This is a genomic window from Paracoccus sediminilitoris (genome assembly GCF_003259195.1).
Lineage (GTDB): Bacteria > Pseudomonadota > Alphaproteobacteria > Rhodobacterales > Rhodobacteraceae > Paracoccus > Paracoccus sediminilitoris.
The window spans coordinates 1-114,337 of the sequence record NZ_QJPK01000006.1; the positions used below are offsets into that span (position 1 = coordinate 1).

Below are 114,337 nucleotides of genomic sequence, written 5' to 3' on the forward strand. Positions count from 1 at the left end.
GCGTGTCTCGCCGCGCCAATGCTTTTCGTCCTGAACCCATCCGGTTCTTTGCGCGACATAGGTCCAGGTTCGGATATAGGCCAGCCGTTTCGAGATGGCGTCGATATCCCCATGCGTCTTGTCGATCCGCTTGATCGAGCGGTCCAGCCAATCCGCCGGGATGGTCCCATCCTGCAGGAAGCCGAAGATTCGCGCCAGAAGCGTCGCATGCTCCATCTGGCTGATGCCGCGGAAATCGGGCACCCGGCAGACGTCCCACAGCAGCCGGACATCCTTGCCGCCGCGCACGCGATCCTTGATCTCGGGCAGTTCGCGCAGGATCTTCAGCGTGGCGACGTCATCGGCCTCGCGCCCGCGGCCCAGAAGCTCCTGCCCCGATCCGGCTTCCAGGCTTTCGACAAGGCGGTCCATCGTGCCAAATTCCAGCCGCGCGTTCCGCCAGACAAGACGGCTGATCGGGGCGAAGCGGTGGCTTTCCAGCGCCTCGACCAGGCCGGGGTCCAAGGTCTCGGCCTCGCCCGTGACGCCGAAGGTGCCGGATTCGGTGTGACGCCCGGCCCGCCCGGCGATCTGGCCCATCTCGTGCGGGAACAGCTCGCGCACGCGGCGACCGTCGAACTTATGCGTGGCGCTGAAGGCCACATGCTTGATGTCGAGGTTCAGGCCCATGCCGATGGCATCCGTCGCCACAAGGTAATCGACCTCGCCGCTTTGATACATCGCCACCTGCGCGTTGCGGGTGCGGGGTGACAGCGCACCCATGACGACCGCGCAGCCGCCCTTCTGGCGGCGGATCAGCTCGGCCATGGCATAGACGTCATCGACGCTGAAGCCCACGATGGCGCTGCGGGCGGGCATGCGCGACAGCTTCTTGGACCCCGCCCAGGACAACTGCGACATGCGGGGGCGCTGGACGAAATGCACGTCGGGGATCAGTGCGGCGATGGCGGGCCGCATGGTGGAACTGCCCAGCAGCAACGTCTCCTTGGTGCCACGCATGTTCAGCAACCGGTCGGTGAAGACATGACCGCGCCCCGGATCGGCGCAAAGCTGAATCTCGTCGATGGCCACGAAATCGGTGGCGATGTCGGGCATGGCCTCGGTGGTGGCCACCCAATACTGCACGCGATCGGGGATGATGCGTTCCTCGCCGGTGACCAGCGCCACAACGGATGGACCGCGCGCCTTGACGATGCGGTCATAGACCTCGCGCGCCAGAAGGCGCAGCGGCAGCCCGATGACGCCAGTGCGATGGCCCAGCATCCGCGAGATGGCCTCATGCGTCTTGCCGGTGTTCGTGGGGCCCAGAATGGCGGTGACCCGTCCGCGCGTCATCATGTTCATTGCCTAGATATCGGTACCAAGTGCCTTGCGTTCCAGACGTGCCACGCCATCGATCGCTTCTTGCTGGTGGGGGTGGATCGTCAGGCTTTGACGATATGCGGTCAGGGCACGGTCATCCTCGCCCATTTCCTCCAGCATGCTGCCCAGTTGGGTCAGCGCCTGGAATTGTCGGGGCTCCAGTTCAAGCGTGCGTGCCAGATCGGCCATGGCGGGTCCGAATTCGCCCGCCGCTGCATAGGCCGCCGCCCGCGCCTGGAAACCTGCGGCGAAATCGGGCGCATGATCGGTCAGCGCGGTCAGATGCCCGATGGCCGTCGGGATGTCGCCCAGGTCCAGCGCCTCTTCTCCGCGCTTCAAGAGCAGATCCATCGACGCGGAACCCGACCGCGACCAGTCCCGCAGGATGTCGCTTTCCGCGATCCGCCAGCCCTCGCCCTGGGGTTCGGCCAGGCGGGCAAAGGCATCGTCCTGGGACAGCGCAGGCAGCGCTGCGGCAACAACGATGAAAATCGTCAGTACCTTCTGTCGCAATGCCGCGACGGCAGTATGGAAAAGCGGACCGGACGTCTTCATATTGCAAGCTGTAACCCGGCCAGCAGGCGGGGTGCCAGCCAAAGCGCACCATGAGGTACAAAATGAGCGATGTTGTGAACGCAGCCGTCCGCAAGCTGAGCGAAAAGATCGACAGCTTCGATTCGACCGCCAAATTCGTGATCGAAGATGAAGGCGCGATCATGATCGACGAAAACGGCGTGCGCGCTGGCGATGAAGAGTCCGAAGTGACCCTGACCGCCAACCGCGACACGTTCGAAGGCATCCTGAACGGCGACATCAACCCCGCCACCGCCTTCATGACCGGCAAGCTGAAGGTCGACGGTTCGATGGGCGTCGCCATGCAGCTGGGACAGAAACTGTCCTGAACACAGATGCAGCAGGCGCCCTTCCATCAGCTTCCCGACGATCGGCTGGCCCCGGCCAGCGCCTTCTTCGTCACGGCCGATGATGGAAAGCGCCTGCGCCTTGGCCTTTGGGAACCAGAGGTTACCGGGCCGCACGGCACCGTCCTTCTGTTTCCCGGCCGCACCGAATACATCGAAAAATATGCCCCCGTCGCCCGACGGCTGACGGATCGCGGATATGCGGTCCTGGCCATCGACTGGCGCGGTCAGGGCATGTCCGACCGGTTGCAGGATGACCCCCGGCCCGGTCACATCATCGAATTTTCCGACTATCAGCGCGATGTGATCGAGATGGTCGTGGCAGGTCAGCATATCGGATTGCCTGAACCCTGGCATCTTCTAGCCCACTCCATGGGCGGCTGCATCGGTCTTGCCGCCCTGGAAAACGACCTGCCGGTTCGAACCGCGGTCTTTTCAGCCCCGATGTGGGGGATCAACCTGCGCCGTTTCCAGCACGGGGCAGCCCTTGGCATCGCCTATCTGGCGGGCCGTCTGGGGCGCGGCGGGCTGGTCGCGCCCGGAAGCGGCGGTGCCAACGCCACCTATACCCTCGAGGAGAGCTTCAACGCGAACCTTCTGACGGGAAATGTCGATGAATGGACCCGCCTGATGCGCGAAGCTGCGGCGTGGCCAGACCTGACCATCGGCGGAGCCAGCTTCGATTGGGTGGGCAAGGCGCTGAACGAATGTTCTCGCCTGTCACGCATCGCGTCGCCTGACGTGCCGACGCTGGTCGGCCTGGGAACCGAAGAAAAGGTGGTCTCGGCCCGGGCCATCCGCGATCGCGTCGCAAGCTGGCCCAAGGCCCGCCTGTTAGAGGTCGAGGGCGCCCGGCATGAGATCCTGCTGGAAACACCCGACCGTCGCGATGCCTTCATCGACGCGATGGTGGCCCATTTCGAGGCAAGCTGACCGATCAATCTTCTCGTTCAGGCTCCGCTTTGCGCGTCAGCGGGCGTTCGGAAGGCGTGGCAACGCTTGGCATACGCAGCCGGATCCGCTTCAGGCGACGCGGATCGGCCTCGACCACTTCGAACTCGGCGCCCGAAGGATGGCTGATCACCTCGCCGCGAAGCGGAACGCGCCCGGCCAACATGAAGATCAGACCGCCAAGGGTATCGACCTCTTCATCTACCTCCTCGTCCAGCAGATGCAGGCCGGTTTCCTCTTCGATGTCGGACAGGCTGGCGCGGGCCTGGATGAACCACTGGCCGGGCTTTTCACGCACCCAGAGGCCGCCTTCGACCTCGTCATGTTCGTCCTCGATCTCGCCGATGACCTGCTCGATCAGATCCTCGATGGTGACCAGACCGTCGACTCCGCCATATTCATCGATGACCAGCGCCATATGCGTGCGCTTCTGCTGCATCTGCTGCAGCAGGACGCCGATGGGCATCGATGGCGGGACATAAAGAAGCGGCCGCAGCATGGGCCGCAAGGTGAACTTGCCGCCCTCGCCGAACCCGTGCTTCAACGCCAAGTCCTTCAGGTGGATCAGGCCAAGCGGGCTGTCAAGCGTCCCGCGAAAGACCGGAATGCGGGAAAACCCGTGTTCGCGGAACATTTCGACCAGGTCGGGCAAGGTGATATTGGCCGGGGCGGCGATGATCTCGACCTTGGGAATGGCGACGTCATCGACGCGCATCCGGCGCAGGTTGACCAATCCGGGTTTGCCCGAATGGCGATCTTCTGACGCTTCGCCTTCATCATCCTGGGTTTCTGAATTCGTCAATGCGTGAAAGACCCGACCGAAGAAGCCGCGATTTGGACTTTCGCGTTCCTCGTCCACGGCGATGTCCACCCTTGGGCTCGGGGCTTCATCGGCGGAATAGTCGGGTAATCGGGCTTCCGAATTCATCAATCTGTCTCCCGGTAGGGGTCTGCTATGTTCAGGGTCGCAAGGATTGCGCGCTCGGATGCTTCCATCAATTCGGCATCCGGGTCGTTCAGGTGATCATACCCCATCAGATGCAAAGTTGCATGCACCAGCAGATGAGTCACGTGATCGTCGAAGGATTTGGCCTGCGCCCGCGCTTCGGCCATGCAGGTTTCATAGGCGATTGCGATGTCGCCCAACTCGTCATTCTGCGGCAGATCTGGGCGTTCGCCCGGCGCATGCGGCTCGTGCTCCTCGGCGGGCCAGGATAAGACGTTGGTGGCCTTGGGCTTGCCGCGAAAATCGGCGTTCAATGCCGCGATCCGGGCGTCATCGCAGCCCATGACCACAACCTCACCGCCGGTTTCCAGCCATGTCAGGGTGGCGGTGACGGCACGGGCCGCCAATCCCTCCAGATCCGCGGCCTGCCATCGGCCATCCTCCAGGACGCAGTCGACCGTTATGTCCTCAGCCATCGCTTCGCATTGCACGGCGCGGAACATATTGACCGCGCGCTTCCTCTGTCTGGCCGCGGGCCACTGCCGCGATTTCCTCGGCGTCATACGCCTTGATGATGCGCGCGACAAGCGGATGGCGCACGACGTCATCTGCGGTGAAATAGCTGAAGCTGATACCCTTGACATCCTTCAGGACCTTTTCGGCATCGATCAGCCCCGACTGCATCCCGCGCGGCAGGTCGATCTGGGTCCGGTCGCCGGTGATGACCATCCGCGAACCTTCGCCAAGACGGGTCAGGAACATCTTCATCTGCATGCTGCTGGCGTTCTGCGCCTCGTCCAGTACCACGAAGGCACGCGACAAGGTGCGCCCACGCATGAAGGCCAAGGGCGCGATCTCGATGCGCTTTTCTTCCATCAGCTTCTGCATCTGCTTGCCGGGAAGAAAGTCGTTCAGCGCATCATAGAGCGGCTGCATATAGGGATCGACCTTCTCCTTCATGTCGCCGGGAAGAAAGCCCAGTCTTTCGCCGGCCTCGACCGCGGGACGCGACAGGATGATCTTGTCGACCTCACCCTGGATCAGCATGGTGACGCCCACTGCGACGGCCAGATAGGTCTTGCCCGTGCCCGCAGGTCCGATGCCGAATGCCAGCTCGTTCTGGAACAGCGCCCGGACATAGGCCTTCTGCGCATCGGTGCGCGGCTCGACCGATTTCTTGCGGGTGCGCAATTCGAAATTGCCCTGTGCGAACATTTCAAGCTGTTCGTCGCGGGTTACCTCGCCTGCGGGTTCGATGCCCATGCGCAGCGCGGCCTCGACCTCGGCGGGGGTGACGGGGCGGTGCTGTTCAAGACGCGCGTAAAGACCGTTCAGCAGCTGCGCAGCCTCGGACTGCGCCTCGGGGCCGCCGACGATGGCGATCTGATTGCCGCGGCGCAGGATATGCACGCCCAAGGCTTCTTCGATCCGGGCCAGATGCGTGTCGTTGGCGCCGCACAGATCGATCAGCAGACGGTTGTCAGGAAACTCCAGCAGGGTTTCTGCAGAAGGGGTGGTGACGGGGGGCGTTGGGGAAAGACCCAAATGTTTCTCCTGCTCAGGCGTCTGTTGTAATGGTGGCAAGCCACGGGGATTCGCACAAGCCGATCTTGAAGGCATCAGCGGCAGCAATGCCGCCGTTTACGGCAAAACTTTTGCAATCGCACAAAAGTTGCATCCGATATTGGCATTGCGGGTCTATTTCGCCACCCCGACGCCCAAAAAATCGGCCAACTCCGGCGCGTCCGACATTCCGGCGACCGGTCCGTCGTGAACGATCCGACCGCACTGCAGCAACGCCACCCGGTCACCGATGGCGCAGACCGAATCCATGTCATGGGTGATGGTGATCGCCGTGGCGCCGGTCTGCGTGACGATGTCGCGGATCAACGCATTGATCGCGCGCGCCCGGATCGGGTCCAGCCCGGTCGTCGGTTCGTCAAAGAAGATTACTGACGGATCGTCGGCGATGGCGCGGGCAAGCCCGACCCGCTTGGCCATGCCGCCCGACAACTCGGCCGGCATCAGGTCGGCGGTTTCGGCACCCAGCCCCACGCGGGCCAGCTTGTCCAAGGCGATGGCGCGGGCCTTGCCATCAGACATCCGCTGGCGCAGCCGGAACGCGACGTTCTGCCAGACAGACATGCTGTCAAACAGCGCGGCCCCCTGAAACAGCATCCCGAAACCGGCCATGAAGGCCGCACGGTCCAGCGGCCTGCCGTGCCAGGTGATCCTGCCCCGGTCAGGCTGCACCAGGCCCAGGATGCATTTCAGCAGCACCGATTTGCCGGTGCCGGACTGCCCGATGACGCAAAGGCTCTCGCCCTGCCCCACCTGCAGGTTTACGCCAGCAAGCACCTGCTTTTCGCCAAAGGATTTGTGCAGATCCTGCAGCGCGATCATTGGAAGAACAGCCCGGTCAGGACGAAATTCGCCGCCAGGATGCCCACCGCCGCGCCGACGACGGCCTGGGTGGTGGCACGACCAACGCCCGCGGCACCGCGCGACGACCGCATCCCGAACCAGCAGCCCGACAGCGCCACGATCAGCCCGAACACCGCGCCCTTGATCAGCCCCGAGGCGACATCCCAGAATTCCAGATAGGCCCAGCTGTTCGCGATATAGGTCGTCGAATTGAACCCAAGCGATCCGGTCCCCACCAGCCAGCCGCCCATGATGCCGATGATGTCGCCAACCGCGACCAGAACCGGCAACGACAGGATCGCGGCCCACAGGCGCGGCGTCACCAGCCATCGGATCGGGTCGGTGGAGAGGGTCACCAACGCGTCGATCTGTTCGGTGACGCGCATGGTGCCGATCTCGGCGGCGATGCTGCTGGCGACGCGGGCGGCGACCATCAGGCCCCCCAGAACGGGACCCAGTTCGCGCACCATGCCGATGGCGACGATCGCCGGGACCACGTCGCCCGCCTGGAACCGTTCACCCCCGGAATGGATCTGCAGCGCCAGCGCGGCGCCGGTGAACAGCGCGGTCAGCCCCACCACGGGCAGCGACAGCCAGCCGATCTGGATCAGCTGCAGGCCAAGGGCGCGACCGGGCAAAGGGCGCAGGCCGCCCAGCCCTCGTCCCGCAAAGATCGTCACCGCACCGATGCCGCGCGTCAGCCGCAGCGCTGCGCGTCCGACCGTCCGGATGGGGGTCACGAATAGGTCCGCTGATAACGCTGGCGAAGGGCTGTCAGGATCTCGTACCCGATTGTGCCGGCCAGATCGGCCAGGCGGTCGATGGGTTGATGCGCGCAGATCAAATCCAGCGTCGGCGGCACCGTCCCCAACCCCGTCACATCCACCGTGATCAGGTCCATGGAAACCCGCCCCACGATCGGGCAGGCGACGTCACCGGCATACAGTTGCGCGCCAGTGCCGGACAGCGCCCGCAGGATGCCGTCGGCATAGCCCGCGTCGACAGTGGCGATCCGGCTGTCGCGTTCCGCGTGCCAAGTGGCGCCATAGCCGACCATCTCGCCTGCCTTGACATCGCGGGTCTGGATAACCCGCAGGGACAGGGTCGCCACCGGCCGCGCATCGGCATAGGGAAGGCCGCCATACATGCCGATCCCCGCCCGGACCATGTCGAAATGATACTCCGGCCCCAACAGAATGCCGCCCGTCGCAGCAAGTGATCGCGGCACCTTGCAGCCTTCGGTCATCTTGCGAAAGGCTGCCAGCTGGGCGGCATTGGCCGGGTGGTCGGGTTCATCCGCACAAGCCAAATGCGACATGATGAAGGCGGGACCGGCGGCCAAGGCCTCGGCACGAATGGCGGCCCATTCGGACGCCTCCATGCCAAGGCGATTCATGCCGGTATCCAGCTGGATCGCAAAAGGCTTGCCCGGACGCATGGCGCGGTCGCGGAAGAATTGCTCGGGGCTGTTCACGACCGGAACCAGGCCGGTCAAGTCCTCTCCCTCCATATGCCCCGACAACACGTTGATCGTGGCATCGGCGGGGATCAGGGGGCGGATGGTACGGCCCTCGGAGGCCAATGCGACGAAAAAATCCCTCGCGCCTGCCTGATAGAGGGCGGGTACGATCCGTGCTGCACCCAACCCATAGGCGTCGGCCTTGACAACCGCTGCGGCCCGCGCACCGGGGGCTTTGGCCGCCAGCGCCTGGTAATTGGCCGTGATGGCCGAAATGTCGATCTGCAATCCCATGTCGCTGGATTGCCCCCGCACCGCCCCCGCGTCAAGACCCGCGCGGCATTCGCAAATTTGCAATTTGCATTGGTCATTTTGTATGTGCTTTGCAAATGTTCCCGAATTTTCTTTGCTGCACCTGCATCACCCGCTAGCGTGTCCGGATGACATCAAGGGGGCTTTCATGACCGACATTCTGCAAGAGCTTGAGCGCCGTCGCAGCCAGGCCCGTCTAGGCGGCGGACAGCGGCGCATCGACGCCCAGCATGGTCGCGGAAAGCTGACGGCGCGCGAGCGCATCGAACTGTTGGTCGACGAGGACAGCTTCGAGGAATTCGACATGTTCGTTGCCCATCGCAGCACCGATTTCGGGATGGAGGAAGATCGCCCCTATGGCGACGGCGTGGTCACGGGCTGGGGCACGATCAACGGGCGCATGGTCTATGTCTACAGCCAGGATTTCACCGTCTTCGGCGGCAGCCTGTCGGAAACCCACGCGCAGAAGATCTGCAAGATCATGGACATGGCCATGCAGAACGGCGCCCCCGTCATCGGCCTGAACGATTCGGGTGGTGCGCGCATCCAGGAGGGCGTCGCCAGCCTTGCGGGCTATGCCGAGGTTTTCCAGCGCAACGTGATGGCATCGGGTGTGGTCCCTCAGATCAGCGTCATCATGGGACCCTGTGCGGGCGGGGCGGTCTATTCGCCGGCGATGACCGATTTCATCTTCATGGTGAAGGACACGTCCTACATGTTCGTCACCGGCCCGGATGTGGTCAAGACCGTCACGAACGAGGTGGTGACCGCCGAAGAGCTGGGCGGTGCCAGCACCCATACCAAGAAATCATCGGTCGCGGATGGCGCCTTCGAGGATGACGTCGAGGCCCTGGCCGAGATCCGCCGCCTTTTCGATTTCCTGCCGCTGAACAACCGCGAACGCGCACCCACCCGCCCCTTCTTCGACGATCCCGCGCGGATCGAGCCCAGCCTCGACACGCTGATCCCCGACAACCCCAACCAGCCCTATGACATGAAGGAGCTGATCGCCAAGGTTGCGGATGAGGGCGATTTCTACGAGATCCAGAAGGATTTCGCCGCGAACATCCTGATCGGTTTCATCCGCATCGAGGGCCAGACCGTCGGCGTCGTCGCCAACCAGCCGATGGTGCTGGCGGGTTGTCTGGACATCGACAGCAGCCGCAAGGCGGCGCGTTTCGTGCGCTTCTGCGATGCCTTCGAAATTCCGATTTTGACGCTGGTCGATGTTCCGGGATTCCTGCCCGGGACGGGCCAGGAATATGGCGGCGTCATCAAGCACGGGGCAAAACTTCTGTTCGCCTATGGCGAGGCGACGGTGCCCAAGGTCACGGTCATCACCCGCAAGGCCTATGGCGGCGCCTATGACGTGATGTCGTCCAAGCACCTGCGTGGCGATTTTAACTATGCCTGGCCCACGGCGGAGATCGCGGTGATGGGCGCCAAGGGCGCGGTCGAGATCCTCTATCGCAGCGAATTGGGCGATACCGACAAGATTGCCGCCCGCACCAAGGATTACGAGGACCGCTTCGCCAACCCCTTCGTCGCCGCCGAGAAGGGCTTCATCGACGAGGTGATCCAGCCGCGCAGCACGCGCCGCCGCGTCGCCCGCGCATTCGCCAGCCTGCGTGGCAAGCGCCTGACGAACCCGTGGAAAAAGCACGACAACATTCCGCTGTAAGCACCGGGGACGAAACGCTGATGCACAACTGCGTGAATGATGCAGCCAAGCCACAGGGTCGCCCGCTTTTGCCGGGGGCGGTGACGGATGCCTGTCTGATGAACGGGCGGGATTGTATCATCCCGCGCAAGTCGGCCATCCAACAAGCCGACTGTAACCCGAGCAGAAGGACGCCACCGCGTCCCCATCACAGGAGCGTTTCTCCATGTCCAAAAAAATCATCCTTGGCCTGGTGCTGGTTTCCGCCTTCGCCGCCTGCCAGCGTCAGCAGCCCGCAGACGTCTATGTGCCGACCGCGCCTGCCGCGCCGATGGTCAACCCCGTCACGACCGAGCCTGTCTATCAGGGCAAATTCGGCTAAGACGCATCGTCCGACATCCGTGCGCGGGCGGCCAGCCTGCCCGCGCGCAGCCCAAGCCGCCCCCGTGCATCACAGCAAAGGGGCCATGCCATGCTGAAGCATCGCGGCTTTCCGGGGCGTCTTCCCGGTTCAGACTTTCAGTTCACCATTCGGCGGGAAAACCGCAAGAAGGGTGCCACCCCCATCACCAAGCGCGAACGCTTCCGCGACCGTCGGGCGCCCGACAAGCGCGCCGATGCGGGTTTTCTGTCCGCACTGATCGCCCATTTCGGTGACGAACCCTTCGTGCGCGGCAACCTGGACGCGGGCCGTCTTGGCTGGCTGATCGGCCGCGAGGTCAAGGCCGTCGGCGAATTCGACCCCGCCGATTACGACCAGCTGCTGCAGGTCGACATGGCCGTCGCCGAAGCCTCCTTCCCCGAACTGTTCGCCAAGGACACGCCGCCAGAGTTCAACTGGGACGACATGGACTGGGACGACATGGACGAGGACGGGGACGACGTCTGATGGGCGAATTGGCGCTGAACCTGTTGAAGTCACACGCATGTCAGTTTGACGTGACGGTTCGGTATGCGATAACCCGATGTAATTCACAACCGGCCGGCACACGGCCTCTCAAGACAGGCACATTCTCATGCAAAAATCTCTCTTCATCCGCATCGGTGGCATCTCGGCTCTGGTTCTGGGCCTGGCAGCCTGCGATCCCAGCATGCAGACCGGCCTGTCGCCGGACACGCAGCGCGCCGCAGGCGGTGCCGTTGCCGGTGCCGTCATCGCCAAGGCTCTGGACGAAGACATCGCGACCGGTGCGGCACTTGGCGGTGCAGCCGGCGCCCTGTGCGATGACGCAGGCGTCTGCCAGCGTCGCTACTGATCCATTTGCCCCAAGGGGCGAACCTTTTCGTCGGGGACTGCGTTCGGTTCCCGACACTTTCAAGACAGGATCTGACACATGTCCAAGACATTTGCCGTTGCTGCCGTCCTCAGCGCCTTGGCGCTGGCTGGTTGCACCCAGAACATCCAGCCGACCGACGTCGATCGCGCGGCCATCGGCGCAGCCGCCGGTGCGACCATCGCCAAGGTCGGCGGTCGCAAGGAAAGCGACATTTACAAAGCTGCTGCCATCGGCGCTGCCGGCGGGGCGCTGTGCAACGACGTTCGTCTTTGCCAATAACACCCTGATCCGCGCTTCGGCGCGATCTGCACTGATTGCCGTCCAAAGCGATGCTTTGGGCGGCTTTTTCATGTCGCGTCCTGGGAGGAGCCCATGTTCAAGAAAATCCTGATCGCCAACCGGGGCGAAATCGCATGTCGCGTGATCAAGACCGCACGCAAGATGGGCATCGCCACGGTGGCGGTCTATTCGGACGCCGACCGCAACGCCTTGCACGTCAAGATGGCGGATGAGGCGATCCATATCGGACCGGCCCCCGCCAATCAGTCCTACATCGTGATCGACAAGATCATGGAGGCGATCCGCCAGTCGGGTGCCGAGGCCGTCCATCCTGGCTATGGCTTCCTGTCGGAAAACCGCAAATTCGCCGAAGCGCTGGAGGCCGAGGGCGTCGTCTTCATCGGTCCGCCTTCGGGGGCGATCGAATCGATGGGCGACAAGATCACCTCGAAGAAGCTGGCGCAGGAAGCCGGTGTCAGCACGGTGCCCGGATACATGGGCCTGATAGCCGATGCGGAAGAGGCGGCGAAGATCAGCGACCAGATCGGCTATCCGGTGATGATCAAGGCCAGCGCCGGGGGCGGCGGCAAGGGCATGCGCATCGCCTGGAACGCCGATGAGGCCCGCGAGGGGTTTGAAAGCTCCAAGTCCGAAGCCGCGAACAGCTTTGGCGACGACCGCATCTTCATCGAGAAGTTCGTCACCCAGCCCCGGCATATCGAGATTCAGGTCCTGGCCGACAGCCATGGCAACGCGGTTTATCTGCACGAACGGGAATGTTCGATCCAGCGGCGGAACCAAAAGGTGATCGAGGAGGCCCCCTCTCCGTTCCTGGACCAGGAGACGCGCCGTGCGATGGGCGAACAGGCCGTCGCCTTGGCAAAGGCCGTCGGCTATACCAGTGCGGGCACGGTCGAATTCATCGTCGATGGCGACCGGAACTTCTATTTCCTGGAAATGAACACCCGGCTTCAGGTCGAACATCCGGTGACCGAACTGATCACCGGCGTCGACTTGGTCGAACAGATGATCCGTGTCGCCGCAGGCGATCCGCTGGCCTTCGAACAGGCGGATCTGAAGATAAACGGATGGGCGATGGAAAGCAGGCTCTATGCCGAAGACCCCTATCGCAACTTCCTGCCCTCAATTGGTCGCCTGACGCGGTACCGCCCGCCTGCCGAAATCGCCGCGGGTCCCATGGTCGCCAGCGGCAAGTGGCTGGCACATGGCACGGCGCATGGCGAGACCGCCGTGCGAAACGATACCGGCGTCTATGAGGGCGGCGAGATCAGCATGTTCTACGACCCCATGATCGCCAAGCTGTGCACTTGGGCCCCCACCCGCCCGGAGGCGATCCAGGCCATGCGCGTGGCGCTGGATGAATTCGAGGTCGAGGGCATCGGCCACAACCTGCCCTTCCTGTCGGCGGTGATGGACCACCCCAAATTTGCGTCCGGCAACATCACCACCGCCTTCATCGCCGAGGAATATCCCGACGGTTTCCAAGGCGCGCAGCTGGATGACGATGCGCTGGAACGCATCGCCGCCGCGGCCGCCGCCATGCATCGCGTCGCCGAAATCCGCGATACGCGCATCAGCGGGCGGCTTGGCAACCATGAACGGCGGGTGGGTGAAAACTGGGTGGTCTTCATCGCAGGGCGCGAATGGCCCACCCGGGTCATCGCCGACAGCGAAGGGGCGGATGTGCATATCAACGACCGCCGGGTCCGGATCGAAAGCGACTGGCTGCCCGGCCGGTCACTGGCCGTGCTGGAGGTGGAGGGTCAGCGCATCGTCCTCAAGATCGAAAAGATCGCCGCCGGCTTCCGCATCCGCAGCCGGGGCGCGGATCTGCGGGTCTATGTGCGCCGTCCCAAGGCCGCCGAACTGGCGCGCCTGATGCCTGAAAAGCAGCCGGCGGACACATCGAAATTCCTACTCTGCCCGATGCCGGGCCTGGTCGTCCGGATCAATGCCGCCCCCGGCGACGAGGTTCAGGAAGGTCAGCCCCTTGCGACCGTCGAGGCGATGAAGATGGAAAACATCCTGCGGGCCGAACGCAAGGGCGTGGTGAAATCCGTCAATGCGGCGCCCGGCGAAAGCCTGCGGGTGGACGACATCATCATGGAGTTCGAATGACCGGCGCCCCCGCATATCGGCATCCCTGCACGCCATCACCTTTTGGTGGTTCGTCAGGGTGCCGTCATTCGGGGGATCAGTCGTCGGCCTCGCGCTGGCGCATGGGCATGGAGTCGATCAGGCTGATGATCTGCGCGGGATCGACCAGGGTGGTCTGGGACAGCTTGACGCCTCCGTCCTTGCCGATCAGCAGGACCGCGAAGCCTGTCCCCACCCGGTCGCGCAGATCGGCGGCACCCGGCCCTTCGGTCAGGACGACCACCTGGCGTTCGACAAGGGCGGGGGTTTCCGTCCGCAACGCGTCCAGTTGCGCTTCGACCTCGGGGCCCTCGCCCAGAACCACGACGGGACGGGACGTCCATTGCAATTTGGTCAGGGTATCGGGCTGGATCGGGGTGACGCTCAGCGTCATCGCGCCGCTGCGCATGGTATCGGCAGGGGACATCGCGGGGGCGGATGCCAGAAACAGTGCTGTAAGACAGGCCTGTCGCATCGAATTCTCCTATCGGTTGAGAATAGGACGCCCCGGCCCGCTGAACGGTTCCCGCCGAGGTCTCGATGCCGCCGCTTGACGCCTATCTCAGCCCACAATCGCAGCAGGCGGTCATTGCCGGGATGTTCCTGTCCTTCGGCTGGCTGGTCGTGGCCGCCCAGACTCGTAGTCACGACGCCCGCCTGCGGCGCGATGGCGAAAGGGCCGCTCAGATGATGGGGGATTACCTGTCGTTGATGGCCGAGACGCGCGATTGCGGCATTCATGCCATCCGGGTGCTGACGGAGTGCCTGAGAGGCGGACCGGATGCGGTCGAGGCGATGCTGGACGCGGACGAGGCAGAGACCATCGCGCAGCTAAACCGGCACCTGCCCGACGAACTGGCGCAGATGCGCGCCCGTCTGGAGGCGGTCAGTACCCGATCTTCGGACCCGAGAGGCCGGTGATGGGACGCAATCCGATGGCCCGCACAATTTCATTGGCACGGCTGAGAACGGGCGTCTTGGCATCGGGGCGGGCGGTCTGTTCAGGGCGACGGTTAGGCGCAGCCTGCGTCTTGGCGACGGTCCGGGTCGAAAGCTCCTTGCGCGGTTCTGCCATGATCGGTCCCCTTCTTCGCGCCGATGATCGGTGCGTCATGTCTGATGATATAAGAAACGCGGGGCATTTCCACAAGTTTCATGGCCCGGCCTATCGCAGGGTGCTGCCCCGGCCTATTTCCTGGCGGCGCAATGGCAGCCGGTCGATGGCGCGGCCGATCTCGCGGACGTCCCAGGGCGAGGGTCGGCGGATCTTGATTTGTCCGTCCTTGTCGATCAGCACCAGCGAAAAGCCACGCGGATGCAGTCTTTGCCTCCAGATGCTGTCCGCGGCAGGATCAGTGTCCAGAATCACGACCGCATCGCGGGCGGCCAACGCCACGGCACCGCGTTCCAGCGCCTCCAGTTGTTCGACGAAGGCTGGATCGCCCGGCGTTTCGGCAAAGACCACGACGGGGCGCTGCTTCCACAGGAAATCATCGGGCGCGACATCGGCGGCATCAAGAAAGCTGGCTTCGGGGGCAGCCGGCAGCACGGGATCGTTGGGCTCTGTGCTGCTTTGCGCGATGGGAGGCAGGCGCGCGGGGTTGGACCGGGGCACGCTGTCGGCATCGGGCGGCGGCGCATCGCGACCGGGTCCCATGGCCGAAAGGGCCATCACGAAAAACAGAAATTTGAACTTCATCGGCACCTCGTCATACCTTGAATATAGGGTGGAACGGGCCGCGGGAAAGGATGGATCATGACAAAACCCACGCTGCAGGACTGGCGGAGCCTTGCCCAGAAGGAACTGAAGGGTCGCGATCCCGAGGATCTGACCTGGAACACACTGGAAGGCATCGCGGTCAAACCGCTCTATACCCAGGACGACGTCGAAGGGTTGGATCATCTGGGCACCCTGCCCGGCTTCGGCCCCTTTACCCGCGGTCCGCGCGCCACGATGTATGCCGGCCGCCCCTGGACGATCCGGCAATATGCGGGCTTTTCCACGGCCGAGGAATCGAACGCCTTCTATCGCCGCGCACTGGCCGCGGGGCAGCAGGGCGTGTCGGTGGCCTTCGACCTGGCCACCCATCGCGGCTATGACAGTGACCATCCGCGGGTCGAGGGGGACGTGGGCAAGGCCGGCGTCGCCATCGATTCGGTCGAGGACATGAAGATCCTGTTCGACGGCATCCCGCTGGACAAGGTCAGCGTGTCGATGACCATGAACGGCGCGGTCATCCCCATCCTGGCAAATTTCATCGTCACCGGAGAGGAGCAGGGCCATTCGCGCGCCGTGCTGTCCGGGACCATCCAGAACGACATCCTGAAGGAGTTCATGGTCCGCAACACCTATATCTATCCGCCCGAACCCAGCATGCGGATCATCGCGGACATCATCGAATACACCTCGGCCGAGATGCCCAAATTTAACAGTATCTCGATTTCCGGCTATCACATGCAGGAAGCCGGGGCGAACCTGGTCCAGGAGCTGGCCTATACCCTGGCCGACGGGCGCGAATATGTGCGCGCGGCAATTGCTGCTGGGATGGACGTGGATGCCTTCGCGGGGCGGCTGTCATTCTTTTTCGCGATCGGCATGAACTTCTTCATGGAAATCGCCAAGCTGCGCGCCGCCCGCCTGCTGTGGCACCGCATCATGTCGGAATTCGAACCCAACAAGCAGGGCAGCCTGATGCTGCGCACGCATTGCCAGACATCAGGCGTGTCCCTGCAGGAGCAGGACCCCTACAACAACGTCATCCGCACCGCATACGAGGCGATGTCGGCGGCGCTTGGCGGCACGCAGTCGCTGCACACCAACGCGCTGGATGAGGCGATCGCCCTGCCGACCGATTTCAGCGCCCGCATCGCGCGCAACACCCAGCTGATCCTGCAGGAGGAGACGGGCATCACCCATGTCGTCGATCCGCTGGCCGGGTCGTATTATATCGAGAACCTGACGGCGGAACTGGCCGACAAGGCCTGGGCGCTGATCGAGGAGGTCGAGGAGATGGGCGGCATGACCAAGGCCGTGGCCAGCGGCATGCCCAAGCTGCGCATCGAGGAGACGGCCGCGCGGCGCCAGGCCCTGATCGACAGGGGCCAGGACGTGATCGTCGGCGTCAACAAGTACCGCAAGGACAAGGAAGATCCGATCGACATCCTGGACGTGGACAACGTCAAGGTGCGCGCGTCCCAGGTGGCGCGACTGGAAGGCATCCGCGCCACCCGCGATCAGGACGCCTGCGATGCGGCCTTGGCCGAACTGACCCGCCGCACCCGCGAGGGTGGCAACCTGCTGGAGGCCGCCGTCGAGGCCGCCCGCGCCCGTGCAACCGTCGGAGAGATCAGCATGGCCATGGAAGAGGAATTCGGGCGCCACCGCGCCGAGGTGCGTACCCTGGCAGGTGTTTATGGCGCCGCCTATGAGGGCGACGAAGGCTTTGTCCAGATCCAGCGCGATGTCGAAACCTTTGCCGAGGAGGAAGGCCGCCGCCCGCGCATGCTGGTCGTCAAGATGGGCCAGGATGGGCATGACCGCGGCGCCAAGGTGATCGCCACGGCCTTTGCCGATATCGGTTTCGACGTCGATGTCGGCCCCCTGTTCCAGACCCCCGAGGAGGCCGCACAGGACGCCATCGACAACGACGTCCACGTGATTGGCATCAGCAGCCAGGCCGCAGGGCACAAGACCCTGGCCCCCAAGCTGATCCAGGCGCTGAAGGATGCGGGCGCAGGCGACATCCTGGTCATCTGCGGCGGGGTCATCCCACAGCAGGACTACGAATTCCTGCAAAAGGCGGGCGTCAAGGCGATCTTCGGGCCCGGAACCAACATCCCTTCGGCCGCGGCCGACATCCTGAAGCTGATCCGCGCCACGCGCCCATGATTGCGTCCCGCGGCGGCCGGGGGGCTTCGCACCCCCCGGACCCCCTGCGCAATCATGCCGATATGGCCACGGCAGGCGTTGTCTTGGCGGCGGTCGTGTGAAACGCTGGCGGGCAAACGGCAAGGACCCGACATGAGCGACGGACGCAACGGAGCGATCAAGCAGATCATCTGCATCAAGTGGGGCGCGAAATTCGGGCCCGAATACGTCAACCGCCTGCACGCGATGGTGGCGCGCAACATCACGCCTCCGTTCCGGCTGTTCTGTTTCACCGATGACGGAACCGGGTTGCATCCCGACGTCGCCGTCAGGCCGCTGCCGGAATTCGCCTATGATACGCCGGTGCGGACCAAGGGCAAATGGCCCAAGTCGCGTCTATGGGGCGATCTGGGCGATGTCACGGGGGTCGTGCTGTTCCTGGATCTGGACGTCATCGTCACGGGCAACCTGGATCCCTTCTTTGAATTCGGCGATCCGAACGATACCGTGCTTGGCCGCAACCCCAACACGCCCCTCGAAAAAATGGGCCAGACATCGGTCTATCGCATGACGGTCGGACATCTTGCGCCGCTGCAGCAGATATTCCGCGCCGATCCGCAGGGCATCGCCGATCAGTACAAATACGAACAGCGCTTCGTGACCCGCAACGCGCCGGGCGGCGTCAAGTTCTGGCCCAAGGGCTGGCTGGCGCATTTCCGCTTTCACTGCATCCCGAACTTTCCGATGAACTATTTGAAGGAACCGCGCATCCCTAAGGGCACGCGCATCGTGATGTTTCCCGGCAACCTGAACCCGCCCGACGCCATCGCAGGCCGGTGGGACGAAGCCGACCCGGTACGCAGCCCGTCCCAGCACCTGAAGGCGGCCTTTGCCCCCGACCGGCGGGAAAGCTTCTTGAAGCATATCCGCCATTTCGTCCGCCCAACCACCTGGGTGGACAAGCTGTGGCGCGAATGACCGATGGCATTGCCGCGCGCCCCTGACCGTCTGCCCGACGAGATGGCGCTGGCCATCGGACATGCCGTCGCCGCCTTCGGTTTCCTGGAGGAGGCGCTGAAGCGCGCCATCTTTTCCCTGACCCGCAAGGGGCTGGGACAGGATGCCGAGGAAACGGCCCTGCAATCCTGGCTGCAGCGGATGGAGGAGATTGCCGACGACACGCTTGGCACGCTGATCGACAGCTTTGTCGCATCGGCCAAGGGGGCCGATGACCTGGATCAGTTGGCGCGCGACCTGCGACGGCTGCGGGTGCTGCGCAACCTGTTGTGCCATGCGTCGTGGCGACCGGGCGACCAGCCCGGCATGTGGCATCCGACCTTCATCAACACCCGGGGCGAACGTCATCCCGACGACATGGGCGCCGATGACATCGCGGCTATCCGCGACGACACCTTGTCGGCGGCACGACGCGTCGTGCGGATCATGCGCGCCACCGGGATCGAGGGCCAGTGGGCCGGGATGGCGGATGTCACGCCCTAAACCGTGTCTGTGACATTTTCAGCGCGCCGGACCCGCCCCATGCAGCATCAAGCACCGTCTTCCCCTGTTTCCCGCGTTGCAGAACGGCCCGTCACAGGCTAACACCCGCGAAATCAAAGACGAGAGGCACTTATGTCGTCCCCCCTCCGCCTTGGCATCGCCGGGCTTGGCACCGTCGGGATCGGTGTCGTCAAGATCATTCAGAAACACGCCGACCTGCTGGCTAAGCGGTCCGGTCGCCAGGTCAGCATCACCGCTGTTTCGGCCCGCGACCGAATGAAGAACCGCGATGCGGATCTGTCGGGCTATCGTTGGGAAAGCGATCCGATGACGGTGGCGACGGCCGACGATGTCGATGTCTATGTCGAACTGGTCGGTGGCGATGCTGGCGTGGCCCGCGACACGATCGAGGCGGCGTTGCGGTCCGGCAAGGATGTCGTCACCGCCAACAAGGCGTTGCTGGCGATGCACGGTCAGCACTTGGCACAACTGGCCGAGAGCCTGGGCCGCGTCATCCGCTTTGAGGCGGCGGTGGCAGGCGGCATTCCCGTCATCAAGACGATGACCGAATCCATGGCCGGGAACCAGATCAACCGGGTGATGGGCGTCATGAATGGCACCTGCAACTATATCCTGACGCGGATGGAAAGCGCCGGCCTGCCCTATGAGGCCGTCTTCGAGGAAGCCCGCCAGTTGGGCTACCTCGAGGCTGATCCCAACCTGGATGTCGGCGGCATCGATGCGGGCCACAAGCTGGCAATTCTGTCCTCGATCGCCTTCGGAACCCAGGTCAGCTTTGGCGATGTCGAGCTGGAGGGGATCGAGCGCATCAGCATCGACGATATCCGCCGCGCGTCGGACATGGGATACCGCATCAAGCTGCTGGGGATCGCGCAGATGACCGCGCGGGGCCTGGAACAGCGCATGTCGCCCTGTCTGGTGCCCGCCGACAGCCCGCTTGGCCAACTGGTCGGCGGCACGAACATGGTCGTCATCGAGGGCGACGCCGTAGGCCAGATCGTGCTGCGCGGTGCGGGCGCAGGCGAAGGTCCGACCGCCAGCGCCGTCCTGTCAGATATCGTGGAAATTGCGCGCGGTGTGCGCCTGCCGGTCTTTGGTCAGCCCGCCAGCGACCTCAAGGCGGCACAGCCCGCCCGGACGGCCATTCCCGCGGCCTACTACATCCGGTTGGAATTGCAGGACAAACCGGGCGCACTGGCCAAGGTGGCGACGGTGCTGGGCGATGCCGGGATCTCGATCGACCGGATGCGTCAGTATGGCCAGCACAGCCCGGCCAGCGTGCCCGTGCTGGTCGTCACCCACAAGACCACCCCCGAGGCGATCGATTTCGCCATTGAAGCCCTGCCCCGCACCGGCGTTCTGGTCAGCGACCCCGTCGAATTGCGGATCGAGGAAGTCTGAGCGAAGCCGGGGGCCTTCACGGTCCCCCGGCCCCATGCCAGAGCCCCGACAGAATCACCCAGGGCCTTGCGCGACCGTTCACCGTTCAGCTGATGATAGTGCCGTCAAAGGCCCCCATCTTGCGGCCTGCAGGTGAAGACGGGCCAGATTTTTTCTTTGCATCAGAAACTGGTTCCCGAAGGATGGCCGGGACCGACCGTCACGGGCGATCCCGCTGACGTGCTTGACAAAAGTGCAGACTTATCGACGCCAAGCCGGGAAATGGCCAGGTTTCCTGCGATCTTGGTGTATAAAACCTTAACGAACATGTCGTGGCGTTGCCGTTTCGACGGCCCGATAGGGATGGGATCAGACAACTCGAACCCGTCGAAAGGCCAAAGAATGAGCATTCCGCTTGCAAACCAGCACCTGACTTTGTTCGGCATCCGCCCTGCCGCCGCGGCGGATCTGACGGCAGATCAGCGAAACATCTTCCAACGTCCCATCACCGTCGCCACCGAGGGGGTGCCTGAGATCGGCCAAGGTCAGGCCTCGGGCGAGATGACGGGCGAGACGTCGTCGGAATGGCTGCGAAAGGCGGAAAGCTATCGCAGCGGTGCGGCGGCAAGCCAGCAAGCCAAAGATGCGGACACACCGACTGAACCCCGACCTGAACCAGAGGCCGCACGACCCGAAATGGCGGAACAGCCCGAACCGGCCCCGCAGGCTGAACCGGCCCCGCAGCCTGAACCCGCCGCTCGCACCGAAGAGCCAGCCAAGGCTGCGGACAGGGCGGAACCTGCACCCCCACGACGCGGTGGCCTTCTGGACGGGCTCTGGCGCGGCTGATGATCAAAAGAAAGGGGGCCGCAACCGCGACCCCCTTTTGCATTGCTATACGCCCGGCTCAGTGCTTGGCCGCCTCCAGCGCCGCGACGCCGGGAAGAGTCTTGCCCTCCATCCATTCAAGGAAGGCGCCACCGGCCGTCGAAATGAAGGTGAAGTCCTGCGACGCACCCGCCTTGTTCAGCGCGGCGACCGTATCCCCACCACCCGCGACGGACACCAGCTGGCCATTGCGCGTCAGTTCGGCAGCAACCTGGGCGGCGGCATTGGTTGCGGCGTCGAAGGGCTCGATCTCGAAGGCGCCGAGGGGGCCGTTCCAGATCAGCGTCTTGCAGGCGGTCATCGCCTCGCGCAGGGCATCGACGGTCTGCGGACCGGCATCCAGGATCATGGCGTCGGCAGGACATTCGGCGACCGGCAGGGTCTGGCTCTCGGCGCCGGCCTTGAATTCGCGCGCCACGACGATGTCGACCGGCAGGTGGATCTTGCAGCCGGTCTGCTCGGCCTTTTCCAGGATCGACCGTGCGGTGTCGGCCATGTCGCGTTCGGCCAGGGATTTGCCGACCTCGACGCCCTGGGCGACCAGGAAGGTGTTGGCCATGCCGCCGCCGATGACCAGGTGATCGACCTTTTCGGCAAGGTTCGTCAGCAGGTCCAGCTTGGACGACACCTTGGCGCCGCCGACCACCGCCATCACGGGACGTTGCGGATCGCCCAGGGCCGCTTCCAGCGCCAGCAGCTCGGCCTCCATCAGGCGGCCGGCGGCGGCGTTCAGCAGCCGCGCCAGTCCTTCGGTCGAGGCATGGGCGCGATGCGAGGCCGAAAACGCGTCGTTCACATAGACCCCACCAAGGGCCGCCAGCGACGCGGCGAAGGTGGCGTCGTTGGTTTCCTCACCCTCGTGGAAGCGGGTGTTCTCCAACAGCGCAATCTGGCCCGGTTCCAGCGCGGCGACGACGCGCTTGGCTGGGCCGCCAATGCAGTCGTCGGCAAAGACGACAGGCTGGCCAAGTGCCGCTTCCAGCGCGGGCACGATCTGCTTCAGGCTCATGGTATCGACCCGCTTGCCCTTGGGGCGGTCGAAATGGGCCAGCAGGACGGGAATGCCGCCCTTGGCCTGAATGTCCTTGACGGTCGGGATGATCTTGTCGATGCGCGTGGTATCGGTCACCTGGCCATTTTCCACCGGCACGTTCACGTCGACGCGCGTCAGGACGACCTTTCCTTCCAGATCCATATCGTCGAGCGTGTTGAACTTGGGCATGAGACGTCCTTTCGGGCTGTGCGCGTTGTCTTGGCTTGTCCCCGATGGCGTGCGCGACGTCAACTGCGGGGATGTCCCGGCCTGCGCATCTTCCCGCCTGTGGCGGCGCGCGGCGGACCCGTCACGGTTTCGCGCGTTGCCCTTGGGGCGGACAATGCCTAGATCAGGGGTCGAACATGCCAAAGGAGGGCCTTATGGCCGATTACAAAGACCCCGAGAATACCATCATCATCACGCTGAAGGACGGCCCCGTCGTCATCGAGCTGCTAAACGATGTCGCCCCCAAGCATGCCGAACGGATGAAGGAACTGGCCCGCGCCGGTGCCTATGACAATGTCGCGTTCCACCGCGTCATCGAAGGCTTCATGGCCCAGACCGGCGACGTCCAGAACGCCAACATGGAAAAGGACTATAACCCCGGCCGCGCAGGCACCGGCGGTTCGGACAAGCCCGACCTTCCGGCTGAATTTTCCAAGCTGCCCCATGACCGCGGCACGATCGGCGCGGCGCGTTCGGCCAACCCCAATAGCGCCAACAGCCAGTTCTTCATCAACTTCAACGACAACCACTTCCTGAACGGTCAGTACACGGTCTATGGCCGCGTTATTTCCGGGATGGAGCATGTCGACAAGATCCAGCGCGGCGAGCCGCCGGTGAACCCCGACCGCATGATCTCGGTCAAGGTTGCTGCCGATGCGTAACCTGGCACTTATCCCCGCATTCATCGCGCTTGGTGCCGGATCGGCGCTGGCGCAGGCCGCCAACCCGCAGGTCGAGGATACCGACGGCCCGAACATGGTCATCGAGGTCGCCGATGCGGCCGGCGAATCCAAGGGCACCATCGTCCTGGACCTGCGCGAGGACCTGGCCCCGAACCACGTCGCCCGCCTGGTCGAACTGACCAAGGAAGGCGCCTATGACGGCGTCGTCTTCCACCGGGTGATCGACGGCTTCATGGCCCAGACCGGCGATGTGCAGAATGGCAAGCAGGGCGGCGACACCGCGCAGGCCGGCATGGGCGGTTCCGACAAGCCGGACCTGGAGGCCGAGTTCACCGAGACCGAGTTCGACCGCGGCACCGTAGGCATGGCCCGCGCCATGGACCCCAACAGCGCGAACAGCCAGTTCTTCATCGATCTGGCCCCCGCCCCCTTCCTGAACGGCGAATATACCGTCGTCGGTCAACTGATCGAAGGCTGGGACGTGCTGGACGCCATCAAGAAGGGCGACAGCGCCGCCAATGGCGCGGTGTCCGAACCCGACTATATGATGACCGTCACCATTGCCGAAGAAGAAGGCGAAGACGCCTGATCCGACTGGAAAAGGGGGCATCGGCCCCCTTTTTCGCACTTGCGGCACAGCCGTGGCGGGGCCATGCTGCTGTGCAATGAACAAGCTTGAACTTTCGGAGGCGACGCTGATCACCCCATCGGGGCGGATCGACCGCGAACGCCATGGCTGGCGGGCGAAATGCCTGCAACGGTTGGTGCGCATGGACCTGCCCGTGCCGCGCAGCTTTGCCATATGCTGCAACACCGTGCGCCTGATCGCCCAAGGGCGCAGCATTGGCTGCGAGGTTCTGCAGGACATTCTTTCGGGCAGCGGGCTGGTCAGCGTGCGCCCCTCGGCGGTTATGCCGGAATGGGGCGGGCCGGGAACGGTGCTGAATGTCGGCATCAACGATGCGCTGCACAGGACGCTGGTCGATCGGATCGGACAGGCCAATGCCGATGCGGTCTATCTGTCCTTTGTGCAAAGCTATGCGATCCATATTGCACGGCTGGACCCAGACATGTTCACCCAGGATGGTCCCGACGCCCTGGCGCAGGCCCTGCGCAGCTATCAAGACGAGATGGACGCCCCCTTCCCCCAGGACCCGGCCGAACAGCTGTCTCAGGTTCTGCGGTCCATGGCGCGGGCCTGGGACGGCCCCACGGCGCGGCTGTTGCGCCAGGCCAAGGGTGCGCCCGCCGATGCGCCCCTGGGGTTGGTGGTGCAGGAAATGGCGCTGGCATTGGGGCCAGGACTGTGCGGGTCGGGATCGATCCAGTTCATCGACCCGGTCACGGGCACGCCGCGTGTCACCGGTCGTTTCCGCGGCCAGCATCACGGCGGCGCCATCGGCGAGGGCGCCGAGACGCTGTACCTGACCAAGGATGATCGCGGCCCGGCGCTGGAAGATACCGCGCCCGACCTTTTCGCTACGTTGTGCGAATTCGGCGCCGCCTGCCGCAAGCGCCTGCGCGAGGAGATGCAGATCGAATTCGTGGTGACCGGCGGTCAGATCTCGGTCATCGACGCGGTGCGCGTGGCCCGCGGATCGCGGGCGGGCGTGCGGATTGCGGTCAGCCTGGCGCGCGACGGCATCATTCCCCATGACGAGGCGCTGATGCGGGTCGAACCCCGTGCCTTGGCCGATCTGCTGCACCATCAGGTGGACCCGCGCGCACCCCGCGATCTGATTGCGCGCGGCATCGACGCCAGCCCCGGCGCGGCCACCGGCAACCTGGTGTTTTCGGCCACAGCGGCGCAGGCCGCCAATGCGCGCGGCGACGCCTGCATCCTGGTCCGGCGCGAAACCGGCCCCGAGGATATCCGCGGCATGCATGCTTCGGTCGCGGTGCTGACGGAACGCGGCGGCACGACCAGCCACGCGGCAGTGATCGCCCGCGGGCTGGGTCTGCCCTGCATCGTCGGCGCGAACGGCATCGTCATCGACGCCCGCAACCGCACCCTGCGCGCCGGCGACCGGGTGCTGAAGGAAGGCGACGTCATCACCATCGACGGCAGTTCGGGCGAAGTGCTGGCCGGCAGCGCCGTCCTGCTGCCCCCGGCGCTGGACGATGCCTTCACCCAACTGATGGACTGGGCCGCGCAGGCGGGGGGCCTCAAGGTCCGGGCCAATGCCGACACACCCGAGGATGCCAAGACCGCGCGCCGCTTTCAGGCCCAAGGCATCGGGCTGTGCCGGACCGAGCATATGTTCTTTGACGCCGACCGCCTGCCCGCCATGCGCGAGATGATCTTTGCCGACACGCCCGAAGACCGCCGACTGTCGCTGGATCGCATCCTGCCGATGCAGCGCAAGGATTTCAGCAGCCTGTTCGAGATCATGGCCGGCCTGCCCGTCACCATCCGCCTGTTCGACCCGCCGCTGCACGAATTCCTGCCCCATGAACGCGAAGGCATGCGCGAACTGGCGGAATCGCTGGACCTGCCTTTGTCGGACGTCATCCGCCGCGTCGAGGCCCTGACCGAATTCAACCCCATGCTGGGGATGCGCGGCGTCCGCCTGGGGATCACCGTCCCCGAGATCTATGACATGCAGGCCCGCGCCATCTTCGAGGCGACGGTCGATGCCAGCCGCAAGGGCGATCCCGTCGTCCCCGAAATCATGATCCCCCTGGTCAGCGCCATGCGCGAGGTCGAACTGGTCAAGACCCGCATCGACGCCGTCGCCGCCGCCGTCCGCAACGAACGGCGCGTCGATTTCACCTATCGACTTGGCGTCATGGTCGAAACGCCCCGCGCGGCGCTGCGGGCGGGGGACATCGCCGCCCATTCGGCATTCCTGTCCTTCGGCACAAACGACCTGACGCAGATGACCTATGGCCTGTCGCGCGATGATGCGGGGCGGTTCATGGGCACCTATGTCGGTCAGGGTGTCTATGCCGAGGACCCGTTCCACGTCCTGGACGAAGACGGCGTCGGAGAGCTGATCCTGACGGGTGTCCAGCGCGCGCGCAGGCAGTCGCCGGGGATCACCATCTCGGTCTGCGGGGAACATGGGGGCAACCCGGAATCCATCGCCTTCTGCCATGATGCGGGCGTGGATTACGTGTCCTGTTCACCGTTCCGCGTTCCGGTGGCGCGTCTGGCCGCCGCCCAGTCCGCGATCCGCAGCCGGAAAACGCGCGAATCCCATTGATTCTGCAACCTTTAGTTGCGACCCCGCGCCCCCCCATTTTAGGGGCGCTTTTGGCCGTTTGTGCCAATTCCCGCCGGAAGCTGAACATTCCGGTGGCGGATTCACGCCCAAAACGGGCTTGAAGGGCTCGGTTCCCCATCTCACGGGCTTGTGGGATAGCGCCGGGCATCAGGAAAATCCTAATCACTGCGTCAGACCGCGCGACCGCTTCAGTCTGCCCTGAAGACCGCGCCTTAACGCCCTCTCAACGGGTTCCTGATATAGGACTATCCATGCCCATGCTGCTGTCACGGCTGGCGCACGTCTGCTTATGTGCCGCCACTGCCATACCCCTCATCGCGACAAGCGCCTCTGCCGGTGGCAGCGGATCGCTTTTCTCCTCGGAAGCCGGGCTTTTTGGCTCGTTGCAGGCTGCGGCGAACATGCCCCGTCCTACGCCGCTTCTATACACGGATGCCGAGCCTGTGGAAGTGCAAATTTCTCCCGATGAACCGGCTGCCCAGCTTCATCTTGCAAGCGCCAAGACGCGGTATTCAAAAGAAGATCTGAGCTGCCTGGCCGAGGCCCTCTATCACGAGGCCCGCGGCGAGGGTGCACAGGGACAGCGCGCGGTCGCTGAGGTGATTCTGAACCGTGTCGACAGCCGCTCTTTCCCGACCAGCGTCTGCGGTGTCATCAACCAGCCCAGCCAGTTCAGCTATACGATCGGCGGTCGCAAACCGATCCGCAACAAGGCCGCCTATCTTCGCGCCGTGGATATCGCGCAGGACGCCTTGTCGGGGGCACCGCGCCAGCTGACCGGAGGCGCCACTTATTTCCACACGCCCGCCGTTCGCCCGGCCTGGTCGCGCCGCTTCCAGAAGACCGTCCAGATCGGCCGCCACATCTTCTATCGCACCGGCCAGCGGATCGCATCTAACTGATCGGCGGGGCTTGTCGAACCGCGCGATTTCCTGTGAATGGCGGTCATGGAACAAGCTGACCGTATCTTTCTGCGCGACCACGTGCTTTCCGCCGAAATCGGCGCCTTCCAGTCCGAACGCGGGCTGGATCAGCGGTTGCGGTTCAACATCACCGTCGATCTGCGCGACAGCGTCGCGGGCACGGATGACCATGTCGATCACATCCTGTCCTACGACGTGCTGACGCAGGCCGTCACGACCGCACTGGCCGACCAGCGCTATAACCTGGTCGAGACCCTGGCCGAAAAGATCGCCGCCGAGGTTCTGGCCCATCCCCGCGCCGCCCGGGTGGATGTGACGGTAGAAAAGCTGGATCGTGGGCCGGGCGCGCTTGGCGTGTCGATCACGCGCAAGGCGGGCCGTCTGGCGGCGACCGGTATCGCGGTCGAACCCGTCATCCTGGTCCATGCCACTGGGGCGCCCCTGCCCCAGGATGGCGTCATCATCGTTCCGTCCGCGCCGGGCCTGCCCTTGCCAAAGGGCGGCGATCAGCGGCGCATCGCCCTTCTGGCGATGGACCAGGCGGCTTGGGCACTGGCCGGCCTGCTGGACCTGGAGGTCGCCGAGACCCGGACCGAGTTGGATGCCGCCGCGCTGTCGGGCCAAAAGGTGGTCTGGGCACCAAGTCGTCTTGCCGCCGATGACGCCGCGGCCGGTCAGACCGGTGAAAGCCTGGGGCTGTGGCTGGCCCGCCGCCTTCAGGCCGGATCGATCACCTTCGCCCTGCCGGACGACGCCCCCCTTCCCGTTCCGGACGGGAATTTCCCTGCCAGGATCGGTCGCGTCGCGGTGCCATGAGAACCACCCCCATGACCGAAGATCACGCCTATTACCGCCCCATTCCACAGGCCGAAGGGGGCCGCTGGCCATTGGCGGGCGGCTGGACCGGTTTCACCCTGCTGGAACGCCTTGAGCGCGGCAAGCCGCCCCAGGTGGTGGCCGAGGCCCCCGATGCCGTCATGCGCGCCTTGACCAGCCCCCGTCCATCGATCACGGGGCTGACCATGGATCGCCCGCGCCTGATGGGCATCGTCAACGCCACGCCCGACAGTTTCTCCGACGGCGGCAGTTATGACGCCATCGCCCAAGCCCAGGCTCTGATCCGGGACGGCGCCGACTTCCTGGACATCGGCGGCGAATCGACCCGCCCCGGCGCCTCCGAGGTGCCGGTGGCCGAAGAAACCGCCCGTATCCTGCCCGCCATCGCCGCGATGGCGGGGCACGTTCCGGTTTCGGTCGACACCCGCAAGGCTGTGGTCGCCCGTGCGGCTTTGCAGGCAGGGGCGGCGATGGTCAATGACGTGTCGGGCTTTGATTTCGATGCCGATCTGCCCGGCGTTGTTGCCCAGAGCGGCCTGCCCGTCTGCCTGATGCATGCCCAGGGCCTGCCGCAGGACATGCAGGATGATCCGCGCTATGATGATGTGGTACTGGACGTCTATGATGCACTGCGGGAGCGGATCGGGCGCGCCGTCGCGGCAGGAATTCGCGCAGACCGGATCGTGATCGATCCGGGCATCGGATTCGGCAAGACACAGGCGCATAATCTGGCGATCCTGCGGCGGATATCGCTGTATCACGGGCTGGGCTGTCCGATCCTTCTGGGCGTGTCGCGCAAGCGGTTCATTGGCCAGATCGGTGGCGCAGACACACCACGGGACCGGGTGCCCGGCACGCTGGCCCTGACGCTGGCGGCCGTCGCGCAGGGCATCCAGATCCACCGCGTGCACGATGTCGCGGAACACGCACAAGGGCTGCGTCTGATCGCCGCCCTCAACGAGAACGGAAGGACAGGGACATGAGCAGAAAGTTTTTCGGAACCGACGGGGTGCGCGGACGCGCCAACACCTATCCCATGACCGCCGAAATGGCGCTGCGCCTGGGTGCCGCCGCGGGGCGTTATTTCCGCCGCGACGGTCGCAACCGGCACCGGGTGGTGATCGGCAAGGACACGCGGCTGTCGGGCTATATGCTGGAAAACGCGCTGACGGCGGGGCTGACCAGCACCGGCATGAACGTGCTGCTGCTGGGGCCGGTGCCGACGCCCGCGGTAGGTTTCCTGACGCGGTCGATGCGGGCCGATCTGGGGATCATGATCTCGGCCAGCCACAACCCGGCCGAGGATAACGGCATCAAGTTCTTCGGCCCCGACGGCTTCAAGCTGTCGGACGAGGCCGAGGCCGAGATCGAGGCCATCGTCGGCGGCGAGATCGAACCGGCCCAGCCCTGCAATATCGGTCGTGCCAAGCGCATCGACGACGGGCGCGGGCGTTACATGGAATATGCCAAGACCACGCTTCCCTCGGGTCTGCGGCTGGACGGGCTGAAGGTGGTGCTGGATTGCGCCCATGGTGCCGCCTATCGCGCCGCCCCCGATGTGCTGTGGGAACTGGGCGCGGACGTCATCCCGCTTGGCGTCAAGCCCGATGGTTTCAACATCAATGACGGCGTCGGCAGCACCCACCCCGAGGCCTGCGCCGCCGCCGTGCGCGACCATGGCGCGCATTTGGGGATCAGCCTGGACGGCGATGCCGACCGCGTGGTGATCGTCGATCAGAACGGCAAGGTGGCCGATGGCGACCAGATCATGGCGCTTCTGGCGGCACGTTGGGCCGCTCAGGGGCGTCTGGCGGGTGGGGCGCTGGTGGCGACCGTCATGTCGAATTTGGGGCTGGAACATTTCCTGCAGGCCCGCAACCTGCGGCTCGAGCGCACGCAGGTGGGCGACCGCTATGTTGTCGAACGCATGCGTGAAGGCGGCTTCAACCTGGGCGGCGAACAGTCGGGCCATATCGTCATGACCGACTATGCCACCACGGGTGACGGCTTGGTCGCGGCGATGCAAGTGCTGGCGGCCATGGCCGAAACCGGCCAGCCCGCAAGCGAGCTGGTGTCACAGTTCCAGCCGGTGCCGCAGCTGCTGAAGAACGTCCGCTATGCCCAGGGCGCCGATCCGCTGTCGCAGGACGCCGTCCGCAAGGTCATCGCCGATGCCGAGGCGCGGCTGGCGGGTTCGGGGCGCGTCCTGATCCGCAAATCTGGCACCGAACCTCTGATCCGCGTCATGGCCGAAGCGGAGGACGAGACCACCCTGCACGAGGTCGTTGACGGCATCGTCGCGGCGGTCGAGGTGGCGGCCTGACCTCTTACGGGCAGTCCGTCACCGGATCATAATCGTAGAGCCAATCGAACCGCCCCGGCATCAGCCGGGGCGCGAAACGATCCGCCAGTCGCAGCACACCATGCGCCGCCCGCCGCTTGATCCCCTGCAGGTGATAGTTGCGGGCATTGTCGTTGGCCGCCTGGACGATGCGCGTCACGCGCGGTTGCCTGACCGCCTGATAGCGCGCCAAGGCCGCCCGCGTGTCGGGATCGGCATCCAGGCAGGCCGCGACGGTCCAGGCATCCTCGATCGCCATGCCGGCCCCCTGCGCCAGGAAGGGCAAGGTCGGATGGGCCGCATCGCCCAGCAGCGCCATCCGGTCATCATGCCAACACGTCGCGACCGGGTGCCGGAACAGCCCCCAGATCGACACATCTTCGACCTGTTGCAGCCAGCCCGGAACGCGGCCGCCGAATTCGGCAAAGGCTGCGCGCAGATTGGCGGGATCATCCGCATGGGACCATCCCTCATCCTGCCAGTCGCGGCGTTCCACGACGGCGACGATGTTGCGCAACCCATGCGCCAGCGGATAGCTGACCAGATGCCGCCCCGGCCCCATGAAGACCTGGGCGATGGCGGGGCCGCCGCCCGCATCGGGAATGGTCGCGCGCCATGCGCTCTGGCCCGTGAAGAACGGCACCTGCTGGCCATTCAGCAATTGACGCATGGGGCTTTTCAGACCATCGGCGGCAATAACCAGACCGTCGGGCGGGGACTGGACGCGCTGGTCCAGCCGGATCGTGACGCCCGCCTGGCGGGCAGCCTGTTCCAGAACCCGGATCAGGCGGGGACGATGAACGACCAGGAAACGAGCTTGGGGCCGGTGACGCAGCAGATCCATGCGCAGCACCGCCCGCCCGCGCTGATCGTGCAGATGCACGCCCGCATTACGCAAGGCATGCACTTCCAGCGCCGGGACCACCCCCAACGCATCCAGCACCCGCACCGCATTGGCCGAGATCTGGATGCCCGCGCCCACTTCGGACAGCTGCGGAGCCTGTTCCAGCACGGTGACCTCGGCGCCGCGACGGGCCAGCGCGATGGCCGCCGTCAACCCACCGATGCCCGCGCCGATCACGCTGACGCGTCGGCCCTGCAATGCGTTGGTCATCCCCGGCCCCCTGTCATGAAAAACCCCGCTGATGACCGGCATCGGCGGGGCAGTAGATGCGTTGCGGCGCGACCTCAGTCGTCGCGATGCACGCGTTCCTTGCGCTCGTGACGCTCCTGCGCCTCCAGCGTCATGGTCGCGATGGGGCGGGCGTCAAGGCGGCGCAGGCTGATCGGTTCGCCGGTCATGTCGCAATATCCGTATTCACCGGTTTCGATACGGCGCAGGGCCGCGTCGATCTTGCTGACCAGCTTGCGCTGACGGTCGCGCGTGCGCAATTCCAGCGCGCGGTCGGTTTCCTCGCTGGCGCGATCGGCCAGGTCGGGCACGCTGCGGGCGCTGTCCTGCAACCCCTCCAGCGTTTCGGCCGAAAGATCCTGCAATTCCTGCTTCCAGGCTTCAAGCTTGCGACGGAAATATTCGAGCTGAAGCTCGTTCATGAACGGCTCGTCCTCGGCGGGGCGATAATCCTTGGGAAGGAAGGTCTGGGCTTTCATTACGTCCTCCGGCGGCGCCGGGCGGAGCAAAAATTACCGGCACCTTGCGCGCCCCATTAAAGTATGACTGCCTGCTTGTCACTATGTTTGCGCGGTCTAATTCGATGGGCGGGAAACGGTGTGTCCCTCCGTCAGGCAAATTCGGCCAAGCAATTCACCAAAAAGGAGAGTCTTGATGCAATTCACCGGGACAGATCGCTATGTCGCCCCCCCGGATCTGGCGGTCGCCGTCAATGCGGCCGTCACCCTTGAGCGCCCGCTGCTGGTCAAGGGCGAACCCGGAACCGGCAAGACCGAACTGGCCCGGCAGGTCGCCACCAGCCTGGGCATGCCGATCATCGAATGGCACGTGAAATCAACGACCAAGGCGCAGCAGGGCCTTTACGAATACGATGCCGTCAGCCGCCTGCGCGACAGCCAGCTGGGCGATGCGCGGGTGAACGACGTCGCGAATTATATCCGCAAAGGCAAACTGTGGCAGGCCTTCGAGGCGCCGTCACGGGTCGTCCTGCTGATCGACGAGGTGGACAAGGCCGATATCGAATTTCCAAACGACCTGTTGCAGGAATTGGACCGGATGGAGTTTCACGTTTATGAAACCGGCCAGACGATCCGCGCGGCGCAAAGGCCGGTCGTGATCATTACCTCGAACAATGAAAAGGAATTGCCCGACGCATTTCTGCGCCGCTGCTTTTTCCATTATATCCGTTTTCCCGATGCCGAAACGCTGAAGGCCATCGTGAACGTCCATTACCCGGATCTGAAACCCCGCCTGCTGGACGAGGCGTTGTCGCAATTCGTCGACCTGCGCCAAGTGCCGGGGATGAAGAAGAAACCCTCGACCAGCGAATTCCTGGACTGGTTGAAGCTGATCCTAGCCGAAGACCTGGCCCCCGAAGACCTGAAGCGCGACCCCGCCACGATGCTGCCCCGCTTGCATGGTGCGCTGCTGAAGAACGAACAGGATGTCGCGCTGTTCGAAAAGCTGGCCTTCATGGCCCGCAGGCAGCGCTAAGCTTTGCCGTTGCGGCGCGGGCCCTGCCCCGCCTAGGCTGGCGCCGCAACCAAACCGAGGGGGGTTCATGACACAGGGCTTCGACACGACCGCCATTCACGCAGGCGCGGCCGCCGATCCGGCCACCGGCGCAAGGCAGGTGCCGATCTATCAGACCACGGCTTATGCGTTTCGCGATGCCGATCACGCGGCAGCTTTGTTCAATCTGCAAGAGGTCGGCTATATCTATTCCCGCCTGACGAACCCCACCGTCGCGGCGCTGCAATCGCGCATCGCGGCGCTTGAGGGCGGCGCGGGGGCGGTCTGCTGTTCATCCGGCCACGCGGCCCAGATCCTGGCGCTGTTCCCGCTGATGGAACCGGGGCGCAACATCGTCGCCTCGACCCGGCTTTATGGCGGAACCGTCACGCAGTTCAGCCAGACGATCCGCCGCTTTGGCTGGTCGGCGAAATTCGTTGATCTGGACGATCCGCAGGCGCTGCGCGATGCCATCGACGACGACACCCGCGCGATCTTCTGCGAATCGATCAGCAATCCGGGCGGCTATGTGACCGACATTCCCGCAGTCGCCGCCATCGCCGATGATGCGGGCATCCCGCTGATCGTGGACAACACGCTGGCCACCCCCTATCTGTGCCGACCGATTGAGATGGGCGCGACGCTGGTCGTCCACAGCCTGACCAAATACATGACCGGCAACGGCACCGTCACCGGCGGCGTCGTGGTCGACAGTGGCAAGTTCGACTGGTCGGCCAGCGACAAGTTCCCCAGCCTGTCGGCCCCCGAACCCGCCTATCACGGGCTGCAGTTCCACAAGACCTTCGACAACCTGGCCTTCACCTTCCACGGTATCGCCATCGGGTTGCGCGATCTGGGCATGACAATGAACCCGCAGGGCGCCCATTACACGCTGATGGGGATCGAGACGCTTGGCCTGCGCATGCAGCGCCATTGCGAAAACGCTCTGAAGGTCGCGCAATGGCTGGAACAGGACCCGCGGGTCGTCAAGGTCACCTATGCCGGGCTGGAGAGTTCGCCCTGGAAGGCCACGGCGGACCGGCTCTATCCCAAGGGCGTCGGCGGTCTCTTCACCTTCGAGATCGCGGGCGGCTATCAGGCCGCGGTGAAGCTGGTGGGCGCGCTGGAGCTGTTCAGCCATGTGGCAAACTTGGGCGATGCGCGGTCGCTGGTGATCCATTCGGCCTCGACCACCCACCGCCAACTGACCGAGGACCAGCAGCGCGCCGCAGGGGCCGGCCCCGAGGTCGTGCGCCTGTCCGTCGGCATCGAGGACGTGGCCGACCTGATCGCCGATCTGGACCAGGCGCTGGCCAAAGCGACGGCCTGACGACATCGGGGGCCGTCATGGCCCCCGACCCTTTCAGTGCGCGGATCAGTTCGCGGGGGCGTCGGTTTCGGGCAGCGGTTCGACGATGCCGGGCGCGATGGGTTCATCCGGCGCGGGCGCGCCGTCGCCAGGCATCGGCATGTCGTCGCCCTTCTTGTCGTGATGGCCCTTGGGACCCTTCGGCCCTTTGGGCGCGCAGGCGCCGTCGCACATCAGCGCGTATTCGATATCGACCTGCGACGACATCTCCATCTCTCCGGCCTGGACGGGCACGCTGTCGGCCATCGCGGCCTCCATGCGCATCATCGGACGGGGACCGCCGCCGCTGTTCTGATTGTCGCGAATGGTCAGGACCGGCCCCAGGGTCAGCCCCGCCGCCTCGGCCAGAACCTCGGCCTTGCGGCGCGCGTCGGCGACGGCCTGCTTGCGGGCGTCATCCTGCGCGTCCGCGCCGTCTTCGCGGGCGAAGACGATGCCGTTGATCTCATTCGCGCCGGCGCTGACGATGGCGTCCAGAACCTCGCCCAAGCGGGCCAGATCGGTCACGCGGACGCTGACCATGTTGCTGGCCTGGTAACCGGTGACGGTCGGGGCACGATCCTCGCCGTATTCTATCATCGGGTTCAGGTTCAGCCCCGAGGTCTGGATCTGGGCCTGATCGATCCCTGCATCGGTCAGCGCCTTGATGACCGCCGCCTGCTGATCCGAATTCTGGTCCATCGCCGTCTTCGCGCTGTCGCCCTGCGTCGTGACGCCAAGCTGCACCGTCGCCATGTCGGGGGCGATGCGCGCCAGCCCGTCACCCGTCACCGACAGACGCGACATCTGCGCGCCGGGGCCGCATTGCATACCGGGGCCCGCGGCCAAGGCCGGGCCGGACATCAGGCCGAACGCGGCCACGCCAAGCGCCAGCATGCGGGCCTTGGAAAGTTGCAGGGACGGCGTCATGGAAGATCCTCCTTGATCGTTTCACTCCATGCAACATTCATGCACCCAAGCCGCGGTCATGCCTAGGCCGCTTGGCGTCGAAACCGGTCACAGTTCTGCCAGTTCTTCTTTCAACGTTCTACAATTTGCGGTAGTGATGGTTAAGGTCAACGACATCATGCGGCTTAAAATGCATGATGCAAATCGAGCAGCGAACCATACAGATGAACCAGCATGCCGCGCCCCCCGAATTTGCCATGAGCTTCACCCAGGAAGCCGTCCAGCTGGAGCGTCGAGAGGGGCCGGAATGGCGCCCCTTGGGACAGGCCCGGTTTTCGGGCGACGATCTGACCGCAGCCCTGATCGCCATGCGCGACCAGGCGGGCGGCGGCGGGGGCGAACTGGACACGGTTCTGGTCATCCCCGACGACCAGGTACTTTACACCACGCTGACGGTGCCCTTCGGATCGGACACCCCGGCCACCATCGCCCGCGCGTTGGAGGCATCGACACCCTACAAGGCGCAGGATCTGGTCTTTGACTGGTGCCCCGCGACTAACGGTGACATCGAAACCCTGCGCGTGGCCGCCGTCGCCCGCCGCACCCTGCACGAGGCCGAGGATTTTGCCCGCGCCCAAGGGTTCCGCCCGTCGGGTTTTCAGGCACGCCCCGGTGACGACCGCTTTGACGGCCAGCCCGATTTCGGCACGTCGCGTCTTGCGCAGGAACAGTTCGACCGCAGGCCGTTCAGCGATCCCGACCTGGTCCATGCCCGTGTCACCGCGCCCTTCATCGAACCCGCGACCATCAACGGTCCGGATAACGGTGATATCGGCGACGACGCCGTAGAAGTTACCGTCACCCGCATCACGCCCCATGTCGACGCGCCGGTGACGCCACCCAAGCCCGCCAGTGGGCGCACGCCGTTGGTTGCGACACCCCCTGCCCCTGCCGAAGGCGGTGCCGCGGTGATCCGCCATGGCCAGACGGCGCCCCTGACGGCCAAGCGCCTGTCGCCGCGGGCCGAGGCCGTGCACAACCGCGCGGCCGCCGCCCGCGCAAACCGCCAGGCCGACGGCTCGGCGGGTGCCGCAACGGGCGCCGTGGCCGGGCTGCGCAAGCTGGACCCGACCCGCCTGCCGGTGATGGTCGGCGGGCTGGCAGTCGCCGTTGTGCTGGGCCTCGTGGTCTTTGGCGGCGATTCACAACCCACGATCGAGGCCGATCCCGCGCCGCAGCAGACCGCAGCGGTTGAACCCGCCCCGGCTGCGTCCCGGGAAGCGGTTACCCCGGCGGCTCAACCGCCCGCCCAGGTCGAGCCCCAGGATGCGGCCGAGTCTGTTCCAACCAACGCATTGCCGCCGATCGAAATGCCCGCTCCGGTCGGGGAAGGCATCGTTCGCAGCGCGTCGGACGCCCCCGAAGAACGCGACGAGGACCCGCTGACCCGCGCGCTGGCCGAGGCCAACGCCGCGGACACGACGCCCGGCGCGCAGGCCCTGACCGATGCGCAGATCGCCGCGGCGACCCTGCTGCAACGCCAATCGGCTTTGGCCGCCCCGGACACCGAACAGCCGGTCAGTGCGCCGCCCGTGGTCGAAAGGCCGGGCCAGCCGCAGACCGTCGGGGCCGAAATGCCGCCGGCGAACGCGCAGACGGCGCCAGCAAACAGCGCGAATGCGCAGCCTGTCGCCCCCGCGACGTCATCCGCAGAGGCCGAAGCCCCAGCTCCACGTCCGCAATCGGAGCCTGCCGCCACCGCGATCAGCCGTGCGGTCAACCTGCAAAGCTCGGCCCGTCCGCCGCGCACGACGCCGGCGCGCGCGTCCACCCCCGCGGCCCCCGAGGCACGTCCAAGCGTCCCGTCGAACCCGCTGCCGTTCGAAGGCAGCGCCTCAACGCCGACGCCGCGCATCGCAGCCAGCCGCCCGCCCGAACGCCCCGCACGTCCGACCCCAACCGCCGCGCCCGCTGCCACGACTCCGGCTTCGGCACCCGAAGCGGCACCGGCCCGGCCCGTCGCAGCGCAACCGACCGCCGGACTTGGCGCGCGCCCGCCCAGCATCACGCGGCCCGCGCGCAGTCCTGAACCGGCTGCGGCACCGACTGCCTCTCCGGCTGCCGAAGCCGCACCGGCAACGGGGGCTCGCCCCCCGTCGCGCCCCCAGGATCTTTCGTCGCTGGAGGAGGGCAGCGCGTCCGAAGACGACGCCCCCCGGCAGCTGACCCAAGCCGAACGTCACTTGCTGGAATTGCAGCTGCGCGATCTGCGGACGGCGCAAGCGGGACAACCGGGCTTCAGCCCGCAGGAACGCGGATTGGTCTTCCAACTGGCCGATGCGCGTCCCACGCGAAAGCCGGTATCGGTTCGCGGCCCGTCGCAGAAGGCGGTCGAATCCGCCGTCGCACAGGCCGTCGGCAGCGGCCGTCCCGAACCTAGGGCAGGCGGACAGAACTCGGCAGCCACCGCCGACAGCGCCCCACCCGCCATCCGGGCAACCGCGTCGGGAGAGCTGGGCCGTTCGGCGCGCCCCGGCGCCAAACCGCGCAGCAAAGGCTCGGCCAGTCTGTCGGCCGCCGCAGTGGACCAGGCCGTCGCATCCGCACTTGTAGCCAAGCCGTCGGCGGGATCGGTCGCCTTGACGTCGTTGGCCTCATCCGCGCTGCCACCGCGCCGCGCGGCCAATGCGGCACCTGTTGCGGCCAATGCGATGGTCGCCACGGCCGCTCCGGTCGCCGCGGCCATCGCCCCCACGGCAGTTGACCGCCAAGCTGCCTCCGAAGCGGCAGCGCAGGCGGAACAGCGCCGCCAGGACGAGGAATTGCAGGCGCAAGCTGAGGCGCGCGCCCGGTCACAGGCCACTGCAGATGCCCGCGCCGAGGCCCAGGCCCGCGCCGCAGCGGAAGCCCGCGCCCGCGCGCAGGCCGAAGCCGAGGCCCGCGCCGCTGCTGCCCGCAACCAGCGCTATCAACCGCCCGAAGTCGATGCCGAACCCGACGTCATCGCCGCCATCCCGCAGGGCGCGAACGGATCGGCCGGTTCCAGTGCGACCGTCAAGGACGGCATCAAGCTGAACAGCACCCAGATCATCGGGACCATCGGAGCAGGCCAGGCCAGCCGCGCGCTGGTGCGTCTGTCGAACGGCCGTGTCTTGACACTGCGCATTGGCGACAAGATCAACGGTGGCCAGATCACCGCCATCGGCGACAGCCGCATCACCTATCAAAAGCGTGGACAGGCCTTTGCCTTGGGCGTCCTGAACGGCCAGTGACACGCGGCGGCCCTGCGCGGTGGCGCGGGGCCAGACCTCAGGCCATCCCCCCGGAGCTTTACCCATCCAGACGGCGGATCGCATAACCCTGATCCTGCAGAAGGTTCAGAACCCCCGCCTGCCCCGGCAGATGCAGCGCACCGAAGGCCGCAACGATCCCACGACCGTTCGCGCGGGCCTTTTCGGCGCCATCGATCAGCACCTTGATCCATTTTCGATTGCGATCATCCATCAGACGCTGCTGGGCCAGGGACATCTGCTCGTCGACCTCGGATTTCGGCAGGCCGGAATTGTCATAGGCGTCGAAGCGGCCGAATTCCCAGATCTGCCAGACATTCCCGCTGAAATAGGCATCCGTCAGCGTCACCGCGTAATCATCGGCATAGGCCGCCGATGGCAGCGCCGCGCGGATCATGTCCAGTTCCTGCGTAGGCGTCAGGTCGGCATAGAGATTAAAGATCGTGTCCCAGGGCTCCAAGGCGCGGATGGGCGTTTCGGCCTTTTGAGCCTGATGGACCAGCAAGTGATCCAGACCGCCTGTCTTGCCGCCCGTGCTTTCCATCGCGTCCAGCATGCAGGGAGAGATCCCCAGCATCATCGAGACATACCACGGACGCAGCCGCGAGGTGATGACGGCGGGCGAACCGCGATCGGCCATGGCGGTCGACAGTTTTTGCCATTCGTCGGGGGTAAGCCGTTCGGGCAGGGTCGGACCGTCGGGATCGACCATCAGGCTGGGATCGGATTTCAGCGCCTCGGTCAGGCGGCTCTCCTCGCGCGGGCCGGCCTCGACATAGAGGGCGGCCGCATCGGTGATGAAGGGCCGCAGCCGATCGACCATGGGCGCATGCCGCGCGTCGCCGAAATGATAGGTCCCGACCAGCGTGATGCGGTGGTCGCCCTTTTCGGCCTGAAACAGCAGGCCTTCACGGAAAGGCACGTTCCGCACGGCGTTTTCGATCCGGGCCTTGCGATCGGCGGGCATGGTGTCGAACAGGTTGCGCCCCTTGCAGGCATCGGCCAGCGCGGGGGCCGACAGGGACAAAAGCGCAAGCGCGGCGGCCTTCAAAACATGTCGCATCGCGTCTTTCCAACTGCGTGATCAATGCCGCGCAAGCTGTCACGAAACCGGCCCGTCTTCCACCCGAGGCAATCGAATTTCCGCGTCAAACCCGTTGACAGTGTCGTGTGTCGGCCCTAGATCAACGTCATTGGCACTCGCACCCGGTGAGTGCCAACAACGCAACACTGCAACCTGAAACATCGGAGTGTTCACATGGCATTCAAACCGCTGCAAGACCGCGTTCTGGTCCGCCGCGTCCAGTCGGAAGAAAAGACCAAGGGCGGTCTGATCATCCCCGACAACGCCAAGGAAAAGCCCGCCGAAGGCGAAGTCGTCTCGGTCGGTGATGGCGCACGCAAGGACTCGGGCGAACTGATCGCACCCTCGGTCAAGGCAGGCGACCGCGTGCTGTTCGGCAAATGGTCCGGTACCGAAGTCACGGTCGACGGCGAAGAGCTGTTGATCATGAAAGAAGGCGACATCCTGGGCGTGATCAGCTGATCCCCGGATAGACCCTTTCTTCAAACAAACTTCAGGAGATTCAAATGGCAGCTAAAGAAGTCAAATTCGGCACCGACGCACGCGACCGCATGCTGCGCGGCGTCAACATCCTGGCCGACGCCGTCAAGGTGACCCTGGGCCCCAAGGGCCGCAACGTCGTCATCGACAAATCCTTCGGCGCACCCCGCATCACCAAGGACGGTGTATCGGTCGCCAAGGAAATCGAACTGTCCGACAAGTTCGAGAACATGGGCGCACAGATGGTCCGCGAAGTCGCTTCGCGCACCAATGACGAAGCCGGTGACGGCACGACCACCGCGACGGTTCTGGCCCAGGCCATCGTCAAGGAAGGCATGAAGGCCGTTGCCGCCGGCATGAACCCGATGGACCTCAAGCGCGGTATCGACCTGGCCACCAGCAAGGTCGTCGAGGCCATCAAGGCCGCAGCGCGTCCCGTCAACGACACCGACGAAGTCGCCCAGGTCGGCACCATCTCGGCCAACGGCGAAGCTTCGATCGGCCGCATGATCGCCGACGCCATGCAGAAAGTCGGAAACGAGGGTGTCATCACCGTCGAAGAAAACAAGGGCATGGAAACCGAAGTCGAAGTCGTCGAAGGCATGCAGTTCGACCGCGGCTATCTGTCCCCCTATTTCGTGACCAACCCCGACAAGATGGTTGCCGAAATGGAAGACGCCTACATCCTGCTGCACGAGAAGAAGCTCTCGTCGCTGCAGCCGATGGTTCCGCTGCTGGAAGCCGTCATCCAGTCGGGCAAGCCGCTGGTCATCATCTCGGAAGACGTCGAAGGCGAGGCTCTGGCCACGCTGGTCGTCAACAAGCTGCGCGGCGGCCTGAAGATTGCTGCCGTCAAGGCACCGGGCTTTGGCGATCGTCGCAAGTCGATGCTGCAGGATCTGGCCATTCTGACCGGCGGTCAGGTGATCAGCGAAGACCTGGGCATGAAGCTGGAAAACGTCACGATCGACATGCTTGGCACCGCCAAGAAGGTCACGATCAACAAGGACAACACCACCATCGTCGACGGTGCCGGTGAGAAGTCCGAGATCGAAGCCCGCGTCAGCCAGATCCGTCAGCAGATCGAGGAAACCACCTCGGACTACGACAAGGAGAAGCTGCAGGAACGCGTCGCCAAGCTGGCCGGCGGTGTCGCAGTCATCCGTGTTGGTGGCATGAGCGAGATCGAAGTCAAAGAGCGCAAGGACCGCGTCGATGACGCCCTGAACGCAACCCGCGCAGCCGTCCAGGAAGGCGTTGTCGTCGGTGGCGGTGTTGCCCTGGTTCAGGGTGGCAAGGTTCTGGAAGGCCTCTCGGGCGCCAACAGTGACCAGGATGCAGGCATCTCGATCGTTCGCCGCGCGCTGGAAGCGCCGATGCGCCAGATCGCCGAAAACGCTGGCGTCGATGGTGCCGTGGTGGCCGGCAAGGTCCGTGAGTCCTCGGACAAGGCCTTCGGCTTCAACGCTCAGACCGAAGAATATGGCGACATGTTCAAGTTCGGCGTGATCGACCCCGCAAAGGTCGTCCGCACCGCGCTGGAAGACGCTTCCTCGGTGGCCGGCCTGCTGATCACGACCGAAGCCATGATCGTCGAAAAGCCCGAGCCGAAAGGCCAGGGTGGCGGCATGCCCGACATGGGTGGCATGGGCGGCATGGGCGGCATGATGTAATCATCCCCCTGCCCCTTGGCAGAAACGGAAAAGGGCACCCTTGGGGTGCCCTTTTTTATTATTATTTCAACGTATTTAAATATGGTGTTTCACCTCCTGATCACACATTTTTGGGTGTCGCGATATGGAAGGTGAACTGGGACGATATCCCAAGGCCGCGGCGCTAAGCGTTTTCTTCGCCTTGGCGATATTCGTGCTGGCGGTGCTGATCCTGATCATCGTCATGGGTATGCTGCAATCCAGCCCGATGAATACGGATTTCGTCCAGTCCCTGATCGCAAGCTGCAGCAAAAACGTGAATCATTGCAATGTCGCGATGGAATTGATCATTCAGGTAACGCGCGGATCCCGCGCTGGATTGGTGCTGTATTATCGTTTTACGATCTCCGCCACGGCCATCATCGTTGCGCTGTCCATGGTGGCGCTGGGCAGCGTGCTGATTTTCCACCGCATCACATCCGCCAGGCATCCCATGCCCGCCGAACCAGGCGACCGCACGCGGGATGACAACTGGTTCGCGGGATCGCTGAAAGGCACATTCTCGGCGGGATCACCGTTTCCGGGCCTGTTGATAATGGCCATGGGTTCGTTCTGCATGATGGCGACGCTGTGGCTGGCCGGGCAAAAGGCGCCGCAGATCTATGTGCCGGGCAATGCGCAGATCCCCCAAGGTGCCTAGATCTCCCTTGGCAGATCGTCGCTTGCGGCGTCCGACAATCCGCAATAAGGGCAAGATCAGAGCATTGGACCATGCAGCCGAACAGCCATCGTCCAATTTTGCCGATCCTGTTTTTGATCATGTCAGCGAATATGCTTCAGGCGCAGTCTTCCATTGAAACCTATGAGCGCCGCGTATCCGGATGCATGGATAATCCACCATCTCCGCAATATTCGTCCGGTATCTTCGTAGCATTCAGGGATGGCATCATTTACGCGCGCGATTCGCTGAAAGGTTGCGGTCCGGTCAATATCGCGCGGTATGATCCATATTAACGACGGACTTATTCCCCCGTGCCGCAAGTTTTTGAACTGCTGGACCAGCAAACCCTGATTGAAGACATGCCGCATCAGTACCGGCCGACCAGCACCGCTCTGTCGGCCGATCCGCAATCAGTGCCAGCAGGCAACCACTCACAGCGCCCCCCTTAGCCTGCGGTTCTCTCTGCAGCAGGAGCGCTGACGGCTATTCGATGCGTCCTTCGACCTTCATTGACTTGCACAGCGACTGGAAACGCGACCTTGCCACCTCGCCCATCAGGGCGCGACCTGTCTTGGTCAGGTTCAGCGTCACGCTTTCCCCCGGCACATGCACCAGCGATGCCGCATTGGCCAAATCGTCGATGGCGAACATCGCGCCGAAACGCATCGCCTTGCCCAGAATTTCGGCCGCCAGGATATCCTCCTCGGACAGCAGTGCAAACAGCGGGGCAAGCTGCGATTGTGCGCGGTTGTTCTTGTATCGGTGCAACAGCGCCAGCCCCAGATAGATCCGTTCCAGATGACTGAGCGCGGCCATGTTGGCGCGCGTTACATTGTCGAAACAGGCCTCGGCGCGGTAATCGGGATGCGCGCGCCAAGCCGTGTCATGTAGCAGGCATGCCGCCTGCATCAGGCGGTCGCGTTCAGGCGGCAGGTCGGGAAACAGCGGCAGCAGGAACTGGTACAGTTTCTTGCCAAAGCCCGGCAAACGGGCCATCTGCTTTTCGGTAAAGCGTGCGGCCTCTATCAGCGGGTCGCGGCGGCGCAGCGTTTCGGACATATGCTCGTAAAGCAGCCCTTCGCGGATGCCAAAACTGGAAACAGCCAGCTCGCTCGGCGCGAAGACCCCGATCAGCTGCGACAGGACCTGCCCTGCCAACGGCACCAACTCGATCCGCGAGGATGAGATGCCGACCTTGCTGCGCAGCGTGTTCAGGTCGTGCTGGCCCATCCAGTCGATGGTCTGGGCGACGGCCTCGGGGGTCATCCGGTATTCGTGCAGCACCGTCATGGGATAATCGCTGCGTTCCATATCCAGCCGCGCGATGGCCCGCCATGACCCGCCGACCAGATAGATACGTTCGTGATCAGTCCCGACCTCTACGGCCAGTTTGGTCAGGATGGCGGTGATATGGGCCTGCAGCTTTTCGGGTGGCACCTGCTGCAGACGGAACGGGCCCAACTGCGACGTCACACGCTTGCCGACCTTGCCGTTTTCGACCACCGCCAGCTCCAAAGAGTTGCCGCCGATATCGCAGACCAGGCCCTTGGCGTCGGGCCATCCCAACAGCACGCCCTGTGCTGAGAGCCGTGCCTCTTCCTGGCCGTCGATGACCCACAGCTTCAGGCCGGTTTGCTTTTCGACGCGCGCCTGGAAGGCGGGACCGTCCTCTGCCTCGCGCACGGCGGCGGTGGCCACGCAGGTCAGCGGTTCGATATCCATGCTTTTTGCCAAGGCCGCGAAACGGGCCAGCGCCGAAAAGCCCCGCTCGACGCCTGCGGGGTTCAGGCGACCGGTCGTGGCCATGTCCTGGCCCAACCCGGCCATGACCTTTTCGTTGTAGAAATAGGCCGGCGACCGCGCCGCGCCGTCAAACACCACAAGGCGGATCGAGTTCGACCCGACATCGACGATGCCCACGCGTTTCAGGGCCCGCTTGGGCAGCTTGCCGAATTTGCGACCGAATGGCTCGATCTTCTGTCCGCTGGTGGTTCGCACCCCGTTCATGTTTCAAGCCTTTCGCAATGCCTTCATGTTCCTTGGCCCGACAACGCCCAAGCGTCAATCGGAAGAATGCGTCAGCGCCGGAACATCCCGAGCCCCGGCCGTGCCCCGCCCGGAAAGCGAGGGGTTCTCCATGAAGAACCGGTGGCAGTTGAACAGATCGTCGCGGCCCTGTGGGAGGTAACGCAGGAAACGGCCATCTGGCTGCAACAGCCAGCTTTGCGCCTCGTCGGCCATATTGGCGGCCATGACCTGGTTCACGATCTGCGCCTTGACCGTGTCGTTGCGGCATTCGACCAGCGTCTCGACCCGGCGGTTCAGGTTGCGGTCCATCCAGTCGGCCGAACTGATGAAGACCCGCGCCTTGATCGAGGGCAAGCCGTAGCCATTGCCGAAACAGACGATGCGCGAATGTTCCAGATAGCGGCCGACGATAGACTTGACGCGAATATTTTCCGACAAGCCCTTGATGCCAGGGCGAATTCCGCAAATTCCCCGGACAACGAGGCTGATCTTGACCCCGGCTTCGCTGGCGGCGTAAAGCGCCTCGATCACGTCCGTCTCGGTCAGGGAATTGACCTTGACCCAGATGGACGCGGGGCGCCCCTGACGGGCGAATTCGGCCTCGGCGGCGATCAGGGCGATCAGATGCGCCTTCAGTTCGATGGGCGAGATCGACAGGTTCTCCAGCCCGGCAGGCTGCACATAGCCCGACAGATAGTTGAAAACCTTGGTGGCATCGCGCCCGAGTTCCGCATCGCAGGTGAACAGCGACAGGTCGGTATAGATCCGCGCCGTGATCGGATGATAGTTGCCCGTCCCGTAATGGGTATAGGTGACCAGCGCGTCGCCTTCACGGCGGACGATGGTGCTGATCTTGGCATGCGTCTTGTAATTCACGAAACCATAAACGACATGCGCCCCCGCCCGCTCCAGGCGGCGCGACTGTCGGATATTGGCCGCTTCGTCAAACCGCGCCTTCAGTTCGACCAGCGCGGTGACGGATTTTCCGGCCTCGGCGGCCTCGCAAAGCGCGTCCACGATCGGGCTGTCGCGGCTGGTGCGGTAGAGCGTCTGCTTGATCGCCAGCACGTCGGGATCGCGCGCTGCCTGCGCCAGAAAGCGCACCACCATGTCGAAGGTCTCATAGGGGTGATGCAGCAACATGTCTTTTTGCCGAATGGCCGCGAACATGTCGCCGTCATGGTCCTGCACCCGTTCGGGCACGCGGGGTGTGAAGGCGGGCCACAGCAAATCACGGCGGCTGTCCAGCACCAGCTCGGACAGGTCGGCCATGCCCAACAGGCCCTCGACCTCGATCACCTCGTCGGCGGTCACCTCCAGCTCGTCCATGATCAGGCGGCGCAGGCGATCCGGCGCGCCCGATGTGATCTTCAGGCGGATGACGCTGCCGCGACGGCGACGCTTCAGCGCGGTCTCGAATTCACGGACCAGGTCCTCGGCCTCTTCCTCAACCTCCAGATCGCTGTCGCGCAGCACGCGGAAACTGCAGTGACCGACGTCGCGATAGCCCGGGAACAGGCTGGACAGATGCATCAGCAGCAGGTCTTCCAGTCGCAGGAAACGCTCGCCCCCCGGCAGGGACACGAAACGCGGCAACTGCGCCGGGATCGGCAGCAGAGCCTGCATCTTGCGGTCATCGGTTTCACGCGCCAGCTGCAGCGCCAGCGAAAAGCCCGTGTTGGGGATGAAGGGAAACGGGTGCGCAGGATCGATGGCCAGGGGCGACAGGACCGGGAAGACCCGGTTCTGGAAATAATGGTGCAGGAATTCTTCCTCGGCGCGGGTCAGGCGCTGGCGGGACAGGATGACCAGACCCGCCTGTTCCATTTCCCGGCGCAGCCCGTTCCAGACGCCCTGCTGGGCGGCCATCAGCCGCCGCGCATCGGCGTTGATCAGGGCCAGTTGTTCTGCAGGCAGCAGCCCGTCATCCGAAGGCGTCGTGCTGCCTTCGCGGACCAGTTCGCGCAGGCCCGCGACGCGGGTGGTATAGAACTCGTCCAGGTTCGTGGCGCTGATCGACACGAAGCGCAGGCGCTCCAGCAAAGGGACGCGCGGATTGCGCGCCTCGTCCAGGACCCGCCAGTTGAAGGACAGCCAGCTGAGTTCGCGGTTGAAAAAACGGTTTACGCCCTGCGGAACACCGCCCGGCAGGTCCTTGGGTTGCGGAAAGGGAGAGCGGAGAAAATCGGCTTGGGTCATGGTGTTCCAGCGGCGGAGGTTGACGCGATCATGCGTCAGCCTCGGACAGCTTGTCCAGCAGCTCGGCGGCGATGCGGCGGGTGACGGGGCCTTTCTGTGCCATCGCGGCGTGATCCATCGCGGCGACCAGACGGCGGGCCAACCCCAGGTCGCGATCCATGTGCAACACCAGCCAGTCAATCAACCCGGCGGGCACGGCCAATTGACGGTCCGCGAACAGCTTGACCAGCACGGCGGCCAGCAAAGCCTCGTCCGGTGGGCCAAGATGAACCTGCGGCATCGCGTCCATCCGCGACCGCAGATCGGGCAAAACCAGCTCCCAATCGCGCGGCGGCCTGCGGGCGGTCATCATCAGCAGGCAGTCGCGAGGCCCGCAAAGGTTCCACAGGTGGAACAGCGCCTGTTCGACCCCGGCGCCAAAGCCCGAACAGTCCGCATCCTCGACGACGACCGCACCGCCTTCGGCAGCCAGCATGTCGGGGGCGTCGGGACGCAGGGCACCGGCTGCGATCCGGCGCGCGCCGTTTTCCGCCGCCCAGAATGCCGCCAGATGGGTCTTGCCCGCCCCTTCCGGCCCGATCAGCAGCATCCGCCCGTTGGGCCAGAACATCGGCGCATCCAAAGCCGCCAGTGCCGCGCGGTTGGCCGGGGCCGGCAGGAAATCGGCCCGCGCATGGGCCGGAGGCGTGGTCAGGTCCAATGTCAGTTGGCGGGACAAGGCTTGGGTCACGCGGCCTCCGGTTCAGTCGGTCGTGCGGCGCAGCAGGTCTTCCTGCATCTGCTCGATCTCCTGCTGCCCGCGGGCATGATCGGCGGCGATCCGGGCCTGTCGCATGCTGTCGCGAACGGTGCCCGTCGGCACGATTTCCACCAGGATCGGCATGGCGGGATCGGATGGCGACGACTGCCCGGTATAGAGGGAACTATCGCGATAGCGTGCGATCAGGAAACGCGCCAAGACCCCAAGCGCCGCCGCCATCGGCACGGCCATAACCAGGCCCACGAACCCGAACAGCGCGCCGAAGACAGACAGGGCCAGCAGCAGCCAGACCGGGTGCAGACCGACATGGCCGCCGACGATCTTGGGTTGCAGGTAATTGCCCTCGACCACCTGACCGATCCCGAAGATGGCGACGACCGCGCCGATCCAGACCGGTTCACCCCAAAAGCTGAACAGCGCGACGCCGATGGCCGTCGCCCCGCCGATCAGCACGCCGACATAGGGGATGAAGGACAGGCAGGCGGCCATGATCCCGATGAAGAAACCGAAGGGCAGCCCCACGAACATCAGCGCCAAGGCGTACCAGATGCCCAGGATCAGGATGACGAGCGACTGCCCGCGCAGAAAGCCCGACAGCGCGTCGTCGATCTCGGATGCCAGCTGACGGACGGTGCCTGCATGTTCGCGCGGCAGATGGCGGTCCACGGCTTCGACCATGTTGTCCCAGTCCAGCAGCAGATAGAACGCCACGACCGGCACGATGACCAGAAGCGCGATGGTCCCGATGACGCCGCGCACCGATCCCAGGATGGTCGAGGCAAAGCTGCCTGCGCGTTCGCCGATGGCGGTCTGCAGGTCGGCCAGCGTCTTTTCCAGCCCCGCCCCCTGCGGGATGGTGCCGGGGAAGCGGTTGTCGACAAAGGCGCGGGCCTGGTCCAGCATTTCCGGCGCGGTCTCGATCAGGGCGCTGGCCTGGCGCAGCAGCACCGGCACGATCAGCAGGACGACCGCCACGAAGACCAAGACGACGACGAAAGTGATGACCACGACGGACATGGTCCGCGACAGGCCCATCCGCTCCAGCCGGTCCGCGACCGGGTCCAGCAGATAGGCGACCCCGGCCCCCAAGATGAAGGGCAGAACGGCCTGGCCCAGCAGCCACAGCGTCAGCAGCAGGGCAACCGCCGCCACTCCCCACCACATGATCTGCTTGCGAACGGGGATGCGCATGTATCTGCCCTTGTGATTTGATCGTCGCTGCGAATGTGACGCCGCGCGCAGTCGGTTGCAAGCGCGATGCGGTGCCTTCGCATCCCGGCGGCCCCCGCAGGTTCTTGGCAAGTGGCCCCCGATCCGGTAACCCTGCGCCAAACCGCTTTGAAGGACCGTTTCCCATGCGCATGTCGCGTTATTTCCTGCCCGTACTGAAGGAAGACCCCAAAGAGGCACAGATCGTCAGCCACCGGCTGATGCTGCGCGCGGGCATGATCAAGCAGCAGGCGGCGGGGATCTATTCCTGGCTGCCCCTGGGCTTCAAGGTACTGCGCCGGATCGAGCAAATCGTCCATGAGGAACAGCAGCGCGCCGGTCACATCCCGATGCTGATGCCGACCCTGCAGCCCGCCGACCTGTGGCGCGAATCCGGTCGTTACGACGATTACGGCGAGGAAATGCTGCGCATCCGCGACCGGCAGAAGCGCGACCTTCTCTATGGTCCCACGAACGAGGAGATGATCACCGACATCTTCCGCAGCCACGTCAACAGCTACAAAGAGCTGCCGATGACGCTGTATCACATCCAGTGGAAGTTCCGCGACGAAATGCGCCCCCGCTTCGGCGTGATGCGCGGTCGCGAATTCCTGATGAAGGACGGCTATACCTTCGATCTGACCAAGGAAGACGCGCTGCACGCCTATAACCGCCATCTGGTGACCTATCTGCGCAGCTATGAACGGATGGGCCTGCAGGCCATTCCGATGCGCGCCGATGGCGGGCCGATCGGCGGCGATTACACGCATGAATTCCTGGTGCTGGCGGAAACCGGCGAATCCGAGGTGTTCTATGACAGCCAGATCACCGACCTGAAATTCGGAGACCGCCAGATCGATTACGACAGCGTCGAGGAATGCCAGGCCGTGCTGGAGGAATTCACCAGCCGCTATGCCCGCACCGACGAAACCCACGACCAGGGTGTCTTCGACCAGGTCCCCGAGGAGCGCCGCCGCACCGCCCGCGGCATCGAGGTCGGCCAGATCTTCTATTTCGGCACCAAGTATTCTGAACCGATGGGCGCGACGGTCGTCGGCCCCGACGGGGCGCGCGTGCCAGTCCACATGGGCAGCCATGGCATCGGCGTCAGCCGTCTGCTGGGCGCGATCATCGAGGCCAACCACGACGACAAGGGCATCATCTGGCCCGAGGGCGTGACCCCCTTCCACGTCGCCATCGTTAACCTGAAGCAGGGCGACGGTTCGACCGATGGCGCCTGCGAGGCGATCTATGGCGAATTGCAGACGCGCGGTCTGGACCCGCTCTATGACGACCGCAACGAACGGGCGGGGGCGAAATTCGCCTCCATGGACCTGATCGGTGTGCCTTGGCGCATCACTGTCGGCCCGCGGGGTCTGGCCAACAACCTGGTGGAACTGACCGACCGCCGCAGCGGTGAGAGCACCGAAATGTCGGCCCGCGACGCCATCGCGCGCGTCCAGCAGATCTATCAGCCGATTCTGGGCCTGTCGGTTCAGGACAAGTAAGGCTTGCCGACCGGCGGCCCTGCGCCGCCGATCGATTCCCGCATGGTGCAGATTGGCGTAACGTCACCTTGTCAATCTGTCGGAAAACCATGCAAATCGAAGCGACATCGCGCTTTCTTTTTCGCAGATCGGCTTCTAACGTCACCCGCAGGACAACGTTCCAACTGGGAGACGACCAATGAGAAAGCTTCTTCTTGCGACCGCCGCTGGCGCATTGATGGCCGGTGCCGCTGGCGCTGAAGAAATCAAGCTGGGCGTATCGCTCGGCTTTACTGGACCGCTGGAATCCATGGCACCGGCCATGCAGCAGGGTGCCGAACTGGCCATGAAGGAAGTCAGCGACAGCGGCCTGCTGCTGGACGGCACGACCGTCGCGTCGGTCACCGGCGACAGCACCTGCATCGACGCCGCCGCAGCCACCGCCACCGTGGAACGCCTGATCGCCGCAGAAGGCGTCAAGGGCATCATGGGGGGCATGTGCTCGGGCGAGACGATCGCCAGCCTTGAAAACGTCGCCAAGGCGAACGGCATGGTGATGATCTCGCCCTCGGCCACCTCGCCCGCGTTGACCACGATCGAGGATGACGGCCTGTTCTTCCGCACCGCGCCGTCGGACGCCCGCCAGGGCGACGTGATGGCCGACATCGTGCTGGGCCGCGACATCAAGACCGTCGCCGTCACCTATACCAACAACGATTACGGCAAGGGCCTGGCCGACAGCTTTGCCAAGGCGTTCGAGGAAAAGGGCGGCACCGTCACGGTCAACAGCGCCCATGACGACGGCAAGGCCGACTATTCGGCCGAGGTCGCCGCACTGGCCGCCGCCGGTGGCGACGCGCTGGTGGTCGTGGGCTATGTCGACCAGGGTGGTTCGGGCGTGGTTCGCGCCGCGCTGGACACCGGCGCATTTGATACCTTCGTCTTCCCAGACGGCATGGTCGGTGCCGCGCTGGAAACCAACTTCGGATCGGAAATCGACGGCAGCTTCGGCCAAAACCCCGCCGCCGACGGTCCGGGTCGCGATACCTTCCTGAAGATGGCCGAAGAAGCGGGCTTCGACGGATCGGGCGCATTCTCGGGCGAGGCTTACGATGCCGCCGCCCTGATGCTGCTGGCGATGGCCAAGTCGGGCTCGACCGATCCCGCGACCTACAAGGGCAGCGTCATGGATGTCGCCAACGCCCCTGGCGAGGAGATCCTGCCCGGCGAGCTGGCAAAGGCGCTGGAGATCATCAACGGCGGCGGCGATGTCGACTATGTCGGTGCCACCGCGGTCGAATTGATCGAGCCGGGTGAATCCTCGGGCACCTTCCGCGAGGTCGAGTTCAAGGATGGCAAGATGGAAGTCGTCGGCTATCGTTGATGCCGACTGACTCACCGAAAGCCCGGCATCGTCAAGATGCCGGGCTTTTCGCAATGATAACAGGCTTTTGCAGCCGGATCTTCGCCAAAGACGTGAAGACAGGGAAGTAGATGACATGATCAGGGTCGAAGACCTTCATAGACATTTCGGCGGCTTTCACGCCGTCGATGGCGCAAGCCTGACGATCGAGACCGGGTCTATCACCGGGCTGATCGGCCCGAACGGCGCGGGCAAATCGACGCTGTTCAACGTCATTGCGGGCGTGCTGCCCCCTACCTCGGGGCGGGTCTTCATGGACGGCGAGGATATCACCGGCCTGCCGCCCCACGCGCTGTTCCACAAGGGCCTGCTGCGGACCTTCCAGATGGCCCATGAATTCGCCAGCATGACCGTGCGCGAAAACCTTATGATGGTCCCGGGCATGCAATCGGGCGAAACCATCTGGAAGACCTGGTTCCAGCGCGGCCGCATTGCCCGCGAGGAAGCCGAACTGCGCAAGAAGGCCGACGAGGTCTTGGATTTCCTGACCATCCGGCATCTGGCCAACGAACATGCGGGCAACCTGTCGGGCGGTCAGAAGAAGCTGCTGGAACTGGGCCGCACGATGATGGTCGACGCCAAGATCGTCTTTCTGGACGAGGTCGGCGCGGGTGTGAACCGCACCCTGCTGATGACCATCGCCGACGCGATCATCCGGTTGAACAAGGAACGCGGCTATACCTTCTGCGTCATCGAGCATGACATGGATTTCATCGGCAAGCTCTGCGACCCGGTCATCGTCATGGCCGAGGGCAAGGTCCTGGCCCAGGGCAGCGCATCCGACATCATGCGGAACGAACAGGTGATCGAGGCCTATCTGGGCACCGGTCTGAAGAACAAGGACATGGTGGGCGCATGAGCGACAGCAATTCCAGCTTTGGCAATCGCGGCAATCGCGACGCCTCGGTCGTCAACATGAAGGGCATGGGCACCATCGACGGCACCCGCAGGTCCGGCCCGGTCGGCGCCGGGCGCGCTGGCGACCCCTTCTTGATCGGCGAAGGCATGACGGGCGGATACGGCAAGGGTGCCGACATCCTGCACGACTGCACCATCGCCGTCGAAAAGGGTCAGATCGCGGTGATCGTCGGCCCGAACGGCGCGGGCAAATCCACCGCGATGAAGGCGATCTTCGGCATGCTGAACCTGCGCCAGGGCAGCGTGCGCCTGAACGGTCAGGACATCACAGCGCTGAACCCGCAGGACCGCGTCAAGGCGGGCATGGGCTTTGTGCCGCAGGTGAACAACATCTTCCCGTCCATGACGGTCGAGGAAAACCTGGAGATGGGGGCCTTCATCCGGAACGACGACATCCGCCAGACGATGCAGCAGGTCTATGAGCTGTTCCCCGCCGTAGCCGAAAAGCGCCGTCAGGCGGCAGGCGAGCTGTCGGGCGGCCAGCGCCAGCAGGTCGCCGTGGGCCGCGCGCTGATGACCCAGCCTTCGGTCCTGATGCTGGACGAACCCACCGCGGGCGTCAGCCCCATCGTCATGGATGAACTGTTCGACCGCATCATCGCGATCGCCCGCGGCGGGCTGCCGGTGCTGATGGTGGAACAGAATGCGCAGCAGGCGATGAACATCGCCGACAAGGCCTATGTGCTGGTGCAGGGCGCGAATGCCCATACCGGCACCGGCGCCGAACTGATGGCCAATGACGAGGTGCGCCGCACCTTCCTGGGGGGCTGAGCCATGGATATCCTGAATGCCCTCGTGGTCTTTCTGAACTTCGTCTTCATTCCCGCCGCCGCCTATGGTGCGCAGCTGGCACTGGGTGCACTTGGCGTCACGCTGATCTATGGCATCCTGCGCTTTTCGAACTTTGCCCATGGCGACACCATGGCCTTCGGCACCGCCGTGGTGATCCTGGTGACATGGGGCCTGCAATCGCTTGGCATCACGCTTGGGCCGCTGCCGACCGCGCTGCTGGCCCTGCCCTTCGGGATCGCGGCGACGGCGGTGCTGGTGCTGGCCACCGACCGCGCGGTCTACCGCTTCTATCGCGTCAAGAAGGCCGCGCCGATCATTCTGGTCATGGCTTCGGTCGGGGTGATGTTCGTGATGAACGGCCTGACGCGCCTGCTGATCGGCGTCAGCGAATACCGCTTTGACGATGGCGCGCGCTTCATCATCAACGTCCGCGACTTCCGCGACTGGACCGGCCTTCCCGAAGGCCTGGCGCTGCGCAGCACGCAGGCGCTGACGCTGGTCGTGGCCGTCATCGTGGTGGCCGCGCTGTTCTGGTTCCTGAACCGCACCAAGTCGGGCAAGGCCATGCGCGCCTATTCCGACAACGAGGATCTGGCCCTGCTGTCGGGCATCGACCCCGAACGCGTTGTGCGCCTGACCTGGATCATCGCCGCCAGCCTTGCGACCATCGCCGGCACGCTTTACGGCTTGGACAAGTCCTTCAAGGCTTTCAACTATTTCCAGATCCTGCTGCCGATCTTTGCCGCCGCCATCGTGGGGGGCCTGGGCAGTCCGCTTGGCGCCATCGCAGGCGGTTTCCTGGTCGCCTTTTCCGAGGTCGCGGTCACCTATCCCTGGGTCAAGGTCGTGGGCTACATCGCACCCGGCTATGAACCGGGGGGGCTGATGCAGCTGCTGGGGACGGAATACAAATTCGCCGTCAGCTTCGTCATTCTGATCGTGGTCCTGCTGTTCCGCCCCACCGGGCTGTTCCGCGGCAAGTCGGTGTAAGGGGGGAACGGATATGTCCAACACTCGTCAATCCGCGGGCTACAGCGCCTGGCGTGCGCCCGTCCTTTTCGCCATCCTTGCGATCCTTTTCGTGCTGGAGGGCACCGTCCGCAACAGCATGTTCTCGGGCAGCTGGAACACCTCGCTGGCCATCCTGAACATGGGACTCTTGTCGGCCATCACGGCCTTGGGCGTGAACATGCAATGGGGCTATGCAGGCCTTTTCAACGTGGGCGTCGTCGGCTTTCTGGCGCTTGGGGGGCTTGCACCGGTGCTGGTGTCCCTGCCGCCCGTCGAAGGCGCATGGCAGGCCGGCGGCAGCCGCTTGCTGGCGGCATTGGCCGTCGGCGTGGGCGTCCTTGCCATCGCGAAGATGGTCTGGACACGGACCCGCAGCGGGCTTGCCATCACGGCGATCCTGATCGCGGGCTTTGTCGCCTATCGCTATCTGTTCGACCCCGCCGTCATCGCGATCGAGGCGAACAACCCGTCACGTCACGGCAATATCGGCGGGCTGGGCCTGCCTGTGCTGCTTTCTTGGCTGGTGGGCGGGCTTTTTGCGGCGGTGGCGGCCTGGGCCATCGGCAAAGTGGCCCTTGGCCTGCGCTCGGACTATCTGGCCATCGCCACCCTTGGCATCGGCGAGATCATCGTCGCCGTCATGAAGAACGAGGACTGGCTGGCGCGCGGCGTCAAGAACATCACCTCGATCCCGCGCCCCGTCGCCTATGAGGTCGATCTGCAGAACAACTCCGATTTCATCGGTTTCGCGCAAAGCTGGGGTTTTCAGGCCGCCGAGGCGTCGGGGATCTGGGTCAAGCTGTCCTATATGACGCTGTTTCTGGTCCTGCTGCTGGTGCTGATCCTGCTGGCAGAGCTGGCGTTGAAATCGCCTTGGGGCCGCATGATGCGCGCCATCCGCGACAATGAAACCGCAGCCGAGGCAATGGGCAAGGACGTCACCCGCCGTCACCTGCAGGTCTTCATCCTGGGTTCTGCGGTCATCGGTATCGCCGGCGCGATGATGGTGACGCTGGACGGGCTGCTGACGCCCACCAGCTATAACCCGCTGCGCTATACCTTCCTGATCTGGGTCATGGTGATCGTGGGCGGGTCTGGCAACAATTGGGGCGCGGTGCTGGGCGCGGTGACTATCTGGTTCCTGTGGATCAAGGTCGAGGTCTGGGGCCCCGCCCTGATCGGCCTGCTGACTGCAGCCATGCCCGACGGCCCGATGAAGCTGCACCTGTTGGACAGCGCGCCGCATATGCGCTTCATCGCGATGGGGCTGGTTCTGCTGTTGGTGCTGAGATTTGCACCAAGGGGCCTGCTGCCCGAGAAATGAAGAACGGGGCGCCATCGGCGCCCCGTTTCATGTCAGCAATCGTTCCCCAGGACCGCGCTGTGCCACATGCGCCCGTCGACACTTCTCGCAGATCCGGTCCCGATCTCATAGCTCAGCTGCCCCAGCACCTGTTCGCGGTTCGGGCCGGGCACCATCCATCCCGCCACGGTCGCAGGCGCGCTGCTGCCCGAGCCGACAAGCTGCACGACGCCGCAGGTGGGATAGCCGACCGCCCTCGCCCGGTCGACCACGTTAGAGCCGTTGGACCCCGCCACATCGGCACGCCCCATCCGGGCCATGTCGCAAGCGTGGGAAGCGGCGATGCGGTTCAGCAGTTCGCTCTCGGTCAGGGCGGTCTTCCCCTCGGTGGCGCGGGCGGCGGCGATGCCTTCACGCAACTGCTGGGCCGCCAAGGCGTCGCCTGAACATTGCAGGGCCAGCGCCTCCTCGGCGGGGGGCTGGGGCTGGCTCACGGCCGGAAACCCCGATTGGCACCCGGCCAAGGCCACGACGGCAGATGCTGCAATTAGGGAAACCTTGAACATGACAAAACCTCGGCTGCTGACTGGATACATTTCGGCCCAACGCCAAGGGGTTGCAGCGGTTCCGCGCGACCACGTGGCGCGAAGGTCTTGCAAGGGCGCAAAAGCCCGCTTAAAGCGCAGTCATGACCCAGCACCAGCGCCTCTTGATCATCGACTTCGGCAGCCAGGTGACGCAGCTGATCGCGCGTCGCCTTCGCGAACTGAACGTCTATTGCGAAATCCACCCCTTCAATTCGGTGACCGACGCGTCGCTGCGCGAGATGGCCCCGCAGGCGGTCATCCTGTCCGGCGGCCCGGCCAGCGTGACGCAGGAAGACAGCCCCCGCGCGCCCAAGGCGGTGTTCGAGATGGGCGTGCCCGTCTTCGGCATCTGCTATGGCCAGCAGGTCATGATGGAACAGCTGGGCGGCCAAGTCGAAGCGGGCCATCACGCCGAATACGGCCGCGCCTTCATCGCCCCCGCCCCAGGCCACAAGCAGGATGGTATCTTTGCCGGTCTGTTCGGAACCGGCCGCGAGGAAGTCTGGATGAGCCATGGTGACCGCGTCACCAGCCTGGCACCCGGCTTCGAGGTGATCGGTACCTCGCCCAATGCGCCCATGGCGATGATCGCGGATGAAACCCGCCATTTCTATGCCGTCCAGTTCCACCCCGAGGTGCATCACACCCCGAACGGGCGGACCATGCTGGAAAACTTCATCCGGTTGGCGGGGTTCACCGGCGACTGGACGATGGCATCCTACAAGGATGAGGCGATCCGCAAGATCCGCGAACAGGTGGGCGACCGAAAGGTCATCTGCGGGTTGTCGGGCGGCGTCGATTCGTCGGTGGCGGCGGTCCTGATCCACGAGGCGATCGGCGACCAGCTGACCTGCGTCTTCGTCGATCACGGGTTGCTGCGGCTGAACGAGGGCGACGAAGTCGTCAAGATGTTCCGCGACAATTACAACATCCCGCTGATCGCCGCCGATGAGGCCGACCTGTTTTTGGGCAAGCTGGAGGGGGTTTCCGACCCCGAAACCAAGCGCAAGATCATCGGTGGGTTGTTCATCGACGTCTTCCAGAAATACGCCACCCAGATCGAGGGCGCGGATTTCCTGGCCCAAGGCACGCTCTATCCCGACGTCATCGAAAGCGTCAGCTTCAGCGGCGGCCCCTCGGTCACGATCAAGTCGCACCACAACGTCGGCGGTCTGCCCGAAAAGATGGGCCTGAAGCTGGTCGAACCCCTACGCGAGCTGTTCAAGGACGAAGTCCGCGAACTGGGCCGCGAACTGGGCCTGCCCGAAAGCTTCATCGGTCGCCACCCCTTCCCCGGCCCGGGTCTTGCCATCCGCTGCCCCGGAGAGATCACCCGCGAAAAGCTGGAGATCCTGCGCAAGGCGGACGCGGTCTTTATCGACCAGATCCGCAAGCACGGTCTTTATGACGACATCTGGCAGGCCTTCGTGGCGATCCTGCCGGTGCGTACCGTGGGCGTGATGGGCGACGGGCGGACCTATGATTTCGCCTGTGCGCTGCGCGCCGTGACATCGGTCGACGGCATGACGGCGGATTACTATCCCTTCACCCACGATTTCCTGGGCGAAACGGCGACCCGCATCATCAACGAGGTCAAGGGCATCAACCGCTGCACCTATGACATCACCTCGAAGCCCCCGGGCACGATCGAGTGGGAATGACGCGGCACCGGGTCGCATGATCATCAGGGAACGCGCAGGAAAACCTGCGCGTTTTCGCGTTTTGGGGGCCCGATGACGAACCTTATCCTGATCCTTGGCGACCAGCTGTCCGAAGATATCCCGGCCCTGCGCGCCGCCCGAGAGGGCGACGTCATCATCATGGCCGAGGTGATGGCCGAGACGACCTATGTCCGCCACCACCCCAAGAAGATCGCGCTGGTCCTGACCGCCATGCGCAAGTTCGCCGAACGGCTGCGGCAGGCGGGTTGGCAGGTCGCCTACACGACGCTGGACGATCCCGAAAACAGCCAGAGCATCCCGGGCGAATTGCTGCGCCGCGCCGCCGAATATGACGCGCAGGACATCATCGCGACCGAACCGGGCGAATGGCGGCTGATCCAGGCGCTGTCCGACATGCCCCTGCCCGTCCGCCAGCTGCCCGACGACCGCTTTTTGGCCACCCATGCCGAGTTCGAGGATTGGGCGCGCGACCGCAAGGAATTGCGGATGGAGTGGTTCTATCGCCTGATGCGCCGCAAGACCGGCCTGCTGATGGAGGGTGACGAACCTGCAGGCGGCAAGTGGAACTATGACCACGACAACCGCAAGCCCGCCGCCCCCGACCTGTTCCGCCCCAAGCCCCCGCGATTTTCACCTGATGCCGTCACGCAGCAGGTTCTGGACTTGGTGCAGGACCGCTTTGGCGACAATTTCGGCGATCTGCTGCCCTTCGATTATGCCACGGATCGTGCCGGCGCGCTGAGGGTGTTGGACCATTTCATCGACCATTCGCTGGACCTCTTCGGCCCCTATCAGGACGCGATGCTGATGGACGACCCGTTCCTGCACCATTCGATCCTGTCGCCCTATCTCAATTGCGGGCTTCTGTCCCCATCCGAGGTCTGCCAGGCCGCAGCCGACGCCTGGCAGGCGGGCAAGGTGCGGCTGAACTCGGCCGAAGGGTTCATCCGCCAGATCCTGGGCTGGCGCGAATTCATGCGCGGGATCTATTTCCTGGAGGGGCCGGATTACACCAGCCGGAACGCGCTGGACCACCATCGCAACCTGCCCGGCCTCTATTGGGGGGCGGAAACGCGCATGAACTGCCTGTCCCACGCCGTCGGTCAGACACGGGCTCATGCCTATGCCCATCACATCCAGCGCCTGATGATCACCGGCAATTTCGCTCTGCTGGCGGGGATCGACCCCGCGCAGGTCCATGAATGGTATCTGGAGGTCTATATCGACGCCTATGAATGGGTCGAAGCCCCGAACACCATCGGGATGAGCCAATTCGCCGATGGCGGGCTGGTCGGATCCAAGCCCTATGTCAGTTCCGGCAATTACATCAACAAGATGTCGGATTACTGCAAGACCTGCCATTATTCGGTGACGACCAAGACCGGTGACGGGGCATGCCCCTTCAACCTGCTTTACTGGGACTTCCTGCTGCGCCACCGCGACCGCCTGCAGGACAATCCGCGCATCGGGCGCGCCTTTGCCACATGGGACCGGATGGACAAGGACCGGCGCCATACCATCCTGACCGAGGCCGCGCAGTTCCTGAACCGGATGGATGCGGGCGAAACCGTCTAGGCGGCTTGACGCAGCCGGGCGCGGCGGGGATAGCTTGGCGAAAAGGGAACCGACATGAGCTGTGCCTGCGGACATCACCACGCCACCCGCACCGATGACGGCGGCACGCCCGCGCGGCTGTCAGTGCCGATGGTCGCGCTGCATGGCAGCCTGACCTGCGCCGACATGGGGCAGATGATGACCGCGCTGTCGCTGTTGCCCGATCATGTCGATCTCAGCCGCGCCGAACCGGGCTGCCTGCGCTTTGAGATCACCCAGGCCGAAGATCCGATGGTCTGGACCCTGTCCGAGGTCTTTGCCGATGCCGACGCCTTCGCCGCCCACCAGGCCCGCACCGCCGACAGCGTCTGGGGCCAAGACAGCCGCGACATGGCACGCGATTTTCACCGCCATGACCTGCATCCCCTGATCCGGGCCGAAATTCCCGCCGACATCGCCCCCTTGGCGGCCCTGCTTGGGCCGGACCGGGCCGACCGTATGGCAGGCCTGCGCCGGGATGGCCTGATCGAGCTGTCGCTGGTGGCCCATGCGCAGGGCGTGCCGGTGGGCCATGTCGCGCTGCGCCATCTTGCGGGACGCGCGCTGGCGCTGACGCCGCTGACAGTCCATCCGTCCCTGCGCGACCGGGGGTTGGAACAAGCGCTGTTGCACATGGCACTGCAGGCCGCCCATGACCGTCCGGTCGTCGCGCAAGGGGACGGCGTGCTGCTGTGCGGGGCGGGGTTTCGCGCGGCGGGCGATCTGCACGTCTTTGGAGATTTGCCGGCCGATGCGCTGGCAGCAATCGACGCGTTCTGATCCGGGCATCTTGCGTCCGTCCCATGCAGGGTCCACATCTGTCGCAACAGACGGAAAGGACCCGATATGGCAGACTCTCAGGTTTTCGACGCAGCCCACCCCGCCAAGGCCCGCAAGGCCCCCGATCTTGGCACGCTTCCCGAATGGGACCTGACCGACCTTTATCCTGCCCCTGACAGCCCACAGCTGAATGACGACCTGGCGCTACTGGAACAGCTGGTCCAGGGTTTTGCCGCCGATTATCAAGGCAAGCTGGCCGATCTGACCCCCGCCCAGATGCTGGAATGCATCGAGACCTATCAGCAGATCGACATCATTGCGGGCAAGCTGATGTCCTATATCGGGCTGCGTTATTACCAGAACACAACCGATCCGACCCGCGCCAAGCAGATGGGCGACCTGCAGGCCCGCATCACCGACATGACGACGCCGCTGGTCTTTTTCAGCCTGGAATTCAACCGCATCCCCGACGCAACCTATCAGGCGATGTTCGATGCGCCCGACGGGCCTGCGCGCTATCGCCCCGTCTTCGACCGGATGCGCGCCATGCGCCCCCACCAACTGTCGGATGAACTGGAACAGTTCCTGCATGACAATTCGGTCGTGGGGGCCTCGGCCTGGAACCGGCTCTTCGACGAGACCACCGCCGCCCTGACCTTCGACGTCAACGGCGAGACGCTTGGCATGGAAGCCACGTTGAACCTGCTGACCGACCACGACCGTGCACGGCGCGAGGCGGGCGCCAAGGCGCTGGCCAAGGTCTTTGGCGACAATGTCGGTCTGTTCGCGCGCATCCACAACACGCTGGCCAAGGAAAAGGCCATCGAGGACAAGTGGCGCAAGATGCCGACCCCGCAATATGGTCGCCACCTGTCGAACCACGTCGAACCCGAGGTCGTCGAGGCCCTGCGCAATGCCGTAACCGCAGCCTATCCGCGCCTGTCGCACCGCTACTATGCGCTAAAGGCGAAATGGCTGGGGCTGGACACGCTGCAGGTCTGGGACCGCAACGCGCCACTGCCCACCGAAAACCCGCGGACCATCGACTGGCCCGAGGCCCGCAGCACCGTTCTGGATGCTTATGCCGGGTTCGACCCCAAGCTGGCCGAACTGGCCGAGCCGTTCTTCGACCGGGGCTGGATCGATGCTGCCGTCACGCCGGGCAAGGCGCCGGGTGCCTTTGCCCATCCGACCGTCAGCACCGCGCATCCCTATGTGCTGCTGAACTATCTGGGCAAGCCGCGCGACGTGATGACCCTGGCGCATGAACTGGGCCATGGCGTCCACCAGCGTCTGGCGGCAGGTCAGGGCGAATTGCTGTCATCCACGCCCCTGACGCTGGCCGAAACGGCATCGGTCTTTGGCGAGATGCTAACTTTCCGCGCGCTTCTGGCCAAGACGACCGATCCCCAGCAGAAAAAGACTCTGCTGGCCGGCAAGGTCGAGGACATGATCAATACGGTCGTCCGGCAGATCGCCTTCTATGACTTTGAATGCAAGCTGCATGCCGCGCGTGCCGAAGGCGAACTGACGCCCGACGACATCAACGCGCTGTGGATGTCCGTGCAGGCCGAGAGCCTTGGCCCGGTCTTCGAATTCATGCCGGGATACGAGACTTTCTGGACCTATGTGCCACATTTCGTGCATTCGCCCTTCTACGTCTATGCCTACGCCTTCGGCGACGGGTTGGTGAACGCGCTTTATGCCGCCTATGAAGACGGCCTGCCGGACTTCCAGTCGAAGTATTTCGAGATGCTGTCGGCGGGTGGGTCCAAGCACCACAAGGAACTGCTGGCCCCCTTCGGGCTGGATGCCTCGGACCCGGCCTTCTGGGACAAGGGTCTGTCGATGATCGAAGGCTTCATTGACGAACTGGAAGCGCTGGAAGACTGAGACCGCCGGCGGGGGCACTGACCGGTCCCCGTCGCGCCTGACCTGCCGTCACGATCAATGCCCGGACTTGCCCCCGCGCCGTTTTGCGGACAGGATTTTGCGGAATGTCATGGGGGGTGGGCAATGTGGAAAAAGCTGGCGGCGGGGGCTGCGGTTCTGGTCGGAGGGGCCTCGACCGCCTTCCTGATTTTCGCGCCGCCCTATGCCGAACGCATGATGAACCCGGTGACGATGCCCCCCGACGGCTGGCCCGTTTCCGACGAGGCACGGGCCCTGCACCAATCCCTGACCATCGGCGATCTGCATTCCGACGCCCTGCTGTGGGACCGCGACCTGCTGCGCCAGGTCGATCGCGGCCACAGCGACGTGCCGCGCCTGCTGCAGGGCAACATGGCGGTGCAGGTATTCACCACCGTCACCAAAAGTCCGCGCGGCCAGAATTACGACCATAACAGCACCGATGCGGGGGACAACATCACCCCCCTGTTCATGGGTCAGCTGCGCCCGCCCCGGTCATGGTTTTCGCTGCGGGAACGCGCGCTGGTCCAGGCCGAGGCGCTGGCCGATGCCGCAGCGCGATCCCCTGACAGTTTGCGGATCATCCGCACCCGCCAAGACCTGCAGAAATTGCTGGCCGATCGCGCTGCGGGTCAACAGGTGCTGGGCGCGCTGCTGGGTTCCGAAGGCGGGCACCCGCTGGAGGGTGACATGGCGAACCTGCGTGTGATGCATGAGGCGGGCTTCCGATTGATGGGGCTGACGCATTTCTTCGACAACGAATTGGGCGGCAGCCTGCATGGTCAGGACGCGGCCGGCCTGTCGGATTTCGGACGGCAGGTGGTCCAGCAGATGGTGTCGCAGGGCATGGTGATCGACCTGGCCCATGCCTCGCCCGCGATGGTGCGCGACGTGCTGGCCGTTCCGGGGACCCGGCCCATCGTCTCGCATACCGGGATCGCATCACATTGCCCCAGCCCGCGCAATCTGTCGGATGCCTTGGTCGCTCAGGTGGCTCAGGCGGGCGGGCTGATCGGGATCGGCTTCTGGTCTGACGTGGTCTGCGGCAAGACGCCTGCCGATGTCGCGGGCGCGATCGCCGCGGCCATCACGCTCGTCGGCGAAGATCACGTCGCCCTTGGGTCCGATTGGGACGGATCGGTTGATTCCCCCTTCGATGCTGCGCATCTTGCCGCGCTGACGCAGGCGCTGATCGACCAAGGTCTGACTTCGGATCAGATCGCCAAGGTGATGGGCGGCAACATGATGACATATTTGGGGCAGGTCCTGCCCGACGCGAATGGATAAGACGATGAAACGAACGACCTTGCTGCATGCGGAGCTGTCGGGGCTTGTAGCCTCCATGGGCCATGGCGATCTGATCGTCATCGGGGACGCGGGCCTGCCCGTTCCCCCCGGCGTTCGTTGCATCGACCTAGCTCTGACGCGGGGCATCCCCGGCACCATGCAGGTTCTGGACGCGCTGCTGAGCGAGCTGGTCGTCGAACGGTCCTGCATCGCGGGGGAAGCCTCCGATCGACTGGTCGCCGATTTCACCAACCGCCAGATCGGGACCGTTACGCGCTTGCCGCACGATGATTTCAAGCGTGAGACCGCATCGGCCCGTGCCGTCATTCGCAGCGGCGAATGCACTCCGTATGCAAATATTTGTCTGTGGGCTGGCGTCGCATTCTGAAGAGGAACCCAAGCCCGTCATTGACGTTGCAATCCCAGATGGTGATCAACAGGAGACCAACCGATGCAAAAGAAATTTCTGGGGCTTAGCGCAATTCTGGCCATGATGGCACTGTCGGCCTGCGAAACCGTGCAGGGCGCAGGGCGCGATATTTCCACCGCCGGCGCCGTGGTTCAGCAAGAAAGTGCCGAAGTGCAGGCAGGCATGTAAGCGCCTGCCCCTCAGGTTCCGGGCCCCCGCAGTTCACCCTGCCGGGGGCCTTTTCTTTGACGGGTTCCCTGCACGCATCCGCGCCTGATTTGCATCGATTGCCGATCTGTGGGACCATTCAGACTTGTCATTCGACAAACCAAACCGAGGAGACATCGACATGCGACTTTTCGCGATCATGCTCATCGCTCTGCCCCTGCCCGCTTCGGCCTTCACCGCCCGCAACGGAATGGAGGCCCGTCAGGTCAACCAGACCGACATCGCCGTTCCCTTCGAAAACGGCCGCCTGACGACGGAATACTGGTGTGCCGCCGGCGATCTGGCCAGGCAGCAGCTTCAGAAATCGGTCAGCGCCCGCATTTGGCGTGCCAGCCCCAAGCCACGCAGCAGCGGCGAAGGCATCACCTTCACCTTGGACGAAACCCGCAAGGCCGAAGGTGCGGGCCTGTCACAGTTCGGATCAGGGCAGCGGGATGGATCGATGTCGATCGGCCGCGCGGTCACGGCATATTGCGACCCGATCATTCCCGACCTCTAGGTCAGTCTTTTACGGAGGCGTGACCTTGGATGGAAAACAGGGCCCCGCAGGGCCCTGTCGGTCCGATATCAGCTGTCCATCTTCAGCGCCTGGATAAAGGCCGTCTGCGGAATTTCGACCTTGCCGAATTGGCGCATCTTCTTCTTGCCGGCCTTCTGCTTCTCCAGCAGCTTCTTCTTGCGCGTGGCGTCGCCGCCATAGCATTTGGCCGTCACATCCTTGCGCATCGCCGACAGGGTTTCGCGCGCGATCACGCGGCTGCCGATGGCAGCCTGGATCGGGATCTTGAACATGTGCCGGGGGATCAGCTCCTTGAGTTTCTCCACCATAGCGCGGCCCCGGCTTTCGGCGCGGTCGCGATGAACCATCATCGACAGCGCGTCGACGGGTTCGTCATTCACCAGGATCGACATCTTGACCAGATAATCCTCGCGATATTCGCTGATCTGATAGTCGAAGCTGGCATAGCCCTTGGTGACCGATTTCAGCCGGTCGTAGAAATCGAAGACCACCTCGGCCAAGGGCAGGTCATAGACGGCCATGGCCCGGCTGCCCGCATAGGTCAGGTCCAGCTGGATGCCGCGGCGGTCTTGGCACAGCTTCAGCACGTCGCCCAGATATTCGTCGGGCACCATGATGGTGGCCTTGATCCGCGGCTCGGTGATGTGATCGATGATCGAGGGGTCGGGCATGTCGGCGGGGTTGTGCAGGTCCATGACCTCGCCGTCGCGCATATGCAGCTTGAAGACCACGCTTGGCGCGGTGGTGATCAGGTCCAGATCGTATTCGCGTTCCAGACGGTCGCGGATCACCTCAAGGTGCAGCAGCCCCAGGAAACCGCAGCGGAAACCAAAGCCAAGCGCGGCGGAAGTTTCCATCTCGTAGCTGAAGCTGGCATCGTTCAGCGCCAGCTTTTCGATGGCGTCGCGCAGCGGCTCGAAATCGTTGGCATCGACCGGGAACAGCCCGCAGAAGACCACCGGCTGCGCGGGTTTGAAACCGGGAAGCGCCTTTTCGGCGCCCTTCTTCTCGGTCGTGATCGTGTCGCCGACGCGGGTGTCGCGCACCTGCTTGATCGAGGCGGTGAAGACACCGATCTCGCCCGGCCCCAGCTCTGCGATGTCCTTCATCGCGGGCGTCAGCACGGCCAGCTTGTCCAGGCGATAGGTCGCGCCCGTCTGCATCATCTTGACCTGATCGCCCTTGCGGACGACCCCGTCCATGACCCGGATCATGACGACGACGCCCAGATAGCTGTCGTACCAGCTGTCCACCAGCATCGCCTTCAACGGCGCGTCGCGGTCGCCCTTGGGCGCGGGCAGACGCGTGACGATGGCCTCCAGCACGTCGGGGATGCCGATGCCGGTCTTGGCGCTGATCGACACGGCGTTGCTGGCGTCGATGCCGATGACATCCTCGATCTGCGCCTTGACCCGATCGGGTTCGGCAGCGGGCAGGTCGATCTTGTTCAGCACGGGAACGATCTCGTGGTCCGCATCGATGGCCTGATAGACGTTGGCCAGCGTCTGCGCCTCGACGCCCTGCGTCGCATCGACGACCAGCAGCGACCCTTCGACGGCGCGCATCGACCGGCTGACTTCATAGGCGAAATCGACATGGCCGGGCGTGTCGATCAGGTTCAACACATAGGTGTGCCCATCCTTGGCAGGATAGTTGATGCGCACCGTGTTCGCCTTGATGGTGATTCCACGCTCGCGCTCGATATCCATGCTGTCCAGCATCTGGGTCTTCATGTCGCGTTCGGCGACCGTCCCCGTCAACTGGATCAGCCGGTCGGCCAAGGTGGATTTGCCGTGGTCGATATGAGCCACGATCGAAAAATTGCGGATGAGGGACAACTCGGTCATGGCCGGGCTATACTGGGTTGCGCGGGCCGCGAAAAGAGGATTTCGCAACCAGCGCGCGTTTGTTTGGAAAGACGCGGCGACAGGGTGCGCCGGATGCGGGCCAGGGTGGCGTGTTCCGCGAACACGCAGCCGGCAAGGCCCCTCGACGGGGCCGCAGCCGGCTTGCCCCTTTCAGGTCAGGGGGCCGTTTCCGGGGCGCATGGCGCCGGCCAGTGGTTTGCGGCGCAGCCCCGCCTCGCGCCACATGGCATAACCGCCTGCCCCGGCGATCAGCGCAGCCCCCATCAGCATCGGCAGATCGGGACGTTCACCAAAGACGACCGCCGCCACGACCAGCGCAAAGGCCAGCCGGGAATAGCGGAAGGGCGCGACGACCGATGCCTCTCCCGTGCGCGACGCGGCCACAAGCGCGGTGTATCCCAACACGCCAAAGACCAGCGTCCCCAACAGCAACCCCACCTGCGTCGGATCGGGCATGACCGCCGCCTCGCCACTCAGCACCGCCAGCAGCAGGCCTGCAGGCACCATCGCGCCATAAGCAGACGCCGACAACTGGTCAGACGGCACGCCCTTGGGGATCCTGCGCGTCGCCAGGTCGCGCAGCGTCAGCCCGATCACCCCCATCACCGCCAACAGCATCGACGGATGAAACGCCGCCGTTCCCGGCCTCAGGATCAGCAGCACCCCCGCGAACCCCACCGCCACTGATGACCATCGCCGCCATCCGACCTGTTCGCCCAGAAACAGCGCCGCCCCCAGGACCAGCGTCAGCGGCAGCACCTGCAGAATGGCCGATGTCGTCGCCAGTTCACCCAGCGCCAGCGCCGTGACAAAGCCGAAGGCGCCGATGATCTCTCCGATGTTGCGCAGCACGACCATCGGGTGCAGCAGATCGCGCGTCCACAGCGACTGCCTTTGTATCGCCAGCTTGATCCAGAAGACCCCCATCGCCGCCAGTCCGGTGATCGCCAGCAATTCCCAGACCGGCATGGATCGGGTCAGGGTCTTGATGAAGGCATCCTCGAAGGCGAACATCGCCATGGACGCGCTCATGAACAGCGATGCCCGGCCATTGTCGGACAGGCGGGCAAGGGCGCTCATGCCGATGCCTCAAGATCCGCGACCAGTCCCGGCAATCCCGCGATGGTCGGCAATTCGCGCAGCCGGGGATGATCCGGCGCTTCGGCATGTTCGGCGATCCATGTCAGCCCATGGGGGATATGGACCCCCCAACCGCCGATCCGCAGGACCGGGATCACGTCGCTTTTCATCGAATTGCCCGCCATCAGGAACCGGTCCGGCGCAATTCCGTGGCTGTTCATCACCCGCGAATAGGCCTCGGGCGTCTTGTCGGCCAGGATCTCGACCGCGTCAAACAGATCCGCCATGCCCGATGCCGCCACCTTGCGTTCCTGGTCCATCAGGTCGCCCTTGGTGATCAGGATCAGCCGCCGTCCCTGCAACGCCTCCAGTGCCTTGGCGACATCGGGCAGCAGATGCACCGGATGGGCCAGCATCTCGCGCCCCATTTCAAGGATGCGCCCGATGGTGCGTCCGTCCACGGCGCCATCCGTCAATTCGACCGCCGTCTGTACCATCGACAGCGTGAACCCCTTGATGCCATAGCCATAGCGCTGCAGGTTCGCCCGTTCGACGTCATAGAGCCGCGAGGCGATGGTCTCGGCCTCTCCGTGGTCGCCAAGCAGCGCCGCGAACTCGGCCTCGGTCACGCGAAAGAAGGTCTCGTTCTCCCACAGGGTGTCATCAGCATCCAATCCGATGGCGTCGATCATCCCAATGCTCCTGTTTGCGGGTCGGCTCTTGCACGGAATGCAGGGGGAACGCGCGTCTGGCAACCCCCGGCGCGCCACAAGATGCCGACGAAAGGCCCCCCTCCGGACAACCCATGCCTGCAACGTGATTGAGAAGTGGCCCCCTTTTTGGTATGAATGAACTTCCGTCGGGGCAAGAAAGACCGGAACCAACCGGCATCCTCGACATCCGAGGACGAGAATCGAGGAGACAGCCCCATGCTGAACCGTCTTGTGATCGCGGCAGCCACCGTGATGCTGACCACGCCCCTGGCCATGGCCGGACCCATCGACAATGCCTGCGTGCGCTCGGACCGGGCCCGCGGAAACGCGCCCCTGTGCGGCTGCATCCAGCAGGTCGCGAACCAGACCCTGTCGCGTTCGGACCAGCGCAAGGCCGCGGCCTTCTTCCGCGACCCGCACCGCGCCCAAGAGGTCCGCACCTCCAAGCGCGATTCGGACAATTCGTTCTGGCGCCGCTATCGCAATTTCGCGTCCCAGTCGGAACGTCTTTGCCGCTGACGGCGCGATGCGCATCACGATCCTGACCGGCGCGGGAATATCGGCCGAAAGCGGGCTGGCGACGTTTCGCGCCAGCGACGGGCTTTGGGAAAACCACCGCATCATGGATGTGGCCACCCCCGAAGGCTTTGCCAAGGACCCCGCGCTGGTCCACGAGTTCTACAACATGCGCCGCAAGGCAGCCTCTGTGGCCCAGCCGAATGCTGCGCATCTGGCGCTGCTGCGCCTGGCCACCCATCACGACCTTACCCTGGTCACCCAGAACGTGGACGACCTGCACGAACGCGCAGGCAGTACCGATGTCATCCACATGCATGGCGCGCTGAACCGTGCCACCTGCGCCGAATGCGGGCATGGCTGGCCAGCCCCGATGGTCATGACCCCCGAAGATCCGTGCCCCGCCTGCGGCAAGCCGGCGACGCGTCCGGACATCGTCTGGTTCGGAGAAATGCCCCAGCACATGGAACGCATCTGGCAGGCGCTTGAGGCCAGTGATCTGTTCGTGGCGATTGGCACCTTCGGCAATGTCTATCCGGCGGCGGGTTTCGCCCAGCACGCTGGACGCAACGGCGCCACCTGCCTGGAGCTGAACCTGGACACCAGCATGAACGCCGCCGATTTCGACGATCAGATCCTGGGCCCCGCCAGCCGGACCGTGCCCGCTTGGGTCGACGACATCTGCCGGCGCTGACATCGGATAAATCTTGCGTCGCAGGGGGGCGATGGGCTAGGCCCGTCCTGCCTCGGTTCCGGGTTCGCCCGGTGAAAAGGGAACGCAGTGTGAATCTGCGGCTGCCCCCGCAACTGTCAGCGGTCAGCAACGTCGGGAATGCCACTGTCCCCAAAGGGATGGGAAGGTCCGGCCAAGCGACGACCCGCCCAGCCAGGAGACCTGCCGAGCGCGATCACCCAAAGCATATGCGGGGCGCATATGCGAAACGGATCTTCCGTCGTGGTGGTATTCGCCGTCGGGTCCCCCTGGGGTCGCGACTGACCATACCCGCCCGGCCGCGACTGGTCCGGGCATCCCGAAGGATGCAGAACGTGCCCTTGCTGACCCGCCTTTTCCTTGCCACCGCTCTGACAGCCCCCTGTGCCGCCGCCGCGCAGGATCAACCGATCCTGCTGCCGGAAATTGTGCTGTCGGCGAACCAGACCGAAACCAAGCTGGGGCGCACCGGCGCCGATGTCCAGATCGTTACCCAGGATGACCTGCAGCGCAGCGGCACCACGCGCTTGGTCGATTACCTCGCCACCCTGCCGGGCGTTTCGGCCACGTCGAATGGCGGGTTCGGGACGCAATCGACCCTGCGCCTGCGCGGCCTGCCGACCCAATATGTCAAGGTTCTGATCGACGGCATCGATGTCAGCGACCCATCCGCCCCGCAGATCCGCTTTGACGCTGGCGCGATGCTGACCGCCGACATCGCCCGCATCGAAGTGCTGAAGGGCCCGCAAAGCGCGCTCTATGGGTCCGAGGCGATCGGAGGTGTCATTTCGATCACCACGCTGGATGCCGACCGTCAGGGGCTGCACCAGCAGGCGGGCATCGAATATGGCAGCAACGCCAGCACCCGCTTGTCCTATGGGCTGCAGGCCGCCAACGACACTCAGCGCGCCGCCCTGACGGTGCAGCATTACGAAACCGGCGGCTTTTCCGTTGCAGATGAAAACGACGGTAATACCGAAGATGACGGCGCCCGCGCCACCCGCGTCACCCTGTCGGCCAGCCAGGACCTGACGCCCGACCTGACCGTGGGCGTTGCGGGCTTCTGGCAGAAGACACGCGTTGAAACCGACGGCGATTTTCCGGCGCTGGTCGACAATGCGGACCGCAGCGCGGGCATCATGCGCGGCGCGCGGATTTTTGCGAATTATACCATCGGTGCTGCGCGTCACGGGCTTTCGGTTCAGCGCAGCGAAACCTCGCGGCAGGAAACCTTTGGCGGCGTCACCTATCCTTATGAGGGTCAGCGGACGGAATATGCCTATGACGGTTCGGCCCTTGTGGGACGGGACGTCACGCTGGCATGGGGCGCAAGCCACAGCGACGAACGCTTTCAGGGCGATGCCACCGATGCGCGCTATCTGACGAATTCGCTCTATGCCGAGGCGCAATGGGCGGCGACGCCGGATCTGGACCTGGCCCTGTCGGCGCGACACGACCATAATTCGCAGTTCGGCGGCAAGGAAACCGGACGTCTGGCGATTGCGTGGCGCGCCACCGATACCGTAACGCTGCGGGGCCAATATGGCAGCGGCTATCGCGCGCCGTCCCCCTATGAGCTTTACGCCACATGGGGCGGCAACCCCGATCTGACCCCCGAAACCGCCACGGGGGCCGAGATCGGCATGGATTACACCCCAAACCCCGACAGCAGCATCGGCGTGACACTGTTCCACACCAAGGTCACCGACCTGATCGATTATTCGCTGGACAGTTTCGGTTATGAACAGATCAGGGGCGACAGCCGCACGCGGGGGATCGAGCTGACAGGCCGGACCGCCATCACCGACAGCATCCGCCTGTCGGGCAACCTGACCTATACCGATACACGCGACCCCGATGGCGACCCGCTGAACCGCGTTCCCGAACGCAGCGCGAGCCTGCGGATCGAGGTTGATCTGGACACCGCCACCCGCGCCAGCCTTCAGGCGACCTATCAGGACGGGTTGCTGGATGACGGCACGGAAATGCCCTCATTCACGGTGCTGAACGCCCAGATCGAACGCGACCTGACCGCAACCACCACCGGCTATCTGCGGGTCGAGAACCTGCTGGATCGCGAATATCAGGTGCTGGAGGGTTACGGCACCTCGGACCGGGCGATCTTTGCGGGGCTGCGTGCGTCCTTCTGAAGCCTGCCTTCTGCTGGCGCTGGTGGGCACACCGGCGCTGGCCGCCCCTGAGCGGGTGGTGTCGATGAACCTGTGCACGGATCAGCTGGCCCTGATGCTGGCGGCGCCGGGGCAACTGATCTCGGTCGGCAGCTATGCCCAAGACCCGGCACTGTCGCCCATGGCCGAGGCCGCCAAGGCCCTGCCCGCCAATCACGGCCTGGCCGAGGAAATCTATCTGATGGAACCCGACCTTGTGCTGACCGGGCAATTCTCGGCGGGACCCGCCGTGGCGATGCTGCAGGATCTGGGCATCCCCGTGCAGGTCCTGCCCCCGGCCGATACCATTCCCCAGATCCGCCACCAGATCACCCTGATGGGCGACTTGCTGGGCCGTCAGGACGCCGCCCGTTCCCTGTTGGCCCGGTTCGACGCTGGATTGGACGCCATCGCGCACAGCGACAAGGGGCGTGCGGTCTTTTACGATGCCAACGGCTTTACCGCGGGCGGGCAGACGTTGACCGGGACGGTTCTGGCGCAGGCGGGTTGGCACAACATCGCCGATGATCTGGGCATTACCAATTCCGGCACCCTGCCGCTGGAACAGCTGGTCATGTCGGCCCCTGACCTGATCGTCACCGGGGCGCGTTGGCCGGGCCGGTCCCGGGCCGAGGCGATCCTGGACCATCCCGCCCTTCGCCATGCCGCGCGGACCCCGGCCGTTACGACCGACAGCGCTTGGATCTGTGGCACACCCTTCATCCTGCACGCCATCGAAAGCCTGCCATGACGCCGCTCTTTCGCCTGCTGATCGCGCTGGTGCTGGCGCTGTTCCTGACCTCGGTGCTGATCGGACCTGCGGCGGTCGGGACCCTGGCCAGCCTCAAGGCGCTGATCCTTGGCGGCGACGGCCCCCTGCCCATCGTGATGCGTCAGATCCGCCTGCCCCGCGCGATGCTGGGGCTGGCCGTGGGTGCGGGGCTGGGCCTGACCGGTGCGGCGATGCAGGGCTATCTGCGCAACCCCTTGGCCGAACCTGGGCTGATCGGCGTGTCGGGCATGGCGGCCCTGGGGGCGGTCATCGCCATCCAGACCGGGGCCGCGCTGGCCTTCGCGCTGGCGCTTCCTGTCGCGGCGCTGACGGGCGCGGCGGTTGGCATCGGTCTTCTGGTGTTGCTGGCAGGCCCGCGTGGCGGGTCGGTAACGCTGATCCTGGCAGGGGTCGCCATTTCGGCCATGGCGGGCGCGGGGACGGCGCTGGTCCTCAACCTGTCGCCCAACCCCTATGCCGCGAACGAGATCATCTTCTGGCTGATGGGGTCGCTGGCCGACCGGTCGCTGGTCCATGTCGCGCTGGCCCTGCCGCCGCTGATCCTGGGCGCGGCCCTGATCGCCACCACGGCGCGGGGTCTTGATGCCCTGACCCTGGGCGAGGCTGCGGCCCAAGCCTTGGGGATCGACGGCACCGCCCTGCGCTGGCGGCTGATCGCGGGGGTCGCGCTGATCGTGGGTCCTGCGACGGCGGTTGCGGGGGCCATAGGGTTCGTCGGGCTGGTCGTGCCGCATCTGCTGCGCCCTTGGGTCGGGGCGCGGCCGTCACGGCTGCTGCCCGCCTCGGCATTGGGCGGGGCGGCGCTGCTGCTGGTGGCGGATATCGCGGTGCGGGTCATCGTGCCCGAACGTGACCTGAAGCTGGGCGTGCTGACCGCCATCGTGGGGGCACCGCTGTTCTTGCACCTGATCTGGAAGACCCGCAGCGGGGGACGCATCTGATGCTGGAACTGCAGGAGCTTTGCGTGACCCGCCGCAACCGCCCCGTCCTGACGGACGTCAGCCTGGGCATCCGTCCGGGTGAATTCATCGGTCTGATCGGCCCGAACGGTGCGGGCAAATCCACCCTGATGGAGGCCGCCCATGGTCTGATCCCCGCCACGGGCCGGTCGTCGCTGGCCATGATGGCGGCCCCTGCAAGGGCGCGTCACGCCGCCTATCTGCCGCAGGCCAAGGAAATCGCCTGGCCCGTCAGCGTGCGCGATCTGGTATCGCTCGGGCGTCTGCCATGGCCCGGCGGCGGCGGGACGGCAGCCGACCGCGATGCCATCGACCATGCCATCGCACGGATGGGTCTGGGTGAATTCGCGCACCGCACGGCGCAGCGCCTGTCGGGCGGGGAACAGGCGCGGGTGCTGATTGCCCGCGCCTTGGCACAGGACACGCCGCTGTTGCTGGCCGATGAGCCGATCGCGGGGCTGGACCCCGCGCAACAGCTGGCGACGATGCGCCTGTTTTCCGCCTTGGCGCAGGAGGGACGCGGCGTGATCGCCTCGATCCACGACCTGGGGCTGGCGGCGCGTTTCTGCACAAGGCTGGTGCTGCTGTCCCAAGGGCGCATTATCGCAGACGGCCCGCCAGACCATATCCTGCGGGACGACCTCATGTCCCGGGCGTTCGGGATCACCCTGCGCCGTGTCCAGACACCCGACGGGCTGGCGATCCTGCCGGTCTAGACCTCAAGCCTGGCCAGAACCTCATCGGTCAGGGCGGCCATCTCGGCCCGGGCGGGGCCTGACCGGGGGGCTTCGATGGCCCCCAGGCCCTGTCCAAGCGTTTCGGCATAGGTGACGCGGTTGGCGATCTGCACCTGGGCGACGCTGGCGCCCAGTTCCTGCGCCTTTTCCGCGACCTCGGCCGACAGGCGCGTGTTGGGACGGGCGCGGTTCAGGACGACCAGCACATTGGCCTTTTCGCGCCGCGCCAAGTCCAGCACCCCTTCGGTCGCCCACAGATCGACATGGCTGGTGGCGACGGGCACCAGCACAAGATCCGCCACCTTCAGCGAAGGGCGCAGATCACTGTCGATCTTGGGGGGCGTGTCGATAATGACGAAATCGAAACGCTTCTTCAGCTTCTCGCTCTCATAGCTGGCCCCCCAGGCGGACGAGGTCGAGAAATCCATCGCCTCATCCTCTCCCTGCGCCTGCATGCGTTCCATGAACCAGCGGCCCATGCTGCCCTGCGGGTCGGTATCGACCAGAGCCACCGAATGGCCACGACCATGCAGCGACACCGCAAGGTTCACCGCCAGCGTCGTCTTGCCCGAACCACCCTTCTGCTGGGCCACGGTGATGATACGTCCCGCCATACGCCGATCCTTCTGCTGTCCCTTGGCGCGACGTTATCAGGCGCGCGGGCAATTGCACCCCAATAATGCAAGCGCAGCATCAGCGGCCGAAGACGGCCTGCACCTCGTACATCACCGGCTCGAAGCTTTTGCACATGTCGTGGATCTCGCGGTTGCGGCGGCGCATTTCGGGGCTGCGCAGCATCGCCTGGTAATCGCCGCGCTGGTTCCACTGGGAATAGGTCGCGATCCGGGTCTGCGCGTCGTTCAGATGGATGGCACCGCCGATGCAGCCCGGCTGCTGGCTGATGACCTGTTCCCAGGCCGCCGTCAGCAGGTCCAGCACGTCATGGGCACTGCCCGGTGTCACCTCGAAGGTGGTGATGACGGTCTGGCCGGTGAAATCGGACATGATCTGTGGCATGGTTTCCCCCCTTGCTTGATCGCGTCCAGCCTAATCGCGCGCCGTCGTTTCGCAAAGCCCGCAGATACCATTGCGCCGGGGCTGCATGCTGTGCATCTTGCGCCCAAACAGGACAGGGGAACGCAACATGACACGCATCTTCGATGGGCATAACGATTTTCTGCAACGCGTGGTGGCCGCCGGACAGGGGGGTGCGGATCTGTGGCTGAAGGGTGACGGCACCGGCCATCTGGACCTGCCAAGGATGAAGCAGGGCGGAATGGCAGGCGGGTTCTTCGCCATCTGGGTTCCTTCGACTGCGGGTTTCAGCGACCCGGACGCGCAGCAGAAGATGGAAAACCCGCCCTTCCACATGCCCCTGCCCGATCAGATCCCGGCCGACGAAGCCCTGCCCCATGCCTTCGCGCAGGCGGCTGCGCTGCTGTCGCTGGAACGGACCGGCACCCTGGGCATCGCGCGCAAGGTGGCCGATCTGGCAGACCTGATGGATCAGGGCAAGATCGCCGCCATCATGCATATGGAGGGGATCGAGGCCATCCGCACCCCCGACGACCTGCACCTGTGGCACGCGGCGGGGCTGCGCTCGCTTGGCCCGGTCTGGTCGCGCCCGACACAATTTGCCCATGGGGTGCCCTTCGCCTTTCCGGCCTCGCCCGATATCGGCACGGGGCTGACGCAGGCGGGTCGCGACATGGTGGCGGAATGCAACGCGCTTGGCATCATGCTGGACCTGTCGCATCTGAACGAGGCCGGCTTCAACGACATCGCCGCCCTGTCGGATGCCCCCCTGGTCGCCAGCCACAGCGGCGTCCACGCGATCTGCGAAAGCTCGCGGAACCTGACGGACCGGCAGCTGCGCCAGATTGCCGACAGCAAGGGGCTGGTGGGGTTGAACTTCGCTTCCAGCTTCCTGCGGCCCGATGGCAAGCGCCTGCCGCTTGAAGGGTTGGACGTCATGCTGCGCCATCTGGACCACCTGCTGTCCATCCTGGGCGAAGATGGCGTCGCCTTCGGGTCCGATTTCGACGGCGCGCTGATGCCTCAGGATATCCCCGATGCCAGCGCCCTGCCGACGCTGATCGATGCGATGCGCAACCATGGCTATGGCGATGCGCTGATCGCCAAGATCGCCTGCGACAACTGGATCGGCGTTCTGAAGCGGACCTGGAAGAACTGATCCCCAAAACGGAAACTGCCGGGCGTGGGGCCCGGCAGTTTCAAGATTATTCCGTGGTTTTGGTATCCTGTTCCGGATCTGGCGCGATCTGCGCCACGGCCACCATCTGCGCCAGTTCGGGGTCCGAGCTGACATCGGCCAAAGCATAACGTTCGGTCAGGCTCTCGGTCGAAAGCTCGATTTTGCTGATCACCTGTGCACCGGGCGCTGCGGGTCCATAAGCCTGACCATTGACGGCGAAATAGACCGCACCCGAATTGCCGGTGCGCAGACTCGGCGCCTCTTCCAGCTTGGGTAGCGTGAACCGTTCGCCCGCATCCATGATCTTTTCCAGCAGCACCGTGCCATCGGCCGAGGTGACGCGCACCCATGCCGGACGGACAGCCATCAACTGAACCTCGGGGGCGTCGGGGGCCAAGGTGCGAACGACGGTTTCGGTTGCCGCGCCGGTATCGGCCACGCGAGGGCCGACCAGCGGCTGATCACCCGCGGGTGCCACGGGGCCTGCAACTTCACCCGGCATGGCCACGCCCGCCTGGGGCTGCGGGAATTGGGTGATCTGGCCTGCGGATGCGATGATCGAATCCACGCTGGGGCCGCCATCCAGCAGACCGGGATCGATGGCGGCAATGGGGCCGTCGCGCGCGGTCATGACCGGGGCTTCCAGGATCTGGGGACGATAAAGACGGTCCAGCGACTCGGGCTGGGGAAGGTTGCGGGCAATTTCCGCGCCTTCGGCCCCGTCCAGCGCCGGATCGGACAGGCCTGCACCCTGGGTGGGGTCCAGTTCGGTCACAATGCCGGGCATGTCGTCGCCGGGGGTCAGGGTGACGCGCTGGACCTCTTGCAGGACGGCATAGCCGCCATAGGCCAGACCGCCGATCAGCGCCATCAGGACGAAGATCGCCCCGATTGCGCGCGGTTCGATATCCGACCAGAAGCTCTGCTCCTGCGGGATGAACAGCGCACGGGGATTGGCCAGCGCCTCGGCGGGGTCGGACGGACGGCGTGCGGGCTTGGGTCCCGACGCGGCAGGCGCCATTCCATGGGTCGGCATGAAGCCCGATTCCGCGCAGAAGCGACGGAAGGTCCAATCCGGGTCCATGCCCAGATAGCGCGCATAGGATCTGACATAGCCCGACACGAAGCTTGGCGTGTCGAACGAGGAAATGTCGCAATTCTCGATGGCCGCGACATAGGATGCCCGGATCCGCAGTTCACGTTGCACATCAAGCAGCGATTTGCCCAATGTGGCCCGTTCACCGCGCATCAGGTCGCCCAGACGCGTGTCATCGTCGAGGAACTGATTGCCGTCCTCCACCTGCGCGTACTCCTCTGCTGGGTGTGTTGCCCGCAGCCTGCTCATCCCGATTGCCTCATCCGACGGTTATGCGCACTCTCCGAATCGGAGAGTCACGCTGCTTCTTTACCCGCACGTTATCACGCGGGCGAGAGCAGTTCACGGGGCGATTTGTCTATGCGCTCAATTCGGCGCGATTTAGCGCGCAGTGTGACCAGAGCGTATCCATCGCGCGCACCAGATGGTCGATCTGCTTGGGATCATGCACCGGCGAGGGCGTAAAGCGCAGGCGTTCCGTACCGCGCGGAACGGTGGGGAAATTGATCGGCTGCACATAAATGCCGTAATCGCGCAGCATCATGTCCGACAGTGCCTTGCAGTGGACCGGATGGCCGACATGGACGGGGACGATATGGCTGCCATGATCGATGATCGGCATGCCCAACGACTTTAGCCGCATCTTCAAAATGCGGGCGTGCAGCTGCTGGGCGTCGCGCAGTTCCTGGCCTTCGGCGGTCTTCAGGAAGGCGATCGAAGCGGCCGCCCCCGCTGCAACCGTAGGTGGCAGAGACGTCGTGAAGATGAAGCCCGGCGCATAGGAGCGGATCGCGTCGCACATCTTGGCGCTGGCCGCGATATAGCCACCGAAGACCCCGAAAGCCTTGCCCAGCGTTCCGTTGATGATGTCGATGCGCCCCGACAGGTTGTCGCGTTCGGCAACGCCACCGCCGCGGGGACCGTACATCCCCACTGCGTGCACCTCGTCCAGATAGGTCAGTGCGCCGAATTCCTGCGCCAGATCGCAAAGCGCCTCGATGGGGCCGAAATCGCCATCCATGGAATAGATGGATTCAAAGGCGATCAGCTTGGGCGCCGCCGGATCGTCAGCCTCCAGCAATTCGCGCAGATGGGCGACGTCATTGTGGCGGAAGATGCGCTTGGCACCGCCATTGCGCTTGATCCCCTCGATCATCGAGGCATGGTTCAATTCGTCGGAATAGATGATCAGCCCGGGAAACAGCTTGGGCAGCGTCGACAGGGTCGCATCATTGGCGATATAGGCGCTTGAGAAGACAAGCGCCGCTTCCTTGTCATGCAGGTCGGCCAGCTCGGCCTCCAGCCGCTTATGATAGACCGTGGTACCGCTGATGTTGCGCGTCCCGCCCGAACCTGCACCGGTGGCGTCAAGCGCCTCGTGCATGGCGGCCAGGACCACGGGATGCTGGCCCATGCCCAGATAGTCATTGCCACACCAGACGGTAATTTCCTGCTGTTGGCCATCCGGACGATTCCAGACGGCCTGGGGAAACCGGCCTTTCGCGCGTTCGATATCGATGAAGGTGCGATAGCGTCCCTCATCGTGCAGACGCGAAATCGCCTGGTCCAGTGCGGCATCATATTTCATTGCGGGCGTTCCCTTGCATAGCTGGCTGGGTGCGATCATGGTCCGACCACGCGCGGCCCCACCTGAATAAAGGGCAAGCCGCGAAAATGACAGTCGAAAACGTCGGGCTGGGACAAAAGGTCCAGTCCGAAAACCGACAATTATTCTCGGAAAGGCGGGAAACATGGTGGAAGATGCATCGACGCAGGACATGCTGTCGCAACTGGACAAGGGGTTGGATGCGGCGCTGAACAGGCTGCTGGAGTTCCTGCGCATTCCTTCGATCTCGACCGATCCGGCGCATAAGGGCGACGTGCGGCAGGCTGCGGAATGGCTGGTGGCCCAGCTGCGCGACCTTGGTTTCGACGTGACGCTGCACGACACGCCGGGCCATCCGATGATCGTGGCGAAATCACCCGCAGGCGATGCACGTCCCGTGCTGTTCTATGGCCATTACGACGTGCAGCCGGTCGACCCGCTGGATCTGTGGAACAGCCCGCCCTTCGAACCCGCGATCGAGGAAACGCCCGACGGTCCCGTCATCCGTGGCCGCGGCGCATCCGATGACAAGGGTCAGCTGATGACCTTCGTCGAGGCCTTCCGCGCCTGGAAGTCGGTGCATGGCGCCCTGCCCAACGACCTGACCTTGCTGTTCGAGGGCGAGGAGGAGTCAGGATCTCCCTCTCTGCGGCCCTTCCTGCAGGCGCATGCCGACGATCTGCGCGCCGATCTGGCGATGATCTGCGACACCGCGCGCTATGCCGATGGCCGCCCCGCCATCACGACGCAGCTGCGCGGGATGGTGGGGCAGGAGGTCGTGATTCACGCCGCCGACCGCGATCTGCATTCGGGCAGCTTCGGCGGGCTGGCAGCCAACCCGATCATGATCCTGGCGCAGGCGCTGGCAGCACTGAAGGACGACACGGGCCGCGTCACCCTGCCCGGCTTTTACGACGGCGTGGCCGACCTGTCGCCGGAACTGGCCCGCGACTGGCAGGCGCTGAACTTTGACGCCACCGATTACTTGTCGCGCGTAGGGCTGTCCCAGCCCATCGGCGAACAAGGCCGCACGCCGTTGGAGATGGTCTGGAACCAGCCCACCGCCGAAATCAACGGCATCGCCGGCGGCTATGCCGGGGCCGGGTTCAAGACCGTGCTGCCGGCAACGGCGCGCGCCAAGGTCAGCTTCCGCCTGACCGGCACCCAAGACCCGCAGGCCGTGCGCCAGGCTTTCCAGGATCACGTGCGCCGCTTCGTCCCCGCCGATTGCCGGGTCGAATTCCACGATCACGGCGCCGGCCCCGCCAGCGTCATGGACATCAGCGATCCAGCCTTCGGCCAGGCCAAGGACGCGCTGACCCAGGAATGGGGCCAAGAGGCCGCTTATATCGGTGGCGGCGGGTCCATCCCCATCGCGGGCGACTTCAAGGAGCTGCTGGGCACGGATTCGATGCTGGTGGGATTTGCCCGCGACGACGACCGCATCCATTCCCCGAACGAAAAATACGACGTCGAGAGCTTTGCCAAGGGCGCGCGGTCCTGGGTGCGCATCCTGGCGGCATTGCGCTGACAAAAAGGGGCGGCACCCGGTGCCGCCCCTTCCCATCCGATGGCACCAGGGATCAGCCCTTGGCGCTGCAATAGCTTTGGCTGGACGTCCAGTTTGCGATGTCGGCGCGCTTGGACGAACTGCGCATCGGCGCCCAATCGCGCGCGACGCCGCGCCATCCTTGGCCATCATGGGCGACGGCATTGTCGCGCCCGACCTGATGGGACATGATCTTGACCGCGCAGGTCATGTTGTCCGAACCGTTGCGGATATTGCCGCTGCAGCCGTAATGGCGCCAGGTTGCGGGCGCGATCTGCATCAGACCCAGCCACCGGCCACCGCCACCGGCTGCCTGCGGGTTATAGGTGCTTTCATGCTTGGCGACCGCCGACAGCAGCCCCGCCCAGAAAGCCTTGCGCCCGGTCTGGGTCAGCTGGCGGTAATTGGGGCAGAATTCGTTGATGTCCTGGGGAACGCGCGACATGATCGTCACGCCTTCCTTGTCCAGCGCGGCCAATGTGGCCTGGGTCCAGGCATCGGACCCGCCTTTCGCGTCCCACCGCATCGGCGGCTCGGCGACCAGGGCCAGCTCTTCGGCCTCCATCTTCACGGCCTCGGCCTTGTCGGCAACGGGCGGTGTGGAACAGGCGGCAAGAACGGCCAAAGCGGCCAGGGACAGCGCAGCGCGCATCGGAACCTCGTGGGTCAGTTTCGTCAGACATTGGCTTAGCCGAAGCCCGAAATGCCGCAAGCGACGCGTTCCGGCGTCGGCGGGAACGTGCCACCGCGCGGCGACGGATGTGTCGGATTCCCGCCGATGGCCTTCCCAAACTCGGCAAAACACACGCGCAATTCGTTTGGCGTGTCCATCGTGACGATTCGGAGGGCGATCGGCAGATGGCCTTGCGGCAGGCCGTGACAATCCCGCGGCCTTGCCCTAAAACCCGCGCAACGACCGATCCGCCGCACGATGAGGCCCTATCAGATGCTAGACCTGACCTATACCGCCCCGCAGCCCAAGGTGATCCAAGGCGCCAAAAGCGATTGGGAACTTGTCATCGGCCTCGAGGTTCACGCGCAGGTCGCATCGAATGCCAAGCTGTTTTCGGGCGCCTCGACCGAATTCGGGTCCGAGCCGAACAGCAATGTGGCCTTTGTCGATGCCGCCATGCCGGGCATGCTGCCGGTCATCAATGAATTCTGCGTGGCGCAGGCCGTCCGCACGGGCCTGGGCCTGAAGGCCGACATCAACCTGCGCAGCGCCTTCGACCGCAAGAACTATTTCTATCCCGACCTGCCGCAGGGCTATCAGATCAGCCAGCTGTACCACCCCATCGTGGGAGAGGGCGAGATCATCGTCGACATGGGTCCGGGCGTCGCCCGCCACGTGCGCATCGAACGCATCCACCTGGAACAGGATGCGGGCAAGTCGATCCACGACATGGACCCCAACATGTCCTTCGTGGACCTGAACCGCACCGGCGTCGCCCTGATGGAGATCGTCAGCCGCCCCGACATCCGCGGCCCCGAAGAGGCCGCCGCCTATGTCGTCAAGCTGCGCCAGATACTGCGCTATCTGGGCACTTGCGATGGCAACATGCAGAACGGCAACCTGCGCGCCGACGTGAACGTGTCGGTCTGCAAGCCCGGCGCCTATGAGCGCTTCCAGGAAACCGGCGATTTCAGCCATCTGGGCACGCGCTGCGAGATCAAGAACATGAACTCGATGCGCTTCATCCAGGCGGCCATCGAATACGAGGCACGCCGCCAGATCGCCATCATCGAGGATGGCGGCACGGTCGTGCAGGAAACGCGGCTGTATGATGCCGACAAGGGCGAAACGCGGTCGATGCGGTCCAAGGAGGAGGCGCATGATTATCGCTATTTCCCCGATCCCGACCTGCTGCCGCTGGAGATCGAGCAGGCTTGGGTCGATGACATCGCCGCCGCGATGCCCGAGCTGCCCGATGAAAAGAAGGCGCGCTTCGTCAAGGACATGGGCCTGTCGGAATATGACGCGGGCGTGCTGACCGCCGAACTGGAAAACGCCAATTTCTTCGAGGCCGTGGCATCGGGTCGCGACGGCAAGATGGCCGCGAACTGGGTCATCAACGAATTGTTCGGCCGGCTGAACAAGGAAGGGCTGACGGTCCAGACCTCGCCCATCTCGGCAGCGCAGCTGGGCGGCGTGGTAGACCTGATCGCCAAGGGCGACATTTCCGGCAAGATCGCCAAGGACCTGTTCGAGATCCTGTGGACCGAGGGCGGCGACCCGGCTGCCATCGTCGAGGAACGCGGCATGAAGCAGGTCACCGACCTTGGCGCGATCGAGGCCGCCGTGGACGAGATCATCGCCGCCAACCCCGCACAGGTCGAAAAGGCCAAGGCCAACCCGAAACTGGCAGGCTGGTTCGTCGGTCAGGTTCTGAAGGCCACCGGTGGCAAGGCCAACCCCGCCGCCGTCAATGAACTGGTCGCCAAGAAGCTGGCGCAGTGACATCGTGACCCCGCCCGTCACGGCGGGGTCATTCCCCTTTCCCACCGGGCACGGCCCCGACTTTCGCGAATGGCAGGATCAAGATGGGCGTTTCTGAACCGGGCTTTGAATATTCCGTCGTTGCTGCCCCCATGCGTGGGGAAAAGGACAAGGATGCCAAGACACCAACCGACCGCTATGCGCTGGCGCTGACGGCACAGCTGAACAGCATGGCGGCCGAAGGGTGGGAATACCTGCGCGCCGATGTCCTGCCTTCGGAGGAACGCAGCGGCCTGACCGGGCGCACTACTGTCTATCACAACGTGCTGGTCTTCCGTCGCGCGACGGGCAAGGGCAAGGCCGCACCGAAACCCCAGAAGCCCGAACCGGCGATCGACCCCAAGTTCTGATCGCTCAGGCCGCCGCCTGCAGGCTGTCCGGGCAGAAGCTGCTGGTCGCGACGGTGTCGCCGTCAAAGATGCAGAAGCTGCCCGGGGGGACCTCGGACCAGTCGCCCTGGTCGGTTTCCAACGGTTCGGACACGACCGCCCATCCCTGCCGCGACGCCGACCACCGGTAATAAAGCGATGGCGCATGTTCGTCGCTGCTGTAGCGTAGGGCGAAAAGCCGACCTCCGTCGGACAGCGCGCAAGCCGCGCGGACATGCGGCGCCTCGCCCCGCTTTGACGCCAGATCCCCCATCAACCCCATGGCCCGCTGCATTGCCCCCTTGGGGTCCTGATCCAGACCCTGCCCAAGCGCGATCAGAAACAGCGCCTCGCTGTCGGTCGCGCCCTTGCGATGGGAGTAAAGGTCGTCGGGGATCAGCGCATCGGCATGCCGGCGATAGCTGTCATAGCCGCCGAACTGCCCGTTATGCATGAAGCTCCACCGGCCGACGGCAAAGGGATGACAGTTGTTGCGGCTGGTGGCCGTCCCGGTCGAGGCGCGGACATGCGCCATGAACAGCCCCGACCGAACCTGCCCGACCAGACTGCGCAGGTTCGGGTCCGACCAGGCCGGCAGGACATCGCGATAAAGCCCGGGTTCCGATCGTTCGCCGTACCATGCAAGGCCAAAGCCGTCGGCATTGACGGGCGTGGGGCAGCGCATCGCGCCCTGCGACTGCCGGATCAGCGAATGCGCCGGCAGACTGACGATATCCTCAAGGAAGATAGACTGGCCCAGATAGGCCGCCCAACGACACATGCCCTGCCCCTTTGCGTCTTCTTTGTGACAGATCTAGCACAAAGGTATGACGCAATCATCTTATTCCGCGGCGGGCGGCGTTTCTTCCACGATCACAAGGTCGCGTTCGCTTGCGCCTTTGGCATGGGCCAGCGCCGCCTGGTATTCGGTGCTGTGATAACAGGCAACCGCCGCTTCCAGGCTGGGAAAGCGGGCGACGACGTTGCGCGCGCGGTCGTTGCCCTCCAGCTGGTGATAGCGACCACCGCGCGCCAGGAAAACGCCGCCATGCTGGGCAATGGCGGGGCCCGCTTCCTTGGCATAGCGGCCATAGGCATCGGCGTCGGTGACGGTCACATGGGCAATCCAGAGCGCGGTCATGCGATTTCTCCGATCAAATGTTCCACCATGGCAAAGGCCGCGTCGGCGGCACCCAGGCTGGGTGCGCCACCTTGGGCACGGTCGGGACGGCCACCGCCGCCCTTGCCACCCAAGGCGGTGGTCGCGGTCTGCACGATGGTCACGGCGCTGACCCGCTCGGTCAGATCGCCCGTGACGCCAGCAGCCACCGTCGCTTTGCCGTCGGCTTCCGCCAGGACCAGGACAACGCCACTGCCCAGCTGGGCCTTCATCTCATCGACCAGCGCGCCCAGTTCCTTGCCGCCCACGCCCTCGACCTTGCGGCCGATGAACTTGATGCCGGCGATCTCTTTCGCCTCGGAGGCTCCACCGCCACCCATGGCCAACTGGCGCTTCAGCTGCGCAACCTCGTTGGCCAGGGCCTTGCGTTCGTCGGCCATGGCGCGGACGCGGTTCACCACCTCGGCGGATTGCGCCTTCAGGATCCCCGCAATTTCGGTCAGCTTGCGGTCAGCATCACGCAGGTGATCCATCGCCGCCTGCCCCGTCAGCGCCTCGATCCGGCGCACACCCGCGCTGGAGGCACTGTCGCCCAGCAGCGCGAAGGCACCGATGTCGCCGGTGCGGGACACATGGGTGCCGCCGCACAGCTCCAGAGAATAGGTCGCCCCGTCGGCGCCCTTGCCGCTGCCGTCCAGGCTGCCCATCGACACGACGCGAACCTCGTCGCCGTATTTTTCGCCGAACAGAGCCTGCGCGCCCATGCCCCGGGCGTCGTCGGGCGTCATGATGCGGGTGACGACCGCGCTGTTCTGGCGGATGAAGTCATTCACCTCGGCCTCGATCTTCGCCATCTCCTCGGGCGTGACGGCGTGATTGTGGCTGAAATCGAAGCGCAGGCGGTCGGGCGCGTTCAAGCTGCCGCGCTGTGCGACGTGATCGCCAAGCGCGCGGCGCAGCGCCTCGTGCAGCAGATGCGTGGCCGAGTGGTTGGCCCGGATCGCGCCGCGGCGGTCGTGATCGACCGTCAGTGTCGCGCCCTGACCGCGGCTGATGGTGCCCATCGTGACCTTGGCCATATGGACAAAGACCCCGGCGACGCGCTTGGTGTCGGTTACGCGCGCGGCCCCCGTATCGGTCTTGATCAGGCCGGTATCGCCGACCTGACCACCGCTTTCGCCATAAAAGGGCGTCTGGTTCACGACGATGCTGACCGTCGTGCCCTCGCCCGCCTCGGCGGTTTCGGCGCCATCGGTGACCAGCGCCAGAACCTGACCCTCGGCGGTTTCGGTGTCATAGCCCAGGAATTCCGTGACGCCGTGCTTCTCGGCCATCTCGAACCAGACCGAGGCATCCGCCGCCTCGCCCGAACCGGACCAGGCCGCACGCGCCATACGCTTCTGTTCGGCCATGGCGCTGTCGAAGCCTTCGGTTTCGACAGCACGGCCCTTTTCGCGCAGCGCGTCCTGCGTCAGGTCCAGCGGAAAGCCGAAGGTGTCGTACAGCTTGAAGGCCGCCTCGCCCGGCAGGTTGGCACCCTCGGGCAGCTTGGCCAGTTCGTCGTCCAGCAGGCGCAGACCACGGTCAAGTGTCTGGCGGAAGCGGGTTTCCTCGGACCGCAGGGTCTCCTCGATCATCGGCTGCGCACGGGTCAGTTCGGGATAGGCCGCGCCCATCTGGCGGACCAGTTCGGGCACCAGCTTGTGCATGACCGGGTCCTGCGCGCCCAGCATGTGGGCATGGCGCATCGCACGGCGCATGATGCGGCGCAAGACATAGCCGCGCCCTTCGTTGCTGGGCATCACCCCATCGGCCAGCAGGAAGCTGGTCGAACGCAGGTGATCGGCGATGACGCGGTGATGCACCTTGCCGGGACCGTCGGGATCGGCGCTGGTGACGTTCGCGCTGGCTTCGATCAGGCTGCGCATCAGGTCGGTGTCGTAATTGTCGTGCTTGCCCTGCAGCAGTGCGCCGATGCGTTCCAGGCCCATGCCGGTGTCGATCGACTGCATGTCCAGCGCGCGCATCGAGCCGTCCTCGAACTGCTCGTTCTGCATGAAGACCAGGTTCCAGATCTCGATGAAGCGGTCGCCATCCTCATCCTTGCTGCCCGGAGGGCCGCCCCAGATCTTGTCGCCATGGTCGAAGAAAATCTCGGTGCAGGGGCCGCAGGGGCCGGTCGGGCCCATCTGCCAGAAATTGTCCGATGTGGGGATGCGAATGATGCGGTCGTCGGTCAGGCCCGCGACCTTCTTCCACATCGCGGCGGCTTCGTCATCGGTGTGATAGACGGTGACCAGCAGGCGGTCCTTGGGGATGCCGAATTCCTTCGTCAGCAGCTCCCAGGCATAGGGAATGGCCTCGGCCTTGAAGTAATCGCCGAAGCTGAAATTGCCCAGCATCTCGAAGAAGGTGTGGTGGCGGGCGGTATAGCCCACATTGTCCAAGTCGTTATGCTTGCCACCCGCGCGGACACATTTCTGCGCCGTCGTGGCGCGATTGTAATCGCGTGTTTCCAGGCCGGTGAACAGGTTCTTGAACTGCACCATGCCCGAATTGGCGAACATCAGCGTCGGGTCGTTGCGCGGCACAAGCGGGCTGCTGTCCACGACGCGGTGGCCGTTCTTTTCGAAATATCCAAGGAAGGTGGATCGGATGTCGTTCAGACTGGGCATGGCGGGCCTTCATCGCAAATATGTTCTGGCTGCTTCCGGCCAGGCCGGGCTTGGTGCTTGGTCTATCGCCAGCCCGTGCGGCTGTCCAGCAATCGCAAACGAAAGCGCGCGGAGGATGATCCCCCGCGCGCTTGTCAGATCAAGTTGTGACCGGGATCAATCCTCGGTCAGTTCCTCGCTCTCGCCTTCGCCGCTGCCGAATTCCAGGCCGTGGCTGGCGCGGATCTTGTCCTCGATGGCAAAGGCCACTTCGGGACGGTCGCGCAGGAACTGCTTGGCGTTTTCACGCCCCTGCCCGATGCGTTCATCGCCATAGGAATACCAAGCGCCCGATTTTTCTACGACGCCGGCCTTGACGCCCAGGTCGATCAATTCACCGACCTTGCTGATGCCTTCGCCGTACATGATGTCGAATTCGACCTGCCGGAAGGGCGGCGCGACCTTGTTCTTGACCACCTTGACGCGGGTCGTATTGCCCGTCACCTCGTCGCGGTCCTTGACCGAGCCGGTGCGGCGGATGTCCAGACGGACCGAGGCATAGAATTTCAGCGCGTTGCCGCCGGTGGTGGTTTCGGGGTTCCCGAACATGACGCCGATCTTCATGCGGATCTGGTTGATGAAGATCACCATGCAGTTCGAACGCCCGATGCTGGCGGTCAGCTTGCGCATCGCCTGGCTCATCAGGCGGGCCTGGCTGCCCATCTGCATGTCGCCCATGTCGCCTTCGATTTCCGATTTCGGCGTCAGCGCCGCGACCGAGTCGATCACGACCAAGCTGACCGCACCCGAACGCACCAGCGTATCGACGATCTCCAGCGCCTGTTCGCCCGTGTCGGGCTGGCTGATCAGCAACTCGTCCAGGTTCACGCCCAGCTTCTTGGCGTATTGCGGGTCCAGCGCGTGTTCGGCATCGACAAAGGCGCAGACGCCGCCCTTCTTCTGTTCCTCGGCCACCACATGCAGCGTCAGCGTGGTCTTGCCCGAGCTTTCGGGCCCGAAGATCTCGATGATGCGGCCCTTGGGCAACCCGCCGATGCCAAGCGCGATGTCCAGACCAAGCGAACCGGTCGAGGTCGACTCGATCTCGCCCACGGGATTGTCCTTGCCCAGCTTCATGATCGAGCCCTTGCCGAACTGGCGTTCGATCTGGGACAGGGCGCTGTCCAGCGCCTTCTGCTTGTCTGCCGTGCGTTTGTCGGTCATGTCGAAAATGCTCGCCTGTGCCATGTCATTCCCATCGTTATTTCACAGCCCAACGGGCTGGGCAATCACATCGACGGAACGAATGTTCACGCCTTGTTCGCACATACATGCGCCATCGCCCCCGGCTTTTCAAGCATGGCGTGGTTAATAATTGATTCGCCTCGACCACGTTGACCCGTCACGGGTTAACAAAGCGTTTACACCGCAGCGCCCGATCGATATCCACGGCTCGATTGCAGCAAACCACATGATCGGAGCGACTGCGAATGCTGATATTCTGGGATCAGAGACTGGTTTTTCTGGCGACCCCCAAGGCGGGGTCCAGCGCCATTGAAATGGCACTCGAATCGCTGGCATCCGCCGCTCTGCAACGCCCCGCGCAGCTGAAGCATACCGATATCGGCACCTATCACCGCCATCTTGGCCCTTGGCTGGAAGCACAGACCGGGGACCGCTTCACCACCGTCGCGCTGATGCGCGAACCGGTGGATTGGCTGCGCAGCTGGTACCGTTTCAAGCTGCGCGACGATCACGAAGATCCCCACCACGCGATGGAGGGGATGTCATTTGCCGATTTCGCCACCGAATATGCCCGCGAAGGCGGCCCCGAGGCACTGGGCATCCGATCGCAGGGCGCCTTCCTGACCGAAGGGCTGCGCAGCGTCGATTGCATCTTTCAGTACGAACACATCCAGGATTTCGTCGATTTCCTCGAAAATCGCCTGGATTGCGCGATCGAACTGCCGCGCATCAACGTCCCCCCCAGTGTCGATGTGCACTTGGACGGCGATGCCGAACGCGATCTGCGCCAAGCGATGTCCTTCGACCTGGACCTTTACGACACCTTGTGAGGTTGTTGCGGGTCCGGGCTGGCCAGACGGGTGCGGACCAGTTCCGTCAGCTCGGTCAGGGTGAAAGGCTTGGCCAGGAAGGCCGCGTCGGCAACCGGGACCTGACCGTCGACAAAGATATCCTCGGTATAGCCGGACATGAAGATAACGCGGGCCTGCGGCACCAGCTTCAGCGCCTGGCGCACCCAAGACGGTCCGTCCAGCCCCGGCATCACCACATCGGTGACAAAGATGTCGATCTGCCGATCGCCCTTTTCCAGCAGTTCCAGCGCCGCTTCGCCCGAGGCGGCCTCGGCCACCTCGAAGCCCTTCAGCTTCAAGGCGCGTGACGCGAAGGCCCGCACCGGGGCCTCGTCCTCGACCAGAAGGACGCGACCCTTGGGACCGGGCGCCATCTGTGCCGCCCGCCCGACGGGCGCTGCCACCGGCGCCGGCTTGAGCAACGACCGCGCATGGGCGGGAAGATAGATCGTGAAGGTCGTGCCTCCGCCCAGCTCGCTGTCGCAGAAGATATAGCCGCCGGTCTGCTTGACGATGCCATAGGCGGTGGACAGACCCAGGCCGGTCCCCTCGCCAGCCTTCTTGGTGGTGAAGAAGGGATCGAAGATCTTCTCCAGGTGGTCGGGCGCGATGCCGCTGCCCGCATCGCGCACGGTGATCGCGACGTAATCGCCTTGGGCCATCGTGACGCGGTCGCGATGTTCGGGGGTGTCCAGATGGACATTGCGGGTCTGCACGATGATGTCGCCGCCCGTCGGCATGGCGTCGCGGGCATTCACCACCAGGTTCATGATCACCTGTTCCAACTGCCGCTTGTCGGCGCGGATGGCGTGCAGGGCCGGATCATGGATGATGGTAAGCCCCACCCGTTCGCCCACCAGCCTGTTCAGCAGATGGGTCAGATCGGCCAGCGTGTCGCGCAGGTCCAGCATCTGCATCGTCAACGTCTGCTTGCGCGAAAACGCCAGCAGCTGACCCACCAGCGCGGCGGCGCGGTTGGCGTTCTGGCTGATCTGGTCCAGATCGGCGAAATCCGGATCACCCTTGTCATGGCGCAGCATAAGCAGATCGCAATGCCCGCTGATCGCCGTCAACAGGTTGTTGAAATCATGTGCCACGCCGCCCGCCAGCTGACCGATGGCCTGCATCTTCTGGCTTTGCGCGAACTGCGCCTCCAGCGTCTTCAGGGCACTGGCATCGGTCAGGACGGCGATCAGCTGGTCGGGGTCCAACGGGTCGCGCGCCAGGGCCACCTGGAAATGACGGTCGCGCATGTCGCCGTTGCGGCTGTCGGGGTGGCGCAGGCGCAGCATCTCGGTCCGGTTCACGGCGCGCCCGGCGCACATGTCGGAGAGCCAGTCGGTCAGCGGCCTGCCCGGTCCGTCCAGAAGCTGAGTGATGTTCTGATCCAGGGCGCCTGTCAGCATGCCGTCCAGCAGCGCGCGGGCGGCGGCGTTCGCGCGGCAAATCACGCCGTCACATCGCAGGCGCAGCAGGGCCACCGGGACGGCATCGAATTCGTCACGATCCTCGGCGTCCTCCAGATCCATGGGGACTTGGAAAGGCTCGGCCATCTGGCCCGGACGCAAATAGGACCAGACCTGCAGCGGCGCGTCCGGCAGACAGCTGAGCGTCAGGACATTGCCTTCAGGCAGGTCCATCTCGGCGCTGCCAAGCCGAAGGGCGCGGCTGGACATCTGCTGCAGGTGGCCGGGCGCGTCGGCACGCAGCCGGGTCATCAGCGACAGGATGCTGCGGCCGGTCAGATCCTCGAAAGCCAGATGGGCGGACTGGTTCTGATAGAGCACCAGGCCATCGGCGTCGCACAGCCAGATCGGTTCGGCAGAAGCCGCAACCTCGGACCGGATCGCGGACAGGGCGCGCCTGGCGGCCATGCCGCGCGACAGGTGCGACAACCCGACCGCCCCGCCCAGCAGGTACCAAGCCACCGAAACCGTCCCCACGGCCACCGCCGTCAGTCCGGTCGCGGCCCCCGGCACCACAGCCAGGATGCCCGCCCCCGCCACCATGGGTGTCAGCAACAGCGGCAGGGCGGCGATCGCCCCCTTCGGCAGTCCTGCGCGTTGGTCCAGATGCACCATGCGAATCGTCCTTTTGTCCCTTGACGATCCTCTGCCTATCCGACCCAACCTTAACAGGCCGTTAACCGTGATCCCGCGCCGCGGCATCAGGACCGGCGCGCCATCACCGCCAGATAGAACCCGTCGCCCGCGTCGATGGGCGTCCATGACCGGTCCTGGACCAGCGCAAAGCCGGGATGACGCGACAGGAAACCATGAACCTGATCGTCGTTTTCGTCATCCAGCAGCGAACAGGTCATATAGGCCAGATGACCGCCCGGCCGAACCATGGGCGCGACCTGGTCCAGGATCTGGGCCTGCACTTCGGTCAGGCGGACCAGCTGATCCTGCGTCAGCCGCCATTTCGCGTCGGGCGTGCGCCGCCATGTGCCGGTGCCCGAACAGGGCACATCCGCCACGACCAGATCATAGCTGCCTTCGGGCTTGCGCAGGATGCGCACGGGGACGCCCGCACGCTCGGCCCGTTCGGGCAGGTCGCCCATGCGGGCGGGCAAGGCATCATGCGCCTCGTATCGGGCCTTGGGTTCACGTGCGGCCAGCGCCAAGGTCTTGCCACCCCCGCCTGCACAGTAATCCAGCACCCGGTCATCGGCCCGCAGGGGCAGCGCGGCGCAGGCCAGCTGCGGCGACAGGTCCTGAAGCTCGATCCCGCCATCGCGATAAAGCGCCGAACGCGCGACTGCTCGTTCATTGCCCGTCACCTGCAGCGCCGTGGGAAGGTCGTCGGCGCGACGGGTGGGAATATCCTCGGATTGCAGCAGATCGACGGCGCTGTCGGGGTGGACACGCTGCGGATTGACCCGCAACCAGACCGGTGCGCGATCAGCCATCAGTGCCGCGACCTGCCCGGCCTGATCCCCAAGCGAGGCGTGCCAGCGCGGCCTGATCCAATCGGGCAGATCGTCGGGCAAGGTGGCGGGCGCGACATGGTCACGCTCGGCCTGGGTCAGGGGAGCGGGGGAATGCCCCTCGCCCGAGAAAAGCGCGGCGATATCCATGTCATGTCGGCGGGCATGGCCGATCATCAGTCCGCGACCGTCAAGCGACCCGCCCAAGGCCGCCAGACTGTCGCGCTGACGCAGCGCCCCGAAGACCAGATCGCGCAACCTGGCCCGGTCGCCCGATCCGGCAAAGCGGCTGCCCCGCGACCAGCGCAGCAGCGCCTGTTCCGCCGGCATCCCGGCCAGCACCTGGTCCAGAACCGTGATCGCGGCGGCAACCCGTGCGCCGGGCGTCACGTCACCGGCCCGTTTTGGGAAAATTCCTTGTGCATCTGTCACCCCCTTGCGGCCTGCCCGGCCCGAACGGCCTTCGGCCTAGCACGGTCGAAACCATGCGCTCAAGCGGGGGGCGGCCGCAAGCGGGTCCCCGCGTCAGGATTGCGTGATACGCGGGGACGTGACCGTCAGAAGGCCTGCGGCCTGACGCGCGCGAAGGGCAACCAGGCCAGCAGCGGCACCGGCACCAGCGCGACCAGATGGACCAACCCCGGCACATCCCGGATCGCCGCCTGCCGCAACAGGTATCGCGCCATCGCCAGACTGTCCGAAGGCGGGCGGGCGATGACCCCTTCCAGATAGTCGCGGCCGAAATCCCACAAGGGCGCCATCGCAGCCCCCCTCAGCAGCGCCGCGATCATCGCCAGCAGCAGCGGATAGAGCATCAACCCCGCCAATCCCAGCAAGGCCGCCCCGATGATCTTGGCTCCCAGCACGATGTTATAGGCGACGCTGGCCTTGCGCAGCACCGGCGACACCGCCAGCACGTCGCCCCAGGATGCGTCGAACCATTCCGTGCCGATGGTATCGGCCTGGCGACCGCGCAGGGCACGGTGAAAGGCGCCTTCGATGGTGCGGGCGCGGCGGTCATGGATGACGAATTCGATGATCGGCTTTTCGGGAAAGGCGGTCGCCTGTTCGGCCACCCGCGACAGGCCCCGGCTGGAATATCCTATCTTGATGCGTCGCGGGTGGCTGGGAAAGCGATAGCCATAGACGATGTTGGGATTGGTCGGCGATCCGACGATGACGGTCCGGGACAGGTCGAAGCTGCCGCGCACGGTCCGAAGTTGCTTGCCTTTGATGCCCAAGAACGGGTTCCTTTGTCTGCCGGACCCGTGCACCGAGCCTTCTGCTGGCCGGATCGTTCCGAAACGTATCAGGAACCACCCCTAGCCTTTTGAACCGAATTAGGAAAAAGCGCCGATTTGCGCAAGAACAAATGGTTAACACCGGCGCGATTCACGCAATCGTTTTTTCGAACACTCTGCAACCGCGCCTGCGCGGCCGCGTTGGGGGCCCAAGTTCACCGTTCACGGATAAGGAACACCATGACCCATCACACCACGCCCATCCCCGGCCAGCTTGCCCCCCTGATCGAGGCCCATAACCACGAAGGTAACGCATTTGCCCTGCCGGCCACGCCCGACAATAAGATGACGGCCATCTTCTTCTATCGCGGTATCCACTGCCCGATTTGCAAGAAACAGATAGAGGAGCTGGCGCGGCGTCAGGGCGAATTCCGCGATCTGGGTGTCGATGTGGCGGCCATTTCGATGGATGAACGCGAACGTTTCGATCGCCAGCAGCAGGAATGGGACCTGGGCGATCTGCATGTCGGGCATGCCCTGTCGGAGGATGCGGCGCGTGCTTGGGGGCTGTTCATTTCGGACAAGGAAAAGGATGCCGAACCTGTGCGCTTTGCCGAACCGGGCATTGCGGTCCTTTATCCCGACGGGCGGATCTATTCGCTTTATCTGCAGAACGTGCCCTTCGCGCGTCCGACCGTCGACGACCTGCTGTCGGGGCTGAAATTCATTCTGGAAAACGACTATCCCATTCGCGGGAGGGCATGACGCGAAAAGGGGGCCACAGCGGGCCCCCTTTTCCATTCCGGTCAGGTTGCGGTCACCGCGCGGCGGGACCATCGGGCACCAGCGCCTCCTCGGCGGCCTCGGGCAGGTTGCCGTTCAGTGCTGCGTTCAGCTGATCGCGGTCCAGCGCCCCTTCCCACCGGCTGACGACAACGGTCGCGACGGCATTGCCGATGAAGTTGGTGATCGACCGGCATTCCGACATGAAGCGGTCGACGCCCAGGATCAGCGCCATTCCCGCCACAGGCACCGTCGGCACCACCGACAGCGTCGCGGCCAGCGTAATGAAGCCCGCCCCGGTGACACCCGCTGCGCCCTTCGATGACAGCATCGCCACCAGAAGCAGCAGGATCTGCTGTTGCAGCGACAGATCCGTGTTCGTCGCCTGCGCGATGAACAACGCTGCCAGCGTCATGTAGATGTTGGTGCCGTCCAGGTTGAAGGAATAGCCGGTCGGCACGACCAGGCCTACGACGGGACGCGCGCAGCCTGCCCGCTCCATCTTTTCCATCAGCGAAGGCAGCGCGGATTCAGAGGAGGACGTGCCCAGCACCAGCAGGATCTCGGTCCGCAGATAGGCGATCAGCTTGAAGATCGAAAACCCGTTCAGCAGGCAGACCGTGCCCAGGATCACGACGATGAACAGCGCCGAGGTCAGATAGAAGGTGCCGACCAGCGCCGCCAGGTTGGCGACGGCGCTGATGCCGTATTTACCGATGGTGAAGGCGAAGGCCCCGAAGGCGCCGATGGGGGCGGCCTTCATCAGGATGTCGACGACGCGGAAGATCGCCAGGCTGGCGCTTTCGAAGACGGCCAGAACCGGCTTGGCCTTGTCGCCGATCAGGATCATCGAGATGCCGAACAGGATCGCCACGAACAGCACCTGCAGGATGTTGCCCTCGACAAAGGCCGAAACCAGCGTGCTGGGGATGATGTCCATAACAAAGCCGGTCAGCGATGTTTCATGCGCCTTTTCGGCATAGCCCGTGACCGCGCTGGCATCCAGCGTGGCGGGGTCGATGTTCATGCCGCTGCCCGGCTGGACCACGTTGGCCACGATCAGCCCAACGATCAGCGCCAGCGTGGAGAAGGTCAGGAAATAGGCGAAGGCCTTGCCCACGACCGAACCGACGCCCCGCAGGCTGCCCATGCCGGCCAGGCCCGTCACGATGGTCAGAAAGATCACCGGCGCGATGATCATCTTGACCAGCTTGATGAAGCCGTCGCCCAGGGGCTTCAGCGCCTCGCCGGTCTGGGGGAAGAAATGCCCGACCAGCGCGCCGCAGATGATGGCGGTCACGACCTGGAAATAGAGATGGGCATAGAAGGGTTTGTGGGTCGGCGCATGGGGCTGCGCGGATGGATCCAACTGCATGGGGTCTCCTCCTACCTTTGCATGTGTCAGGAATATGGCGGGCAGGATAAGGATTGCGGGACGGTTCCGAAGGGCGGCGTTGCATGACAGCAATGCATTGAAAACATGGCTTTCCTGCCGCCGAAGGGGTCGTTTCCTGTGTGGTTTCCCACACGATCCGCATCTGCTAGTGTCGGAAAGGAAACACCGGGCCGCCGCGCCCCATCAAGGCCCACGCCCATGTCCGTCACCGCCCGACACGCCGATTCGGCCAGCCCGCCCTTCCGCCGCTCCGTCGTCATCGCTCTGTCGATCCTGCTGATGCTGACGGTTCCCCTGGCGACCTGGCATCTGACCGAACGGGCCGCAGTGGCGCGCCTGACGCAAGCGGCCTTGGCAACCGCCCAGACACGGGCCCTGGCGCTGGACAGCATCCTCGACCGACAGCGTGCCGTCGCGATGGTCCTCTCAGTTGATCAGCAGGTCGTGGCGACCCTGCGTGCGGGACGCCTGTCCGACGCGGATGTGTCGGCCAAGCTGGACCTGCTGCGCGAGGAAACCCAAAGCAGCGTGATCTATCTGATGGACGCGTCGGGGCGCACGGTCGCGGCATCGAACTGGGACCGGCCCGAAAGCTTCGTGGGGCATGATTATGGGTTCCGCGACTATTTCCAGCAGGCGATCCGGCAAGGCACCGGCCAGGAATATGCGCTTGGCACCGTCAGTGGTCGGCACGGGCTGTATCTGGCCCATGATATCCGCGACACGGGCCGTCCCATCGGGGTCATCGTCGTCAAGATCGAGTTCGACCAGCTGGAAAGCGCATGGGCCCGCGACAGCGACGCGACCTTTGTTCTGGGCGATGACGACCGGGTGCTGATCACCAGCAGGCCCCGGCTGAGGTTCCAGCCCCTGCCGCCTTCGCGCGGTCTGGTGACGACGCGCGTGCCCCTGCGCCGCAGCGACTGGCGGCTGGTGGTGCAGACGCCCACCGCAGGCGCACGGCGCATTGCAGGGTTGGCTGCGGGGACCGCCCTGCTGGTCGTTCTGCTGGGCGGCATCGTCGCCGCGCTGACCGCCGCCCGGATGCGCCGCGCCGCCCGGCAGGCCCGCGCGCAGGCCGCCTATCGCGCCGATCTTGAAAACGCCGTCCAGGCCCGCACCCGCGCCCTTTCGGACGAGATGCGAGAACGCAAGGCCGCCGAACAGCGCCTGATCCGCCTGCAATCGGACCTTGTGCAGGCCAACAAGCTGGCGACCCTGGGCCAGATCACCGCCGGCGTCGCGCATGAGCTGAACCAGCCCTTGGCCACCATCCGCCTGCTGGCGGAAAACGGCCGCGCGCTGCTGCCCGCGCAGGCGACGCAGGCCACAGGCGACAACCTGACGCGCATCATCGGCATGACCGACCGCATCGCCGTCATCACCGACCGCCTGCGCGGGTTTTCTCGCAAGGCGACGGGGACGCTGCAGCCCGTGTCGCTGGACCAGGCCATCCAGGCCTCGCTGATGCTGACGGCCAGCCGCAGAAGGGCAAGCGCGATGCGGTTCGACCTGCCGGAATTGCCCGACGACCTGTACGTGCGGGCGGAATCCGTGCGCCTGGAACAGATCCTTGTCAACCTGCTGACCAACGCCCATGACGCCCAAGAGGATTGCGCCGACCCCTGGATCCGGCTGGCGGCCAACTGGGACGCCGATGCCGTCACCCTGACCATCACCGATAACGGGCCGGGTCTGGATGCCGAAGGGGCCGCGCGCCTGTTCACGCCCTTTGCCACCGACAAGCCCCAGGGCATGGGGCTGGGTCTGGTCATCTCGCGCGATATCGCCCGCGATTTCGGGGGCGATCTGACCTTGGACCCCACCAGCCCCGGCCAGGGCGCCACCTTCCGCCTGACCCTGAGGAGAGCCTGATGCCCCCCGCCCCCTGCATCTGCCTCATCGACGACGATGACGACCTGCGCGCGGCCTTGGCGCAGATGCTGACCATCGCAGGCATCGCGGTGCAGGATTTCGCGAATGCGGCTTCGGCGCTGGCCATGCTGACGCCCGATTTCGACGGCGCGGTCCTGTCGGATGTGCGCATGCCGGGCATGGACGGATTGCAGCTGTTTGAGCGCCTGCACAACATGGATGCAGATCTGCCGGTGATCCTGCTGACGGGGCATGGCGATGTCCAGATGGCGGTTCGCGCCCTGCATGCAGGGGCCTATGATTTCCTGACCAAGCCCGTCGCCGCGGACGTGCTGACCGCCGCGCTGCGCCGTGCGCTGTCGTCGCGGCGGCTGGTGCTGGAAAACCGCCGCCTGCGGCAGGCCCAGACCGATGCCGCGCTGGCCCATCCGCCGCTGATGGGCGACAGCCCCGCCATGCAGCAGCTGCGCGACAGCCTGATGCGGGTGGCCGACGCCCAGAGCGATGCCCTGATCACCGGCCCCGGCGGGGCGGGCAAGTCGCTGGTCGCGCGGGCCATCCACAGGCAGGGTCCCCGGCGCGCCAAGCCCTTCGTGACGCTGGATTGCGCGACCCTGACGCCCGACCGGATCGACGCCACCCTGCTGGGCCAGGATGGCGGACCGCAGGCGCGCCATGCCCGCGCGCCGGGCCTGCTGGAAAAGGCCCATCGCGGCATCCTGTGCCTGGACGATGTCGCCGCCCTGCCGCAGATCGCGCAGACGCGCCTCCTGAAGTTGGTCGAGGCGGCGGAATTCTGGCCCGCCGGCGCCGCCGCCCCGCGGCCCTTGGACCTGCAGATCATCGCCACCGCCGAAACCGCGTCGCAGGGCGATCTGCATCCGGGCCTGTATTACCGCCTGTCGCGCGCCATCGTCACAGTCCCGCCCCTGTCCGAGCGCATGCAGGACATCCCCGCGCTGTTCCGCCATTTCCTGCAATCGGCCGCCGACCGCCTGTCACGCAGCGCGCCGCCGATGACGGATCTGGCGCTGGCCCATCTGGCCGCGCATCGCTGGCCCGGAAACCTGCGGGAATTGCAGGCCTTTGCGGAGCATCACCTGCTGGGGCTGGATCAGGATGCCGCGAACCCGGTCCCTGCCCGCCCCCCGCTGGCCCAGATGGTTGCCACCTATGAGGCGGCGCTGATCCGCGACACTCTGCGCGACTGCCAGGGTCACGCCACACAGGCGATGGAGATGCTGGGCCTGCCCCGCAAAACCTTCTATGACAAGCTGAGCCGGCACGGCATCAAACCCGCCAGCTATCGCGACCCGTCCTGAGGGGCGGGATCGGCGCCTGCCCCCGTCACGCTGCCAACGAAAAGAAAGGCGTGCGCAGGATGTGCCTGACGGCTGATTCTAAGAATCGGAAAAGTATATCGATTCAATCAGTTGAGAACTGGCTGCTTGATCGCGACAAGGAATAGCCTGCGCAAGAAAACAATAAATTGCGCAGAAGTAAACCTTTGCTAAGTCAGGGGGATTTCTCATGATCTGGCCAAGATTAGAGTAAACTTATACTGTTTTAGAATGAGTCTCTTAGGTCATGTTAACAAATGGCGCACCCAAAGGCGCATCGATGTGATGTCGATGAAGCAAGGAGGCTCTCCGCGGTCTTGTCATAACAGGTGGCAACACGGCGAGCGTTCTTCAGCTTGTTGAAGCATCGTTCGACCAGGTTGCGCAGGCGGTAGAGTGATCGGTCCCCGCCAATCAGCTTTTTGCGGGACTTGCGCATCGAAATGACCAGCAGGACATCCCGTTGGTCCATAATTTTCCGAATGCTGTCAGCGTCATGGCCTCGGTCGGCCAGCTGGACACTCGGTGTCGGCAGATTGTCGGCCATGACCAGATCGAAGCCGAGATAATCGGAAGTTTGCCCCACAGTGATCTCGGTCCTCATGGGCAGCCCTGCTGCATTCACGAGGAGATGGATCTTGGTCGTAAAGCCGCCACGCGAACGGCCAAACCCGGAGCGGTTCACCCGAGATCATCAAAAACATTCGCTCTGGGAAAATGGCACGGGTGGGCAAGTATCTGCAGCGGTCGGGGTTTGCTTCGGTTCTGGTGAACCTTGGGCATGTCGGACAGGGAGGCGAAGCAATTTCGCTGGATGCCTTTGCCTATTCGCAAGGGCTACCGCCAAGCGAACTTCTGAGCTTTGTCCGTCGCAATGGCTTGTCATGCCAGCAAATGCGCGGACCAAGAGGCGGGGCGCAGCTGCGGATGAACGCGACCGACCGTGAGGCATTCCACGATCGCTTTATCAGTTTTCACACTGTGGGGGTTACAGCGCGTCTGGGGTGGAGCGAGCTTCAGGAGCGGCTTGATGCCGACAGGATACAGCCGGCAGGCGGCAGCAAGAGGATCTATTCCCGTGCCGAGGTCAGCCATCTGCTTTCCTGAATCCACGATCCACGTTGATTTTTCTTGACGCCCTTGCGCACGCTATTGCTTCCGTTTGCGCATGCATCCCCTTTCTTTGGCAGCAGCCTGATATGATCACATCTTGCAGGGTCGGCCCGCGACATAGGTCTGTGCCACCGCACGGTCGTCGCCCATGATCTGCAGGATGAACAATTCCTCGGCCAGGGTCTGGGCACGTTCCATGCGCAAGTCCATCGCAGGCGTTGCGCGGGCATCCAGCACCACCAGATCGGCGGCCGATCCGGGCCGAAGCGTGCCGATGCTGTCTTCCATGCCAAGGGCCATGGCGTTGCCGCGCGTCGCCCAGTGGAAGGCCGACAAGGGATGCAGCTTCTGACCGCGCATCTGCAGGATCTTGTAGCCCTCGTTCAGGGTCTGCAGCATGGAATAACTGGTGCCGCCGCCCACATCCGTCGCGATGCCGCTGACGATACCCGCCTCGCGCAGTCCTGCCTCGTCAAAGAGACCCGATCCCAGGAACAGGTTCGAGGTCGGACAGAAGATCGCGCGGCTGCCGGTTTCGGCCATCCGCGCAATTTCGCGCGGGTGCAGGTGGATCGAATGACCCAGCAGCAGCCTGTCGGACAGCAGTCCGTGCTGTTCATAGATATCCAGGTAATCTCGCGCCTGGGGATAGAGGGACAGGGTAAAGTCGATCTCGTCGCGGTTTTCGGACAGATGGGTCTGGACGTGGCAATTGGGATGTTCAGCTGCCAGCTGCCCGGTCATGGCCAGCTGTTCCGGCGTCGAGGTGATCGCGAAGCGCGGCGTGATGGCATAGCGCTGTCGCCCCTTTCCGTGCCAATCGCGGATCAGGGCCTTGGTGTCGTCATAGCCCTGTTGCGCGGTGTCCAGCACCGCATTGGGGGCATTACGATCCATCATCACCTTGCCCGCGACCATCGCCATGTCGCGGTCATGGGCGGCAGTGAACAGGGCCTCGGCGCTGGTCTTGTGGCTGGAACAGAAGGCGACCGCCGTCGTCGTTCCATGCGCGGTCAGCTGATCCAGGAACAGCCCCGCCATGCGGGTGGCATGGTCGGGATCGGCAAAGCGCGCCTCTTCGGGGAAGGTATAGGTGTTCAGCCAGTCCAGCAGCTGCGCGCCCCAGCTGGCGATCACCTGCAACTGCGGGAAATGGATATGCGGGTCGATGAAGCCCGGCAGGATCAAATGCGGGCGGTGGTCTGTTTCGGGCAGGTCGGGACGCGCCAGATCGGCGTGATCGCCGACGGCGACGATCTTGCCGCCCTCTACGATGATCGCGCCGTCTTCCCAATAGCGGTGGTTGTCCTGCGTTTCGGCGGGATCGGCATGAAAGTCGAGGACGCGGCCCCGGATCAGATGTTGCATGGGTATTTTTTCAAAGAAGAAACTGCGGTGAGCCTGCCGATCAGTTCGGCGGCGGTGAAGGCGGCGATGACCTCGGGGCGCTTGTCTTGGGACAGGCCCGCGCCGATGGGGCAGACCAGCCGCGACGTGTCGATGCCCTTGGCAAAGCGAGTGAACTGGGCACGCTTGGTCGCGCTGCCGATCATGCCGACATAGGCCAGATCAGGACGCGAGAGCGCTTCGGCGGCCAGCAGGAAATCCAGCGCGTGATCATGGGTCAGGATGACCACCGCCGTGCCGGCCCGCGCATCGCGGATCAGGGTTTCGGGCAGCGGGGTCAGGTGGGTGGCAATGCCCGCGGCGGCCAAGGCCAGTTCCTCGGGTCGCTGGTCAATCAGGGTGGCATTGACCGGCAGCGGCTGCAGCGCCAGCGCCAGGGCACGCCCGACATGGCCCGCGCCAAAGATCAGCGCGTCAGGATGATCCTGCGGCGTCGGGCCGTGGCGGTCCAGTTCCAGAACGACCCGCCCACCGCAGCATTGGCCGATTTCCGGCCCAAGAGGGATGTCCAAGCGGTCCAGGTCCAACCCCTGCGACAGCATCGCCCGTGCGCGGTCGATGGCCATGTATTCCAGCTGCCCCCCGCCGATAGTCCCCTGCACGCTGTCGAAGCCGACGAACATCTCGGCCCCGGCATCGCGCGGAGTGGAGCCGCGGGCCGATATGACGCGGATGCGGATCATCCGCGCAGCCGGTCCACCGCCATCAGCACGCGTTCGGGCGTGGCGGGCGCGTCGAGGCGGGCCGGTTCGCGGTAATCGGCCATGGACGCCACGGCCATGTTGATCGCCTCGAAGACACTGATCCCCAGCATGAAGGGCGGCTCACCCACGGCCTTGGAGCGTTTGATGGTGCGTTCGGCAGCCTCGGACCACTCGACCAGCTTGACGTTGAAGACACGCGGGCGGTCGCTGGCCAAAGGCACCTTGTAGGTCGAGGGCGCATGGGTGCGCAGGCGGCCCTTGTCGTCCCACCACAGCTCCTCGGTCGTCAGCCAGCCGGTGCCCTGGACGAAGGCGCCCTCGACCTGGCCCTTATCGATGGCGGGGTTCAGGCTGCGGCCGACGTCATGCAGCACATCGGTCCGGTCGATGACATATTCGCCGGTCAGCGTGTCCACCGACACCTCGGAGACCGCGGCGCCATAGGCATAGTAATAGAACGGCCTGCCCCGCCCGGTCGACCGGTCCCAATGGATCTTGGGCGTCTTGTAGTGACCCGCAGCCGACAGGTTCACCCGTGCCATATAGGCGGCGGCAATCACCTCGGTGAAGGGGATGGCGGTATCGCCCGCCATGACGTGGTTCGGCACGAACTGCACCGCATCGGGGGCCACCTGCCAGCGTTCGGCGACGAATGCCACCAGCCTTGCCTTGATCTGGTCGGCCGCGTCCAGCGCCGCCATCCCGTTCAGGTCGGTCCCAGACGACGCCGCCGTGGCCGAGGTGTTGGGCACCTTTTCCGTCGTCGTTTTCGTGATCTTGACGCGGGCGATGTCGCATTGGAACGCCTCGGCCACGACCTGCGCGACCTTGATGTTCAGGCCCTGCCCCATCTCGGTCCCGCCGTGGTTCAGCATGATCGAGCCGTCGGAATAGACATGGATCAGCGCGCCCGCCTGGTTGAACCAGGTGGCGGTGAAGCTGATGCCGAACTTGACCGGTGTCAGCGCGATGCCCTTGCGGATGACGCCGCCCTTTGCGTTCCAGTCCAGCACTGCCTGACGCCGGGCCTGGTAATCGCTGCCCGCTTCCAGTTCGTCCAGGATGCGTGGCAGGATCTGGTCGTTGACCTCCTGGTGATAGGGGGTCAGCTGGCCGTTTTCATAAAGGTTCGCGCGCCGGATCTCCAACGGGTCGCGACCAAGGGCATAGGCGATCTCCTCGATCATGCGTTCGGCCACGATCACACCCTGCGGGCCGCCAAATCCGCGAAAGGCGGTGTTGCTGACTGTGTTCGTCTTCATCGGATGGCTGCTGACGCGCACATCGGGATAGAAATAGGCGTTGTCGGCGTGAAACAGCGCCCGGTCCGTCACCGGCCCCGACAGGTCCGACGAAAAGCCGCAACGCGCGTACCAGTCGCCCTGCACGGCGCGGATCTTGCCCGTGTCATCGAAACCGACTTCGTAATCGACCACGAAATCGTGGCGCTTGCCGGTGGCGATCATGTCGTCATCGCGGTCGGGGCGGATTTTCACCGCCCGTTTCCACCGCCGGGCGGCGATCGCGGCCACGCAGGCGAACAGGTTCATCTGCGTTTCCTTGCCCCCGAAACCGCCCCCCATGCGGCGTACGTTCACGATCACCGAATGGCTGGGCACCTTCAGGGCATGGGCGACCATGTGCTGCACTTCGGACGGGTGCTGGGTCGAGACGTTGATGGTCATGTCATCGTCTTCGCCCGGCACGGCCATGGCAATCTGGCCTTCCAGATAGAAGTGATCCTGTCCCCCGATGGCAAAGCGCCCGCTGATCCGGCGCGGCGCGGCGGCCATGCCCTGATCGGCGTCGCCCCGGCGCAGGGTCAGGGGTTCGGTGACATAGCCCCTGCCCGCGTCACGCGCGGCAATCGGGTCCAGCGCGTGGGGCAAGGCGTCATAGGTGATCTGCGCCTTGTGCGCGGCACGGCGGGCCTGATCGCGGGTTTCGGCGATGACCGCAAAGACCGGCTGGCCCCAGAAATGGACGGTCTCTTCGGCAAAGATAGGGTCGTCCTTCTTGCCATTGGCCGAGACGTCGTTGATGCCCGGAATGTCCTTGGCCGTCAGCACGCCGATGACACCGGGATCGGCCAGCGTCTTGCTGAAATCCATGGCGGTGATCGTACCATGGGCGCATTGCGACAGGCCCAGATAGGCATGGACCAGGCCGTGCGGCTCGTTCAGGTCGTCGGTATATTCGGCGCGGCCCGTCACATGCTTGGCGGCGCTGTCATGGGCGGTGTCCTGATGGGCCTGCCCGCGAAGGATGGTATCGTCTTTCATGGTCAAGCCCCCAGCGTTTCGGTCAGGCGGACCGGCAGGCCCGGTTCGGATTGTTCCAACCAGAAGCGGCGGAACAGGTTCTGCGCCACGCGGGCGCGATAATCGGCGCTGGCCCGCATGTCCGACATGGGCGTGAAATCATCGGCGACGGCGCAGGCGGCGGCCTCGAAGGTCGCCTGCGCCATGGGCTGGCCCTGCAGGGCGGCCTCGGCCCGGGCAGCGCGCTTGGGCGTTGCCGCCATGCCACCAAAGGCCACACGGGCGTTCTGGATGATGCCGTCCCGCACCGTCAGGCAAAAGCCCGCGGCGACCGCCGTGATGTCGCTGTCGCGCCGCTTGCTGACCTTGTATGCGGCGACGATGGCGTCCGGGCGCGTGGGGATGATGACGGTCTCGACGAACTCACCCTGCTGGCGGTCCTGCTTGCCGTAATCCATGAAGAAATCCTGCAGCGGCAGTTCACGGCGCACATCGCCACGGCGCAGCACGATCCGCGCCCCAAGCGCGATCAGCAGTGGCGGCGTGTCCCCGATGGGCGACCCGTTGGCAATGTTCGCCCCGATCGTGCCCATGTTGCGCACCTGCCAGCCGCCGATCCGCAGCCAATAATCATAAGCTGCCGGGATGTGCTGGCGGATCAGCGGCGCAACCTCGGAATAGGTGACGCCTGCACCGATATGCAGTTCGCCATCAACCATTTGCATCGACTTCATCAGGTGACCGATGAAGATGGCGGGGCTGATGTCGCGCATGAATTTCGTGACCCACAAGCCCACATCCGTGGCCCCTGCGACCAGCGTCGCCTTGGGTTCGTCCAGCAGCACCCGCGCCAGGTCGTCCACATCGGCAGGAATGATCGCGCGGTCGCCATCGCGGTCCAGATCGACGCGCCCCGCAGGCATCGCAGCCAAGCGTTCGGCCACGGCATTGCGTTCCCGCATCAGCGCATCGGCGGCCTGCCCGCCCGCGCGACCGGCGGCAAGGGCGGCGGTGATGATCGGCTCGTACCCCGTGCAGCGGCAGATATTGCCCTGCAGCGCGATCTCGATATCGGTGGCCGTCGCATCGGGTTTGGTCATCCACAGCCCGTAAAGCGCCATGACGATGCCCGGCGTGCAAAAGCCGCATTGGCTGCCGTGATGTTCGACCATGGCGGCCTGGACCGGGTGCAGGCCGCCATCGGGTCCCTGCAGATGTTCGACCGTCACCACATGGCAGCCGTGGCAGGACGCCAGCAGCCGGATGCAGGCGTTGATCGGTTCATAGACCAGACCGCCTTTCGTCGGGCGACCCAGCAGCACGGTGCAGGCACCGCAATCACCCTCGGCGCAGCCTTCCTTGGTGCCGGTCAGGCGACGGGCGATGCGCAGATGATCCAGCAGCGTGTCCGATGCGCCGACCTGCGACAGGGCGACTTCCTGGTCATTCAGCAGAAAACGCAGCTGGGTGGTCATGGTGTTCCTTCCTGGCGGTCCTGTTGCCGGGCAGTTTATGCGGGAAAAGGGGATTGCGAAATTGGCCCGGACGTAGAAGACTTTACATGAAACGTTGAAAGCCAGCCACCATCATGTCCTATCTGGAAAGCCTGCGGGTGTTCGTCCGCGTGGTCGAACTGGGGTCCATCACCGCCGGAGGCAGGGATTTGCGCCTGTCCCCGGCCGTCGCGTCGAATCGTATCAAGGATCTTGAAAATCGCTTCGGGCTGCGCCTGCTGAACCGCACCACGCGCAAGCTGACCACGACCGAGGTGGGGCGCGCCTTCTATGACCATGCCCGCCGCGTGATCGAGACCCTGGACGAGGCCGAGGCGCTGGTCAGCAGCTTTTCGGGCAAGCCGCAGGGGGTGATCCGCCTGACGGCGCCATTGGGGTTGGGGCGCAGGCTGGTCGCGCCGCTGATCCCGGCCTTCTGCCATGACAATCCCGGCGTCGAATTCCGCCTGCGCCTGTCGGATCGCAGCGTCAACATCGTCGAAGACGCCATCGACCTGGCCTTTTTCCTAGGCGAACCGGCGGACTCGGCGCTGAAATGGCGCAAGATCGCCGATTGCCCCCGCGTGCTGGTCGCATCCCCCGGGTATCTGGCCGAACGCGGCACGCCGCAGATCCCCGACGACCTGTCGGGGCATAACTGTCTGTTGCTGCGCTATCCGCGCAGTCCGGAATATTTCTGGACGCTGACGACCGATGACGGGCCACGCAAGATGATGGTCTCGGGGCGGTTCGACACGGATGACGGCGATGTGCTGACATCCTGGGCGCTGGATGGCCACGGCATCGCCAACCGCCCCGAATACGAGGTGACGCAGGCCCTGCGCGACGGGCAGTTGGTCCGCCTGCTGCCGGACACGCCGCCCCTGCCCGCCCAGTTCGGTTGCCTTGCGCCGCATCGGCGTCTGCAGGACCCCAAGGTCCGCATGTTCGCCGATTTCGCGGTCAAGGAGCTGAGACCGGCCTTTCAGCCGGTCAGCCGAACACCCGTCTGAAGGCCGGGATCCGCGCCAGGATCAGACGGTCGATCGCGATGGCCCCCGCCATCGCCACGCCCGCCATGGGAAACGCGACGCCGATCACGCAGGCCAGCACCACTGCGCCGCGCCACAGCGGCATGTCGGCGGGCATGGGCGGCGGCGCCAGGCGCCATTGGCCCACCGGGCGCCGTTTCCACCACAGGACCACCCCGGACGCGCACAGAAAGATTACCGCCAGACAGAAGACGGTATTGGCCAGCACGCTCCAAAGGCCAAGAGTGCCCATATGCAGCGCAATGCCCACGGCCATGGCCTTACCCGCCCAGGAATAATCCGCAAACCCCACATCGGCCAGAATGCGACCCGTATATTGGTCGACATGGACGGTTCGGTCGGTGGTGGGCGACAGGCTGTCCGAGTTCATGGAATCGCGGGTCAGCGTCCAGACACCGGTATCACCCTTGGGCAGGATCAGCTGATAGCGTCCGTCGAACCCGATTTGGCGGGCCAGGGCATCGACGCTGTCGATGGTTACCGGCTGACCTTCGGCAATGCCAACGGCCCCCGCCGCCGATCCCGATGCAGGCAACGGGGTCTGTTCCAGCGCCCAGGTCACCTGCTTGGGGCCGTCATTCCGGCTGCCATGGGTGGCATCCGACAAAGGCACGGAGTCCCATTTGGCGGCGGGAAAGGTCGACCAGGCCTGCGTCAGCTTTTCACCCCAGACCCCCGACCAGGCCAATCCGGACACCAGAAAGAACATCAGCACGACCGAGATCCAGATCCCGACGACGCCATGCAGCGACCGCCACAGCGCCCTCCCGCGTGCCGCAAGGTTCGGGATCAGCGCCCGCACGATTCCCCCCTGTCGTGGCCACCACAAGTAAAGCCCCGTGGCCAACAGCACGACCCCAAGCGAGGCCGCGATTTCAAGCATCCGGTCCCCCGTCACGCCCAGCAGCAGCGAGGAATGGATGCCGTCCGCTGAATTGTACCAGCCGGCCTGGCGGGGAAAGCTGGTCACAACTTGGGCGGTATAGGGATCGACGGCGACGGTCTGTGGGCCATCGGGGCCATCGATGCGAAAGATCGCGGCCAGACCGGGGGCGCGCGGTGCCACGTATTGCACCGGCAGGCCGTCGGGAACCGAGGCGATGGCCACCGCCGCCTGCAGGTTCAGGCTGGTCGTCTGACCCTGCGGCGTCACCCGGATGCGTTCGCCGTCGCGCCCGTCCAGATGGGCGATCCACAGCATCATCATGCCGGTCACGGCCAGCACCAGGAAGAACGGCACGACGAACAGCCCGGCATAGAAATGCCAGCGCCACGCGGCCCGATAAAGCTTGGCGCTGCGATTGGCGGCCATCAGGGGGGCAGCGGTCATGATGACACCGCAAGGGCGCGGGCTGCGCCGGGGGCCGACAGGGCGGCCGGATCGAATACAGTCATGGAAATTGTCCTGTTGCATGGCAATGGCCATGCGGTTTCGCATTGTCAGATGAACGAGCGAGCTGTCAGACGCGCGGGGGCGCGCGTGCGAAACCTTTAGGGGGCAGCGACAGGGGTTGCCACAGGTCGGCGGCAAGGCTGGGACGGATGCGGCCGGACAGTCGGACCCACGACGCCTCGGCAGGCGCCAAGGCCCCGACCAGCGCATGCACCAGCAGGCAGGCATGGTCATGGTCGGGTGCCGCGTCATGCCCCTGCACGGGATCGGCAAGCGGGACCTCGACCAGCCCATGGCCGGTGCAGATCACCACCGCGCGGTCGTCGATCACGCCGATATCGGCCAGCGCCGCCGTGGATTTCGGCAGCACCACCCCAAGGATGACCCCCAGCAGCAGGACAAGGCGGACAGCGCGGAACATGGCCGATGAACTACCGCGCGGCAGGCCACGTGTTAAGCGAAAAGATGGTTACAGCCCCGCCATGCCGAAGGCGCCGACCTTGCGGAACCAGCGGATGATCTGGCGACGCTCGTCATCCTCCATTCCGGTGATGTTGGCGGGGGGCATGGCGTCGGTCAAACCTGCTTGGACATAGACCTGCTGGGCCGCCCGCGCGATGTCGGCGGGCGTTTCCAGAAACAGCCCGCGCGGGGCGTGGTGGATACCCTCCCACACGGGTTCGCGGGCATGACACATGGAACAGCGGCCCATGACGGTCTGCGCCACGTCATCAAAGCCCTCGGCCTGGGCAAAACGTTCCTCGGACGCGGTCAGGGGGCGGGCCATCGCCTCGTCATAGCTTTCCTGGTTCAGCCCAAGCGCCGAGAGCCACATGATGGCCACGAACAGCATGGTCGTCACCGCCCATGTCCACCACTGATACCCTTTGCGGGCATGCATGGTGTTGAAGAAATGCCGGATGGTCACGCCCATCAGGAAGATCAGCGCCGCGATCAGCCAGTTGTATTCGCTGGCGAAGGCCAGCGGATAGTGGTTCGACAGCATCAGGAAGATGACCGGCAGCGTCAGATAGTTGTTATGCGTGGACCGCAGCTTGGCGATCTTGCCGTATTTCGGGTCCGGCGCGCGTCCGGCCTTCAGGTCGGCGACAACGATGCGCTGGTTCGGCATGATGATCAGAAAGACGTTGGCCGTCATGATGGTGGCGGTGAAGGCCCCCAGATGCAGCAGCGCCGCGCGCCCGGTGAAGACCTGGTCATAACCCCAGCCCATGACCACCAGTGCGGCGAACAGCAGCAGCATCAACACCGTCGGACGCTGGCCCAGGGGCGATTTGCACAGCCCGTCATAGATCAGCCAGCCGATGGCCAGCGAACCGCCCGACACCAGGATTGCCTGCCAGATGGCCAGATCAGCCTTGGCCGGATCGATCAGGAACAGGTTCGCCCCCGCCCAATAGGTGACCATCAGCAATGCCGCCCCCGACAACCAGGTCGAATAGCTTTCCCATTTGAACCAGGTCAGATGCTCGGGCATGCGTTCAGGGGCGACCAGGTATTTCTGGACGTGATAGAAGCCGCCTCCATGGACCTGCCATTCCTCTCCGTGCGCGCCTTTCGGCATGCCGGGGGCCTTTTGCAGGCCCAGATCCAGCGCAATGAAATAGAAGGACGACCCGATCCAGGCTATCGCGGTGATGACATGGGTCCAGCGGACGGCAAAGGCCAGCCACTCCCACAAAATGACGGTATCGGGGATCATCTCAGCTGCCCCTGTAGGTCGAATAGCCGAAGGGAGAGATCAGCAAAGGCACGTGGTAATGGTCCTGCTGCGACATGCCGAAACGGATCGGGATGACGTCCAGAAAGCGCGGGCTTTCGGGCGGGATGCCCGCGGCGTCCATCCAGTCGCCCGCATGAAATTCCAGCTCATAGCTGCCGGTGGCGAACTGGTCCTGGGGCAGGATCTGGCTGTCGGTGCGCCCGTCATCATTGGTGACCAGACGCGCAATTTCCTGGCGCGCGCCCCCTTGCAGGCGGAACAGGACCACCGTCATGCCGCGGGCCGGCTGGCCGCGGGCTGTGTCCAGAACATGGGTGGTCAGGTAACCCGGCATCGTGATCCTCCGCTGATTATGCTTGGTTTGTTGATAACCGATCCTTCCTTGCGCGCGAGAGGGGCCGCGCGCAAGGCAGTCTTAAAATTTCGTGCATAATCGGCCCTCAGTGATCGGCCAGCTTGCCCGCGGCGCGCAGTTCATCTTCATCCGCCGCGGGGGCGCCGTTATAAAACCAGTTCAGCAGCACCGCGCTGATCGCCGCCAGCAGGATGCCCGAATGCACCAGCGGGTGGATGGCGTGGGGCAGCCATTGCTTGAAATCGGGGGCGACCACCGGGATCATCGCCATGCCGATGCTAATCGCCACGACAAACAGGTTGTGCCGGTTGCCCGCGAAATCGACCCGCGACAAGATTCGCACGCCCGTGGCCGCGACCATGCCGAACATCACCAGACCCGCGCCGCCCAGGACCGTGGTCGGCAGGCTTTCGACCAGCGCGCCCATCTTGGGGATCAGGCCCAGCACGATCATGATGATGCCGCCCGCCACGCAGACAAAGCGCGACCGAACGCCCGTGACACCCACCAGCCCGACATTCTGGCTGAACGAGGTATAGGGGAAGGTGTTGAAGATGCCGCCCAGCATGGTGCCCAACCCGTCGGCCCGCAGGCCCGCGGCCAGCTGTTTCTGGGTGACGGGACGGGCGCACATCTCGGACAGGGCCAGGAACATGCCGGTGGATTCGATCATCACCACGATCATCACAAGCACCATGGTCAGGACCATCACCGGATCAAAGGTCGGCAGGCCGAAATGGAAGGGCGTGATCAGGGCGAACCACTGCGCCTCGGCCACGCGGTCGAAATGCATCATGCCCAGCATGGCCGCCGTGATGCCGCCCACCGCGATGCCGATCAGCACCGCGATGTTGGACAGGAACCCCGTCGCCAGGCGCGACACCAGCAGGATCGTGGCCAGCACCAGCGCCGCGATGGCAATGTTGCCGCCCGCCGCGTAAAGCGGGTTCGCCACCGTGGGCGCCAGACGCACGCCTTCGGGGACGCCCCCTGCGGCGATGGCCTGTTCCAGCCAAGCGGCCTGCGCGGGATCGACCAGCTTCGGCGCGGTGGGACCGACCTGCAGGCCGAAGATCCAGTTGATGCCGATGGGCATCAGGCTGATCCCGATGGCAAGGATCACCGTTCCCGTCACCACCGGCGGGAAAAACCGCAGCATGCGGCTGATGGCGGGGGCCAGCAGGATCGCGATCAGACCCGCCGCGATGATGGCGCCAAACAGGGCACGCGCACCATCGGCACCGGGGTTGCCGGCGGCAATGGCGACCATCGGTCCCACGGCGGCAAAGGTGACGCCCATCATGACAGGCAGCTTGATGCCGAAATACTGGGTGGCGCCCAAGCTCTGGATCAGGGTGGCGATGCCGCAGACGAACAGGTCGGCGGAAATCAGGAAGGCCACCTCGGCGGGCGACAGCTGCAGGGCGCGGCCCACGATCAGCGGCACGGCGATCGCGCCCGCATACATCACCAGCACATGCTGGAACCCAAGCGTAATCAGCTTGGGTGTCGGCAGGCGTTCATCCACCGGATGGACCCCGGCGTGCCCCGTCGTTTCAGTCATGTGATTGCCCCCTTGACTGCATGTCGTTCCAAGTCTTGCGCAAGGGCGCGGGGCACGAAAACGAATTTCACGCCCAAGCGCCCGCGAAAACCGCCATTGCCTGCATCCGGTGCAGCATGGCCCCGCCCGGAACCTGTGGATGCGCCCTCCCCGGCAAAGGAAAAGGCTAGCATTCGTCCCAGGGCCGCGCCATTTTTCTGGAAAATCCGCCCGCATCGTGAAAGAAGGCGAAAAGCGCAGCAAGTCCAGCACCTTGCGTTTTCCGCTGCCGCTTGCGGATTTTCGCGCCACGCGACATGCATTCTTAACGGAGCTTAAATCATGGCCGATCCGATGCGCCGCCGGGGCCGCCCCAAGAAAACGCAGCCCGAGGTCCCCGGCACCGTTCAGGCGCTGGACCGGGCGCTGGACCTGTTGGATCTCCTGGCATCCCGGTCGGGTCTGACCCTCAGCGAAATTGCCGATCAGGCGGGGCAGCCGCCATCGACCGTGCACCGCGTCCTGCATACCCTGGCGCAGCGCGGCATGGTGGAAAGCGATCCGACCACGCAGGCCTGGAATATTGGCCCGGCGACCTTTCGGTTGGGCTCGGCCTTTATGCGCAGGTCAGGTATCGTCGAACGCGCCCGCCCAATCCTGCGCACATTGATGGAACATACCGGCGAAACTGCGAACTTGGGCATCCTTCAGGGCAACCATGTGCTGTTCGTCAGCCAGGCCGAAACCCAGGAAACGATCCGCGCCTTCTTTCCGCCGGGAACGCGGTCGCCCTTGCATGCGTCGGGGATCGGCAAGGCGCTGCTGGCCTTCGGGCGTCCCGAAACGCTGGATGCGCTCTCCGCTTCGGGGCAACTGGAACGGTTCACCGACAAGACCCTGACCGATCCCGACCAACTCAGGGCCGATCTGGCCCGCATCCGCCATCGCGGTTTTTCCTTCGATGACGAGGAGAAGACCCGCGGCATGCGCTGCATCGCCGCCCCGGTCTTCGATCTGTCCGGAGAGGCGATGGCCGGCATCTCGGTCAGCGGGCCCACGCATCGGATCGGGTCGGAACACGTCAAGACGCTTGGCGCGGTGGTTGCGGCCGCAGCCGCATCGCTGACCGACGCGATGGGCGGCGCGGCCCAGTGACCGCGCCTGCCCCGATGGTCAGTGACCGCCGAAGAAGGCGTATTTGACCACGAACAGCGCGGCGATCACCCAGGTCGCCGCATGCACCTGCCGCGCGCGCCCCGTCAGCAGCTTGACCAGCGCATAGCTGATGAAACCGAAGGCCAGGCCGTTGGCGATGGAATAGGTGAAGGGCATGGCGATCGCGGTCAGGACCGCAGGCGCGGCCTCGGTCACGTCGTCCCAGTCGATCTCGGCCAGTTCGCGCAGCATCAGCGTGGCCACGTAAAGCAGCGCCGGCGCCGTGGCATAGGCCGGGACCGACCCGGCCAGCGGCGCAAAGAACATGGCCAACAGGAACAGCACGCCCACGACCACCGCCGTCAGTCCCGTACGACCGCCCGCCTGCACGCCCGATGCGCTTTCGACATAGGCCGTCGTCGATGACGTCCCCAAGAGCGACCCCGCCGTGATCGCGGTCGAATCGGCCATCAGCGCGCGCCCCAGATTGGGGTTGTCCTGCGTCGGGCCGTCATCCAGCAGCCCCGCGCGCTTGGCCACGCCGATCAGCGTGCCGGTGGCGTCGAAGACCTCGACCAGAACCATGACCAGCACGACCTGGAAGATGCCATAGGTCAGCGCGCCCATCACGTCCAGCTGCAGGAAGGTCGGCGCGACCGAGGGCGGCATCGAGATCACCCCGCCGAACTGGCTGACGCCCAAGGCGATGGCCGCCACGGTGATGACCAGAATGCCGATCAGGATCGACCCGGTGACCTTCAGCGCATCCAGCGCCACAATGATGAAGAACCCCGCGATGGTCAGCAATGTCCCCGTCACCGTCAGATCGCCCAAGGCCACCAGTGTCGCGGGGTTGGCCACGATCAGCCCCGACG

The 114,337-nt window shown here is 64.7% G+C and carries 106 protein-coding genes, 1 pseudogene and 1 riboswitch (1 of these 108 cut by a window edge); of the genes and pseudogenes, 59 read left to right on the top strand and 48 right to left on the bottom strand.

All coding sequences use genetic code 11. The features are described 5' to 3' along the window. Together DKT70_RS07805 and DKT70_RS07810 are read right to left on the bottom strand one after the other, a co-directional pair. The coding region (locus DKT70_RS07805) for a helicase-related protein (protein WP_267895644.1) at positions 1-1,338 on the bottom strand (1,338 nt) is incomplete at its 3' end. A gap of 9 nt (positions 1,339-1,347) precedes the next feature. Next, complete coding sequence (locus tag DKT70_RS07810) at positions 1,348-1,917, bottom strand: tetratricopeptide repeat protein (protein WP_111558619.1); 570 nt, start codon at positions 1,915-1,917, stop codon at positions 1,348-1,350. 62 nt (positions 1,918-1,979) lie between these two features. On the opposite strand from DKT70_RS07810, the gene DKT70_RS07815 reads away from it, so the two are divergent. Together DKT70_RS07815 and DKT70_RS07820 are read left to right on the top strand one after the other, a co-directional pair. After that, positions 1,980-2,264, top strand: coding sequence for an SCP2 sterol-binding domain-containing protein (locus DKT70_RS07815; RefSeq protein WP_111558620.1), 285 nt, complete (start codon positions 1,980-1,982; stop codon positions 2,262-2,264). Between the two features lie 6 nt (positions 2,265-2,270). Next, a complete protein-coding gene (locus DKT70_RS07820; RefSeq protein ID WP_111558621.1) occupies positions 2,271-3,215 on the top strand; it encodes an alpha/beta fold hydrolase in 945 nt (314 codons plus the stop codon). Between the two features lie 4 nt (positions 3,216-3,219). Here DKT70_RS07820 and DKT70_RS07825 read toward each other — a convergent pair whose 3' ends face one another. The 6 genes from DKT70_RS07825 to alr all read right to left on the bottom strand — a co-directional run bounded on the left by DKT70_RS07825 (position 3,220) and on the right by alr (position 8,356). After that, positions 3,220-4,161 (bottom strand): hemolysin family protein, encoded by a 942-nt coding sequence (locus DKT70_RS07825; protein WP_111558622.1) that lies wholly within the window; start codon positions 4,159-4,161, stop codon positions 3,220-3,222. Next, entirely contained in the window at positions 4,161-4,655 is a 495-nt protein-coding gene (gene ybeY / locus DKT70_RS07830; protein ID WP_199559552.1) for an rRNA maturation RNase YbeY, read from the bottom strand. The genes DKT70_RS07825 and ybeY overlap by 1 nt, the downstream gene beginning before the upstream one ends. Next, positions 4,648-5,724 carry a PhoH family protein gene (locus DKT70_RS07835; RefSeq protein ID WP_072296030.1) on the bottom strand — a complete coding sequence of 359 codons (1,077 nt, stop codon included), beginning with the start codon at positions 5,722-5,724 and terminating at the stop codon, positions 4,648-4,650. Before DKT70_RS07835 ends, ybeY begins: the two co-directional genes overlap by 8 nt. Positions 5,725-5,877: 153 nt before the next feature. Then, complete coding sequence (locus DKT70_RS07840; RefSeq protein ID WP_111558623.1) at positions 5,878-6,582, bottom strand: ABC transporter ATP-binding protein; 705 nt, start codon at positions 6,580-6,582, stop codon at positions 5,878-5,880. After that, positions 6,579-7,343, bottom strand: coding sequence for an MlaE family ABC transporter permease (locus DKT70_RS07845; RefSeq protein WP_111558624.1), 765 nt, complete (start codon positions 7,341-7,343; stop codon positions 6,579-6,581). The genes DKT70_RS07840 and DKT70_RS07845 overlap by 4 nt, the downstream gene beginning before the upstream one ends. Continuing rightward, the gene (alr, locus tag DKT70_RS07850) at positions 7,340-8,356 is read right to left on the bottom strand and encodes an alanine racemase (protein WP_111558806.1); all 1,017 of its coding nucleotides are present in this window, start codon (positions 8,354-8,356) and stop codon (positions 7,340-7,342) included. Before alr ends, DKT70_RS07845 begins: the two co-directional genes overlap by 4 nt. 166 nt (positions 8,357-8,522) lie before the next feature. Between alr and DKT70_RS07855 the strand changes: the two genes are divergently transcribed. The 6 genes from DKT70_RS07855 to DKT70_RS07875 all read left to right on the top strand — a co-directional run bounded on the left by DKT70_RS07855 (position 8,523) and on the right by DKT70_RS07875 (position 13,729). Continuing rightward, positions 8,523-10,055, top strand: coding sequence for an acyl-CoA carboxylase subunit beta (locus DKT70_RS07855; protein ID WP_111558625.1), 1,533 nt, complete (start codon positions 8,523-8,525; stop codon positions 10,053-10,055). Positions 10,056-10,260: 205 nt separating this feature from the next. Then, positions 10,261-10,416 (top strand): hypothetical protein, encoded by a 156-nt coding sequence (locus DKT70_RS18005; RefSeq protein ID WP_158529972.1) that lies wholly within the window; start codon positions 10,261-10,263, stop codon positions 10,414-10,416. Between the two features lie 90 nt (positions 10,417-10,506). After that, on the top strand, positions 10,507-10,923 hold the full coding sequence (locus tag DKT70_RS07860; protein ID WP_111558626.1) for a hypothetical protein: 417 nt from the start codon (positions 10,507-10,509) through the stop codon (positions 10,921-10,923). Positions 10,924-11,050: 127 nt separating this feature from the next. Beyond that, positions 11,051-11,290 carry a hypothetical protein gene (locus tag DKT70_RS07865; RefSeq protein ID WP_072296024.1) on the top strand — a complete coding sequence of 80 codons (240 nt, stop codon included), beginning with the start codon at positions 11,051-11,053 and terminating at the stop codon, positions 11,288-11,290. Positions 11,291-11,368: 78 nt separating this feature from the next. Continuing rightward, positions 11,369-11,590 (top strand): hypothetical protein, encoded by a 222-nt coding sequence (locus DKT70_RS07870; protein ID WP_072296023.1) that lies wholly within the window; start codon positions 11,369-11,371, stop codon positions 11,588-11,590. A 93-nt stretch (positions 11,591-11,683) separates the two neighbouring features. Next, positions 11,684-13,729, top strand: a complete 2,046-nt coding sequence (locus DKT70_RS07875; protein WP_111558627.1) for an acetyl-CoA carboxylase biotin carboxylase subunit — start codon at positions 11,684-11,686, stop codon at positions 13,727-13,729. Between the two features lie 76 nt (positions 13,730-13,805). Here DKT70_RS07875 and DKT70_RS07880 read toward each other — a convergent pair whose 3' ends face one another. Next, positions 13,806-14,222, bottom strand: a complete 417-nt coding sequence (locus tag DKT70_RS07880) for a DUF4174 domain-containing protein (protein ID WP_111558628.1) — start codon at positions 14,220-14,222, stop codon at positions 13,806-13,808. 65 nt (positions 14,223-14,287) lie between these two features. On the opposite strand from DKT70_RS07880, the gene DKT70_RS07885 reads away from it, so the two are divergent. Then, positions 14,288-14,668: a hypothetical protein gene (locus tag DKT70_RS07885; RefSeq protein WP_111558629.1), complete on the top strand. Its 381-nt coding sequence runs from the start codon at positions 14,288-14,290 to the stop codon at positions 14,666-14,668. Here the strand turns inward: DKT70_RS07885 and DKT70_RS17770 are convergent. After that, on the bottom strand, positions 14,634-14,822 hold the full coding sequence (locus DKT70_RS17770; RefSeq protein ID WP_146612604.1) for a hypothetical protein: 189 nt from the start codon (positions 14,820-14,822) through the stop codon (positions 14,634-14,636). The genes DKT70_RS07885 and DKT70_RS17770 overlap by 35 nt on opposite strands. A gap of 90 nt (positions 14,823-14,912) precedes the next feature. Next, on the bottom strand, positions 14,913-15,446 hold the full coding sequence (locus DKT70_RS07890) for a DUF4174 domain-containing protein (RefSeq protein WP_233490477.1): 534 nt from the start codon (positions 15,444-15,446) through the stop codon (positions 14,913-14,915). A 57-nt stretch (positions 15,447-15,503) separates the two neighbouring features. Between DKT70_RS07890 and scpA the strand changes: the two genes are divergently transcribed. From scpA to DKT70_RS18330, 5 genes are all read left to right on the top strand, one after another. Then, positions 15,504-17,636, top strand: a complete 2,133-nt coding sequence (scpA, locus tag DKT70_RS07895) for a methylmalonyl-CoA mutase (RefSeq protein WP_111558630.1) — start codon at positions 15,504-15,506, stop codon at positions 17,634-17,636. Between the two features lie 132 nt (positions 17,637-17,768). Then, positions 17,769-18,593, top strand: coding sequence for a glycosyl transferase (locus DKT70_RS07900; protein WP_111558631.1), 825 nt, complete (start codon positions 17,769-17,771; stop codon positions 18,591-18,593). Between the two features lie 3 nt (positions 18,594-18,596). Continuing rightward, positions 18,597-19,115 (top strand): hypothetical protein, encoded by a 519-nt coding sequence (locus tag DKT70_RS07905; protein ID WP_111558632.1) that lies wholly within the window; start codon positions 18,597-18,599, stop codon positions 19,113-19,115. 132 nt (positions 19,116-19,247) lie between these two features. Continuing rightward, the gene (locus tag DKT70_RS07910) at positions 19,248-20,537 is read left to right on the top strand and encodes a homoserine dehydrogenase (RefSeq protein WP_072296016.1); all 1,290 of its coding nucleotides are present in this window, start codon (positions 19,248-19,250) and stop codon (positions 20,535-20,537) included. Positions 20,538-20,669: 132 nt separating this feature from the next. Then, complete coding sequence (locus tag DKT70_RS18330; RefSeq protein ID WP_233490478.1) at positions 20,670-21,365, top strand: hypothetical protein; 696 nt, start codon at positions 20,670-20,672, stop codon at positions 21,363-21,365. 58 nt (positions 21,366-21,423) lie between these two features. On the opposite strand, the gene DKT70_RS07920 is transcribed toward DKT70_RS18330, so the two are convergent. Beyond that, a complete protein-coding gene (locus DKT70_RS07920; protein WP_111558633.1) occupies positions 21,424-22,626 on the bottom strand; it encodes a phosphoglycerate kinase in 1,203 nt (400 codons plus the stop codon). 194 nt (positions 22,627-22,820) lie between these two features. On the opposite strand from DKT70_RS07920, the gene DKT70_RS07925 reads away from it, so the two are divergent. From DKT70_RS07925 to glmM, 7 genes are all read left to right on the top strand, one after another. Further along, complete coding sequence (locus tag DKT70_RS07925) at positions 22,821-23,327, top strand: peptidylprolyl isomerase (RefSeq protein ID WP_072296013.1); 507 nt, start codon at positions 22,821-22,823, stop codon at positions 23,325-23,327. After that, positions 23,320-23,937 (top strand): peptidylprolyl isomerase, encoded by a 618-nt coding sequence (locus DKT70_RS07930; RefSeq protein WP_072296012.1) that lies wholly within the window; start codon positions 23,320-23,322, stop codon positions 23,935-23,937. Before DKT70_RS07925 ends, DKT70_RS07930 begins: the two co-directional genes overlap by 8 nt. Positions 23,938-24,013: 76 nt before the next feature. Next, positions 24,014-26,554 (top strand): putative PEP-binding protein, encoded by a 2,541-nt coding sequence (locus tag DKT70_RS07935; RefSeq protein ID WP_111558634.1) that lies wholly within the window; start codon positions 24,014-24,016, stop codon positions 26,552-26,554. A 272-nt stretch (positions 26,555-26,826) separates the two neighbouring features. Then, positions 26,827-27,477: a cell wall hydrolase gene (locus DKT70_RS07940; RefSeq protein WP_233490479.1), complete on the top strand. Its 651-nt coding sequence runs from the start codon at positions 26,827-26,829 to the stop codon at positions 27,475-27,477. 45 nt (positions 27,478-27,522) lie between these two features. Beyond that, the gene (locus tag DKT70_RS07945; RefSeq protein WP_111558636.1) at positions 27,523-28,314 is read left to right on the top strand and encodes a dihydroneopterin aldolase; all 792 of its coding nucleotides are present in this window, start codon (positions 27,523-27,525) and stop codon (positions 28,312-28,314) included. Next, complete coding sequence (gene folP, locus DKT70_RS07950; protein ID WP_407672198.1) at positions 28,311-29,318, top strand: dihydropteroate synthase; 1,008 nt, start codon at positions 28,311-28,313, stop codon at positions 29,316-29,318. The genes DKT70_RS07945 and folP overlap by 4 nt, the downstream gene beginning before the upstream one ends. Next, positions 29,315-30,658 (top strand): phosphoglucosamine mutase, encoded by a 1,344-nt coding sequence (glmM, locus tag DKT70_RS07955; RefSeq protein ID WP_111558638.1) that lies wholly within the window; start codon positions 29,315-29,317, stop codon positions 30,656-30,658. Before folP ends, glmM begins: the two co-directional genes overlap by 4 nt. A 4-nt stretch (positions 30,659-30,662) precedes the next feature. Here the strand turns inward: glmM and DKT70_RS07960 are convergent, their stop codons facing one another. Together DKT70_RS07960 and dksA are read right to left on the bottom strand one after the other, a co-directional pair. Further along, positions 30,663-31,790 (bottom strand): FAD-dependent oxidoreductase, encoded by a 1,128-nt coding sequence (locus DKT70_RS07960; RefSeq protein WP_111558639.1) that lies wholly within the window; start codon positions 31,788-31,790, stop codon positions 30,663-30,665. A 74-nt stretch (positions 31,791-31,864) separates the two neighbouring features. After that, positions 31,865-32,287 carry an RNA polymerase-binding protein DksA gene (dksA, locus tag DKT70_RS07965; protein ID WP_072296005.1) on the bottom strand — a complete coding sequence of 141 codons (423 nt, stop codon included), beginning with the start codon at positions 32,285-32,287 and terminating at the stop codon, positions 31,865-31,867. Positions 32,288-32,462: 175 nt separating this feature from the next. On the opposite strand from dksA, the gene DKT70_RS07970 reads away from it, so the two are divergent. Both DKT70_RS07970 and DKT70_RS07975 read left to right on the top strand, forming a co-directional pair. Further along, positions 32,463-33,302, top strand: a complete 840-nt coding sequence (locus DKT70_RS07970) for an AAA family ATPase (protein ID WP_111558640.1) — start codon at positions 32,463-32,465, stop codon at positions 33,300-33,302. A gap of 67 nt (positions 33,303-33,369) precedes the next feature. Next, positions 33,370-34,650 (top strand): O-acetylhomoserine aminocarboxypropyltransferase/cysteine synthase family protein, encoded by a 1,281-nt coding sequence (locus tag DKT70_RS07975; RefSeq protein WP_111558641.1) that lies wholly within the window; start codon positions 33,370-33,372, stop codon positions 34,648-34,650. 45 nt (positions 34,651-34,695) lie between these two features. Here DKT70_RS07975 and DKT70_RS07980 read toward each other — a convergent pair whose 3' ends face one another. Further along, positions 34,696-35,598 (bottom strand): SIMPL domain-containing protein, encoded by a 903-nt coding sequence (locus tag DKT70_RS07980; protein ID WP_111558642.1) that lies wholly within the window; start codon positions 35,596-35,598, stop codon positions 34,696-34,698. A gap of 203 nt (positions 35,599-35,801) precedes the next feature. Here DKT70_RS07980 and DKT70_RS07985 point away from each other — a divergent pair, with 203 nt between their 5' ends. Continuing rightward, the gene (locus DKT70_RS07985) at positions 35,802-38,849 is read left to right on the top strand and encodes a hypothetical protein (protein WP_111558643.1); all 3,048 of its coding nucleotides are present in this window, start codon (positions 35,802-35,804) and stop codon (positions 38,847-38,849) included. A 58-nt stretch (positions 38,850-38,907) separates the two neighbouring features. On the opposite strand, the gene DKT70_RS07990 is transcribed toward DKT70_RS07985, so the two are convergent. Further along, positions 38,908-39,930 carry a TraB/GumN family protein gene (locus DKT70_RS07990; RefSeq protein WP_111558644.1) on the bottom strand — a complete coding sequence of 341 codons (1,023 nt, stop codon included), beginning with the start codon at positions 39,928-39,930 and terminating at the stop codon, positions 38,908-38,910. 195 nt (positions 39,931-40,125) lie between these two features. Here DKT70_RS07990 and DKT70_RS07995 point away from each other — a divergent pair, with 195 nt between their 5' ends. The 4 genes from DKT70_RS07995 (at position 40,126) to DKT70_RS17775 (ending at position 43,097) form a co-directional block, all read left to right on the top strand. After that, a complete protein-coding gene (locus DKT70_RS07995; RefSeq protein ID WP_072298366.1) occupies positions 40,126-40,413 on the top strand; it encodes a co-chaperone GroES in 288 nt (95 codons plus the stop codon). Positions 40,414-40,457: 44 nt separating this feature from the next. Next, complete coding sequence (groL, locus tag DKT70_RS08000) at positions 40,458-42,104, top strand: chaperonin GroEL (RefSeq protein ID WP_111558645.1); 1,647 nt, start codon at positions 40,458-40,460, stop codon at positions 42,102-42,104. Between the two features lie 124 nt (positions 42,105-42,228). Further along, positions 42,229-42,783 carry a hypothetical protein gene (locus DKT70_RS08005; RefSeq protein ID WP_111558646.1) on the top strand — a complete coding sequence of 185 codons (555 nt, stop codon included), beginning with the start codon at positions 42,229-42,231 and terminating at the stop codon, positions 42,781-42,783. Between the two features lie 71 nt (positions 42,784-42,854). Further along, positions 42,855-43,097 carry a hypothetical protein gene (locus DKT70_RS17775; RefSeq protein ID WP_146612605.1) on the top strand — a complete coding sequence of 81 codons (243 nt, stop codon included), beginning with the start codon at positions 42,855-42,857 and terminating at the stop codon, positions 43,095-43,097. Between the two features lie 190 nt (positions 43,098-43,287). Here DKT70_RS17775 and DKT70_RS08010 read toward each other — a convergent pair whose 3' ends face one another. The 4 genes from DKT70_RS08010 to DKT70_RS08025 are packed head-to-tail and all read right to left on the bottom strand — an operon-like array spanning position 43,288 to position 48,982. After that, complete coding sequence (locus tag DKT70_RS08010) at positions 43,288-44,811, bottom strand: Ppx/GppA family phosphatase (RefSeq protein WP_111558647.1); 1,524 nt, start codon at positions 44,809-44,811, stop codon at positions 43,288-43,290. Between the two features lie 54 nt (positions 44,812-44,865). Next, a complete protein-coding gene (locus DKT70_RS08015) occupies positions 44,866-47,031 on the bottom strand; it encodes an RNA degradosome polyphosphate kinase (RefSeq protein WP_111558648.1) in 2,166 nt (721 codons plus the stop codon). A 28-nt stretch (positions 47,032-47,059) separates the two neighbouring features. Beyond that, a complete protein-coding gene (locus tag DKT70_RS08020; protein ID WP_233490480.1) occupies positions 47,060-47,761 on the bottom strand; it encodes a P-loop NTPase family protein in 702 nt (233 codons plus the stop codon). A 12-nt stretch (positions 47,762-47,773) separates the two neighbouring features. After that, positions 47,774-48,982: an AI-2E family transporter gene (locus DKT70_RS08025; RefSeq protein WP_111558649.1), complete on the bottom strand. Its 1,209-nt coding sequence runs from the start codon at positions 48,980-48,982 to the stop codon at positions 47,774-47,776. Positions 48,983-49,146: 164 nt separating this feature from the next. Between DKT70_RS08025 and proS the strand changes: the two genes are divergently transcribed. From proS to DKT70_RS08055, 6 genes are all read left to right on the top strand, one after another. Then, positions 49,147-50,508: a proline--tRNA ligase gene (gene proS / locus DKT70_RS08030; RefSeq protein ID WP_111558650.1), complete on the top strand. Its 1,362-nt coding sequence runs from the start codon at positions 49,147-49,149 to the stop codon at positions 50,506-50,508. A gap of 178 nt (positions 50,509-50,686) precedes the next feature. Continuing rightward, positions 50,687-51,871: an ABC transporter substrate-binding protein gene (locus tag DKT70_RS08035; protein WP_111558651.1), complete on the top strand. Its 1,185-nt coding sequence runs from the start codon at positions 50,687-50,689 to the stop codon at positions 51,869-51,871. Between the two features lie 115 nt (positions 51,872-51,986). Next, the gene (locus DKT70_RS08040) at positions 51,987-52,769 is read left to right on the top strand and encodes an ABC transporter ATP-binding protein (RefSeq protein ID WP_111558652.1); all 783 of its coding nucleotides are present in this window, start codon (positions 51,987-51,989) and stop codon (positions 52,767-52,769) included. After that, entirely contained in the window at positions 52,766-53,599 is an 834-nt protein-coding gene (locus DKT70_RS08045; protein ID WP_111558653.1) for an ABC transporter ATP-binding protein, read from the top strand. The genes DKT70_RS08040 and DKT70_RS08045 overlap by 4 nt, the downstream gene beginning before the upstream one ends. A 3-nt stretch (positions 53,600-53,602) precedes the next feature. Further along, positions 53,603-54,610 carry a branched-chain amino acid ABC transporter permease gene (locus DKT70_RS08050; RefSeq protein WP_111558654.1) on the top strand — a complete coding sequence of 336 codons (1,008 nt, stop codon included), beginning with the start codon at positions 53,603-53,605 and terminating at the stop codon, positions 54,608-54,610. Positions 54,611-54,623: 13 nt separating this feature from the next. Next, positions 54,624-55,955 (top strand): branched-chain amino acid ABC transporter permease, encoded by a 1,332-nt coding sequence (locus DKT70_RS08055; RefSeq protein ID WP_111558655.1) that lies wholly within the window; start codon positions 54,624-54,626, stop codon positions 55,953-55,955. Positions 55,956-55,987: 32 nt separating this feature from the next. On the opposite strand, the gene DKT70_RS08060 is transcribed toward DKT70_RS08055, so the two are convergent. Continuing rightward, positions 55,988-56,428, bottom strand: coding sequence for a CAP domain-containing protein (locus DKT70_RS08060; protein ID WP_233490481.1), 441 nt, complete (start codon positions 56,426-56,428; stop codon positions 55,988-55,990). Between the two features lie 194 nt (positions 56,429-56,622). Between DKT70_RS08060 and guaA the strand changes: the two genes are divergently transcribed. From guaA to DKT70_RS08100, 8 genes are all read left to right on the top strand, one after another. Continuing rightward, a complete protein-coding gene (gene guaA, locus DKT70_RS08065) occupies positions 56,623-58,182 on the top strand; it encodes a glutamine-hydrolyzing GMP synthase (RefSeq protein WP_111558657.1) in 1,560 nt (519 codons plus the stop codon). Between the two features lie 72 nt (positions 58,183-58,254). Then, entirely contained in the window at positions 58,255-59,778 is a 1,524-nt protein-coding gene (locus DKT70_RS08070) for a cryptochrome/photolyase family protein (RefSeq protein ID WP_111558658.1), read from the top strand. Positions 59,779-59,832: 54 nt separating this feature from the next. Further along, entirely contained in the window at positions 59,833-60,576 is a 744-nt protein-coding gene (locus DKT70_RS08075) for an antibiotic biosynthesis monooxygenase (protein ID WP_111558659.1), read from the top strand. Between the two features lie 66 nt (positions 60,577-60,642). Then, positions 60,643-62,469, top strand: coding sequence for a M3 family oligoendopeptidase (locus tag DKT70_RS08080; protein WP_111558660.1), 1,827 nt, complete (start codon positions 60,643-60,645; stop codon positions 62,467-62,469). 123 nt (positions 62,470-62,592) lie between these two features. Then, positions 62,593-63,774: a dipeptidase gene (locus tag DKT70_RS08085; RefSeq protein ID WP_111558661.1), complete on the top strand. Its 1,182-nt coding sequence runs from the start codon at positions 62,593-62,595 to the stop codon at positions 63,772-63,774. Between the two features lie 4 nt (positions 63,775-63,778). Beyond that, positions 63,779-64,162, top strand: coding sequence for a D-ribose pyranase (gene rbsD / locus DKT70_RS08090; protein ID WP_111558809.1), 384 nt, complete (start codon positions 63,779-63,781; stop codon positions 64,160-64,162). Between the two features lie 63 nt (positions 64,163-64,225). Further along, on the top strand, positions 64,226-64,372 hold the full coding sequence (locus tag DKT70_RS08095) for an entericidin A/B family lipoprotein (RefSeq protein WP_111558662.1): 147 nt from the start codon (positions 64,226-64,228) through the stop codon (positions 64,370-64,372). 160 nt (positions 64,373-64,532) lie between these two features. After that, on the top strand, positions 64,533-64,910 hold the full coding sequence (locus DKT70_RS08100) for a hypothetical protein (protein WP_111558663.1): 378 nt from the start codon (positions 64,533-64,535) through the stop codon (positions 64,908-64,910). A 68-nt stretch (positions 64,911-64,978) separates the two neighbouring features. Here the strand turns inward: DKT70_RS08100 and lepA are convergent, their stop codons facing one another. From lepA to DKT70_RS08115, 3 genes are all read right to left on the bottom strand, one after another. Beyond that, positions 64,979-66,778 carry a translation elongation factor 4 gene (lepA, locus tag DKT70_RS08105; RefSeq protein ID WP_072298345.1) on the bottom strand — a complete coding sequence of 600 codons (1,800 nt, stop codon included), beginning with the start codon at positions 66,776-66,778 and terminating at the stop codon, positions 64,979-64,981. Positions 66,779-66,949: 171 nt separating this feature from the next. Then, on the bottom strand, positions 66,950-67,879 hold the full coding sequence (locus tag DKT70_RS08110) for a DMT family transporter (protein ID WP_111558664.1): 930 nt from the start codon (positions 67,877-67,879) through the stop codon (positions 66,950-66,952). Next, the gene (locus DKT70_RS08115; protein ID WP_111558665.1) at positions 67,876-68,571 is read right to left on the bottom strand and encodes an HAD family hydrolase; all 696 of its coding nucleotides are present in this window, start codon (positions 68,569-68,571) and stop codon (positions 67,876-67,878) included. Before DKT70_RS08115 ends, DKT70_RS08110 begins: the two co-directional genes overlap by 4 nt. Before the next feature lie 237 nt (positions 68,572-68,808). On the opposite strand from DKT70_RS08115, the gene DKT70_RS08120 reads away from it, so the two are divergent. The 6 genes from DKT70_RS08120 (at position 68,809) to DKT70_RS08145 (ending at position 74,456) form a co-directional block, all read left to right on the top strand. Next, entirely contained in the window at positions 68,809-69,111 is a 303-nt protein-coding gene (locus DKT70_RS08120) for a hypothetical protein (RefSeq protein ID WP_083554484.1), read from the top strand. A 7-nt stretch (positions 69,112-69,118) separates the two neighbouring features. Next, complete coding sequence (locus DKT70_RS08125) at positions 69,119-69,802, top strand: NAD-dependent deacylase (RefSeq protein WP_111558666.1); 684 nt, start codon at positions 69,119-69,121, stop codon at positions 69,800-69,802. A gap of 36 nt (positions 69,803-69,838) precedes the next feature. Then, positions 69,839-70,025, top strand: a riboswitch (cobalamin riboswitch). 130 nt (positions 70,026-70,155) lie between these two features. After that, positions 70,156-71,970: a TonB-dependent receptor plug domain-containing protein gene (locus tag DKT70_RS08130; protein WP_158529974.1), complete on the top strand. Its 1,815-nt coding sequence runs from the start codon at positions 70,156-70,158 to the stop codon at positions 71,968-71,970. After that, the gene (locus tag DKT70_RS08135; RefSeq protein WP_233490482.1) at positions 71,957-72,739 is read left to right on the top strand and encodes an ABC transporter substrate-binding protein; all 783 of its coding nucleotides are present in this window, start codon (positions 71,957-71,959) and stop codon (positions 72,737-72,739) included. The genes DKT70_RS08130 and DKT70_RS08135 overlap by 14 nt, the downstream gene beginning before the upstream one ends. Continuing rightward, complete coding sequence (locus DKT70_RS08140) at positions 72,736-73,722, top strand: FecCD family ABC transporter permease (RefSeq protein WP_111558668.1); 987 nt, start codon at positions 72,736-72,738, stop codon at positions 73,720-73,722. Before DKT70_RS08135 ends, DKT70_RS08140 begins: the two co-directional genes overlap by 4 nt. Further along, complete coding sequence (locus tag DKT70_RS08145; RefSeq protein ID WP_111558669.1) at positions 73,722-74,456, top strand: ABC transporter ATP-binding protein; 735 nt, start codon at positions 73,722-73,724, stop codon at positions 74,454-74,456. Before DKT70_RS08140 ends, DKT70_RS08145 begins: the two co-directional genes overlap by 1 nt. Here the strand turns inward: DKT70_RS08145 and parA are convergent. Together parA and DKT70_RS08155 are read right to left on the bottom strand one after the other, a co-directional pair. Then, positions 74,453-75,091, bottom strand: coding sequence for a ParA family partition ATPase (gene parA, locus DKT70_RS08150; RefSeq protein ID WP_111558670.1), 639 nt, complete (start codon positions 75,089-75,091; stop codon positions 74,453-74,455). The two genes, DKT70_RS08145 and parA, sit on opposite strands and share 4 nt — an antisense overlap. A 79-nt stretch (positions 75,092-75,170) precedes the next feature. Further along, positions 75,171-75,494, bottom strand: a complete 324-nt coding sequence (locus DKT70_RS08155) for an antibiotic biosynthesis monooxygenase family protein (RefSeq protein ID WP_111558671.1) — start codon at positions 75,492-75,494, stop codon at positions 75,171-75,173. A 127-nt stretch (positions 75,495-75,621) separates the two neighbouring features. On the opposite strand from DKT70_RS08155, the gene DKT70_RS08160 reads away from it, so the two are divergent. Continuing rightward, positions 75,622-76,671 (top strand): dipeptidase, encoded by a 1,050-nt coding sequence (locus DKT70_RS08160; RefSeq protein ID WP_111558672.1) that lies wholly within the window; start codon positions 75,622-75,624, stop codon positions 76,669-76,671. A 46-nt stretch (positions 76,672-76,717) separates the two neighbouring features. Here the strand turns inward: DKT70_RS08160 and DKT70_RS08165 are convergent, their stop codons facing one another. Next, positions 76,718-78,037 (bottom strand): helix-turn-helix domain-containing protein, encoded by a 1,320-nt coding sequence (locus tag DKT70_RS08165; RefSeq protein ID WP_111558673.1) that lies wholly within the window; start codon positions 78,035-78,037, stop codon positions 76,718-76,720. A gap of 109 nt (positions 78,038-78,146) precedes the next feature. Further along, positions 78,147-79,376 (bottom strand): 5-aminolevulinate synthase, encoded by a 1,230-nt coding sequence (gene hemA, locus DKT70_RS08170; protein WP_072298333.1) that lies wholly within the window; start codon positions 79,374-79,376, stop codon positions 78,147-78,149. Between the two features lie 163 nt (positions 79,377-79,539). Here hemA and DKT70_RS08175 point away from each other — a divergent pair, with 163 nt between their 5' ends. Beyond that, complete coding sequence (locus tag DKT70_RS08175; RefSeq protein ID WP_111558674.1) at positions 79,540-80,925, top strand: dipeptidase; 1,386 nt, start codon at positions 79,540-79,542, stop codon at positions 80,923-80,925. 52 nt (positions 80,926-80,977) lie between these two features. Here DKT70_RS08175 and DKT70_RS08180 read toward each other — a convergent pair whose 3' ends face one another. Next, entirely contained in the window at positions 80,978-81,595 is a 618-nt protein-coding gene (locus DKT70_RS08180; protein WP_233490484.1) for a lytic transglycosylase domain-containing protein, read from the bottom strand. Positions 81,596-81,889: 294 nt separating this feature from the next. Here DKT70_RS08180 and gatB point away from each other — a divergent pair, with 294 nt between their 5' ends. Next, a complete protein-coding gene (gene gatB / locus DKT70_RS08185) occupies positions 81,890-83,401 on the top strand; it encodes an Asp-tRNA(Asn)/Glu-tRNA(Gln) amidotransferase subunit GatB (protein ID WP_111558675.1) in 1,512 nt (503 codons plus the stop codon). 83 nt (positions 83,402-83,484) lie between these two features. After that, entirely contained in the window at positions 83,485-83,790 is a 306-nt protein-coding gene (locus DKT70_RS08190) for a hypothetical protein (protein WP_111558676.1), read from the top strand. 4 nt (positions 83,791-83,794) lie between these two features. On the opposite strand, the gene DKT70_RS08195 is transcribed toward DKT70_RS08190, so the two are convergent. The 4 genes from DKT70_RS08195 to recA all read right to left on the bottom strand — a co-directional run bounded on the left by DKT70_RS08195 (position 83,795) and on the right by recA (position 88,830). Then, the gene (locus DKT70_RS08195) at positions 83,795-84,589 is read right to left on the bottom strand and encodes a class II glutamine amidotransferase (RefSeq protein ID WP_111558677.1); all 795 of its coding nucleotides are present in this window, start codon (positions 84,587-84,589) and stop codon (positions 83,795-83,797) included. Positions 84,590-84,649: 60 nt separating this feature from the next. Further along, positions 84,650-84,949 carry a DUF1330 domain-containing protein gene (locus DKT70_RS08200; protein WP_111558678.1) on the bottom strand — a complete coding sequence of 100 codons (300 nt, stop codon included), beginning with the start codon at positions 84,947-84,949 and terminating at the stop codon, positions 84,650-84,652. Further along, on the bottom strand, positions 84,946-87,603 hold the full coding sequence (gene alaS / locus DKT70_RS08205; protein ID WP_111558679.1) for an alanine--tRNA ligase: 2,658 nt from the start codon (positions 87,601-87,603) through the stop codon (positions 84,946-84,948). Before alaS ends, DKT70_RS08200 begins: the two co-directional genes overlap by 4 nt. A gap of 156 nt (positions 87,604-87,759) precedes the next feature. Continuing rightward, complete coding sequence (gene recA, locus DKT70_RS08210; RefSeq protein WP_111558680.1) at positions 87,760-88,830, bottom strand: recombinase RecA; 1,071 nt, start codon at positions 88,828-88,830, stop codon at positions 87,760-87,762. A 242-nt stretch (positions 88,831-89,072) separates the two neighbouring features. On the opposite strand from recA, the gene DKT70_RS08215 reads away from it, so the two are divergent. Continuing rightward, the gene (locus DKT70_RS08215; protein WP_111558681.1) at positions 89,073-89,657 is read left to right on the top strand and encodes a sulfotransferase family 2 domain-containing protein; all 585 of its coding nucleotides are present in this window, start codon (positions 89,073-89,075) and stop codon (positions 89,655-89,657) included. Here DKT70_RS08215 and DKT70_RS08220 read toward each other — a convergent pair. The 3 genes from DKT70_RS08220 to DKT70_RS08230 form a co-directional block, all read right to left on the bottom strand. Next, positions 89,642-91,759 (bottom strand): ATP-binding protein, encoded by a 2,118-nt coding sequence (locus DKT70_RS08220; protein WP_233490485.1) that lies wholly within the window; start codon positions 91,757-91,759, stop codon positions 89,642-89,644. The two genes, DKT70_RS08215 and DKT70_RS08220, sit on opposite strands and share 16 nt — an antisense overlap. Positions 91,760-91,845: 86 nt before the next feature. Next, positions 91,846-92,997 (bottom strand): RsmB/NOP family class I SAM-dependent RNA methyltransferase, encoded by a 1,152-nt coding sequence (locus DKT70_RS08225; protein WP_111558683.1) that lies wholly within the window; start codon positions 92,995-92,997, stop codon positions 91,846-91,848. A 167-nt stretch (positions 92,998-93,164) separates the two neighbouring features. Further along, positions 93,165-93,848, bottom strand: a complete 684-nt coding sequence (locus DKT70_RS08230) for a GIY-YIG nuclease family protein (RefSeq protein ID WP_158529976.1) — start codon at positions 93,846-93,848, stop codon at positions 93,165-93,167. Positions 93,849-94,088: 240 nt separating this feature from the next. On the opposite strand from DKT70_RS08230, the gene DKT70_RS08235 reads away from it, so the two are divergent. Next, on the top strand, positions 94,089-94,613 hold the full coding sequence (locus tag DKT70_RS08235; RefSeq protein WP_111558685.1) for a redoxin domain-containing protein: 525 nt from the start codon (positions 94,089-94,091) through the stop codon (positions 94,611-94,613). 52 nt (positions 94,614-94,665) lie between these two features. On the opposite strand, the gene DKT70_RS08240 is transcribed toward DKT70_RS08235, so the two are convergent. Next, the gene (locus tag DKT70_RS08240) at positions 94,666-96,006 is read right to left on the bottom strand and encodes a dicarboxylate/amino acid:cation symporter (RefSeq protein ID WP_111558686.1); all 1,341 of its coding nucleotides are present in this window, start codon (positions 96,004-96,006) and stop codon (positions 94,666-94,668) included. A 219-nt stretch (positions 96,007-96,225) separates the two neighbouring features. Here DKT70_RS08240 and DKT70_RS08245 point away from each other — a divergent pair, with 219 nt between their 5' ends. After that, positions 96,226-97,902, top strand: a complete 1,677-nt coding sequence (locus DKT70_RS08245) for a sensor histidine kinase (RefSeq protein WP_111558687.1) — start codon at positions 96,226-96,228, stop codon at positions 97,900-97,902. Then, a complete protein-coding gene (locus DKT70_RS08250) occupies positions 97,902-99,224 on the top strand; it encodes a sigma-54-dependent transcriptional regulator (protein ID WP_111558688.1) in 1,323 nt (440 codons plus the stop codon). The genes DKT70_RS08245 and DKT70_RS08250 overlap by 1 nt, the downstream gene beginning before the upstream one ends. A gap of 263 nt (positions 99,225-99,487) precedes the next feature. Here DKT70_RS08250 and DKT70_RS08255 read toward each other — a convergent pair. Further along, positions 99,488-99,921 (bottom strand): annotated as a pseudogene (locus tag DKT70_RS08255) (IS5 family transposase); the annotation flags it as partial. A 47-nt stretch (positions 99,922-99,968) separates the two neighbouring features. Between DKT70_RS08255 and DKT70_RS17780 the strand changes: the two are divergent. After that, positions 99,969-100,349 (top strand): hypothetical protein, encoded by a 381-nt coding sequence (locus DKT70_RS17780; RefSeq protein ID WP_146612606.1) that lies wholly within the window; start codon positions 99,969-99,971, stop codon positions 100,347-100,349. Between the two features lie 96 nt (positions 100,350-100,445). On the opposite strand, the gene guaD is transcribed toward DKT70_RS17780, so the two are convergent. From guaD to xdhA, 4 genes are read right to left on the bottom strand one after another with little or no spacing between them, the layout of a single operon-like run. Next, positions 100,446-101,723 carry a guanine deaminase gene (gene guaD / locus DKT70_RS08265; RefSeq protein WP_111558690.1) on the bottom strand — a complete coding sequence of 426 codons (1,278 nt, stop codon included), beginning with the start codon at positions 101,721-101,723 and terminating at the stop codon, positions 100,446-100,448. Further along, positions 101,711-102,445, bottom strand: a complete 735-nt coding sequence (gene xdhC, locus DKT70_RS08270) for a xanthine dehydrogenase accessory protein XdhC (RefSeq protein ID WP_111558691.1) — start codon at positions 102,443-102,445, stop codon at positions 101,711-101,713. The genes guaD and xdhC overlap by 13 nt, the downstream gene beginning before the upstream one ends. Further along, positions 102,442-104,748, bottom strand: coding sequence for a xanthine dehydrogenase molybdopterin binding subunit (gene xdhB / locus DKT70_RS08275; RefSeq protein ID WP_111558692.1), 2,307 nt, complete (start codon positions 104,746-104,748; stop codon positions 102,442-102,444). The genes xdhC and xdhB overlap by 4 nt, the downstream gene beginning before the upstream one ends. 2 nt (positions 104,749-104,750) lie before the next feature. Then, positions 104,751-106,202 carry a xanthine dehydrogenase small subunit gene (xdhA, locus tag DKT70_RS08280; RefSeq protein ID WP_111558693.1) on the bottom strand — a complete coding sequence of 484 codons (1,452 nt, stop codon included), beginning with the start codon at positions 106,200-106,202 and terminating at the stop codon, positions 104,751-104,753. A gap of 113 nt (positions 106,203-106,315) precedes the next feature. Between xdhA and DKT70_RS08285 the strand changes: the two genes are divergently transcribed. Then, positions 106,316-107,233, top strand: a complete 918-nt coding sequence (locus DKT70_RS08285) for a LysR family transcriptional regulator (RefSeq protein ID WP_111558694.1) — start codon at positions 106,316-106,318, stop codon at positions 107,231-107,233. On the opposite strand, the gene DKT70_RS08290 is transcribed toward DKT70_RS08285, so the two are convergent. The 5 genes from DKT70_RS08290 to DKT70_RS08310 form a co-directional block, all read right to left on the bottom strand. After that, entirely contained in the window at positions 107,214-108,602 is a 1,389-nt protein-coding gene (locus DKT70_RS08290) for a PepSY-associated TM helix domain-containing protein (RefSeq protein ID WP_111558812.1), read from the bottom strand. The genes DKT70_RS08285 and DKT70_RS08290 overlap by 20 nt on opposite strands. 130 nt (positions 108,603-108,732) lie before the next feature. After that, a complete protein-coding gene (locus DKT70_RS08295) occupies positions 108,733-109,086 on the bottom strand; it encodes a hypothetical protein (RefSeq protein WP_111558695.1) in 354 nt (117 codons plus the stop codon). 48 nt (positions 109,087-109,134) lie between these two features. Beyond that, positions 109,135-110,385, bottom strand: a complete 1,251-nt coding sequence (locus DKT70_RS08300; RefSeq protein ID WP_111558813.1) for a urate hydroxylase PuuD — start codon at positions 110,383-110,385, stop codon at positions 109,135-109,137. 4 nt (positions 110,386-110,389) lie between these two features. Beyond that, the gene (gene uraH, locus DKT70_RS08305; protein WP_111558696.1) at positions 110,390-110,743 is read right to left on the bottom strand and encodes a hydroxyisourate hydrolase; all 354 of its coding nucleotides are present in this window, start codon (positions 110,741-110,743) and stop codon (positions 110,390-110,392) included. Positions 110,744-110,849: 106 nt separating this feature from the next. Further along, on the bottom strand, positions 110,850-112,328 hold the full coding sequence (locus tag DKT70_RS08310) for a nucleobase:cation symporter-2 family protein (RefSeq protein ID WP_111558697.1): 1,479 nt from the start codon (positions 112,326-112,328) through the stop codon (positions 110,850-110,852). A 321-nt stretch (positions 112,329-112,649) separates the two neighbouring features. Between DKT70_RS08310 and bhcR the strand changes: the two genes are divergently transcribed. Then, complete coding sequence (gene bhcR, locus DKT70_RS08315) at positions 112,650-113,462, top strand: HTH-type transcriptional regulator BhcR (RefSeq protein ID WP_111558698.1); 813 nt, start codon at positions 112,650-112,652, stop codon at positions 113,460-113,462. A gap of 18 nt (positions 113,463-113,480) precedes the next feature. Here the strand turns inward: bhcR and DKT70_RS08320 are convergent, their stop codons facing one another. Beyond that, positions 113,481-114,337: the 3' portion of an NCS2 family permease gene (locus DKT70_RS08320; RefSeq protein ID WP_111558699.1), read on the bottom strand. 445 nt of this gene lie beyond the right edge of the window; 857 of the gene's 1,302 nt are visible here — the last part of the coding sequence; its start codon lies off the right edge, out of view; the stop codon is at positions 113,481-113,483.

Excerpts from the sequence above, each read along its gene's own strand:
- DKT70_RS07810 (WP_111558619.1), bottom strand. The coding sequence starts at position 1,917 with ATGAAGACGTCCGGTCCGCTTTTCCATACTGCCGTCGCGGCATTGCGA.
- DKT70_RS07815 (WP_111558620.1), top strand. The coding sequence starts at position 1,980 with ATGAGCGATGTTGTGAACGCAGCCGTCCGCAAGCTGAGCGAAAAGATC.
- DKT70_RS07820 (WP_111558621.1), top strand. The coding sequence starts at position 2,271 with ATGCAGCAGGCGCCCTTCCATCAGCTTCCCGACGATCGGCTGGCCCCG.
- DKT70_RS07825 (WP_111558622.1), bottom strand. The coding sequence starts at position 4,161 with ATGAATTCGGAAGCCCGATTACCCGACTATTCCGCCGATGAAGCCCCG.
- ybeY (WP_199559552.1), bottom strand. The coding sequence starts at position 4,655 with ATGGCTGAGGACATAACGGTCGACTGCGTCCTGGAGGATGGCCGATGG.
- DKT70_RS07840 (WP_111558623.1), bottom strand. The coding sequence starts at position 6,582 with ATGATCGCGCTGCAGGATCTGCACAAATCCTTTGGCGAAAAGCAGGTG.
- alr (WP_111558806.1), bottom strand. The coding sequence starts at position 8,356 with ATGGGATTGCAGATCGACATTTCGGCCATCACGGCCAATTACCAGGCG.
- DKT70_RS07855 (WP_111558625.1), top strand. The coding sequence starts at position 8,523 with ATGACCGACATTCTGCAAGAGCTTGAGCGCCGTCGCAGCCAGGCCCGT.
- DKT70_RS18005 (WP_158529972.1), top strand. The coding sequence starts at position 10,261 with ATGTCCAAAAAAATCATCCTTGGCCTGGTGCTGGTTTCCGCCTTCGCC.
- DKT70_RS07860 (WP_111558626.1), top strand. The coding sequence starts at position 10,507 with ATGCTGAAGCATCGCGGCTTTCCGGGGCGTCTTCCCGGTTCAGACTTT.
- DKT70_RS07865 (WP_072296024.1), top strand. The coding sequence starts at position 11,051 with ATGCAAAAATCTCTCTTCATCCGCATCGGTGGCATCTCGGCTCTGGTT.
- DKT70_RS07870 (WP_072296023.1), top strand. The coding sequence starts at position 11,369 with ATGTCCAAGACATTTGCCGTTGCTGCCGTCCTCAGCGCCTTGGCGCTG.
- DKT70_RS07875 (WP_111558627.1), top strand. The coding sequence starts at position 11,684 with ATGTTCAAGAAAATCCTGATCGCCAACCGGGGCGAAATCGCATGTCGC.
- DKT70_RS07880 (WP_111558628.1), bottom strand. The coding sequence starts at position 14,222 with ATGCGACAGGCCTGTCTTACAGCACTGTTTCTGGCATCCGCCCCCGCG.
- DKT70_RS07885 (WP_111558629.1), top strand. The coding sequence starts at position 14,288 with ATGCCGCCGCTTGACGCCTATCTCAGCCCACAATCGCAGCAGGCGGTC.
- DKT70_RS17770 (WP_146612604.1), bottom strand. The coding sequence starts at position 14,822 with ATGGCAGAACCGCGCAAGGAGCTTTCGACCCGGACCGTCGCCAAGACG.
- DKT70_RS07890 (WP_233490477.1), bottom strand. The coding sequence starts at position 15,446 with ATGAAGTTCAAATTTCTGTTTTTCGTGATGGCCCTTTCGGCCATGGGA.
- scpA (WP_111558630.1), top strand. The coding sequence starts at position 15,504 with ATGACAAAACCCACGCTGCAGGACTGGCGGAGCCTTGCCCAGAAGGAA.
- DKT70_RS07900 (WP_111558631.1), top strand. The coding sequence starts at position 17,769 with ATGAGCGACGGACGCAACGGAGCGATCAAGCAGATCATCTGCATCAAG.
- DKT70_RS07905 (WP_111558632.1), top strand. The coding sequence starts at position 18,597 with ATGGCATTGCCGCGCGCCCCTGACCGTCTGCCCGACGAGATGGCGCTG.
- DKT70_RS07910 (WP_072296016.1), top strand. The coding sequence starts at position 19,248 with ATGTCGTCCCCCCTCCGCCTTGGCATCGCCGGGCTTGGCACCGTCGGG.
- DKT70_RS07920 (WP_111558633.1), bottom strand. The coding sequence starts at position 22,626 with ATGCCCAAGTTCAACACGCTCGACGATATGGATCTGGAAGGAAAGGTC.
- DKT70_RS07925 (WP_072296013.1), top strand. The coding sequence starts at position 22,821 with ATGGCCGATTACAAAGACCCCGAGAATACCATCATCATCACGCTGAAG.
- DKT70_RS07930 (WP_072296012.1), top strand. The coding sequence starts at position 23,320 with ATGCGTAACCTGGCACTTATCCCCGCATTCATCGCGCTTGGTGCCGGA.
- DKT70_RS07935 (WP_111558634.1), top strand. The coding sequence starts at position 24,014 with ATGAACAAGCTTGAACTTTCGGAGGCGACGCTGATCACCCCATCGGGG.
- DKT70_RS07940 (WP_233490479.1), top strand. The coding sequence starts at position 26,827 with ATGCCCATGCTGCTGTCACGGCTGGCGCACGTCTGCTTATGTGCCGCC.
- DKT70_RS07945 (WP_111558636.1), top strand. The coding sequence starts at position 27,523 with ATGGAACAAGCTGACCGTATCTTTCTGCGCGACCACGTGCTTTCCGCC.
- folP (WP_407672198.1), top strand. The coding sequence starts at position 28,311 with ATGAGAACCACCCCCATGACCGAAGATCACGCCTATTACCGCCCCATT.
- glmM (WP_111558638.1), top strand. The coding sequence starts at position 29,315 with ATGAGCAGAAAGTTTTTCGGAACCGACGGGGTGCGCGGACGCGCCAAC.
- DKT70_RS07960 (WP_111558639.1), bottom strand. The coding sequence starts at position 31,790 with ATGACCAACGCATTGCAGGGCCGACGCGTCAGCGTGATCGGCGCGGGC.
- dksA (WP_072296005.1), bottom strand. The coding sequence starts at position 32,287 with ATGAAAGCCCAGACCTTCCTTCCCAAGGATTATCGCCCCGCCGAGGAC.
- DKT70_RS07970 (WP_111558640.1), top strand. The coding sequence starts at position 32,463 with ATGCAATTCACCGGGACAGATCGCTATGTCGCCCCCCCGGATCTGGCG.
- DKT70_RS07975 (WP_111558641.1), top strand. The coding sequence starts at position 33,370 with ATGACACAGGGCTTCGACACGACCGCCATTCACGCAGGCGCGGCCGCC.
- DKT70_RS07980 (WP_111558642.1), bottom strand. The coding sequence starts at position 35,598 with ATGACGCCGTCCCTGCAACTTTCCAAGGCCCGCATGCTGGCGCTTGGC.
- DKT70_RS07985 (WP_111558643.1), top strand. The coding sequence starts at position 35,802 with ATGAACCAGCATGCCGCGCCCCCCGAATTTGCCATGAGCTTCACCCAG.
- DKT70_RS07990 (WP_111558644.1), bottom strand. The coding sequence starts at position 39,930 with ATGCGACATGTTTTGAAGGCCGCCGCGCTTGCGCTTTTGTCCCTGTCG.
- DKT70_RS07995 (WP_072298366.1), top strand. The coding sequence starts at position 40,126 with ATGGCATTCAAACCGCTGCAAGACCGCGTTCTGGTCCGCCGCGTCCAG.
- groL (WP_111558645.1), top strand. The coding sequence starts at position 40,458 with ATGGCAGCTAAAGAAGTCAAATTCGGCACCGACGCACGCGACCGCATG.
- DKT70_RS08005 (WP_111558646.1), top strand. The coding sequence starts at position 42,229 with ATGGAAGGTGAACTGGGACGATATCCCAAGGCCGCGGCGCTAAGCGTT.
- DKT70_RS17775 (WP_146612605.1), top strand. The coding sequence starts at position 42,855 with ATGCAGCCGAACAGCCATCGTCCAATTTTGCCGATCCTGTTTTTGATC.
- DKT70_RS08010 (WP_111558647.1), bottom strand. The coding sequence starts at position 44,811 with ATGAACGGGGTGCGAACCACCAGCGGACAGAAGATCGAGCCATTCGGT.
- DKT70_RS08015 (WP_111558648.1), bottom strand. The coding sequence starts at position 47,031 with ATGACCCAAGCCGATTTTCTCCGCTCTCCCTTTCCGCAACCCAAGGAC.
- DKT70_RS08025 (WP_111558649.1), bottom strand. The coding sequence starts at position 48,982 with ATGCGCATCCCCGTTCGCAAGCAGATCATGTGGTGGGGAGTGGCGGCG.
- proS (WP_111558650.1), top strand. The coding sequence starts at position 49,147 with ATGCGCATGTCGCGTTATTTCCTGCCCGTACTGAAGGAAGACCCCAAA.
- DKT70_RS08035 (WP_111558651.1), top strand. The coding sequence starts at position 50,687 with ATGAGAAAGCTTCTTCTTGCGACCGCCGCTGGCGCATTGATGGCCGGT.
- DKT70_RS08040 (WP_111558652.1), top strand. The coding sequence starts at position 51,987 with ATGATCAGGGTCGAAGACCTTCATAGACATTTCGGCGGCTTTCACGCC.
- DKT70_RS08045 (WP_111558653.1), top strand. The coding sequence starts at position 52,766 with ATGAGCGACAGCAATTCCAGCTTTGGCAATCGCGGCAATCGCGACGCC.
- DKT70_RS08050 (WP_111558654.1), top strand. The coding sequence starts at position 53,603 with ATGGATATCCTGAATGCCCTCGTGGTCTTTCTGAACTTCGTCTTCATT.
- DKT70_RS08055 (WP_111558655.1), top strand. The coding sequence starts at position 54,624 with ATGTCCAACACTCGTCAATCCGCGGGCTACAGCGCCTGGCGTGCGCCC.
- guaA (WP_111558657.1), top strand. The coding sequence starts at position 56,623 with ATGACCCAGCACCAGCGCCTCTTGATCATCGACTTCGGCAGCCAGGTG.
- DKT70_RS08070 (WP_111558658.1), top strand. The coding sequence starts at position 58,255 with ATGACGAACCTTATCCTGATCCTTGGCGACCAGCTGTCCGAAGATATC.
- DKT70_RS08075 (WP_111558659.1), top strand. The coding sequence starts at position 59,833 with ATGAGCTGTGCCTGCGGACATCACCACGCCACCCGCACCGATGACGGC.
- DKT70_RS08080 (WP_111558660.1), top strand. The coding sequence starts at position 60,643 with ATGGCAGACTCTCAGGTTTTCGACGCAGCCCACCCCGCCAAGGCCCGC.
- DKT70_RS08085 (WP_111558661.1), top strand. The coding sequence starts at position 62,593 with ATGTGGAAAAAGCTGGCGGCGGGGGCTGCGGTTCTGGTCGGAGGGGCC.
- rbsD (WP_111558809.1), top strand. The coding sequence starts at position 63,779 with ATGAAACGAACGACCTTGCTGCATGCGGAGCTGTCGGGGCTTGTAGCC.
- DKT70_RS08095 (WP_111558662.1), top strand. The coding sequence starts at position 64,226 with ATGCAAAAGAAATTTCTGGGGCTTAGCGCAATTCTGGCCATGATGGCA.
- DKT70_RS08100 (WP_111558663.1), top strand. The coding sequence starts at position 64,533 with ATGCGACTTTTCGCGATCATGCTCATCGCTCTGCCCCTGCCCGCTTCG.
- lepA (WP_072298345.1), bottom strand. The coding sequence starts at position 66,778 with ATGACCGAGTTGTCCCTCATCCGCAATTTTTCGATCGTGGCTCATATC.
- DKT70_RS08110 (WP_111558664.1), bottom strand. The coding sequence starts at position 67,879 with ATGAGCGCCCTTGCCCGCCTGTCCGACAATGGCCGGGCATCGCTGTTC.
- DKT70_RS08115 (WP_111558665.1), bottom strand. The coding sequence starts at position 68,571 with ATGATCGACGCCATCGGATTGGATGCTGATGACACCCTGTGGGAGAAC.
- DKT70_RS08120 (WP_083554484.1), top strand. The coding sequence starts at position 68,809 with ATGCTGAACCGTCTTGTGATCGCGGCAGCCACCGTGATGCTGACCACG.
- DKT70_RS08125 (WP_111558666.1), top strand. The coding sequence starts at position 69,119 with ATGCGCATCACGATCCTGACCGGCGCGGGAATATCGGCCGAAAGCGGG.
- DKT70_RS08140 (WP_111558668.1), top strand. The coding sequence starts at position 72,736 with ATGACGCCGCTCTTTCGCCTGCTGATCGCGCTGGTGCTGGCGCTGTTC.
- DKT70_RS08145 (WP_111558669.1), top strand. The coding sequence starts at position 73,722 with ATGCTGGAACTGCAGGAGCTTTGCGTGACCCGCCGCAACCGCCCCGTC.
- parA (WP_111558670.1), bottom strand. The coding sequence starts at position 75,091 with ATGGCGGGACGTATCATCACCGTGGCCCAGCAGAAGGGTGGTTCGGGC.
- DKT70_RS08155 (WP_111558671.1), bottom strand. The coding sequence starts at position 75,494 with ATGCCACAGATCATGTCCGATTTCACCGGCCAGACCGTCATCACCACC.
- DKT70_RS08160 (WP_111558672.1), top strand. The coding sequence starts at position 75,622 with ATGACACGCATCTTCGATGGGCATAACGATTTTCTGCAACGCGTGGTG.
- DKT70_RS08165 (WP_111558673.1), bottom strand. The coding sequence starts at position 78,037 with ATGAGCAGGCTGCGGGCAACACACCCAGCAGAGGAGTACGCGCAGGTG.
- hemA (WP_072298333.1), bottom strand. The coding sequence starts at position 79,376 with ATGAAATATGATGCCGCACTGGACCAGGCGATTTCGCGTCTGCACGAT.
- DKT70_RS08175 (WP_111558674.1), top strand. The coding sequence starts at position 79,540 with ATGGTGGAAGATGCATCGACGCAGGACATGCTGTCGCAACTGGACAAG.
- DKT70_RS08180 (WP_233490484.1), bottom strand. The coding sequence starts at position 81,595 with ATGCGCGCTGCGCTGTCCCTGGCCGCTTTGGCCGTTCTTGCCGCCTGT.
- gatB (WP_111558675.1), top strand. The coding sequence starts at position 81,890 with ATGCTAGACCTGACCTATACCGCCCCGCAGCCCAAGGTGATCCAAGGC.
- DKT70_RS08190 (WP_111558676.1), top strand. The coding sequence starts at position 83,485 with ATGGGCGTTTCTGAACCGGGCTTTGAATATTCCGTCGTTGCTGCCCCC.
- DKT70_RS08195 (WP_111558677.1), bottom strand. The coding sequence starts at position 84,589 with ATGTGTCGTTGGGCGGCCTATCTGGGCCAGTCTATCTTCCTTGAGGAT.
- DKT70_RS08200 (WP_111558678.1), bottom strand. The coding sequence starts at position 84,949 with ATGACCGCGCTCTGGATTGCCCATGTGACCGTCACCGACGCCGATGCC.
- alaS (WP_111558679.1), bottom strand. The coding sequence starts at position 87,603 with ATGCCCAGTCTGAACGACATCCGATCCACCTTCCTTGGATATTTCGAA.
- recA (WP_111558680.1), bottom strand. The coding sequence starts at position 88,830 with ATGGCACAGGCGAGCATTTTCGACATGACCGACAAACGCACGGCAGAC.
- DKT70_RS08215 (WP_111558681.1), top strand. The coding sequence starts at position 89,073 with ATGCTGATATTCTGGGATCAGAGACTGGTTTTTCTGGCGACCCCCAAG.
- DKT70_RS08220 (WP_233490485.1), bottom strand. The coding sequence starts at position 91,759 with ATGGTGCATCTGGACCAACGCGCAGGACTGCCGAAGGGGGCGATCGCC.
- DKT70_RS08235 (WP_111558685.1), top strand. The coding sequence starts at position 94,089 with ATGACCCATCACACCACGCCCATCCCCGGCCAGCTTGCCCCCCTGATC.
- DKT70_RS08240 (WP_111558686.1), bottom strand. The coding sequence starts at position 96,006 with ATGCAGTTGGATCCATCCGCGCAGCCCCATGCGCCGACCCACAAACCC.
- DKT70_RS08245 (WP_111558687.1), top strand. The coding sequence starts at position 96,226 with ATGTCCGTCACCGCCCGACACGCCGATTCGGCCAGCCCGCCCTTCCGC.
- DKT70_RS08250 (WP_111558688.1), top strand. The coding sequence starts at position 97,902 with ATGCCCCCCGCCCCCTGCATCTGCCTCATCGACGACGATGACGACCTG.
- guaD (WP_111558690.1), bottom strand. The coding sequence starts at position 101,723 with ATGCAACATCTGATCCGGGGCCGCGTCCTCGACTTTCATGCCGATCCC.
- xdhC (WP_111558691.1), bottom strand. The coding sequence starts at position 102,445 with ATGATCCGCATCCGCGTCATATCGGCCCGCGGCTCCACTCCGCGCGAT.
- xdhB (WP_111558692.1), bottom strand. The coding sequence starts at position 104,748 with ATGAAAGACGATACCATCCTTCGCGGGCAGGCCCATCAGGACACCGCC.
- xdhA (WP_111558693.1), bottom strand. The coding sequence starts at position 106,202 with ATGACCACCCAGCTGCGTTTTCTGCTGAATGACCAGGAAGTCGCCCTG.
- DKT70_RS08285 (WP_111558694.1), top strand. The coding sequence starts at position 106,316 with ATGTCCTATCTGGAAAGCCTGCGGGTGTTCGTCCGCGTGGTCGAACTG.
- DKT70_RS08290 (WP_111558812.1), bottom strand. The coding sequence starts at position 108,602 with ATGACCGCTGCCCCCCTGATGGCCGCCAATCGCAGCGCCAAGCTTTAT.
- DKT70_RS08295 (WP_111558695.1), bottom strand. The coding sequence starts at position 109,086 with ATGTTCCGCGCTGTCCGCCTTGTCCTGCTGCTGGGGGTCATCCTTGGG.
- uraH (WP_111558696.1), bottom strand. The coding sequence starts at position 110,743 with ATGCCGGGTTACCTGACCACCCATGTTCTGGACACAGCCCGCGGCCAG.
- DKT70_RS08310 (WP_111558697.1), bottom strand. The coding sequence starts at position 112,328 with ATGACTGAAACGACGGGGCACGCCGGGGTCCATCCGGTGGATGAACGC.
- bhcR (WP_111558698.1), top strand. The coding sequence starts at position 112,650 with ATGGCCGATCCGATGCGCCGCCGGGGCCGCCCCAAGAAAACGCAGCCC.